General features: G+C 64.5%; 106 protein-coding genes, 4 tRNA genes and 1 other RNA gene (1 of these 111 cut by a window edge). 57 read left to right on the top strand and 54 right to left on the bottom strand.

Going from position 1 to position 112798, the window contains the following annotated elements; translation table 11 throughout:
- Positions 1-55, top strand: partial view of a class I SAM-dependent DNA methyltransferase gene (locus GVM20_RS05910; protein ID WP_166546365.1) — the end only. Its footprint begins 527 nt before the window's first position; the window shows 55 of its 582 coding nt (coding positions 528-582); the start codon falls outside the window, past its left edge; its stop codon occupies positions 53-55.
- Positions 52-909 carry a glycosyltransferase family 2 protein gene (locus tag GVM20_RS05905; protein ID WP_166546364.1) on the top strand — a complete coding sequence of 286 codons (858 nt, stop codon included), beginning with the start codon at positions 52-54 and terminating at the stop codon, positions 907-909. The genes GVM20_RS05910 and GVM20_RS05905 overlap by 4 nt, the downstream gene beginning before the upstream one ends.
- Positions 910-1045: 136 nt before the next feature.
- Here the strand turns inward: GVM20_RS05905 and GVM20_RS05900 are convergent.
- Positions 1046-1122 (bottom strand) — tRNA-Pro (locus tag GVM20_RS05900).
- 112 nt (positions 1123-1234) lie between these two features.
- On the opposite strand from GVM20_RS05900, the gene GVM20_RS05895 reads away from it, so the two are divergent.
- The 6 genes from GVM20_RS05895 (at position 1235) to GVM20_RS05870 (ending at position 6767) form a co-directional block, all read left to right on the top strand.
- Positions 1235-2203, top strand: a complete 969-nt coding sequence (locus GVM20_RS05895; RefSeq protein WP_166546363.1) for a thymidylate synthase — start codon at positions 1235-1237, stop codon at positions 2201-2203.
- Positions 2204-2314: 111 nt separating this feature from the next.
- Positions 2315-3610: a thiamine pyrophosphate-dependent enzyme gene (locus GVM20_RS05890; protein ID WP_166546362.1), complete on the top strand. Its 1296-nt coding sequence runs from the start codon at positions 2315-2317 to the stop codon at positions 3608-3610.
- Positions 3607-4662, top strand: coding sequence for an alpha-ketoacid dehydrogenase subunit beta (locus GVM20_RS05885; RefSeq protein WP_166546361.1), 1056 nt, complete (start codon positions 3607-3609; stop codon positions 4660-4662). Before GVM20_RS05890 ends, GVM20_RS05885 begins: the two co-directional genes overlap by 4 nt.
- A gap of 8 nt (positions 4663-4670) precedes the next feature.
- Positions 4671-5975 carry a dihydrolipoamide acetyltransferase family protein gene (locus GVM20_RS05880; protein WP_166546360.1) on the top strand — a complete coding sequence of 435 codons (1305 nt, stop codon included), beginning with the start codon at positions 4671-4673 and terminating at the stop codon, positions 5973-5975.
- Positions 5976-6007: 32 nt separating this feature from the next.
- Positions 6008-6571: a YdeI/OmpD-associated family protein gene (locus tag GVM20_RS05875; RefSeq protein ID WP_166546359.1), complete on the top strand. Its 564-nt coding sequence runs from the start codon at positions 6008-6010 to the stop codon at positions 6569-6571.
- Positions 6572-6690: 119 nt separating this feature from the next.
- A tRNA-Asp gene (locus GVM20_RS05870) sits at positions 6691-6767 on the top strand.
- Between the two features lie 44 nt (positions 6768-6811).
- Here GVM20_RS05870 and GVM20_RS05865 read toward each other — a convergent pair.
- The 5 genes from GVM20_RS05865 to GVM20_RS05845 form a co-directional block, all read right to left on the bottom strand.
- Positions 6812-7063: a DUF2842 domain-containing protein gene (locus GVM20_RS05865; RefSeq protein ID WP_166546358.1), complete on the bottom strand. Its 252-nt coding sequence runs from the start codon at positions 7061-7063 to the stop codon at positions 6812-6814.
- Positions 7063-7641 (bottom strand): 5-formyltetrahydrofolate cyclo-ligase, encoded by a 579-nt coding sequence (locus tag GVM20_RS05860; protein ID WP_166546357.1) that lies wholly within the window; start codon positions 7639-7641, stop codon positions 7063-7065. Before GVM20_RS05860 ends, GVM20_RS05865 begins: the two co-directional genes overlap by 1 nt.
- A gap of 211 nt (positions 7642-7852) precedes the next feature.
- A non-coding RNA gene (gene ssrS, locus GVM20_RS05855) (6S RNA) lies at positions 7853-8026 on the bottom strand.
- A gap of 11 nt (positions 8027-8037) precedes the next feature.
- Complete coding sequence (locus tag GVM20_RS05850) at positions 8038-8508, bottom strand: cell division protein ZapA (RefSeq protein ID WP_166546356.1); 471 nt, start codon at positions 8506-8508, stop codon at positions 8038-8040.
- Between the two features lie 6 nt (positions 8509-8514).
- Complete coding sequence (locus tag GVM20_RS05845) at positions 8515-8745, bottom strand: hypothetical protein (protein WP_166546355.1); 231 nt, start codon at positions 8743-8745, stop codon at positions 8515-8517.
- 219 nt (positions 8746-8964) lie between these two features.
- Between GVM20_RS05845 and tkt the strand changes: the two genes are divergently transcribed.
- The 6 genes from tkt (at position 8965) to GVM20_RS05815 (ending at position 15241) form a co-directional block, all read left to right on the top strand.
- Positions 8965-10962, top strand: a complete 1998-nt coding sequence (gene tkt / locus GVM20_RS05840; protein ID WP_166546458.1) for a transketolase — start codon at positions 8965-8967, stop codon at positions 10960-10962.
- Positions 10963-10977: 15 nt separating this feature from the next.
- Positions 10978-11985 (top strand): type I glyceraldehyde-3-phosphate dehydrogenase, encoded by a 1008-nt coding sequence (gene gap / locus GVM20_RS05835; RefSeq protein ID WP_166546354.1) that lies wholly within the window; start codon positions 10978-10980, stop codon positions 11983-11985.
- Between the two features lie 147 nt (positions 11986-12132).
- On the top strand, positions 12133-13338 hold the full coding sequence (locus tag GVM20_RS05830) for a phosphoglycerate kinase (RefSeq protein WP_166546353.1): 1206 nt from the start codon (positions 12133-12135) through the stop codon (positions 13336-13338).
- Positions 13339-13340: 2 nt separating this feature from the next.
- Complete coding sequence (locus tag GVM20_RS05825; protein WP_166546352.1) at positions 13341-13766, top strand: DUF4440 domain-containing protein; 426 nt, start codon at positions 13341-13343, stop codon at positions 13764-13766.
- 2 nt (positions 13767-13768) lie between these two features.
- Positions 13769-14221, top strand: coding sequence for a PaaI family thioesterase (locus tag GVM20_RS05820; protein ID WP_166546351.1), 453 nt, complete (start codon positions 13769-13771; stop codon positions 14219-14221).
- A 135-nt stretch (positions 14222-14356) separates the two neighbouring features.
- The gene (locus GVM20_RS05815; RefSeq protein ID WP_166546350.1) at positions 14357-15241 is read left to right on the top strand and encodes a fructose bisphosphate aldolase; all 885 of its coding nucleotides are present in this window, start codon (positions 14357-14359) and stop codon (positions 15239-15241) included.
- Between the two features lie 3 nt (positions 15242-15244).
- Here the strand turns inward: GVM20_RS05815 and GVM20_RS05810 are convergent, their stop codons facing one another.
- The gene (locus GVM20_RS05810; protein WP_166546349.1) at positions 15245-15652 is read right to left on the bottom strand and encodes a hypothetical protein; all 408 of its coding nucleotides are present in this window, start codon (positions 15650-15652) and stop codon (positions 15245-15247) included.
- Positions 15653-15732: 80 nt separating this feature from the next.
- Here GVM20_RS05810 and thiE point away from each other — a divergent pair, with 80 nt between their 5' ends.
- Positions 15733-16362, top strand: a complete 630-nt coding sequence (thiE, locus tag GVM20_RS05805; RefSeq protein ID WP_166546348.1) for a thiamine phosphate synthase — start codon at positions 15733-15735, stop codon at positions 16360-16362.
- Between the two features lie 64 nt (positions 16363-16426).
- A complete protein-coding gene (locus GVM20_RS05800; RefSeq protein WP_166546347.1) occupies positions 16427-17413 on the top strand; it encodes a hypothetical protein in 987 nt (328 codons plus the stop codon).
- Between the two features lie 49 nt (positions 17414-17462).
- On the opposite strand, the gene GVM20_RS05795 is transcribed toward GVM20_RS05800, so the two are convergent.
- Positions 17463-17885 carry an elongation factor P gene (locus tag GVM20_RS05795; protein WP_166546346.1) on the bottom strand — a complete coding sequence of 141 codons (423 nt, stop codon included), beginning with the start codon at positions 17883-17885 and terminating at the stop codon, positions 17463-17465.
- Between the two features lie 175 nt (positions 17886-18060).
- On the opposite strand from GVM20_RS05795, the gene efp reads away from it, so the two are divergent.
- The 3 genes from efp to GVM20_RS05780 all read left to right on the top strand — a co-directional run bounded on the left by efp (position 18061) and on the right by GVM20_RS05780 (position 19679).
- Positions 18061-18624, top strand: a complete 564-nt coding sequence (efp, locus tag GVM20_RS05790; RefSeq protein WP_166546345.1) for an elongation factor P — start codon at positions 18061-18063, stop codon at positions 18622-18624.
- Positions 18625-18633: 9 nt separating this feature from the next.
- A complete protein-coding gene (locus tag GVM20_RS05785) occupies positions 18634-19452 on the top strand; it encodes an inositol monophosphatase family protein (RefSeq protein ID WP_166546344.1) in 819 nt (272 codons plus the stop codon).
- A gap of 142 nt (positions 19453-19594) precedes the next feature.
- Positions 19595-19679: transfer RNA gene (locus GVM20_RS05780), tRNA-Leu, on the top strand.
- Between the two features lie 19 nt (positions 19680-19698).
- On the opposite strand, the gene GVM20_RS05775 is transcribed toward GVM20_RS05780, so the two are convergent.
- From GVM20_RS05775 to GVM20_RS05760, 4 genes are read right to left on the bottom strand one after another with little or no spacing between them, the layout of a single operon-like run.
- Positions 19699-20865, bottom strand: a complete 1167-nt coding sequence (locus GVM20_RS05775; RefSeq protein ID WP_166546343.1) for a M14 family metallopeptidase — start codon at positions 20863-20865, stop codon at positions 19699-19701.
- A 13-nt stretch (positions 20866-20878) separates the two neighbouring features.
- Positions 20879-23932, bottom strand: a complete 3054-nt coding sequence (locus tag GVM20_RS05770) for a TonB-dependent receptor domain-containing protein (protein WP_166546342.1) — start codon at positions 23930-23932, stop codon at positions 20879-20881.
- Positions 23933-23934: 2 nt separating this feature from the next.
- On the bottom strand, positions 23935-24882 hold the full coding sequence (locus tag GVM20_RS05765; protein ID WP_166546341.1) for an alpha/beta hydrolase: 948 nt from the start codon (positions 24880-24882) through the stop codon (positions 23935-23937).
- Positions 24879-26267 (bottom strand): dicarboxylate/amino acid:cation symporter, encoded by a 1389-nt coding sequence (locus tag GVM20_RS05760; RefSeq protein WP_286165999.1) that lies wholly within the window; start codon positions 26265-26267, stop codon positions 24879-24881. The genes GVM20_RS05765 and GVM20_RS05760 overlap by 4 nt, the downstream gene beginning before the upstream one ends.
- A 213-nt stretch (positions 26268-26480) precedes the next feature.
- Here GVM20_RS05760 and GVM20_RS05755 point away from each other — a divergent pair, with 213 nt between their 5' ends.
- The 3 genes from GVM20_RS05755 to GVM20_RS05745 all read left to right on the top strand — a co-directional run bounded on the left by GVM20_RS05755 (position 26481) and on the right by GVM20_RS05745 (position 30411).
- Positions 26481-28160, top strand: coding sequence for a sensor histidine kinase (locus GVM20_RS05755; RefSeq protein ID WP_166546340.1), 1680 nt, complete (start codon positions 26481-26483; stop codon positions 28158-28160).
- Positions 28157-29482 (top strand): sigma-54-dependent transcriptional regulator, encoded by a 1326-nt coding sequence (locus GVM20_RS05750; RefSeq protein ID WP_166546339.1) that lies wholly within the window; start codon positions 28157-28159, stop codon positions 29480-29482. The genes GVM20_RS05755 and GVM20_RS05750 overlap by 4 nt, the downstream gene beginning before the upstream one ends.
- Before the next feature lie 74 nt (positions 29483-29556).
- The gene (locus GVM20_RS05745; protein ID WP_166546338.1) at positions 29557-30411 is read left to right on the top strand and encodes an alpha/beta hydrolase family protein; all 855 of its coding nucleotides are present in this window, start codon (positions 29557-29559) and stop codon (positions 30409-30411) included.
- Between the two features lie 24 nt (positions 30412-30435).
- Here GVM20_RS05745 and GVM20_RS05740 read toward each other — a convergent pair whose 3' ends face one another.
- From GVM20_RS05740 to GVM20_RS05730, 3 genes are read right to left on the bottom strand one after another with little or no spacing between them, the layout of a single operon-like run.
- Positions 30436-31998 (bottom strand): sensor histidine kinase, encoded by a 1563-nt coding sequence (locus tag GVM20_RS05740; protein WP_166546337.1) that lies wholly within the window; start codon positions 31996-31998, stop codon positions 30436-30438.
- A 9-nt stretch (positions 31999-32007) separates the two neighbouring features.
- Positions 32008-32715, bottom strand: a complete 708-nt coding sequence (locus tag GVM20_RS05735; protein ID WP_166546336.1) for a response regulator transcription factor — start codon at positions 32713-32715, stop codon at positions 32008-32010.
- 11 nt (positions 32716-32726) lie between these two features.
- Positions 32727-34289, bottom strand: coding sequence for a DUF4153 domain-containing protein (locus GVM20_RS05730; protein ID WP_166546335.1), 1563 nt, complete (start codon positions 34287-34289; stop codon positions 32727-32729).
- 185 nt (positions 34290-34474) lie between these two features.
- Between GVM20_RS05730 and GVM20_RS05725 the strand changes: the two genes are divergently transcribed.
- Positions 34475-36310, top strand: coding sequence for an SLC13 family permease (locus GVM20_RS05725; RefSeq protein ID WP_166546334.1), 1836 nt, complete (start codon positions 34475-34477; stop codon positions 36308-36310).
- Between the two features lie 22 nt (positions 36311-36332).
- Entirely contained in the window at positions 36333-37652 is a 1320-nt protein-coding gene (locus tag GVM20_RS05720) for an amidohydrolase (protein ID WP_166546333.1), read from the top strand.
- Between the two features lie 93 nt (positions 37653-37745).
- On the opposite strand, the gene GVM20_RS05715 is transcribed toward GVM20_RS05720, so the two are convergent.
- Positions 37746-37925 carry a hypothetical protein gene (locus tag GVM20_RS05715; protein WP_160760846.1) on the bottom strand — a complete coding sequence of 60 codons (180 nt, stop codon included), beginning with the start codon at positions 37923-37925 and terminating at the stop codon, positions 37746-37748.
- Between the two features lie 100 nt (positions 37926-38025).
- The gene (locus tag GVM20_RS05710; RefSeq protein WP_166546332.1) at positions 38026-39624 is read right to left on the bottom strand and encodes an isocitrate lyase; all 1599 of its coding nucleotides are present in this window, start codon (positions 39622-39624) and stop codon (positions 38026-38028) included.
- 180 nt (positions 39625-39804) lie between these two features.
- On the opposite strand from GVM20_RS05710, the gene GVM20_RS05705 reads away from it, so the two are divergent.
- Positions 39805-41157, top strand: a complete 1353-nt coding sequence (locus GVM20_RS05705) for a helix-turn-helix domain-containing protein (protein ID WP_166546331.1) — start codon at positions 39805-39807, stop codon at positions 41155-41157.
- Between the two features lie 4 nt (positions 41158-41161).
- Here the strand turns inward: GVM20_RS05705 and GVM20_RS05700 are convergent, their stop codons facing one another.
- The gene (locus tag GVM20_RS05700) at positions 41162-41650 is read right to left on the bottom strand and encodes a nuclear transport factor 2 family protein (protein WP_166546330.1); all 489 of its coding nucleotides are present in this window, start codon (positions 41648-41650) and stop codon (positions 41162-41164) included.
- A gap of 206 nt (positions 41651-41856) precedes the next feature.
- On the opposite strand from GVM20_RS05700, the gene GVM20_RS05695 reads away from it, so the two are divergent.
- From GVM20_RS05695 to GVM20_RS05675, 5 genes are read left to right on the top strand one after another with little or no spacing between them, the layout of a single operon-like run.
- Positions 41857-43242, top strand: a complete 1386-nt coding sequence (locus tag GVM20_RS05695; protein ID WP_166546329.1) for a TIGR03013 family XrtA/PEP-CTERM system glycosyltransferase — start codon at positions 41857-41859, stop codon at positions 43240-43242.
- Entirely contained in the window at positions 43239-45359 is a 2121-nt protein-coding gene (prsK, locus tag GVM20_RS05690; protein ID WP_166546328.1) for an XrtA/PEP-CTERM system histidine kinase PrsK, read from the top strand. The genes GVM20_RS05695 and prsK overlap by 4 nt, the downstream gene beginning before the upstream one ends.
- Positions 45359-46723, top strand: a complete 1365-nt coding sequence (gene prsR / locus GVM20_RS05685; protein WP_166546327.1) for a PEP-CTERM-box response regulator transcription factor — start codon at positions 45359-45361, stop codon at positions 46721-46723. The genes prsK and prsR overlap by 1 nt, the downstream gene beginning before the upstream one ends.
- Positions 46707-48191, top strand: a complete 1485-nt coding sequence (locus GVM20_RS05680) for a tetratricopeptide repeat protein (RefSeq protein WP_166546326.1) — start codon at positions 46707-46709, stop codon at positions 48189-48191. Before prsR ends, GVM20_RS05680 begins: the two co-directional genes overlap by 17 nt.
- 51 nt (positions 48192-48242) lie before the next feature.
- Positions 48243-49220, top strand: a complete 978-nt coding sequence (locus GVM20_RS05675) for a bile acid:sodium symporter family protein (protein ID WP_166546325.1) — start codon at positions 48243-48245, stop codon at positions 49218-49220.
- On the opposite strand, the gene panB is transcribed toward GVM20_RS05675, so the two are convergent.
- On the bottom strand, positions 49217-50089 hold the full coding sequence (panB, locus tag GVM20_RS05670; protein WP_166546324.1) for a 3-methyl-2-oxobutanoate hydroxymethyltransferase: 873 nt from the start codon (positions 50087-50089) through the stop codon (positions 49217-49219). The genes GVM20_RS05675 and panB overlap by 4 nt on opposite strands.
- A 227-nt stretch (positions 50090-50316) precedes the next feature.
- Between panB and GVM20_RS05665 the strand changes: the two genes are divergently transcribed.
- The 8 genes from GVM20_RS05665 to GVM20_RS05630 all read left to right on the top strand — a co-directional run bounded on the left by GVM20_RS05665 (position 50317) and on the right by GVM20_RS05630 (position 61728).
- Complete coding sequence (locus tag GVM20_RS05665; RefSeq protein ID WP_234031874.1) at positions 50317-51858, top strand: amino acid permease; 1542 nt, start codon at positions 50317-50319, stop codon at positions 51856-51858.
- A 96-nt stretch (positions 51859-51954) separates the two neighbouring features.
- Positions 51955-52737: a recA-like protein gene (locus GVM20_RS05660; protein ID WP_234031873.1), complete on the top strand. Its 783-nt coding sequence runs from the start codon at positions 51955-51957 to the stop codon at positions 52735-52737.
- On the top strand, positions 52658-54259 hold the full coding sequence (locus GVM20_RS05655) for a DUF6504 family protein (protein WP_166546322.1): 1602 nt from the start codon (positions 52658-52660) through the stop codon (positions 54257-54259). Before GVM20_RS05660 ends, GVM20_RS05655 begins: the two co-directional genes overlap by 80 nt.
- A 56-nt stretch (positions 54260-54315) precedes the next feature.
- Entirely contained in the window at positions 54316-54648 is a 333-nt protein-coding gene (locus GVM20_RS05650; RefSeq protein WP_166546321.1) for a PilZ domain-containing protein, read from the top strand.
- A gap of 79 nt (positions 54649-54727) precedes the next feature.
- A complete protein-coding gene (locus GVM20_RS05645) occupies positions 54728-55966 on the top strand; it encodes a putative DNA modification/repair radical SAM protein (RefSeq protein ID WP_166546320.1) in 1239 nt (412 codons plus the stop codon).
- Between the two features lie 94 nt (positions 55967-56060).
- Complete coding sequence (locus tag GVM20_RS05640) at positions 56061-57509, top strand: UdgX family uracil-DNA binding protein (RefSeq protein ID WP_166546319.1); 1449 nt, start codon at positions 56061-56063, stop codon at positions 57507-57509.
- 1 nt (position 57510) lies between these two features.
- Complete coding sequence (locus GVM20_RS05635) at positions 57511-60999, top strand: error-prone DNA polymerase (protein WP_166546318.1); 3489 nt, start codon at positions 57511-57513, stop codon at positions 60997-60999.
- A gap of 9 nt (positions 61000-61008) precedes the next feature.
- Positions 61009-61728 (top strand): extensin-like domain-containing protein, encoded by a 720-nt coding sequence (locus GVM20_RS05630; protein WP_166546317.1) that lies wholly within the window; start codon positions 61009-61011, stop codon positions 61726-61728.
- On the opposite strand, the gene phoB is transcribed toward GVM20_RS05630, so the two are convergent.
- The 8 genes from phoB to recJ form a co-directional block, all read right to left on the bottom strand.
- Entirely contained in the window at positions 61725-62414 is a 690-nt protein-coding gene (gene phoB, locus GVM20_RS05625; protein ID WP_166546316.1) for a phosphate regulon transcriptional regulator PhoB, read from the bottom strand. The genes GVM20_RS05630 and phoB overlap by 4 nt on opposite strands.
- A 134-nt stretch (positions 62415-62548) precedes the next feature.
- Entirely contained in the window at positions 62549-63217 is a 669-nt protein-coding gene (gene phoU / locus GVM20_RS05620) for a phosphate signaling complex protein PhoU (protein ID WP_199799483.1), read from the bottom strand.
- Positions 63217-63984 (bottom strand): phosphate ABC transporter ATP-binding protein PstB, encoded by a 768-nt coding sequence (gene pstB / locus GVM20_RS05615; protein ID WP_160761591.1) that lies wholly within the window; start codon positions 63982-63984, stop codon positions 63217-63219. Before pstB ends, phoU begins: the two co-directional genes overlap by 1 nt.
- 17 nt (positions 63985-64001) lie before the next feature.
- Positions 64002-65288: a phosphate ABC transporter permease PstA gene (gene pstA, locus GVM20_RS05610; protein WP_166546315.1), complete on the bottom strand. Its 1287-nt coding sequence runs from the start codon at positions 65286-65288 to the stop codon at positions 64002-64004.
- A complete protein-coding gene (pstC, locus tag GVM20_RS05605) occupies positions 65285-66670 on the bottom strand; it encodes a phosphate ABC transporter permease subunit PstC (RefSeq protein WP_166546314.1) in 1386 nt (461 codons plus the stop codon). The genes pstA and pstC overlap by 4 nt, the downstream gene beginning before the upstream one ends.
- A gap of 136 nt (positions 66671-66806) precedes the next feature.
- The gene (locus GVM20_RS05600) at positions 66807-68051 is read right to left on the bottom strand and encodes a sensor histidine kinase (RefSeq protein ID WP_166546313.1); all 1245 of its coding nucleotides are present in this window, start codon (positions 68049-68051) and stop codon (positions 66807-66809) included.
- A 114-nt stretch (positions 68052-68165) separates the two neighbouring features.
- Positions 68166-68240, bottom strand: a tRNA-Glu gene (locus GVM20_RS05595).
- 92 nt (positions 68241-68332) lie between these two features.
- On the bottom strand, positions 68333-70144 hold the full coding sequence (recJ, locus tag GVM20_RS05590; protein ID WP_166546312.1) for a single-stranded-DNA-specific exonuclease RecJ: 1812 nt from the start codon (positions 70142-70144) through the stop codon (positions 68333-68335).
- Positions 70145-70226: 82 nt separating this feature from the next.
- Between recJ and GVM20_RS05585 the strand changes: the two genes are divergently transcribed.
- The 3 genes from GVM20_RS05585 to GVM20_RS05575 all read left to right on the top strand — a co-directional run bounded on the left by GVM20_RS05585 (position 70227) and on the right by GVM20_RS05575 (position 72180).
- Positions 70227-70724: a flavodoxin family protein gene (locus tag GVM20_RS05585; RefSeq protein ID WP_234031872.1), complete on the top strand. Its 498-nt coding sequence runs from the start codon at positions 70227-70229 to the stop codon at positions 70722-70724.
- 274 nt (positions 70725-70998) lie between these two features.
- Positions 70999-71619 (top strand): hypothetical protein, encoded by a 621-nt coding sequence (locus GVM20_RS05580; protein WP_234031871.1) that lies wholly within the window; start codon positions 70999-71001, stop codon positions 71617-71619.
- Positions 71620-72180 carry an AHH domain-containing protein gene (locus tag GVM20_RS05575; protein ID WP_166546310.1) on the top strand — a complete coding sequence of 187 codons (561 nt, stop codon included), beginning with the start codon at positions 71620-71622 and terminating at the stop codon, positions 72178-72180.
- On the opposite strand, the gene GVM20_RS05570 is transcribed toward GVM20_RS05575, so the two are convergent.
- The 12 genes from GVM20_RS05570 to miaA all read right to left on the bottom strand — a co-directional run bounded on the left by GVM20_RS05570 (position 72141) and on the right by miaA (position 84789).
- On the bottom strand, positions 72141-73145 hold the full coding sequence (locus tag GVM20_RS05570; protein WP_166546309.1) for an NAD(P)H-dependent flavin oxidoreductase: 1005 nt from the start codon (positions 73143-73145) through the stop codon (positions 72141-72143). The two genes, GVM20_RS05575 and GVM20_RS05570, sit on opposite strands and share 40 nt — an antisense overlap.
- Before the next feature lie 83 nt (positions 73146-73228).
- Positions 73229-74290, bottom strand: a complete 1062-nt coding sequence (locus GVM20_RS05565; protein WP_166546308.1) for an amidohydrolase family protein — start codon at positions 74288-74290, stop codon at positions 73229-73231.
- A gap of 33 nt (positions 74291-74323) precedes the next feature.
- Positions 74324-75109 (bottom strand): DUF2189 domain-containing protein, encoded by a 786-nt coding sequence (locus GVM20_RS05560; RefSeq protein WP_166546307.1) that lies wholly within the window; start codon positions 75107-75109, stop codon positions 74324-74326.
- Between the two features lie 65 nt (positions 75110-75174).
- Positions 75175-76863, bottom strand: coding sequence for a 2-isopropylmalate synthase (gene leuA / locus GVM20_RS05555; protein WP_166546306.1), 1689 nt, complete (start codon positions 76861-76863; stop codon positions 75175-75177).
- A 205-nt stretch (positions 76864-77068) separates the two neighbouring features.
- Positions 77069-77539, bottom strand: a complete 471-nt coding sequence (locus GVM20_RS05550; RefSeq protein ID WP_166546305.1) for a hypothetical protein — start codon at positions 77537-77539, stop codon at positions 77069-77071.
- A gap of 139 nt (positions 77540-77678) precedes the next feature.
- On the bottom strand, positions 77679-78830 hold the full coding sequence (locus GVM20_RS05545) for an alpha-hydroxy acid oxidase (protein WP_166546453.1): 1152 nt from the start codon (positions 78828-78830) through the stop codon (positions 77679-77681).
- Between the two features lie 45 nt (positions 78831-78875).
- Positions 78876-79538: a YceI family protein gene (locus tag GVM20_RS05540; RefSeq protein WP_166546304.1), complete on the bottom strand. Its 663-nt coding sequence runs from the start codon at positions 79536-79538 to the stop codon at positions 78876-78878.
- Between the two features lie 71 nt (positions 79539-79609).
- The gene (locus GVM20_RS05535; protein WP_166546303.1) at positions 79610-80209 is read right to left on the bottom strand and encodes a DUF4329 domain-containing protein; all 600 of its coding nucleotides are present in this window, start codon (positions 80207-80209) and stop codon (positions 79610-79612) included.
- Positions 80210-80227: 18 nt separating this feature from the next.
- Positions 80228-81247, bottom strand: coding sequence for a ketol-acid reductoisomerase (gene ilvC / locus GVM20_RS05530; protein WP_166546302.1), 1020 nt, complete (start codon positions 81245-81247; stop codon positions 80228-80230).
- Positions 81248-81345: 98 nt separating this feature from the next.
- Positions 81346-81861 carry an acetolactate synthase small subunit gene (ilvN, locus tag GVM20_RS05525; RefSeq protein WP_166546301.1) on the bottom strand — a complete coding sequence of 172 codons (516 nt, stop codon included), beginning with the start codon at positions 81859-81861 and terminating at the stop codon, positions 81346-81348.
- Between the two features lie 27 nt (positions 81862-81888).
- On the bottom strand, positions 81889-83634 hold the full coding sequence (ilvB, locus tag GVM20_RS05520) for a biosynthetic-type acetolactate synthase large subunit (protein WP_199799488.1): 1746 nt from the start codon (positions 83632-83634) through the stop codon (positions 81889-81891).
- A gap of 198 nt (positions 83635-83832) precedes the next feature.
- Positions 83833-84789 (bottom strand): tRNA (adenosine(37)-N6)-dimethylallyltransferase MiaA, encoded by a 957-nt coding sequence (gene miaA / locus GVM20_RS05515; protein WP_166546300.1) that lies wholly within the window; start codon positions 84787-84789, stop codon positions 83833-83835.
- Between miaA and serB the strand changes: the two genes are divergently transcribed.
- From serB to GVM20_RS05500, 3 genes are all read left to right on the top strand, one after another.
- Positions 84782-85666, top strand: a complete 885-nt coding sequence (serB, locus tag GVM20_RS05510; protein WP_166546299.1) for a phosphoserine phosphatase SerB — start codon at positions 84782-84784, stop codon at positions 85664-85666. The genes miaA and serB overlap by 8 nt on opposite strands.
- A gap of 119 nt (positions 85667-85785) precedes the next feature.
- Positions 85786-86628, top strand: a complete 843-nt coding sequence (locus GVM20_RS05505; protein ID WP_199799482.1) for a Coq4 family protein — start codon at positions 85786-85788, stop codon at positions 86626-86628.
- A 13-nt stretch (positions 86629-86641) separates the two neighbouring features.
- Positions 86642-87439, top strand: coding sequence for a Coq4 family protein (locus GVM20_RS05500; protein ID WP_166546298.1), 798 nt, complete (start codon positions 86642-86644; stop codon positions 87437-87439).
- Positions 87440-87443: 4 nt separating this feature from the next.
- Here the strand turns inward: GVM20_RS05500 and GVM20_RS05495 are convergent, their stop codons facing one another.
- The 4 genes from GVM20_RS05495 to GVM20_RS05480 are packed head-to-tail and all read right to left on the bottom strand — an operon-like array spanning position 87444 to position 91254.
- Positions 87444-87851, bottom strand: coding sequence for a DUF3052 family protein (locus GVM20_RS05495; RefSeq protein WP_166546297.1), 408 nt, complete (start codon positions 87849-87851; stop codon positions 87444-87446).
- 3 nt (positions 87852-87854) lie between these two features.
- The gene (purL, locus tag GVM20_RS05490; protein ID WP_166546296.1) at positions 87855-90104 is read right to left on the bottom strand and encodes a phosphoribosylformylglycinamidine synthase subunit PurL; all 2250 of its coding nucleotides are present in this window, start codon (positions 90102-90104) and stop codon (positions 87855-87857) included.
- 30 nt (positions 90105-90134) lie between these two features.
- A complete protein-coding gene (locus GVM20_RS05485) occupies positions 90135-90812 on the bottom strand; it encodes a hypothetical protein (protein ID WP_166546295.1) in 678 nt (225 codons plus the stop codon).
- 16 nt (positions 90813-90828) lie between these two features.
- On the bottom strand, positions 90829-91254 hold the full coding sequence (locus tag GVM20_RS05480) for a DUF2177 family protein (RefSeq protein ID WP_166546294.1): 426 nt from the start codon (positions 91252-91254) through the stop codon (positions 90829-90831).
- Between the two features lie 84 nt (positions 91255-91338).
- On the opposite strand from GVM20_RS05480, the gene GVM20_RS05475 reads away from it, so the two are divergent.
- The 12 genes from GVM20_RS05475 (at position 91339) to GVM20_RS05420 (ending at position 101916) form a co-directional block, all read left to right on the top strand.
- Entirely contained in the window at positions 91339-91611 is a 273-nt protein-coding gene (locus tag GVM20_RS05475; RefSeq protein WP_160760884.1) for an exodeoxyribonuclease VII small subunit, read from the top strand.
- A 4-nt stretch (positions 91612-91615) separates the two neighbouring features.
- Complete coding sequence (locus GVM20_RS05470; RefSeq protein ID WP_166546293.1) at positions 91616-92527, top strand: polyprenyl synthetase family protein; 912 nt, start codon at positions 91616-91618, stop codon at positions 92525-92527.
- Between the two features lie 34 nt (positions 92528-92561).
- Positions 92562-93326 (top strand): AIM24 family protein, encoded by a 765-nt coding sequence (locus GVM20_RS05465; RefSeq protein ID WP_166546292.1) that lies wholly within the window; start codon positions 92562-92564, stop codon positions 93324-93326.
- 37 nt (positions 93327-93363) lie between these two features.
- Positions 93364-93876 (top strand): pantetheine-phosphate adenylyltransferase, encoded by a 513-nt coding sequence (gene coaD / locus GVM20_RS05460; RefSeq protein ID WP_166546291.1) that lies wholly within the window; start codon positions 93364-93366, stop codon positions 93874-93876.
- A gap of 87 nt (positions 93877-93963) precedes the next feature.
- Positions 93964-94692 (top strand): peptidylprolyl isomerase, encoded by a 729-nt coding sequence (locus GVM20_RS05455; RefSeq protein ID WP_166546290.1) that lies wholly within the window; start codon positions 93964-93966, stop codon positions 94690-94692.
- Between the two features lie 42 nt (positions 94693-94734).
- Positions 94735-95772: a tRNA preQ1(34) S-adenosylmethionine ribosyltransferase-isomerase QueA gene (queA, locus tag GVM20_RS05450; RefSeq protein WP_166546289.1), complete on the top strand. Its 1038-nt coding sequence runs from the start codon at positions 94735-94737 to the stop codon at positions 95770-95772.
- A 9-nt stretch (positions 95773-95781) separates the two neighbouring features.
- Positions 95782-96723: an ABC transporter ATP-binding protein gene (locus tag GVM20_RS05445; protein ID WP_160760890.1), complete on the top strand. Its 942-nt coding sequence runs from the start codon at positions 95782-95784 to the stop codon at positions 96721-96723.
- A complete protein-coding gene (locus GVM20_RS05440; protein WP_199799481.1) occupies positions 96723-97490 on the top strand; it encodes an ABC transporter permease in 768 nt (255 codons plus the stop codon). The genes GVM20_RS05445 and GVM20_RS05440 overlap by 1 nt, the downstream gene beginning before the upstream one ends.
- A gap of 161 nt (positions 97491-97651) precedes the next feature.
- Complete coding sequence (locus GVM20_RS05435) at positions 97652-98212, top strand: outer membrane beta-barrel protein (protein WP_166546287.1); 561 nt, start codon at positions 97652-97654, stop codon at positions 98210-98212.
- Between the two features lie 123 nt (positions 98213-98335).
- Complete coding sequence (tgt, locus tag GVM20_RS05430) at positions 98336-99472, top strand: tRNA guanosine(34) transglycosylase Tgt (protein WP_166546286.1); 1137 nt, start codon at positions 98336-98338, stop codon at positions 99470-99472.
- A 54-nt stretch (positions 99473-99526) separates the two neighbouring features.
- Positions 99527-101551, top strand: coding sequence for an alpha/beta hydrolase family protein (locus GVM20_RS05425; RefSeq protein WP_166546285.1), 2025 nt, complete (start codon positions 99527-99529; stop codon positions 101549-101551).
- A 53-nt stretch (positions 101552-101604) separates the two neighbouring features.
- Positions 101605-101916: a chorismate mutase gene (locus tag GVM20_RS05420; protein ID WP_166546284.1), complete on the top strand. Its 312-nt coding sequence runs from the start codon at positions 101605-101607 to the stop codon at positions 101914-101916.
- A 79-nt stretch (positions 101917-101995) separates the two neighbouring features.
- Here GVM20_RS05420 and rpsD read toward each other — a convergent pair whose 3' ends face one another.
- From rpsD to GVM20_RS05365, 11 genes are all read right to left on the bottom strand, one after another.
- Positions 101996-102610, bottom strand: coding sequence for a 30S ribosomal protein S4 (rpsD, locus tag GVM20_RS05415; protein WP_166546283.1), 615 nt, complete (start codon positions 102608-102610; stop codon positions 101996-101998).
- 189 nt (positions 102611-102799) lie between these two features.
- Positions 102800-103087 (bottom strand): hypothetical protein, encoded by a 288-nt coding sequence (locus GVM20_RS05410; protein ID WP_166546282.1) that lies wholly within the window; start codon positions 103085-103087, stop codon positions 102800-102802.
- 82 nt (positions 103088-103169) lie between these two features.
- The gene (locus GVM20_RS05405) at positions 103170-103916 is read right to left on the bottom strand and encodes an RNA methyltransferase (protein WP_166546281.1); all 747 of its coding nucleotides are present in this window, start codon (positions 103914-103916) and stop codon (positions 103170-103172) included.
- A gap of 7 nt (positions 103917-103923) precedes the next feature.
- Complete coding sequence (nrdR, locus tag GVM20_RS05400; RefSeq protein ID WP_166546280.1) at positions 103924-104400, bottom strand: transcriptional regulator NrdR; 477 nt, start codon at positions 104398-104400, stop codon at positions 103924-103926.
- A gap of 8 nt (positions 104401-104408) precedes the next feature.
- Positions 104409-104630, bottom strand: coding sequence for a hypothetical protein (locus GVM20_RS05395; protein WP_160760900.1), 222 nt, complete (start codon positions 104628-104630; stop codon positions 104409-104411).
- A 13-nt stretch (positions 104631-104643) separates the two neighbouring features.
- The gene (glyA, locus tag GVM20_RS05390) at positions 104644-105969 is read right to left on the bottom strand and encodes a serine hydroxymethyltransferase (protein WP_286165998.1); all 1326 of its coding nucleotides are present in this window, start codon (positions 105967-105969) and stop codon (positions 104644-104646) included.
- Positions 105966-106445 carry an RpiB/LacA/LacB family sugar-phosphate isomerase gene (locus GVM20_RS05385; protein WP_160761600.1) on the bottom strand — a complete coding sequence of 160 codons (480 nt, stop codon included), beginning with the start codon at positions 106443-106445 and terminating at the stop codon, positions 105966-105968. Before GVM20_RS05385 ends, glyA begins: the two co-directional genes overlap by 4 nt.
- Before the next feature lie 108 nt (positions 106446-106553).
- Positions 106554-108581 (bottom strand): RNA polymerase sigma factor RpoD, encoded by a 2028-nt coding sequence (rpoD, locus tag GVM20_RS05380; protein ID WP_166546279.1) that lies wholly within the window; start codon positions 108579-108581, stop codon positions 106554-106556.
- Positions 108582-108654: 73 nt separating this feature from the next.
- Positions 108655-110514: a DNA primase gene (gene dnaG / locus GVM20_RS05375; RefSeq protein WP_166546278.1), complete on the bottom strand. Its 1860-nt coding sequence runs from the start codon at positions 110512-110514 to the stop codon at positions 108655-108657.
- 6 nt (positions 110515-110520) lie between these two features.
- Positions 110521-110871, bottom strand: coding sequence for a GIY-YIG nuclease family protein (locus tag GVM20_RS05370; protein WP_166546277.1), 351 nt, complete (start codon positions 110869-110871; stop codon positions 110521-110523).
- Positions 110872-110972: 101 nt separating this feature from the next.
- Entirely contained in the window at positions 110973-111428 is a 456-nt protein-coding gene (locus tag GVM20_RS05365) for a GatB/YqeY domain-containing protein (protein WP_166546276.1), read from the bottom strand.
- A 141-nt stretch (positions 111429-111569) separates the two neighbouring features.
- Here GVM20_RS05365 and carA point away from each other — a divergent pair, with 141 nt between their 5' ends.
- Positions 111570-112748, top strand: a complete 1179-nt coding sequence (carA, locus tag GVM20_RS05360; RefSeq protein ID WP_166546275.1) for a glutamine-hydrolyzing carbamoyl-phosphate synthase small subunit — start codon at positions 111570-111572, stop codon at positions 112746-112748.
- Positions 112749-112798 lie beyond the last annotated feature (50 nt).

The following is a 112798-nucleotide window of genomic DNA, read 5'->3' as shown; positions in this document are numbered from 1 at the left end:
CTGCCTTGCCGAGCGGCATGAGAGCTACCGCCTTGATCTGTGGGAGCGGCAATGAGCCTGTCGCTCCTCACCCTCGTCCGCAACCGGACCGAGCATCTGATCAACCTGCTCGAAGGTGTGGCGCGCAGCGCTTTGCAGCCCGACGAAATCATCGTGGTCGACATGAGCGATACGCCGGTGCGTCTTGAAGAGCAGCATCCGCTTGTGCGGTTCGAGCGGCTTGAAACCGATGGGCTCCCGCTGGCGCAAGCACGCAACCACGCCGCCGCCTGCGCCGCAGGCGAGCGGCTGGTATTTCTCGACGTTGATTGCATCCCGATGCGAGATTGTCTGGGTATGCTTTCGGACGCGATCGGCGCGCACGATCAGCTTGTTTGCGCAGAGGTGCGGTATCTGGGGCCGGGCGATGCGTCAGGCGCGTGGGACGAGGATTCGTTGCTCGCCAAGGGCGCCGTGCATCCGGTTCGCCCGTTTCCCGCGCAAGGACTGGAGGAAGTCGACAATCCCGGCCTGTTCTGGTCGCTCGCCTTTGCCATCCGCCGCAGCACATTTCAGCGGATCGGCGGATTTGACGAGCGCTTTACCGGCTACGGGGCCGAAGACACCGATTTCGGCTTTGCTGCGCGCGATGCCGGTGTGCCGCTGCATTTTCTCGGCGGGGCGCTGGCCTGCCACCAATATCACCCGAGCTTTGATCCGCCGCTGCAACATCTCGAGGACATCGTCGCCAATGCGCGGCGGTTCCGTGACAAGCGCGGGTTCTGGCCGATGGCAGGCTGGCTGGAACAGTTCGCCGCGCTGGGGCTGGTGGCATGGCAGGACGACACACTCTGCATCCTGCGCCAGCCAACGCAACGCGAACGCGACGATGCCGTGAGCCTTTGGCCCGCAGACGGCAATGCGTTCTGATATGGTGTGAGACCACTCGGCTCAGTATTGCGCAGCCAAGCGGGGCCGCGCATAACCACAACGCCAACCGGCCAGTTTCCTCAACGTGAGGAAAAAGGCGGATTTGCGTGGGTTTAAGCGCCATAAGTGGCGAAATTGGTCGGGGAGAGAGGATTCGAACCTCCGGCCCCTGCCTCCCGAAGACAGTGCTCTACCAGGCTGAGCTACTCCCCGACCGTGTCGGTCCCGCTTGGGCAAAAGCACCACGCGGGTCGAGGCAAGGCGCGCCCTATAGGTGTGGAAGACGAGGGTGGCAAGCGGGCAATTGCGGCTTATGATGCGCCGCATGGCCAGCGCTGCGATTCCTCTCAATGAAACCGCCTTGCCGCATCCCGAGCAGCAATATCTCGATCTGATGCGGACCATCTGGGAAACCGGGAGCGAGCGGGTCGACCGCACGGGGATCGGCACGCGGTCGGTGTGCGGGGCCATGCTGCGATTCGATCTTGCGGGCGGCGCGATGCCGCTGCTCACGACCAAGCGGGTCTATTGGAAAACCGCGACCCGCGAGCTGCTGTGGTTCCTGACCGGGTCAACCAACATCCGGCCGCTGGTCCTGCAAGGCGTGAAGATCTGGAACGAGTGGCCGCACGCCAATTATGTCCGCGAGACGGGTGATGCGATCAGCCTCGATGCATTCGTCGCGCGAATCGCTGACGATGAAGTCTTTGCCGCGCGCTGGGGTGATCTCGGGCCGGTTTACGGCAAGCAGTGGGTCGATTGGCCGACCTATCGTTATCGTGCTGACGGACTCTACGAGAAGGGCGAGGGCATCAACCAGATCGCCGCCGTGATCGAATCCTTGCGCACCAGTCCCGGCAGTCGGCGCCACATCGTCGAAGGCTGGAACGTAGCCGAGCTTGACCGCATGGCGCTTCCCCCGTGTCACAAGACCTACCAGTTCCATGTTGCCGGAGAAGGCGCAGACGCACGCCTCAACTGTCTGCTCTATCAGCGTAGCTGCGATGTCGCGCTGGGCCTGCCGTTCAACCTCTGGTCGGCGGCGCTGCTTACGCGGATGATCGCGCAGCAGGTGGGGATGCAGCCGGGCGAGCTGGTGTGGATGGGGGGCGATGTGCACCTCTATCTCAACCACGCGCATCTGATCGAGGAACAGCTCGCGCGCCAGCCGCAGGGACGTCCGACGCTGGAGATCACGCGGACACCCGAAACAATATTCGAATATACCATCAATGATTTCGTGGTGCATGATTACGCGCCGCTCCCCCCCATCAGCGCGCCTGTTGCGGTTTAACGCCGTGCCTTGCGGCGGGCTTGACCGCTTGATGACGTTGAAATAAAAATACGTATTCAAGCAATGATAACACGGGCGCTGCCCGGTACGACGCGAGGGGAAAGCGCAAGGATGGCCGAACCAGCGAAACCGGCGGACACCAATCGCCCAGCGCTTGCGTTGCATGTGCCTGAGCCGAAATACCGGCCCGGTGATCGCGCGGATTTCTCGCATCTCGACATCGGCCAGCCCGGTGATCAACCGCGCCCGGATGAAGGCGTCCATCCCTCGCAGATCTCCGGCCTTGCCTATGGCCTGATCCGGGTTTTGGGCGACGACGATCAGGCCCACGGCCCCTGGAACCCCCGCTTGGCGCCCGATACCCTGCGCGCCATGCTCGGCCACATGGCAATGGTGCGCGCCTTTGACGAGCGGATGTTCCGCGGTCAGCGGCAGGGCAAGACCAGCTTCTACATGAAATGCACCGGCGAGGAGGCGACCTCGATCGCGCCCGCTATGGCGCTCGCCAGCGATGACATGGTGTTCCCCAGCTATCGCCAGCAGGGCATCCTGATCGCGCGGGGCTATCCACTGCTCGACATGATCAACCAGATCTATTCGAACCGGGCCGACAAGCTGAAGGGCCGTCAGTTGCCCATCATGTATTCGAGCCGCGCGCACAGCTTCTTCAGCATCTCCGGCAACCTTGCCACGCAATGCCCGCAGGCCGTGGGCTGGGCGATGGCGAGCGCGGCCAAGGGTGACAGCCGGATCGCGGCCTGCTGGGTCGGTGAAGGTTCGACCGCCGAGGGCGATTTCCACTCCGCCTGCACCTTTGCTGCGGTCTACAACGCGCCGGTGATCCTCAACGTGGTCAACAACCAGTGGGCGATTTCGAGCTTCTCGGGCTTTGCCGGGGGCGAGCGCACCACCTTTGCCGCACGCGGGTTGGGCCATGGCATCGCCGCGCTCCGGGTCGACGGCAATGATGCGCTGGCGTGCTATGCCGCCGCCGAATGGGCGGCGAACCGCGCGCGCGGTAATCACGGGCCCACGCTGATCGAATACTTCACCTACCGCGCCGAAGGCCACTCCACCTCGGACGATCCGAGCGGCTATCGTTCTGCGCAGGAGCGCGAGGAATGGCCGCTGGGCGATCCGGTGACGCGCCTGAAGAAGCACCTCATCGCCATCGGCGAATGGGACGAGGATCGCCATGCGGCGATGGACCTTGAATGCGCGGAATTGGTCAAGGCGACCACCAAGGAGGCCGAAAAGAACGGCATCCTCGGCCACGGCCTACACCACCCGTTCCACACCATGTTCGAGGATGTTTACGAGGATCTGCCCTGGCATCTTGAAGAACAGGCCGATCAGGCGATCCGCGAACGCATCACCAAGTTCGGCACCGAAAGGCCCTTCGGATGAGCGAGAACCCGGCAAACGTGGGCGAAGCGGTCATCGCGGAACGCCGCCTCAACATGATCGAGGCGATCAACGAAGCGCTCGACATCATGCTGGAGCGTGATCCCGACGTGATCATCATGGGCGAGGATGTCGGCTATTTCGGCGGCGTGTTCCGCGCCACGGCGGGGCTTCAGGCCAAGTATGGCAAGAACCGCGTGTTCGATACGCCGATTTCGGAATGCGGGATCATCGGCGCGGCAGTGGGGATGGGGGCTTACGGCCTGCGTCCGGTGCCGGAGATCCAGTTTGCTGATTACATCTATCCGGGCCTCGACCAGCTCATCAGTGAAGCCGCACGCCTGCGGTATCGCTCGGCAGGTGATTATATCGCGCCGCTCACTGTGCGCTCGCCCTTTGGTGGCGGCATCTTCGGCGGCCAGACCCACAGCCAGAGCCCCGAGGCGCTGTTCACCCATGTGGCGGGCCTCAAGACCGTTATTCCAAGCACGCCGCACGACGCCAAGGGGCTCTTGATCTCCGCCATCGAAGACAATGATCCGGTGATCTTCTTCGAGCCCAAGCGCATCTACAATGGCCCATTCACTGGCTTCTACGACAAGCCGGTTGAGCCGTGGAAGAAGCACCCCGACAGCGTGGTGCCCGAAGGCTATTACAAGGTGCCGCTGGGCAAGGCCCGGTATGTGCGCGAGGGTGAGGCGCTGACCGTGCTCGCCTATGGCACGATGGTCCACGTCGCGCAGGCCGTGTGCGAGGCCAAGGGTGTGGATGCCGATATCCTTGATCTGCGCACGCTGGTACCGCTCGACATCAAGGCGATTGAGGCTTCGGTCGAAAAGACCGGCCGCTGCATGATTGTCCACGAGGCGACCCGCACCTCCGGCTTTGGCGCGGAATTGTCAGCGCTAGTCACCGAACGCTGCTTCTACCACCTCGAAGCCCCGGTCGAACGCGTCACCGGCTTCGACACGCCCTATCCCCATAGCCTCGAATGGGCCTATTTCCCCGGCCCTGTCCGCATCGGCGAGGCTATCGACAAGCTTCTCAAGGACTGACCGGCGCCATGGCGAGATTCATTTTCAAGATGCCCGATGTGGGCGAAGGCGTGGCTGAGGCGGAAGTCGTCGAATGGCACGTGAAGGTCGGTGACCGGGTCGAGGAGGACCAGCACCTCGTCGATGTGATGACCGACAAGGCGACGATCGATATCGAAAGCCCGGTCGCCGGCACGGTCGTCGACGTCGCTGGCGAGGTTGGCGATGTGATCGCCATCGGCTCGATGCTGTTGGTGATCGAGGTCGAGGGCGAGGTGTCCGAGGCGGAGGCCGAAGCCGCCGCCGAGCAGATTGAGGACGAGGTTTCCGACGCCGGAGAGGCGGATGAACAAAGCCCCGTTCGCCCTGAGCTTGTCGATGGGCTGCACTCCACTTTCGAAGAAAAGGACAGTGCTCCGACAGGCTCAGTACGAGCGGATGCAGAAACAAGCGCAGCACGAACAGAAATCAAGGTGTTGGCCTCCCCGGCAGTGCGCCAGCGCGCGCGTGATCTCGGGATTGATTTGGCCGAGGTGAAGCCTGCCGCCGACGGGCGCGTGCGCCACGCCGATCTGGATGCCTTCCTCGCCTATAATGGTGGCTTCAGCGCGGCGGGCAAGGCGCGTGCAGACGAGACGATCAAGGTCATCGGCCTGCGCAAGCGCATCGCCCAGAACATGGCCGCGGCCAAGCGTCACATCCCGCATTTCACCTATGTCGAAGAATGCGATGTCACCGATCTGGAAACCCTTCGCGCGCAGTTGAACGCGGCACGCGGTGACAAGCCCAAGCTCACGCTGCTGCCGCTGCTGATCACCGCGATCTGCAAGACCATCCCGGCGTTCCCGATGATCAATGCGCGCTATGATGACGAGGCTAATGTCGTCACGCGTTATGGCAGCGTGCATCTCGGCATGGCGGCACAGACCGACAATGGCCTGATGGTGCCGGTGATTCGCGACGCGCAGAGCCGCAACCTGTGGCAATTGGCGCGCGAGATTGGCCGTTTGGCCGAGGCCGCGCGCACCGGCAAGGCGACGTCGGAGGAGCTTTCCGGCTCCACCCTGACGATCACCTCGCTCGGCCCGCTCGGCGGGGTGGCGACCACGCCGGTCATCAACCGTCCGGAAGTCGCGATCATCGGCCCCAACCGCATCGTCGAGCGTCCGATGTTCGTCAGCGACGGCATGGGCGGGGAGCGAATCGCCAAGCGCAAGCTGATGAACATCTCGATCTCCTGCGATCACCGCGTGGTCGATGGCCACGATGCGGCGAGCTTTGTGCAAGGCATGAAGGCGCTGATCGAGACACCGGCGCTGTTGCTGGTCGACTGACTGAGGTAATGTCGGGGCCGGGAGGTGCCGACATGACCCACGATCCGCGCATCGACGATTACATCGCCGCAGCTGCGCCTTTTGTGCAGCCGATCCTCACCCATGTCCGCGCGCTGGTGCATCAGGCGCTGCCGGGCGCCGAGGAGACCATCAAGTGGGGGATGCCGCACTTTGTGGTGGGCGGGAAGAATGTCGTCGGCCTCGCTGCGTTCAAGGCTCATGCGTCGGTCGTGATCCACCATGAGGAGCGCGGGGAGGGGATGGGCTCGCTCGGCAAGCTGGCAAGCCTTGCTGACCTTCCTGAAGAAGGCGAGCTGATCGCGCGCTTCCAGGCGGGCCTTGCTGCCACGGGTACTCCGAAGCCGAAGCGCGCGCCCAAGCCTGAATTGCCTGTCCCGCCAGCGCTTGCAGCCGCCTTGGACGCTGCGCCTGAAGCAAAGCGGGTGTTCGGCGCCTTGGCCCCCTCGCATCGGCGCGAATATGTCGAATGGGTTGCGGACGCGAAGCGCGAAGAGACGCGCGACAAGCGCATTGTGCAGTCGATCGAATGGCTGACCGAGGGCAAGAAGCGTCATTGGAAGTATGAGGATTGTTGAGCATGTCGGCGCACTCGATTTTTTGCCGATCTGACCGTTGACAGCCCGAACGCCCGCGCCTAATGGCGCTGCTCCACGGGCGGGACGGCACAGCCGGAACGCTCGGAAGGACAAGATGCGCGGGTGTAGCTCAGTTGGTTAGAGCGTCGGCCTGTCACGCCGAAGGTCGCGGGTTCGAGCCCCGTCACTCGCGCCACTTGTTCCTCAAGGAAGCCGAAACGGCATTGATAAAGGCGGGCGTCAGTTCGCCTTTTCTTTTGCCTGCGATGCAGCAGGCGGGCTCCAGCTGCCGGTCTCCATCCAGATCAGGAAGCGCTTGAGCGGCAGGAGCCAGATTAGCCCCAGCACGACATAGACGACCGTCTGCGCGCCGCCTGACCAGCGGCCGATGATGTCCGGCGCATAGCGGGCGATCACCACACCGTAGATGATCAGCGCAATGAAGAGGCTGACAATGCCGAAGGGAATTCGCCAGGTCGGGGTTTCGCGCATCAGGTCAGTCCATAAATCCGGGTGGGGGTAACGACGGCATCGAGCGGCACGTCATGGGGTTCGGTCGGCAGGGCGTCGCAGGCTTGCGCATCCCATGCCAGCCCAATGGCCAGCAGCGGCGGATGTTCCGCCAGCCAGCGATCATAATGCCCGCCGCCTTGGCCGAGCCGCGCGAGCGCCGGGGTAAAGCCGACCAGCGGCACGAACAGGATTTCAGGCACCAGCGCCTCAGCCTCGGCTGAGGGTTGCAGCACGCCGAACGGGCCGACTTCAAGATCGTCCTGCCCATAGGGATCGCTGTGCCGCCTGAACGTCATCGGTGCGTCAGGTGCGGAGAAATGGGGCAGGGCGATGGGGTGGCCCGCCTCATGGAAGAACCGCGCATAGGCCGCCGCAGGGGCCTCCCAGGGACCGGCGTGATACACACCGATCACCGCCTCCTGCGGAATGCGGGCGAGCAAGGGTGCGGGCGGGCGGTGGAATAGCAGACCGCGAATGTGATCGGGCAGCGATTCGACATGGGCCTTGCGGGCAGTGCGAAGGGAGCGACGGAGTTCGGATTTGGAGAGTTCGGTCATCCATCCAGGCGGTAGACTTCAGTCTGGACGGCGGCAAGATCAACCACCTGCTCGCCCCTCCACCATCCTGCGGATGGTCCCCCTCCCCTGAAGGGGAGAATTGTAACGGCCCACAGGGCCGCAAGGCCGACTGGCCGCCCGCAGCGGGCGCAGCTTTGCTGCGCTTCTAGCGAGGACCGCAGTCAGGAGGGGCTGCGGAAAACAAAAACGTGACGGAACCACCATGGGTCGTTTGCGCTAGAAATCCTCTGACGCGTTTTACGTCAGGTGGGCGCCGTATGCCCAAGCTTTCCGGACGAACCGGCAAACAAGGGCAGGGACAGCTCCCATTTGGATTACTTATAGCCTCAGGGATGTTCAATCGGCTCGTGCCGGGCAGTCCCGCCGCCTACCTATCTAGGCGCTTGGTGCCGCCGCTTCAAGCGCCGCGGCACTGGCTTCGATGCGGGCCGCCAGCGCTTCGAGCTGTTCGGCGACCGCTTCGTTCAGATCTTCCGCCGGAGCAGCGGCTACGAACAGGTCTGGCTGCGGAGCAGCCGCACGCGCGGCAGCGGCTTTGCGCGCGGCTTCGAGCTCGCCTTCAAGCTGGGCAATCGTCTCGCGGAGCGCATCGGCTTCTGCGGTATCGGACTGAGGGACAATCGCCGGTTCGGCCTCACCGCCGCGTTTGCGGGCGTCCGCCAATTCGTCGGCAAGAAACAGCGCCGCGAACAGCAGGTTCTGCGCTTCCAGCGGTGCGCGTGATGCGCCGAGCAGGGCATATTTCTCTGCAATCATGGCGCCGAGCGCCTCGATATGGGCTTCCTCGCCATCAGCGCAGGCGATGGTGTAGGTTTTGGAGCCGATGTTCAGCGTGACGGTGCTCATCAGGCGTCAGTCTTCCAGCTTGGCGAGAATATCGTCGAGTTCGCGAAGGCTTTCGGCGACTTGCTCGCGCAATCTCTCGTGAACATTGACCAGTTCGATCACCCGGGCAGAGCTGCCCGCCGCCTTGCTTTCGGCGTTGGCGCTGGCTTCGCGGGCGATATCGCTCGACGCCGCGTCGATCCGGGCGATTGCGGTCTCGATACGGGCAAGCGCAGTGGCGATGCGGTCGGCGGTCATGGGCGCTAGCGATACCAACAGAATGCATGGGGTGCAAAGGCTTGGGCGGGGCTGTTGATAAGTGATGCGCCCTCGCAGGGGACGCCGATCGGGCGAAGGCGCACGCACGCAAGGTTGACCTCCCTGTTGGCCTCGGCAATGGCACGCCCATCTGAGCCGAGCCGAGTCGGGCGCGATGGCGCGCGGGGCCGGTTGCTGAAGCAGGAGAATTTCGTGCCGATGAGCCTCGAGCCCGCCCGCCTCCAGCCGATGGCGAACGCCATCCGCGCCCTGTCGATGGACGCGGTCGAGGCGGCCAATTCCGGGCACCCCGGGATGCCGATGGGCATGGCCGATGTGGCGACCGTGCTGTTCACCGGCCACCTCAAGTTCGATCCGACCGCGCCCGATTGGGCTGACCGCGACCGCTTCGTGCTGAGCGCGGGCCACGGGTCGATGCTGATCTACAGCCTGCTTTATCTCACCGGCTATGCCGCGCCGACGATTGACGACATCCGCAACTTCCGGAAGCTGGGCAGCCCTTGCGCGGGCCACCCTGAGAACTTCCTGCTCGACGGGGTGGAATGCACCACCGGTCCGCTGGGGCAGGGTCTGGCAATGGCCGTCGGGATGGCGATGGCTGAGCGGCACCTCAACGCGATTTATGGCGACGATCTGGTCGACCACCGCACCTGGGTGATTGCGGGCGATGGCTGCCTGATGGAAGGCATCAACCACGAGGCGATCGGACTGGCCGGACACCTCAAGCTCGGCCGCCTGAATGTGCTTTGGGACGATAACCGCATCACCATCGACGGCGCGACCGATCTGTCCTCGTCCGAAGATATCAAGGCGCGCTATATCGCGACCGGATGGCACGTGACCGAGTGTGACGGCCACGATTTCGCCGATATCGAGCGCGCCCTGCAAGAGGCCAAGGCCGATCCGCGTCCCTCGCTCGTCGCCTGCCGCACGATGATCGGCAAGGGCGCGCCCAACAAGCAGGGCACGAGCGGCGTCCATGGCGCGGCGCTCGGCGGGGCCGAAGTGGCCGCGGCGCGCGAGACGCTGGGCTGGACGGCTGAACCTTTTGTGATCCCCTCCGAAATCCTCGCCGACTGGCGTCTGGCGGGTGAGCCGGGCCGCGCGGCGCATGGAGCCTGGGCCGGGCGGCTCGAAGCCTCGGCGAAGAAGGGTGATTTCACCAGCCAGATGGCGCCGATCGGCAGTCTCGTCGGCCCGGCGATTGCGAGTTACATTGACGATCTTGCCCGCAATCCCAAGACGGTCGCGACCCGCAAGGCTTCGGAAATGGCGCTCGGCCCGCTGACGTCGGCGATCCCGCAGCTGGTCGGCGGCTCGGCCGATCTCACCGGATCGAACAATACAAAGACCCCCTCGACCTTGCCGATGTCCGCCGAGGATTACGCGGGGCGCTACGTCTATTACGGCATCCGCGAATTCGGCATGGCGGCGGCGATGAACGGCATGGCGCTGCACGGTGGCATCGTGCCCTATGGCGGCACCTTCCTCATCTTCTCGGACTATTGCCGCAATGCGATCCGCCTGTCGGCGCTCCAGCAGACCGGCGTGGTCTATGTGATGACCCACGATTCGATCGGCTTGGGCGAGGATGGGCCGACCCACCAGCCCATCGAGCAGGTGATGAGCCTGCGCCTGATCCCCAACCTCAACGTCTATCGCCCGGCCGATGTGATCGAGACGGCGGAATGCTGGGCGCTGGCGCTCACCACACCCGAGACGCCTTCGGTGCTGTGCCTCACCCGCCAGAATCTGCCGCAGCTGCGCGGCAAGGGTGACGAGAACTGGTCGCAGGCCAACAATCGTAGCGCCAAGGGCGGCTATCGCCTGCGCGACGCTTCGGCGGCCCGCAAGGTCGTGATCGTCGCGACGGGCTCCGAAGTGGAGCTCGCAATGGCCTGCGCTGACGAGCTCGAAACGCAGGGGATCGGCGCAGATGTCGTTTCGATGCCCTGCACCGAGCTGTTCGACGCTCAGCCCGAAGCCTACAAGGCCGATGTGCTACCGACCGATGCGCTGATCGTCTCGATCGAGGCCGGATCGACGCTGGGCTGGGAACGCTACACCGGGCGCAGCGGCATCAATATCGGGATCGACACCTTCGGCGCCTCGGCCCCAGCAGAAGATCTGTTTGCCCATTTCGGCTTTACCGCGGAGGCTATCGTCCCGCAAATCCTGAACAAACTGAACGCTTAAGCAGGAGAACCTCTCATGGCCACCAAAGTTGCCATCAACGGCTTCGGTCGCATCGGCCGGCTCGTCGCCCGCGCTATTCTCGAGCGCACCGATCACGATCTCGAACTGGTCGCGATCAACGATCTGGCGGATGCCAAGTCCAACGCGCTGCTGTTCGCCTATGACTCGGTCCACGGCCGGTTCGGGGGCGAGGTGAAGGCCGATGGCGATGCGATCATCGTTAATGGCAAGCGGATTGCCGTGACCAAGGAACGCGATCCCGCCAATCTGCCGCACGCGGCGATGGGCGTGGACATCGTGCTCGAATGCACCGGCTTCTTCCAGTCCGACGAAGCGAGCCGCCCGCATCTTGCTGCCGGGGCCAAGCGCGTGTTGATCTCCGCACCCGCCACGGGCGTTTCCAAGACCATCGTGTACGGCGTGAACCACGAAACGCTGACCGGCGATGATGTGATCATCTCGAACGCAAGCTGCACCACCAACTGCCTCGCGCCGGTGGCCAAGGTGCTGAATGACGTGATCGGGATCGAGCGCGGGTTCATGACCACGATCCACTCCTACACCAACGACCAGCGGATGCTCGACCAGATCCACTCCGATCTGCGCCGTGCGCGGGCGGGTGCGCAGAACATGATCCCGACCACCACCGGCGCGGCGCGCGCTGTGGGTCTGGTGCTCCCTGAGCTGAAGGGCAAGCTCGACGGCTCGTCGGTCCGCGTGCCGACCCCGAATGTCTCGATGGTCGATCTGGTCTTCGTGCCGAGCCGCGACACCACCGCCGAGGAAATCAACGCCGCGCTGAAGGCGGCGGCCGAAGGGGCGATGAAGGGCGTGCTCGATTACACCGATCAGCCGCTCGTCAGCTCGGACTTCAACCACTATCCGGCGTCCTCGACCGTCGACAGCCTCGAAACCAGCGTGATGGAGGGCAAGCTTGCCCGCGTGGTCAGCTGGTACGACAACGAATGGGGCTTCTCCAACCGGATGATCGACACCGCCGGGGTGATGGCGAAGTTCTTGTAAGGTAATCCTCCCCTTCAGGGGAGGGGGACCATCCGCAGGATGGTGGAGGGGCACCCGCCACTGTTCGGATCATTCGAGGGTGCCCCTCCACCCCGCGCGTCCTGCGCGCGGTCCCCCTCCCCCGGTGGGGGAGGATCGGAGTGAGCAATGCCCAAGTTCAAGACCCTCGATGATCTGCCCGCCGACCTCACCGGCGAGGTCGCGCTCGTTCGCGTCGATCTCAACCTGCCGATGAAGGATGGCTCGGCCACCGATGTCACGCGGGTCGAGGCGGCGCGCCCCACGATCCTCGAACTCGCGGGGCGCGGGGCCAAGGTGCTGCTGCTGGCGCATTTCGGGCGTCCCGGCGGACAGCGGTCTTCGATGCTGTCGACCAGCATGGTGATCGGCGATGTCGAGCGGGTGCTGGGCAAAGAAGTCATGTTCATCCCGGAAATCGCCGGGCCGGTGGTGGATCAGGCGGTCAGCACCATCCTGCGCAGCGGGGATATCGGGTTGCTCGACAACACCCGCTTCTGGCCGGGTGAGGAGGGCAATGATCCGAACTTCGCGCAGGCGATCGCCGCACATGGCACGCTCTACGTCAACGACGCCTTCAGCGCCGCGCACCGCGCTCACGCCACGACCGAGGGGCTGACGCATTTCCTGCCGTCCTATGCCGGCCGTTCGATGGAGGCCGAGTTGAAGGCGCTCGACGCTGCGCTCGGCACGCCGCTGCAGCCGGTTGCTGCGGTGGTCGGCGGAGCCAAGGTTTCGTCCAAGCTTGCTGTGCTCGAACATCTGGTCGGCAAGGTGCAGCACCTCATCATCGGGGGCGGCATGGCCAACACCTTCCTCGCCGCGCGCGGGGTCGATGTCGGCAAGTCGCTGTGCGAGCATGATCTGGCCGCAACCGTGACCCGGATCATGGACGAGGCGGACAAGGCGGGCTGCACTGTCCATCTGCCCTATGATGTCGTGGTAGCCAAGGAATTCGCTGCCAACCCGGCAAGCCTGCGCATCTGCAACGTCCACGAAGTCGCCGCCGACGAGATGATCCTCGACGTGGGCCCGCAGGCGGTGGAAGCGCTGGCGGATGTGCTCAAGACCTGTCGCACGCTCGTATGGAACGGCCCGCTCGGCGCGTTCGAGACCGAGCCGTTCGATGCCGCGACTGTCGCCTTGGCGCGCACGGCGGCAGCGTTGACGCTGGAAGGTTCGCTGATCAGTGTGGCGGGTGGGGGTGACACTGTTGCGGCGCTCGCGCAGGCGGGTGTTTCGGAAGATTTCACCTATATTTCAACCGCTGGCGGGGCCTTCCTCGAATGGATGGAAGGTCGGGTGTTGCCCGGCGTGGCGGCCCTCGAAGTCTGACCATGGCGGACGTTACGGCCGAAATCGAAGCGCTGGCGCTCGGCGCAATGCGCGCCTGGGTGGCGGGCGATGTGAAGGCGATGAAGAAGATCACCGCTCGCGATTTCATGCTGCTGGTTGGCAGTATGCCGCCGCAACTGCTTGATCGCCCGAGTTTCCTCGCCGCGATGGAGCGCGGGTTTGCCTGCACCCGCTTTGCCTTGCGCGAAGTGATCGTGCGCCCCTATGGCAAGAGCGCGTGGTTCGTCGCCGGGGCGGAGCTTGAACTTGCGTTCGGGCCGAAGGTCTGGAGCGGCGGGTTCCTTGTCACCGATATGTGGCGCAAGGGCACGATCGGAGGCTGGAAGCTGGCCGAACGCAGCCTCGCGCGGCTCGATCAGGACGACAGCATCGCGGCGGCCGTCAGCCGTCTGCAATTGTGGAAGTAGCGATGAGCGAAGCGGTAGAAACCAGTTACGGCCAGTTGAGCGTCATGGAGAGCGGCGAGTTTGCCGGGTGGCGCTATTGGCAGGGTGATCCGTTCGAGACGCGCTCGGGCCCGTTCTACTACCGGCGGGAGGAAGACGGCTCCTATGTCAGCGCCTTCCGCGCGGAACCGCGCCACATGAACGGTGGCGGCTTCATGCATGGCGGCTGCCTGCTGACCTTCGCCGATTTCGCCCTGTTCGCCATCGCGACCGACGAATTGAACGGCGACCACGCGGTCACCTTGAACCTTGCGGGCGATTTCCTCGGCTCGGTCGCGGACGGCGCGCTGGTCGAGGCGCGGGGGGAGGTCACGCGCGGCGGGGGCAAGACGATCTTCGTGCGCGGGATCATCACCGGCGACGGCAAGCCCGCGCTGAGCTTCACCGGCATTATCCGGCGCCTGACCCGCCGCTGATCGCATCACGGCCGCCTTCGCGGTTGCAGCATCCGCGACGTCTCGCTAATGGCGCGTCATCGGGTCTGTGCATACCTATGCATAGACGCAAACAGGCCGCACTTCAGACCATCCTCGCACCGGAGAAAGCCAGCCATGAACACCCTCGAAATGACGACACGTATCGCCACCGGACAGGGATTCATTGCCGCGCTCGATCAGTCGGGTGGCTCGACCCCCAAGGCGCTGCGCGGTTACGGGGTGGACGACTCCGAGTGGTCGGGCGATGAGGAAATGTTCGCGCAGATCCACGCGATGCGCGCCCGCGTCATCACCTCGCCCTGCTTTGGAAGCGGCAAGGTGATCGGCGCGATCCTGTTCGAGCGCACGATGGACGGCGTTGTGGATGGCGTCTCGACCGGGGATGCGTTGAAGGCCCGCGGAATCGTGCCGTTCATCAAGGTCGACGAAGGTCTGGCTGACGAAGCGGACGGCGTCCAATTGATGAAGCCGATGGTGAAGCTGGCGGCGCTGCTCGAAAAGTCAGTGGCGGCCGGGATGTTCGGCACCAAGATGCGCTCGGTGATCAAGTCGGCCAATCCTGCCGGTATCGCCGCCGTGGTCGCTCAGCAATTCGAAGTGGGCGCGCAGATCATTGCTGCGGGCCTGATGCCGATCATCGAGCCGGAATATGACATCACGTCGGATGACCGCGCGGCGGGCGAAGCCATTCTGCTCGAAGAAATCCGCAAGCACCTCGACGCGCTGCCTGAGGGCCAGCAGGTGATGCTGAAGCTGTCGATCCCGGCTACCGCTGGCCTCTACACGCCGCTGACGCAGCATCCCAAGGTGCTGCGCGTGGTCGCGCTGTCGGGCGGCTTCTCGACCGACGATGCCTGTTCGCGCCTCGCCCAGAACCCCGGGATGATCGCCAGCTTCAGCCGCGGGTTGTTGCAGGATCTGCGCAAGGGCCAGTCGGACGCGGAGTTCAACACGGTGCTCGGCAAGGCAATTGAAAAGATTGCCAGCGCGAGCGTCTGACGCTTACCGCGCTTCGAAGGTGAAGCGGTAGTCCTCTTTGGCGGTCTCACGTCCGGCTCCGGCTTCGGGGGCCGGTTCGCCTGAGGTCAGTGCGATCACCGTGCCGTGCGTGCCGTAAGGCTCGCCCAGCGTCAGGTCAGCCGTGTCGCGCCAGCCTGCGCCGTCGATCCGGGTGCGGACCACCAACCGCCCGGCCCAGATGCAGCGGGCGTTGATCGGGCAACGGCTGTCTTCGACGACCTCCTGAGGGGTCACGCTCAGTTCGCCGACCGTCACGGTCTGGAGCAGCGCGGTGGGGCTCCCCTGAGGCAGCGGAATACTCTCCACCCCGGCGCGGTCCGGGATGACGGCGCAGGCACCGAGCATAGCGGCGAGGGTGAGGGGCAGGACGGCGCGGAGCAGATGGTTCATGCCTTCCGTTTAGCGCGCCAATGGCTGAGTGGCGGCTGAACAGGTGACAGCGACCGCGCGAGCGATTAGCGGTTCCGGCCATGACCGAAACACAACTCTATCTCATCTCCCCGCTCGACGTCAGCGGCACCTTTCCCCAGCGGCTCGAACGTGCGCTCGAAGCCGGCAAGGGTCTTGTCACCGCGTTCCAGTTCCGGGTGAAGGGCGTCGACAGCCACGAAGCTGCCGCACTGGCCGAGCCGCTCCAGGCCATCTGTGCCGCACATGACGTGGCCTTTATCGTCAATGATTCGGTCTCGCTGGCCAAGCGTCTGAAGGCTGACGGCGTGCACCTGGGACAAGACGACGGATCGCCCCGCGATGCGCGCGAGGAATTGGGCCGGGAAGCACAGATCGGCGTCACCTGCCACGCCAGCCGCCACATGGCGATGGAAGCGGGCGAGGCAGGGGCGGATTACGTCGCGTTCGGCGCCTTCTATCCCTCGACCACCAAGGACAAGGGCCCGGATGCCGAAGTGCCCGAGCTCGAAACGCTGCAATGGTGGAGCCAGATCTTCGAAATCCCCTGTGTCGCCATCGGCGGGATCACGCCGGACAATTGCAAACCGCTGATCGAAGCGGGGGCCGATTTTCTCGCGGTGTCAGGCGCGGTGTGGAACGGGGACGAGGTTGCGGCGATCGAGGCGTTTGCGAAGGCGATGCGCGGCTGAAGCGCGGGCTCACTGCTGGGAACGTCATTGCGCAGGTAAGCTTTCCGGTCGATACGTCGACGGAATGGCTACACTAAACCAGATTCTGTCAAATCCTGAGTGGTTGCCGCATCAGATCGATCCGTCTGGTAAAGACATGCTGTTTGTCCGGTTTACCCGCGACGAAATGAAGGCTCATGAATTCCTCGCCAATCAAAGGGGCAAGGACCAACAGTGGGTACCGATCAAGGACCTTCACGGCGCGTCCCTGCAAACAGGGCCGGTGAGCTTCATTTTCCATTCGGGCTTTTGCCGGTCAACGCTGCTGCTGAGGGCGCTTGGCGTCGAGGGCAAGGTCCTCGGCCTCAACGAGCCGGAGATACTGAACAGCCTTTCCCGTCTTGCCGATCCCAGTGATGAGCTGATCGCCTTGGTGATTGATCTCTTGTCGCGGCCACAGTCCGCCGGAGCGGCGATGCTGATCAAGCCGAGCAATTTCCAGAACCGTCTGATCCCCAAGATCATGGCGACGCGCCAGGATATGCGAGCGATTCTGCTGACCAACGCGCTGGACGAGTTCCTGTGGGCGATTGTGCGCAAGGGATTGTTGGGTCGGCAATGGGGCAGACAAACCTATCTCGTCGCCGCCACCTATGCGGGCCAGGTCGATGCTTTTGAGGCGCTTGTTCCCGGCATGACCGATCTGCAAGTTGCCGCGCTGGGATGGCTCTTGATGCAAAACTGGTTCGAAACGTCCCAACGCAGCATCGGCGCATCGCGCGTCGCCGTGCTGCACAGTGCCCATTTCGACCAGAACCGAGCCGCCACGCTTGCATCATCGGCCGCGCATCTCGCGCTTGGGTTGGAGACGCGCGATATCACCGCGATTCTGGACGGGCCGGTGTTCGCCACCGACGCCAAGTCAGGGGCTGATTACGCCGCCAAAGAAGCACGCGATGGCGAACGATCGCGCAGTGCCGTCACCGAAGACGAGATCCGCGAAGTGAGCTGGTGGATTGCAGAACTCGCCCGAGTTTCGGGCCTATCGGTCCCACTGAAGCAAACGCTTTAATGGCGATCGCCGGCGGCATGATTCCCGCCGCCGCGTCAGCACCCCAAGCTTAGTTGCCGTTGCTGACCCGCGTGCAGATCAGCTTGCTGAGGCTCCCGTCAGGGTTGAGCTTCTGCAAGGTGTTCTCGCCTAGCACACGGAAGCGCTGGTCCTTCTTGGGGCCGCGGGTGAAGACCACCTCGGTGCCGCGCAGCAAGTAGATGCCGTTGCCTTCGGGGTTCTCATAGCTGGAAGCGGTGCCGATCCGGAAGGCTTCTTCGGGGACTTCAACAAAGGCCTCACCCCCGGCATCGCCCGGCAGCGCGCATTGCCAGTTGCCGTGCTGGAGAATGCCAAGCATCCCGCTGGCAGGCGCAGTAGCACGGCTTTGCGGGCGCGACGCATTGCGGTCTTGCCCTTGGGCACCGCCGGGCAGGAAAGCGGCGGCAGCCGCAGCGCTGACGATCAGCAGGAACACGTATCGGGTCTTCATGATGCTCGCGCCTCTACCAGCAGGCGGGCGGGAAGGCCAAGTCTTTCGCGAGGCATTTGCCCGCGCTTGCCCGGACGGGTCCGCTCGGCTATGGGCGCGCATCATTTGCGGGCGTGCGCCTTTGCGGCGGCGCGCCTCAACGCTCTTTCCACCACGTAAGAAGGCCCACAGCCCCATGAAGATCAGCGGCGTCGATATCCGCCCCGGCAACATTCTGGAATACGAGAAAGGCATCTGGAAAGTTGCCAAGATCCAGCACACGCAGCCCGGCAAGGGCGGGGCTTACATGCAGGTCGAAATGAAGAACCTGCAAGACGGCCGCAAGACCAACGTGCGCTTCCGCAGCGCCGACACGATCGAGCGCGTGCGGCTCGACACCAAGCCCTTCCAGTTCCTCTATGCCGAGGGCGAAGACCTCGTCTTCATGGATAACGACACCTACGAGCAGATCACGCTGCCCGGCGACCTGCTGGGCGATGCGCGCCCCTTCCTTCAGGACGGGATGCAGGTGAACCTTGAGCTGTGGGACGAAAAGCCGATCTCGGTCGAGCTGCCCTCGCAGATCGAAGCCACCATCGTTGAAGCTGACGCCGTGGTGAAGGGGCAGACCGCCTCATCCAGCTACAAGCCTGCGATCCTCGACAATGGCGTGCGCATCATGGTGCCCCCCCACATTGGCAGCGGCACGCGCATCATCGTGGATGTGTATGAGCAAGCCTATGTCGGCAAGGCGAGCTGAGCACACATCATGGCAGCTATTTCCGGCCTGATCCGCGTCATGGAACGCGCCGCGCGCAAGGCGGGCGGGCGTTTGCGGCGCGATTTCGGCGAAGTCGAGCATCTTCAGGTCAGCCGCAAGGGCCCGGCCGATTTCGTCAGCAAGGCCGATATCCGCGCCGAGCGCACGCTCTATGACGAGCTGCTTGCGGCCCGTCCGGGTTGGGGCTTCGTCATGGAAGAGGCCGGCGTGATCGAGGGCGATCCCGGCATGCCGCGCTGGATCGTCGATCCGCTCGATGGCACCAGCAACTTCCTCCACGGCATCCCGCACTTCGCCATCTCCATCGCCGCACAGGAACCGCGCGCCGACGGGAAGGGCTGGGGCGATGTGGTTGCGGGCGTGGTCTATCAGCCGATCACCGACCAGACCTTCTGGGCCGAAAAGTCGCGCGGGGCGTGGCTTCAGGATGCGCGCCTGCGCGTCTCGGCCCGCTCGCGTCTCGCCGATGCCTTGGTGGCCACCGGTGTGCCGTTCTTCGGGCATGGCGATTTTGCCGAATGGAGTCGCATCTTCGGCGCCATCGGCCCCGAGGTCGCGGGCATCCGCCGCTTCGGCGCGGCGTCGCTTGATCTGGCTTACGTGGCGCAGGGCCGGTTTGACGGGTTTTGGGAAAGCGGCCTGAGCGAATGGGACACGGCAGCGGGTTGCCTGCTGGTGCGCGAGGCTGGCGGCTTTGTCAGCGACTATCGCGGCCGATCCGAACCGATCCATGCGAATCAGGTGCTGGCGGCAAATGATGCGCTGCATTCCAAGCTGCACAAGCTTCTGGCTGGCGCGCTGCGGTAGAGTCATAGCGAGGTAGTTGTCGGTTCATTGCAGCTTTGACCCCGGTCATTGCCGTCGCGGCCTTGGGTTTCACGTGAAACATCAGGCGCGGCGCTTGAAGCGACAGCGAAGCCGCGCTAACAGCCTGCGCTCCTGCACAGGCGCCCCTGTGGTGGAATTGGTAGACGCGCTCGACTCAAAATCGAGTTTCGAAAGAAGTGCCAGTTCGAGTCTGGCCAGGGGCACCATTCCGGCATTTTCCCGACATTAGCGGTCGAGCGTTTTTAACGCTCCCAGCAGGCCCTCTGCCAAGCCGCTGGCAGCCGCACGCGTGGCGCTGCGATCTGCGGTATCGGCGACCTCATAGGTGTAGGCCGGAATGGCATAGCGGTCGTGGAACCAGTTCTTCGCCGTGCCGCTGCCCGGATTGGCGTTGCGCGGTTCGATCGTGAAGGGGTAGCCCGCAAAGGCCTGCTCGCGCCCTCCCAGCCATGCGGCGAGGAAGCGCTGCTGCGCCGGGCTGGCCTCATCACCCTGCACATAGAACAGGTTGCGACCCGTCGAGTGGAAATCCACCATCAGCACCGGGCGTACGCCAGCGGGCAGGGCATCGAGCCACGCCTTGACGCTGTGGGTCTCGGGCTGGGAGAAATCGCCCCAGTCACGGTTGAGATCAACCGCGCCGCGATTGGCGCGCCAGTGCCCGCGCGCGGTGCCATCGGGGTTGAGCATCGGCACGATCAGAAACTGCACATCGCCGAGCCCGCCCCGCGCGGTGGTGCGGACCAAGGTCTCGACAAAGGCCTGCATTGCGATCGCCCCGGTGACCTCGGGCGGGTGCTGGCGGCCGAGCAGGATCACCAGTCGCGGCGCATCCGACCGGCCGATGCGGATCGCCTCGATGGCCCGCCCGTCCAGCGAGCGTCCGAGGGTGAAATGGGCGGTGCCAAGCATCTTGCTCCAACGCAGCAGATCGGCGCTGGTGTCGGCCGGCGTGATTAGCTCCTGCGCTGAGACTATCGCCTCACCTGCTGGCAGCTCCATGCTCGCCGCTGCGCCTTCAGCACTGACTGTCACCGGCAGATCGCGGGTCGCATCCCCGCTGTGCCACTTCGGCGCATAGCGGTGTGCGCCGCCAAGATAGCGCAGCGTCACGCTGACCGGCGCAGTGCCATCGGCTTTGTAGCGGAACGCATACCACGGGCTGGGATTGATCGGCGGCGCGTGTTCGGGCGAGATCAGCAGCGTGAAAGCCCGCTCCCCCGTGACCGCGCAGCGCGCCGGGGAGGCTCCGTCGAAATCGAAGGCGAGCATGACGGAGGCGGTGCGGCACGCACTGTCCGACACCGCCACAGAAGCAGGGGGCGGCGTTTGCGCGCACGCCCCCAGCGTCAATCCAAGACCGGCCCACAGGTATCGCAGCGACATCCCCATGGGCCCGGGCCTATCAGAAGGTCTTGCGGATATCGACCCGGAACACCCGCCCACGCGGTGAGTGCAAGGCGCTGAAGAAGCCATAGGTGTCATCAGCCAGCGGCGGATCGACGTCGAACAGGTTGTTCACCCCCAGCCGGATGCGGGTGCCATCCAGCGCGCCGCCGTTCTCGAAGGTGTAGCTGATCGAAGTATTGATCGTCAGCATATCGTCCACGCGGAAGAAGTTGGCGTTGGGATCGTCCGACACCAGCGGCACGTCGCGGCTGACAGTGGTGTTCCACACCCCGCCGACATAGCTGGCGAACACCGACGCGTCGAACGGGCCGCTGCCCCAGTTGATCGAACCGCTGTAACGCCACTTGGGGCGACCTTCGATCTCCAGCAACTGGCCCAGACCCTCGATCCTGACTTCGGGGGGCAAGTCCCCGTTGGCGACCGCATCGACCAGTGTCTGTCCGTCCGTTCCGGCGGACTGGACGAAGCTCTCCAGCCGCGCCGCGTTGAAGCGCAACCGGAACTGGCCGAGGCCAAATTCAGGGACGTTGTACGCAAGCCCGAAGTCCCAGCCCTTCGATACGCGGCTGTCGAGGTTGATATAGGGATCGAGCACCCGGATGATATCGCCCGCCGCGGCAAGGCTAGTGCCCTGATAGAGCGCGATCTGCTCCGCGTTTGGCGCTGCACGGATCACGTTGGGGTTGCTGCTGCCATTCTGCCGCAGCAGCAGATCGAGCGCGATGGCGTTATCATCGCCGAAGACGCCGACCAGACCGGTCTGCTTCACGCGCCAATAATCCGCGGTGAGTGTCAATCCGGGAATGAACGCCGGCTCCAGCACGGTGCCCAGATTGATGCTCTCACTATCTTCGGGCCGCAGCTGGTCGGTGCCGGAACGGAAGCTGATGATGCCTTCGCCCGGGCAGACCCCGAGATTGGCAATCACGCCCTTTTCGACCTGCGCCTGACAGCGCACGAAATCGTCGCGGGTGTTGGAACGGGTGGTGCCTTCGTCATTGACCTGAACCAGGTTCGGCGCGCGGAAGCCCTGCGACCATGCGCCCCGGAACATCAGGCCGGGGACCACGGTCCACGATGCGGCGGCACGCGGGACGATGGCCGTCTCACCGATATCCTTGAAGTGCTCCATCCGGCCCGCCAGTTGCAGGTTGAGCGCGCTGATCAGGGGGACGTCCATATCCTCGCTCACCAGCGGAACGAAGGTTTCGACAAACGCCGAATAGGCCGTGCGTACCCCGCGGGTGTCGGGCGAAGCGCTGGTGCCGGCAACGTCGCTGCCGTCAAATACGCCGGTGACGCTGTCGGTCCAGGTGATGGTGCCATCAATGCGCGGATCGCGGTCATCGAAGAAGGTCTCACGCCGCCATTCGATCCCCGCGGCCACCCCGACATCGCCGCCGGGCAGGGCGAACAAGGCACTGTTGCTGACTTTGAAATCAGCCAGCGCAAGGCTGGTGCCGCCGGTGCGGAATACGCTGATGCGGAAGGGGTCGATTGAGCTGGCGGGGTTGAGGGTGCAATCGTCATTGCCCGGATCGCCGGTCACGCAGCCACCGTTGAAGGGATTGTAAGCATCCGGCGTCGACTTGTTGATCGCCTGCTGCAACAGGGTCAGCGAAACGCGGTTGCCTTCAAGGTCGGTCGCCTTGGCTTCGGAATAGACAAAGCCCGTATCGAAATCCCACGCGCCGAAATTGCCGCGCAGACCGGCAACGAGGCGGAAGGAATCCTTGTCGACGTCTACAGTGCGGTTACCGGCATCCACGAAGCGGTACCGCTCCATGATGATATCCGCGCCGCCTGCGGGTACGGTGATGCCGGGCACGCGGTTGGGGTTGGCCGCACCGCCCGGGAAAGTCACCGGGCCAAACGGGTTCCAGTAGGCATTGCGCGAAATCCCCACAGGCACCGCGCTGAGGATTGCGGCCGGAGTGATGTTGCGGCTGCTTTCCGAACGGTAATAAGTGCCCTCGAAATAGCCTTCGACATTGTTGCTGAACTCGTAGTTGAACAGCGCGACGGCGTTGATGCGGGTCTTCTCGCTGATCAGCGTGGTGCCGAAGGCGCGGTTGTAGCGCACCCCGACCGCCGGGTTATCGCCATTGCGTGCGCACAGCCCGTTCCCTAGTTCAAGACGACAACCGGTCAGGGTCGATGGCTGGAGATAGAAGTCATCGTCGCGGATCGGCGTCTGGTTGTTGTTCGTGATCTGAATATCGAACTGGCCGAACGGGCCGAAGGTGTTGCGGTTGTTGAACTGCGTATCGCCTTCGAAAGGGGTGCCGACCAGCAGCGGGGTCTTGTCATCATCGGCAGAATAGGCCCGCTCTGACGCGTCCATTCCGTTCTCGTAGAAATAGCCGCCATAGACGGTCAGGTTGGCGCGCCCGCCGGCAAAATCGAAGCCATAGCCGCCATTGATCTGGGTGCTGTAGAGGCCGGTGCCGTCCGAGTTGCGGTATTCGCCTTCGATGAAGCCGCCCTTGCGGTTGCCGCGCAGCACGGTGTTGACCACACCCGCCACCGCGTCCGCGCCGTAGATCGCCGAAGCGCCATCGCGCAGCACTTCAAGGCGCCGCACACTGCCCGGTGCGATTTCGTTGGTGTCGGGGCTGACGACCGGCACCAGCAACTCGGTCTGGAAGCCGGGGTTGAGCACCATGCGTCGTCCGTTGATCAACAGCAGCGTATTGCCCGTGCCCAGATCGCGCAGGTTGATCGAGGCCGCGTCGCCGCGCACGTTGTTGGAGCTGACATCGTTCTGTTCGTTGAACGCGACCGCGCCCGCCTGCGGAATGGCGCGGAACAGCTCGTCACCCGAAGTCGCTGCGACATTGGCGATGTCGGTTTCGTCCAGCACGGTGACGGGGAGCACATCGTTGATCTTGGCGCCCTGGATCTGGGTGCCGGTGACAACGATCTCGCTCGTAACATCGTCTTCGGGCGCAGGGGCGGTCGGTGGCGCCTCCTGCCCATAGGCAGCGCTGGCAGCGATCAGACTGCCGCCGCACATCAAGGCGAGCCTGCTCAGAAACTTCGTCGACATCATTATTCTCCCCGTTTTTCCATTATTTTGAGTGATTGCGCCCAATGCGCGAATAGCGTGGGCCATTGGCTGATGACTTGCTCTGGCGTGCCCAGACCCCATCCGTGCCCCCCATTGCGGAACAGATGGAGCTCGGCGCTTGCGCCGGCAGCGATGAGGGTCTGGAACAACAGAATCCCGTGCCCCGGCGGTGTGGTCGGATCGTCGGCGGCGGCGAAGATGATCGTCGGCGGCGCGTCCTTGGAGGCATAGGTATCGAGCGACCATTCATCCTCGGCCTCGGGGCTCGCCTTATCGCCGATGATCTCACGCCGGGTGCGGGTGGTGTCGTAGGGCTTGCGCAGCGTGACGACCGGAAAAAGCAGCACCGCGAAATCGGGCCGGGCGGAAGCCGCTTCATAGCGATCTGCCCCGGCGTAGAGTGCGCGGGCGGGTTGGTAGGCGGTGAAGCCTGCCAGATGCCCGCCTGCGGAAAAGCCCATGATCCCGATCTTGTCCGGCGCGACGCCAAATTCGCCCGCGCGGGTGCGGATGATCTTCATCGCGCGCTGGGCATCCATGAAGGGAGCCGCTGCGTCCCAGCCATCATTGGGCAGACGATAGATCAGCTCGAACACGGTGAAGCCTTGGGCTTGCAGCCACTCGGCCGCAGGGGAGCTTTCCTTCTTGAGCTGGATGCGGAAGTAGCCGCCGCCGCCCGCCACCAGCACGGCAGCACCATTGGGCACAGCGGGGCGATAGACGCGCATCCGGGGGGTGGCGATGTTCGAGACGGCACCATAGCCAGCGCCTTCGCCGCCGATTTTCTCTGGTCCGGTGACAGTGCCATTGCCCGGAGGCGTGCCCGGCCACAGCAGGATTTCCTCAGGCGAGGCTGCGGCAACCGGCAGCGCCGCTCCAAGCAGCGCCAGCAGCGCGGTCAACACCATCAAAAAGCGCCGCGCGATCACGCTTGCTTCTCCAGCGCGTCGGCGATCTTCTCGCTGACGGGGCCGCTGCGTTCGTGGCGTTCGATGTCTTCCTCGGGCAGCGGCATGGGCGCGCCTGCAAGGGCAGCGGCCAGCCGCTCACGGTCGAGCGCGTTCTCCCAGCCCGCCACCACGATCGTCGCCACCGCGTTACCGACGAAATTGGTGAGCGCGCGGCATTCGGACATGAAGCGGTCGATGCCGAGGATCAGTGCCATACCCGCCACAGGAACTCCCGGCACCACCGACAACGTTGCGGCCAGGATCACGAAGCCCGATCCGGTGACGCCTGCCGCGCCCTTGGAACTGATCATCGCCACCAGTACCAGCGTGAGCTGTTCGGCAAGGCTCAGCTCCACCCCCACGGCCTGCGCAATGAACAGGGCGGCCAACGTCATGTAGATGTTGGTGCCGTCAAGGTTGAAGGAATAGCCCGTCGGCACCACCAGCCCGACCACCGCCTTGCGGCACCCGGCGATCTCCATCTTCTCCATCAGGCTCGGCAGAGCGGCTTCCGAGGATGACGTGCCCAGCACCAGCAGAAGCTCTTCGCGCAGGTAACGGATCAGCGCGAAGATCGAAAAGCCGTTGAACCAGCCGACCAATCCCAGCACGACCAGCACAAACAGCAGTGAAGTGAGGTAGAAGGTCGCGACCAGCGCGGCGAGGTTGGCAAGGCTTCCGATCCCGAATTCGCCGATGGTGAAAGCCATCGCCCCGAAAGCTCCGATGGGCGCGAGCTTCATCAGCATGTGCACCAGCCGGAACACCACCTCGCTGAACGAGGCGAGCACATCCATCACCAGATCGCTCGCCGGGCGGGTCATGGCAATGGCGACCCCGGCAAGGATCGCGACCAGCAAGACTTGCAGGATCTGGCCGTCGGTCATCGCGCTGAACAGAGTGTCGGGGATAATGTTCAGCAGGAACCCGCTGATGCTCTGCGCTTCAGCCTTGTCGGCGTAATCGGCGACCGCGGCGGTATCGAGCGTGGCGGGGTCGATGTTCAGCCCTTCGCCGGGGCGCACGATGTTGCCGACCAACAGACCGATGATCAGAGCAAGGGTGGAGAAAGTCAGGAAATAGGCAAAGGCCTTGCCCGCAACGCTCCCCACGGCCTTCATGTCGCGCATCCCGGCGATGCCGGTGGCAACGGTGAGGAAGATCACCGGCGCGATGATCATCTTCACGAGCTTGATAAAGCCGTCACCCAGCGGTTTCAGCGCGGCACCGGTCTCCGGGTACAGGTGGCCGACCAGCGCCCCCAATGCAATCGCAGTGAGCACCTGCACGTAAAGCTGGCGATAGAACGGCTTTGGCGCAGGCGCGGGGCGTGCATCGGGCGTCATGGCTGCTTGCAAACCCATGGGCTGCGCGGTTCCCTCCCCTTCAGTGTCTCTCCACCGTCGAGAATCGGCCACACATCTGCGCGTTGCAAGATTTTCGGTGCCTGTGACACCGTCACGCAAAAACAGGGCATTAAACGATCTTATCAAGTTCTCTGTGCGGGAATCCGCACATGTTTGTTGCGCCGCTTGCGGAAATCCGCACAAGTCGCTGCTGGAATCGGAAGGGGATGTGTGCGGCAGGTCAGGCTTGGGCGGTGGTATCTGGTCGCGGTGGGGCTGATCGGCCTGACGCTGCTGGCCGCGCTCGCCATGCTCGGGATCGAGCGGGCGGTGCGGGTCAATGCACTGGCGGAGACCCGCGCTGAGGCGACAAGTCAGGCGGCGATCCTCGCGGCAGGGCTAGAGAGCGAACTCAACAAGTTCAGTCTGGTGCCGCGCGTTTTGGCGGTTGATCCCGAGGTCGCGGCGCTGCTGGGCGGGCAAAGCGCCGGGCGCGATGTGCTCAATCGTCGGCTTGCCGCGCTGGCGGGACAGACCAATGCCGCCGCGATCTACCTGATGGACGCGCGGGGGACGACGCTGGCAGCCAGCAACTGGGACCGCCCCGACAGTTTCATCGGCTCCAACTACGGTTTCCGCGAGTATTTCTCCGGCGCTTCCAGCCGCGGCACGGCGAGCGAATTCGCGCTCGGCACTGTCAGCCGCCGCCCGGGGCTGTATCTTGCCGAACGGGTAGGCCCGGCATCGGAACCGCTCGGGGTGGTCGCGGTCAAGGTTGAGTTCGACAGTCTTGAACGCAAATGGCGCGATGCCGAAGATGGCGTATTCGTGACCGATGAGATCGGGATCGTGTTGCTGGCGAGCAATCCCGATTGGCGTTTCAGAACGGCCGAGAGAAGCGACGCTAACGGTCAGGCGGACGACCCGGTCCACAACGCCAAGCGCTTTGGTGTGGCGCAGCCCAAGCGCTTTGCCTTGCCTGCCACCGGCGATGCGACTTCACCCTTGCAGATGATCGAAAAGATCCAGCCGATTGCCCCGGTGGGTTGGGAGTTGCACCTTCTCGCCGACCCCGCGCCGCGCCTGTCGGTTGCGCTTGCCAATGGCAGGCTGGCGGGTGTGATCGCGCTGGTTTTGCTGGGACTGGCGGGGGCGGGGGCCTATCTGTGGCAGCGCCAGCGGCAGTCGCGCGCCGCTGCTCAGGTTTCGGCACAAACCGCGCTGCTGCGCGAACAATTGCAGCAAGCAAACCGGCTCGCAACGCTTGGCCAGATCACCGCAGGGTTAGGCCACGAAATCCGCCAGCCACTCGCTGCGATGCGGGTCTATGCCGAGAATGGCGAACGCCTGCTGGCCGCGGATCGCCAGAGCGAGGCTGCGGCCAACTTCGACAAGATTGCCCAGCTCGCCGGGCGGATCGGCGAGATCACCGCCGAACAGCTCCACTTCAGTCGCCGTTCGCCGGAGGAGCCGCGCGAAATCCGTCTCGCCGAGGTGATCGACGGATCGCTACTGTTGCTGCGCGATCAGATCGGACAGAAAGGCCTGTCCCTCGACCGTCCCGCCGCAGACCTCGCCGCCACAACGGTGCGCGCGCGCCACGTTCAGCTTGAACAGGTGCTGGTCAATCTGCTTCAGAACGCGGTGCAGGCCTGCGGGGAGGGCGGACAGATCGCGCTCGCGATTGCGTCCGAGGGTGACACGGTGCGTCTCAGCGTCAGCGATGACGGGCCGGGCGTTCCGGCCGAACTGCGCGAAACGCTGTTCCAGCCTTTCGTCACGTCGAAAAGCGAGGGGATCGGGCTTGGCCTGGCCATTTCGCATGACATCATGCGTCAGCTCGGCGGCGATCTGGTCCATGAAGCGACCGCCGCCGGTGCGCGCTTCACTATGGTGATGCCCGCAGCATGAGCGCAGCTGCCGCCTCCCCGATCCAGGTCGCCTTGGTCGAGGACGATCCCGATCTGCGTGATGCGACGTTTCAGACCCTGACGCTCGAAGGGGCGGACGTGGTCGCTTTCCCGGATGCCCGTGCAGCGCTTGAATGGTTGGATGCCGACTTCCCCGGTGTCGTCGTCAGCGATGTGCGGATGCCTGGAATTGACGGGATCGCCTTCTTCGCCGCGCTGCGTGAGATCGACCGCGATCTGCCGGTGATCCTCACCACCGGTCATGGCGACATTGCGATGGCCGTCGCGGCGATGAAGGACGGCGCGGCAGATTTCCTGACCAAGCCTTACGCCTCGGCCGATTTGATCCGCGCCGTGCGCGCGGCCAGCGAGCGGCGCGCCTTGGCGCTGGAGAACCGGAGGCTGCGCGAGGAGGCTGGGCGCAGTGTTGGCCTGGCCATTCCCGGTTCTTCTGCCGCGGCTCAGCGACTGCGGTCCGTGATTGATGGCGTCGCGCGGTCCGAAATTGACGTCGTGCTGACCGGCCCGGCGGGGACGGGCAAAAGCCACGGTGCGCGGCTGATCCATGACCTCAGCCCGCGCCGCAGCCGTCCCTTCGTCACGGTCGATGCTGGCGTGCTGGTGCATGAGGATGCGGAGCTGCTGCTGTTCGGGCGGGATCCGGGCGCAGGCCAATTGTCGCGCACCGGCCTGGTCGAGCGCGCCAACGGCGGCACGCTGTTCATCGACGAGATCGTGGCAGCGAGCAACGTGCTGACAACGCGGCTTGCCTCCTTGGTCGAAAAGCGGGAAATCTGGCCAATTGGCGCGGCGAACGCGCGTCAGCTCAACATTCGCATCATCATCGCCCGCCTTGCCGAGCAACCGCAAGGCAGTCTGCGCGATCCGGCATGGCACAAGCTTGGTGCGGTGCAGATTGCCTTTCCCTCGCTGGCGGACCGACGCGAGGATGTGCCAGAGATTTTCCGGCTGTTCGTCGCGCGCCATGCACGTGAGGCGGGTTTGCCAGCGCCCGCTATCGGCGAAGCGCAATGGCGGCATGTCCAATCGCATGACTGGCCGGGCAATCTGCATGAACTTAGTGGCTATGCCCGCGCCTTCGTGCTGGGCCTGTCGGAACTAGAAACGCCATCGAGTCCCCTCAGCGGGCAGCGCCCTCTCCATGCGATTGTCGCCGATTTCGAGCGGACCGTGCTGGAAGATGCGCTGCGCCAGTGCCGGGGCGACATTGCAGAGGTGCAAGCCATGCTCCAAACCCCGCGCAAGACGATCTATGACAAGCTCGCGAAGTATGATCTGAAACCGGCGCGGTTCCGCGAGTGATGGGCTGGTCACGCCAAATGGGAAGAACTGCGATGATGCCGAGTGCCGCACTGGTTTTGCGAATACTGTCCCGCTTGATCGCTGCTGCGATGGCGCTGATGCTCGGCAGTGCCGCGCTCGCCTCGGCCGGGGATGGGCGAGGGCGCTTTATGTTCACCGGATGGGACGGGCCGCCGCTGCCGGTGTGGTATCAGCTACCCGAAGAGGTGAAGCCTGACACGCCGGTCGTGGTGGTCATGCACGGCGTCAACCGCGATGCTGATCGCTACCGCGACGAATGGGCTGGCCTAGCTGTGAAGCACCGCCTCATCGTGATCGCCCCGGAGTTCAGCCGCGCCGACTTCCCCGGCGCTGCTGGCTACAACACCGGCTTCTTTGCGGAGGAGGACGGCACCTTGCGTCCGCGCACCCGCTGGTCCTTTGCCGCGATCGAGCCGCTGTTCGATGAGACCCGCCGCCGTTTCGGGACGGCAGCAGAGCGCTATACGATCTACGGCCATTCAGCAGGCGCACAGTTCGTCCACCGCTTCGTCATGTTCATGCCCGAGGCGCGGATCGAGCGGGCGATTGCGGCCAATGCCGGGTGGTACACGATGCCCGATCCCGCGATTGCCTTTCCCTATGGCGTAGAAGGCGCACCTGTCGCACCCGACACGCTCAAAGCCGTGCTGGCCAAGCCGCTGACGGTGCTGCTCGGCACGGCGGATACGGACACTGCTGATCCCGACCTGCGCACCACTCCCGAAGCGAACCGGCAAGGCCCCCATCGCTTTGCGCGCGGGCAGAGTTTCTTTGCCGAAGGGCGCGCGCTCGCGGCGCGGTTAGACACGCCGTTTGGCTGGCGAATGGAACAGGTGCCCGGCGTCGGCCATAAGAACGGCTTGATGGCACAGGCGGCGGCTGACCTGATCGCGGCACGGCAGGAATAGAAGGCGGTGGGCCTGCCTCGCTGCCTAATCGGCCAGCGGTAGTTCAAGCGCGAACGCCGCTCCACTATCGCTGTCCACCAGTGCCAGCGACCCGCCTGCTGCCTCGATCAGCGATTTGATGATCGGCAGTCCGAGGCCACTTCCGCCGGTCGCGCGCCGCGTGGTAAAGAACGGCTCGAAGATGCGCACGCGATCGGCTTCGGCAATGCCGGGGCCATTGTCCGCCACCGTGATCAGCACGGCGCCTGCCTGCTGATCGGCGGTGAAGCTCACCCGGCTCGCCCCGGCCTGGCGGCTGTTGTCGATCAGCGCACTGGCAATGGCTTCGAGCGATGCGTCGCGGATGGCGAGGAGTGGCAGGCTGTCGGGCAGGGTCGCCGCAACAGCAAACCCATCAGCCCGATAGGCATCCGCGAGCCGGTTCAGGATCGCCGCGAGGTCTGCGCGTCCAGCGGGGTCGTTTGCGCTGAGGTCGGCGCGGGCGAGTTCCAGCAGGCGGGTCGAAAGCATCGTCAGCCGCGCTGCATCGGCATCGGCATTGGCGAGGAAGCGGCGGCGCTCGTCCGGGGCCATGCTGTCGCCGTGATCGCCGAGAATTTCGAGTGTGCCGCGGATGCCCGACAGGGGGGTCTTGAACTCGTGGCTGACCGCGTGGGCGAAGTCGCGTAAGTACCGCGAGCGGCGCTCGATCGCTTCGGCCATGCGGGCGAAATCGGCGTAGAGGTCCTGAATTTCGGCGGCGGCGGTGCGGGGCGGTTCGGGGAAGTCCTGCCGTCCCAGGGCGAGCGCCCGGCTTGCGCGTGCCAGTGCTTCGACCGGACGCACAATGCCGCGCGACAACACGCTGCTCAGCACAAGCAGCAGCATGAATATTGCCGCGATGCCGAGCAGGATCTTGCCGCGATCGGCGTAGAGTCCCTTGAACAGGCTGCGCGCCGAACGGGACAGCAACAACACGCCGACGACGCGACCATTCACGATGACGGGGCGCGCATGATGCACCCGCACCGCTGCCGCACGGGACAGCCATTCGAACTGGTAGGTGGCGCGGTAATCGCCATTACGGCGCAGGACGGTCTCTGGGCGGCCGGCAAGCGCGGTGGCGACTTCGGGGAGAGCGGCGAGGCTTTGTCCTCTGGGGTCGGAGGCGATCAGGCCCTGCCGGTCGAGCAACAGGATCGAAGACAGCGTGACCTGGCGCGTGCGCGCCGCGACCGGTGCGAGATTGGTCCAGACAGCGGCGGCATCGGCATCAGGCGCTGAGGGGCTGGGCTGCGGCAAAGGGCGCTCGGACAGGATGTCGCTGCTGCTGAGATCGATGGTCGGCGGCTCGGGCCGGAAGTCCTGCGGATCGGGCATGGTGACGGCCGCACCCGGCCATTGCGTTGCTGCCACCGCGGCCAGCGCTGCCCCTTGTGCGACCAGCTCCGCTTCGGTCTGGCGGACCAGCGTGTTCTCGTACACCCTCAGGAACATCGCCGCGATGCCGGGCAGGGCAGCGACCGTGAACAGCGTGGCGAAGACGATGGTACGCAGCCTCAGCCGTGGCCAGCGGGCCTTGAGCCATTCCTTGACCGCGCGGATCACGCCTCGCCCTCAGCCGCCCGCGCGGTTGCAGGGGCCGAGCGCGTAGCCGATGCCGGCGCGCGTCTCGATCAACCCGTCCGCGCCGACCGCCGCAAACTTTGCCCTGACGTTGCGGATGTGGCTGTCGATCGTGCGATCGGTCACCGCAAAACCGGGGCCGTGGAGCTGGTCGATGATCGCATCACGGCTGAACACCTTACCGGGCCGCGCGGCGAGCGTGCGCAGCGTCGTGAACTCGGTCACGGTCAGCGGCACGTCCTGCCCATCCCAGGTAGCGCGCCAGCTTTCGCAATCGAGCGTCAGGCAATTATGCGTGATGATCGCCGCGCTGGGCTTCTCCTCAGGCGCAGCCGTGCTGGCCCGCCGCAAGATTGCCTGCGTCCGGGCGACCACTTCGCGCGGGGAGAAGGGTTTGACCACATAATCGTCCGCGCCAAGTTCGATACCCAGCACGCGGTCGATCTCGTCATCGCGCGAGGACAGGAACAGGATCGGCACGCTGCTCGTCGCCCGCACCCGGCGGCACACCTCCAGCCCGTCCATCCGCGGCATGTTGATGTCGAGGATCACCAGATCGGGCTTCAGCGCGGTGATGAGCGCCACCGCCTCCTCCCCATCACCGGCTTCAAGCGTGGCGAGGCCTGCCTTTCCCAGCGCAAAGACCAGCAGCTGGCGAATGTGGGGATCGTCATCGACGACAAGGATGGAGCGCGGCATGGGATGCAAGATCACGGCTTTTCTCCCGGCGTCAATGTTGCAGTTGGCGGCGTAGGCAGCGCAATCGGCGGTGCAGGGGGCGGGAGGATCTCACCCCCGCACATCCGGCCATAGGGCGCGGGCAGCGGTATGCGAGCATCGACCGCCAGCAGTGCTTCCGCTTCGGCGAGCTGCAGTGCGCCGCGCAAGGTCCAGCTTTGCCAATTGCTCTGGCTTTCGCCAAGCCTGCGGTAGGCTTCAGCGCTCAGATAGGTGGCCTGATCGCGCAGCTTGTTGCCCACCGGCGCATTGTGCAATTCGAGCAGCGGGATCAGCGCCGAGCTTTCGAGCCCCTCCAGATAGCACAGGTCGAGCCGCGCCGGATCGTGCAGGTGGTCGATGTTCCACCGCGCCGCGATCGCACCGTAATCGGCCATCGTCGAACCGGCCAATACGATCCCGGCGGCCAGCGCGTTGGCATTAATCAGCCACGCCGCCGACTGCCCATGGAAAAAGCGCCAGCAGATCAGCACGAGGCCGGTCGCCACCAGCACCATCCACACAAGCGCTGCGATCCGCCATTCGGTGAGCGAATAGGCATCGATGTAGTCAAGCACACGCAGGATGCTCGACGCGACCAGCAGGAGGTTCTGCGCGACCCACACCAGCAGCAGACGGCGGATCACCGGGGTCTGGGCGGAGGGTGAACCCGGTCGCAGCGCGATCAGCACGAAGAGTCCGGCCAGCAACGCGGTGGCGATCAAGGTATAGGCGCCGCGGTGGGCATAATCGGCCAGCGTGATGCCATCGGGCAATGAGGCTCCGCTCCACAGGAACACGATGTCGAGGCCGTTCTCCAGCGCGAAGACCGCGTTGAAGATCACCAGCGTGCTCAGCATCATTGTCACCGAAGGATCGGGCATCTGCGGCAACCACGCCTGCCGCGCGCTGGCAAAGCGCAGGGCGCGGGGGCGCAAGGTTGGCCAGACGAAGACGAGCGTCACGCCAAGCAGCAGGGCGTGGCCGATGAGCGTGGTGAAGTCGGGCAATTCAATCGCCGCAAACGCATTGCCGAGCACCGGATTGGCGCTGGCAAACAGACTGAGGAACAGCGCCCCGCCGATGAGCGGCAACGCGATGTTGAGCAGAAAGGATTTGCCCAGTGACCCCCGGTGGCCAGACATGCTGGCGAGCCGCCATGCATCTGCAAGCGGCCAGAATGGCGCTCCCACTCCCAGCGTCGTCAGCCGCAAGAACCACAGCCCGGCATGATCAAACACGTGGCGGGGCAAGAGCGCCGCAGTGCCGATAGCAATCAAGAACAGGAAGGCAGCCAAAGGTCCGGGATCAAGGATCAGGCTCGCCGCAAACACCGCGCCGCAAATGATGGCGACCCACCCTCCGCGGCTATTGCGCACCGCGGGCCGCACCAGCACCATGACCGCCAGCCAGATCAGCGCGAACAGGCCGATGACCGACCCTCCACCAAATCCGTAAAGCAGCACATCGGCGGCGGCGAGTACGGCCAGCGCGCCGCCCAGCTTCATCGCGAAACTGTAACGGGACCAAGAGGGTATTGTCAGAGCACCAGGCATGCAATTTCTCCGTCTGTTTGACGGTGTCTTGCCAACATGGGATGGTGCGAAGGTGGTGGAGGCTGTGCTGATGCTGCGCGCTTGTCGTGCAGATTTGGTGCAGAGCGACAGGCACCGCTAAGCCGCTGCAATCATAAACCGCTTGCCCGGCACCCAGCCGATTGGCTAGCCCTTAAGGCATCGCCATGCTGGAATCTCCATCCTATCACGCGATAGCGGCCATGGCAGTGACCATCGCCATGTTTATCGGCTTTGCCCGGGGTCGTTACCCTGAGGAGATCATCTCGCTCGTCACCATCGCTGTGATCGCGGTGGGTCTCTACTTTGCACCGCTCGAAGGCACCAAGCCGACCGACGGTCTGGCGATTGCGTTTGGCGGGTTCGGTCATTCGGCGCTGATCACGATTTGCGCGCTGATGATCATGGGGCGTGGGCTGGTGGTGACGGGCGCGCTGGAGCCTTTTGCGCGGCTGTTGGAATCTGTGTTCCGCTTCAGTCCGCAGATCGGCCTGCTGACGGCCCTGCTGCTGGCCTTCTTCATGTCGATGTTCGTCAACGACACGCCGGTGATGGTGCTGCTGATCCCGATCATCGTTGGGATCGCCGCCAGGGGCCTGATGGCGTCTTCAAAAATTCTGATGCCGGTCAATACGGCCGTGCTGCTCGGCGGCATGGCGACGACCATCGGCACGTCGACGAATATTCTCGTCGTCAGTATCGCCAGCGATCTCGGAATTCCGGCTTTCGGCGTGTTCCAATTTACACCGATCGTGCTGATGGCCGGTCTGGTCGCGATTCCCTATTTGTGGTTGGTGATGCCGCGGATGCTGCGCGACAACAGCGTTGTCCCTGACAACATGCGGCGCACGTTCCATACCCGCTTTCGAGCAGGGGCCACGAGCCTTCTGGCCGGAGCCGATCTTGAATCGCTGAAGGACAAGCTTCCCGATGGCATCACGTTTCACGATGTGCCGCCCGGTCCGCTTCAACCGGATCACCGGCTGCATATTTCCGGCACGCATGGCGCGCTTGAGGAGGCTGCACGGGCGCTGAAGGGCGATCTTGCGCCAAGCTGGGTGATCGACCGTATCCACCGCGTTTCCAAGACGAAAGGTGACGACATCGTGGCTGTCGAAATGACCGTCACCGCGGATTCGCGCTTGGTCACGCGCACGCTCGCCAGTTCGGGGATCGCTGATCTCTATGGTGTGGCCGTGCTGGGCATCCACCGACCCAATCGCGCGTTGGGAGAGCGCGACATGGACTCCGAAGCGGGTGATCGCCGGATTCAAGATGGCGACGTGCTGCTGGTGATGGGGATCGAAGAGGATTTGCAGGCCTTTGCCCGCAACGACGGGCTGCTGCGGCTCGAGGGCGCGCGAGAATTGCCGCGGCGGTCCAAGGCAGTGCTGGCGGGTGCGATCATGCTCGGCGCAATCGCCACCGCCTCGCTCGGCCTGCCGTGGTTCGACGGCATGAGCTATGCGCCGATCAAGCTGCCGATCGCGATTTCTGCGCTGGCGGGTGCGATTGCGATGTTCGTGACCGGCTGCGTCAAGTTCGACCGGGTCGGCCGCGCGCTTTCCGCCAAGGTGATCGTGCTGATCGCGGCGAGTCTCGCCATCGGCCGGGTGATCGATGAGAGCGGAGCGGCGGCTTGGCTGGGTCAGGCGCTTTCGCTCGGCCTTGCCTACCTGCCGCCTGCTCTCATCCTTTCGGCGATCATGCTGTTCGTGACGATCCTGACGAACTTCGCCTCGAACGCCACGGCCGCCACCATAGGGACGCCGATTGCCTATAGCATCGCCATGCAGCTCGGACTGCCGCCAGAGCCGCTGGTGCTGGCGGTGCTGTTCGGCTGCAACCTCTCCTTTGCCACGCCGATTGCCTATCAGACCAACCTGCTGATCATGTCCGAAGGCGGCTACGAATTCGGCGATTACATACGCGCAGGCGTGCCGTTGGTGGCGCTGATGGTGACAGTGCTCTCGGTGCTGCTGGTGGTGTGGTATGGCTTGTGACGACTGACAGGGAGAGCGTGCGATGAGGCGGGTATGGCGATGGGCGGGAGCGAGCTTGGTGGTGTTGGCAGCGGCACCAGCGCAAGCGGATGAACTGCGCGATGCGGTCACGGCAGACCTGCCCGCGCTCGTGGAGCTCTACAAGGACCTGCACGCCAACCCTGAGCTGAGCTTTCAGGAGGTCGAAACCGCCAAGAAGCTGGCCGCGCGCGCGCGGACGATGGGGTTCGAGGTGACCGAAGGTGTCGGCAAGACCGGCGTGGTCGCGGTCATGAGAAACGGCGACGGGCCCACCGTGATGCTGCGCGCCGACATGGACGGGCTTCCGGTGATCGAGCAGACCGGGCTGCCCTACGCCTCCAAGCGCCGCGCGGTGCCGCAGACAGGGATCGAGACCGGGGTGATGCACGCCTGCGGGCACGACACCCACATGGCCGCATGGATCGGCACTGCGCAATTGCTGTCAGAGCGCAAGGATCAGTGGTCGGGCACGCTCGTCATGATCCTCCAGCCTGCGGAGGAAATCGGGGAGGGTGCCAAGGCGATGCTGGACGACGGGCTCTACACCCGCTTTCCCAAGCCCGACTATGTGTTGGCATTCCACGACGCCGCGCAGGCTCCGGCGGGGCATATCGGCTACGCCAATGGCTTCGCGCTCGCCAATGTGGATTCGGTCGATATCGTGGTGCCCGGAGTCGGCGGTCACGGTGCCTATCCGCACACGACCAAAGACCCGGTGGTGCTCGCCTCGGCTATCGTCATGCGCTTGCAGACGCTGGTGAGCCGCGAGCTGAACCCCACCGATTCGGCGGTGGTCACGGTCGGCAGCTTCCAGGCGGGATCGAAGCACAACATCATCCCCGATGAAGCCCGCCTCCAGATCACGGTGCGCAGCTATTCCGATGGCGCGCGCAAACAGCTCCTCGAAGGCATCGCCCGGATCGCGCGGGGCGAGGCGATTGCCGCCGGAATGCCCGAGAACAAGATGCCCAAGGTCACGGTTGCTGATCCTTACGTTCCAGCCACTTACAACACGCCTGAACTTACCCAGCGGGTGGTCGCAAGGCTCAAACCGCGTTTCGAAGGCCGGGTGTTCGAGGTGCCTGCCGTGATGGGCGGCGAGGACTTCAGCCAGTTCTACCGCGCTGACCGCGAGAACGTGGAATCGCTGATTCTGTGGGTCGGCGGCGTGCGGGCTGAGGAATGGGCCAAGGCACAGAAGGGCGAAATCACGCTGCCATCGCTCCACTCCCCGTTCTGGGCGCCGGATGCCCCCGTGGTAATCGCCACCGCAACCGAAGCACTGACGGCGGCAACGCTTGATCTGATGGGCAAGCCCTAACGCACAAATAATGCGGCCGCCGGAGCGCGCCTTTGGGGCGCATTCCGACGGCCGTTTCTCCTCCCCAGGAGAACTGTAAAACGGGGTGTGGCCTTACGAGGGAACGTAAGTGCCCAGACGGTGGTGCAGAGCGTTGATCTTGGCCAGCTCCTCACGGTCTTCGGTGTTGCGGGCATGGCTCTCCAGCGCGCGGCGCAGCAGCTTCATGTCCGCGGTCGAGAGCAGCGCGCGGGCGCGTGCAGGCTCGGGGTTCGGGGTTTCGGTATCGGTCATCGTCACTCTCCTCGGGGTGATGGTCTCACGCCCTTAGGCGGCTTTGCAGGCTACCGGAAGGCCACAATCACGCGACCTTCCGGCTCCTCTCCCGGGCGGCTTATGCCGCCTCGAACTGGTTCATCGTGTTGTGCGCGCCGCCCGCCTTCAGAGCGGCTTCCCCAGCGAAGTATTCCTTGTGATCATCGCCGATGTCGCTGCCCGACATGTTCTGGTGCTTCACACAGGCGATGCCCTGACGGATTTCCTCACGCTGCACGTTCTTGACGTAACCCAGCATCGCCTGTTCGCCGAAATACTCGCGGGCGAGGTTGTCGGTGCTGAGGGCGGCCGTGTGGTAGGTCGGCAGAGTGATGAGGTGGTGGAAGATGCCGGCCCGCGCAGCAGCGTCGCGCTGGAAGGTGCGGATCTTCTCATCGGCTTCGGCGCCCAGTTCCGTACCGTCGTAATCGACGCTCATCAGCTTGGCGCGGTCATAGGCCGACACGTCCTTGCCCGCTGCTTCCCAGGCGTCGAACACCTGCTGGCGGAAGTTCAGCGTCCAGTTGAAGCTGGGCGAGTTGTTGTACACCAGCTTGGCATTGGGCACGACTTCGCGGATGCGGTCGACCATTTCGGCGATCTGTTCAACGTGCGGCTTTTCGGTCTCGATCCACAGCAGGTCCGCGCCATTCTGAAGGCTGGTGATGCAGTCGAGCACCACGCGGTCCACACCCGTTCCGGCGCGGAACTGATAGAGGTTCGAGGGCAGACGCTTGGGGGCAAGCAGCTTGCCGTCGCGGCTGATGAAGACCTGACCATTGGTGATGTTGGCCGGATCGACTTCATCGGCATCAAGGAAGCTGTTGTACTGATCGCCCAGATCGCCCGGCTCCTTCGAGAAAGCGATCTGCTTGGTCAAGCCAGCGCCGAGCGAGTCGGTGCGGGCGACGATGACGCCGTCGTCGAGACCCATTTCGAGGAAGGCCATGCGGCAGGCGCGGATCTTCTGGAGGAAGTCTTCATGCGGCACGGTGACCTTGCCGTCCTGGTGGCCGCACTGCTTTTCGTCCGAGACCTGATTCTCGATCTGAAGCGCGCAAGCGCCCGCTTCGATCATCTTCTTGGCAAGGAGGTAGGTCGCTTCCGCATTGCCGAAGCCTGCGTCGATATCGGCGATGATCGGCACCACGTGGGTTTCGTAGTTATCGATGGCGTTCTCGATGCGCTTGGCTTCCACCGCGTCACCAGCTTTGCGGGCAGCATCGAGGGCACGGAACATCATGCCCAGTTCGCGGGCATCAGCCTGCTTGAGGAAGGTGTAGAGCTCCTCAATCAGCGCGGGCACCGAGGTCTTCTCGTGCATCGACTGGTCGGGCAGGGGGCCGAACTCGCTGCGCAGCGCGGCAACCATCCAGCCCGAGAGATAGAGGTAACGCTGCTTGGTGGTGCCGAAGTGCTTCTTGATCGCGATCAGCTTCTGCTGCGCGATGAAGCCGTGCCAGCAGCCGAGCGACTGGGTGTATTGCGCCGGGTCCGCGTCATAGGCGGCCATATCGGCGCGCATGATCTTGGCGGTGTACTTGGCGATGTCGAGGCCGGTGGGGAAGCGGTTCTGGATCGCCATGCGCGCGGCGCTTTCGGGATCGATCGCGGCCCAGCTCGGTCCGTTCGTCGAAACGATGCCCTGCATCCGGGTGATGGTGTTCTGGTAGGTCATAAGTGTCTCCTGTCCATCCTGGGGAGGGGTTTGAGGCCTTGCAGACTCGCGCCGCTGGATGAGCAGGCTTTGGCGTGGTGCGGCGCAGCATGACAGGAAAACTTACAGATAATCGTGTCGCTATGCCGACAATCGCCTGCATTCTTGTGTCAATCGGTAAATTAATTTACAAACCGACCTATGGCTGACACCAATCTCCTCGCCGGGCCTGCCTTGCGCCGTCTGCGCAAGCGCGAAGGCCTGACCCAAGCCGGAATGGCGGGTATCCTCGGGATCTCGCCGTCCTACCTCAACCTGATCGAGCGCAACCAGCGCCCTCTGTCAGCCCGCGTGCTGGTGCAGGTGATCGAGCGATTCGATTTCGATCCGCGATCCTTGCGCGAAGATGACGCCATCGGCGGGCTTGACGGCCTCGTCAGGCGCATGGCTGACAAGCGCTTCGGCGATCTCGGAATCGACCGTGAGGAAGTGCAGGAATTTCTCGCCGCCGCGCCGCAGATCGCCGCCGCCTTCGCCCGGTTGTATGACACGGGCGGGGGTGAACGGATCGTGGTTGAGGATGTCGCGGCTGCTTCGCGCCGTGCGGTGGAACGCTGGCAGAACCACTTTGCCGATCTTGACCACGCTGCCGAGGACCTTGCCGATGAATTGCGGCTCTCGCGCGGAGAAATCAGCGCCGCCTTGGGTGAACGCCTGCGGGAGAAGCATCAGCTACAGGTGCGCATTCTCCCTGCCGAGGTCATGCCGGGGCAAGTCCATCGGCTCGATCTCCACGCGCGGCAATTGCAGCTCTCAGAAATGCTCCCCGGCGCAGCACGACGCTTTCAGATTGCCCGGCAAGTGGGCCAGCTGGAAATGCGCGAGGGCATCGAGACACTGGTAGCAGGCGCGAACCTTGCCAGTGCCGACGCGCGGGACGCCTTTCGGGAGCATATCGCCGATTATCTCGCAGGCGCGCTGCTGCTGCCCTATCGCCGCTTCCTGCGCGCTTGCGAGGCGACGGGTTATGATCTGGCGGTTCTGCAACGCCGGTTTGCGGTCAGCTTTGATCAGGTCGCCCAGCGGCTCACCACGCTGGGGCGGGTCGGCGAGCGGGGGTTGCCGTTCTTCATGGCGGTGATCGACCGGGCGGGGCGGATGACCAGTTTCACCGCTGGTGGGAGCGGCGCAATGTATCCGCTCGAAGGCGCGCGCTGGCCCGCATGGGTCCCCTTTGCCGCGTTCGAACGTCCAGGAACCGTCCTCACCCAAGCCGTCACCTTCGGCGAGGGTGAAGCGGCAGCACGGCACTGGTTTACGATCACCCGCACGGTTGATGGCGACGGCGTGATGTGCGCAGGTCGCCGCGCGGTGGTGCTTGGGATCGAGGCGCGCTTTGCCGGTGATCTTGCTCATGCCCGCGGCGTCTCACTCGACCGGCTCGACGCTGTGCCGCTGGGGGTGCCGTGTGGCCGGTGCGGCCGGGCAGAGTGCCTGACCCCGGCTCCGGCGCGGATCGCCAGCGCGCTACCGCGCCCGCGCCTTAGTGTTTGATGGTTCAGAACTGCTGGTTGGAGGCGTGGATGTGGAGAATACGCCAGTCAGCGCCGCGCCGCACCAGTACGATGGTGCGGCGTCCGAGCCGCTCAGGATTGTCGAAATGGAAAGTGCAAAGCGCCATTTCTCCGACCGTCTGTACGTGTAGATCCTGAATGAGGTCAGGTCGATGATAGGGCGGACCGGGCCGCTCCATTGGCAAGGTGAGTGCGATGCGTCGCATCCCAGCTGGCATTCCGCTCACCCGCTTCAGGCCTTCTCGTGAGGGCGCAGGTTCATCCGTGCCGGCATAGATCCCGTCGAAGCTAGTTGCATCGGATGCGAAGGCCGCTTCCATTGCGGCAAGGTCGCACGCAGCGAAACTGCGCAGGAACCTCATCAACGCTATCTCTGCCGAGGCCGCCTCGTCGCCACCCAGGGCTAGCGACGGGGTTGCCGTCACCGCCAATCCGATCCCGATAGCCTCGCGTCGGTTGCTCCGCCCAGCCATTGCCCGCCTTCCTTTGCCACTCCATCTTTGAGCGAAGCCTAGCTTAAAATGGCGGTGAAGCCACCCCATCGGCGGAGAGCATGAAAAGACGGCATTAACCCTTGCGAGGCGCAGAATTGTGCGCTTCGCGAGCGGTGTAAAGTTTACCGACACTTAAGGTCTCGGGCCTAGAAGCGGCAGGGCATGCACCAGAGGCCGCCCCTGAAATGATCCGCCTGTTCAAGCATTATATCCCGCACGCCGTGCTGCTGCTCGGACTGCTCGATCTTGGCTTGCTGGTGCTGGCGAGCGAGATCGCCTGGCAATGGCGCGCGCATCAAATCGGGATGGACCTGGGCGATTTCAGCGGCCGCGGCCTTGCCTTGTTGGGCACGGCTTCGGTGATCTGGCTGGCGATGATTGCGGTCGGGGTTTACGGCCCCAATTCGCTGCGATCCCTCCGCTTTGCAGGCGCACGGGTGCTGGTGGCCATCAGCTTGGGCATCATTGCGCTGGCGGTGGTTGATTTCGTCCTGCCGAGCGACCTGTTCTGGCGTTCGACTCTACTCTACACCATGGGGCTTGCCATCGTGGTGCTGGTGGCGGACCGGCTGCTGCTTAACTCTTTCCTCGGTTCCTCGGCGTTTCGCCGCCGCGTGATGGTGCTGGGTGCTGGCAACCGGGCTCAGCGCCTGCGCGAACTGGGCGAAAAGCCCGAGACCGGCTTTGTCATCGTCTCCTACATAGCCATGAGCGATGATGCCCGGGTCGTTGAAGAAGCGATCCCGCGCTCGGCCATCCACGATCTTGGCCGGTTCGTCGAGAATCTCGGCGTGTCCGAAGTGGTGCTTGCACTGCAAGAGCGCCGCAACGCGCTGCCTTTGAAAGACCTGCTGCGGATCAAGACCAAGGGCGTCCACGTCAATGATTTCTCCAGCTTCATCGAGCGGGAGACGGGACGGGTCGACCTTGATACGATCAATCCCAGCTGGCTGATTTTCTCCGACGGCTTTTCCAGCAGCCGGATGTTCTCAAGCGCGGTCAAGCGCATCTTCGACATCACCGCGAGTGTGATCCTGCTGACACTTACGCTGCCGCTGATCGTTCTGTTCGCCTTGCTGGTGAAGCTCGACAGCAAGGGCCCGGCTTTCTTCCGTCAGACGCGGGTGGGGCTCTATGGCGAGCCTTTCACACTCATCAAGCTGCGCTCGATGCGGACCGATGCCGAAAAGGACGGGGCCAAGTGGGCCGAGGAAAACGATCCGCGCATTACCCGTCTCGGCCGGTTCATCCGCAAGGTCAGGATTGACGAACTCCCGCAGACATGGAGCGTCCTCAAGGGCGAGATGAGCTTCGTTGGCCCGCGTCCGGAAGTGCCGTCCTTCGTTGAAAGTCTCGAAGAGGAAATTCCCTTTTACGGCGAGCGGCACATGGTGAAGCCCGGCATTACCGGATGGGCGCAGATTAACTATCCCTACGGCGCGTCGGTCGAGGATAGCCGCTGCAAGCTCGAATATGATCTCTACTACGCCAAGAATTACACGCCCTTTCTCGATTTTGTGATCCTGCTGCAAACGCTGCGCGTGGTCCTGTGGCCGGAGGGTGCGCGATGATCTGGCTGGGCGGCATCGTGCCCTTGGCGGGCTTCCTTGCATGGGTCGTGGGCGCAGTGCTGAGCGCGGGCGCGATGCTATGGATTTGGCGCCACGGTGAGCGCGCGCGGCCTGACCGGACCACGCTGATGATCGCTGCCGGCGCAAGCAGCGTGTGGTGCGCGCTCTCAGCCGGACTGGGCACCGAGCATGATGCTGCCATCATCGCAGCCATGGCGCGCAATCTCGCGTTGATCGCCACGATCTTCTGCCTGTTTGGCGCCGATGGCCGTGCGGCCAGCCTCAAGCCAGTTCGCCCGGTCATCATCGCGCTTGTGCTGGTGCAATTGCTTCAGCCCGTGTTGCTGCTGGTCGGGTTCAGGTTCACAGGGGTGCCTGAGGTAAGCCAGGCGGTGTTCGAGGCGCGGGCCTTGACCGATATGCTGGTCGCCATCGGCGCGCTGATGCTGCTGCACAACCTCTATGCCGGCGCGGCAAGCGCCTTGCGCCCGGTTCTGCGCTGGACCGGCATCGCACTTGCGGGGATATTCGCCTACGATCTCAACCTTCAGACCGTGGCCTACCTCGGTGGATCAACGGCCGGAGCGCTCGGCGATGCGCGCGGGCTGTTCGCCGGGATCATGGCGGCGCTGTTTGCGCTCGGGATGAATGCCGCCGGTCCGCGGGCGCAATTCAGCCCGTCACGCGCGGTCACGTTCCGCACGCTCTCGCTATTGCTGATCGGCGGCTATCTGGTCGGGATGGTGCTGGTGACCAAGTCGCTGGCGCTGCTGGGGGGCGATATGGCCCGTGCCAGTCAGGCGGCCTTCGTGGTGATCGCAATTATGGGAGCGGTGTTGGCGCTGCCGTCGGCGCGTCTGCGCGGATGGCTGCGTGTGACTGCGACCAAGCACCTGTTCCAGCACCGCTATGATTACCGCGAGGAATGGCTGCGCTTCACCCGCACCATCGGGCGCAGCGGCGCAGGCAATGCCAGCCTCGAAGAACGCGCGGTCAAGGCGCTCGCCGACATCACCGAAAGCCCCGCCGGCCTGCTGCTGATGCCCAACGAGGAAGCGCAGTTGGAACTCACCGCGCGCTGGAACTGGCCGACCATCGCAATCCCGGCTGTGGCGGGCGACTATGCGTTGTCGGGACTGCTCGAACGGCACAACTTCATCCTTGCCATCGACGAGGCGCGCGGCGGGATCGACCATCATGGCGAAGCGGCGCAAGTGCCGGACTGGTTGATTGAGGCAGAGGACGCCTGGGCGCTGGTGCCGCTGCTCCACTTTGACCGGTTGGTCGGCGTCATTGTCCTCGCGCGGCCGCGCAATCCTCGCCAGCTCGATTGGGAGGATTTCGATCTGCTGCGTGTCGCCGGGCAGCAGTTGGCCAGCTATCTTTCTGAACAGGCCGGGCAGCAGGCACTGATGGATGCGAGCCGGTTTGACGAATTCAACCGCCGCATGGCCTTTGTGATGCACGACATCAAAAACCTGGTCAGCCAGCTTTCCCTGCTGGCGGCCAATGCCGAAAAGCACGCAGACAATCCCGCCTTTCGCGCGGATATGCTGGTGACCTTGCGCAATTCGGCGGACAAGCTTTCCGCGCTGCTCGCAAGGCTTGGGCGTTATGGCTCCGGGCAGGTCAACGCGCTCGGTGCGATCGAACTCGTCGATTTGGCGCGCGGCATTGCCGAGCGGTTCAAGGGGGTTCACCCCGTCGCGCTGACCCGCGAACAGCCCGTCCGCGTGATGGGCAACCGCGAAGCGCTCGAACAGGCGCTCATCCACCTTGTGCAGAACGCGATTGATGCGAGCGAGCCGGACATGCCGGTGTTCCTCGACGTCACCAGTGAAGGCTTGCACGGCGCGATCGACGTGGTCGATTCCGGCAAGGGCATGAGCCCGGCCTTTGTGCGGAGCGGGCTGTTCAAACCGTTCGTCTCGTCCAAGTCGGGCGGGTTCGGCATTGGCGCCTTCGAAGCGCGCGAACTCGTCAAGGCGATGGGCGGGCGGATTGCGGTGGAGAGCCGTGAAGGGCTCGGCACGCGCTTCTCCCTGGTGTTGCCGCTGGCCGATGCGGTGCAGTTGCTGGGCGCGCAAGACGCCGACATCGAACAAGGGGTCGCATAATGCCAGACAAGAAACCCGTGTTGCTGGTGATCGAGGACGATCCTGGCCTGCAGGCCCAGCTCAAATGGGCCTATGATGATTTTGAAGTCGTGATCGCAGGCGACCGCGATAGCGCGCTGGCTGCGTTGCGGTCGGAAACGCCGGGGGTCGTGACTCTCGATCTCGGCCTGCCGCCCGATCCCGATGGCACAACCGAAGGCTTTGCCGTGCTTGATGCGATCATGGCACTGAAGCCCGACACCAAGGTGATTGTCGCCAGCGGCCACGGTGCCCGCGAAAGCGCTTTGGCGGCCATCGCGCGCGGGGCTTACGATTTCTACCAGAAGCCGATCGATATCGACGCGCTTGGCCTGATCGTGCGGCGCGCGTTCAATCTGCGCGCTATCGAGGAGGAAAACCGCCGCCTTGTCGCCACCAGCAGTGCCGACAAGACCGTGCTCGGTCGCCTGATCACGGGCGCGCCGGAGATGGTCAAGGTTGCCCGCACGATCGAACGCGTGGCAAAGACCAGTGTTTCGGTGATGCTGCTGGGTGCGAGTGGGACCGGTAAGGAGCTGCTCGCCAAGGGGCTCCATGACACCAGTGACCGCGCGAACGGGCCCTTCATTGCGATCAACTGCGCTGCGATTCCGGAAAACCTGCTCGAAAGCGAACTCTTCGGCCACGAGAAGGGCGCGTTCACCGGCGCGGTCAAGACGACCGAGGGCAAGATCGAAAGCGCCAATGGCGGCACCCTGTTCCTTGATGAGGTGGGTGACATTCCGCTGCCGCTTCAGGTCAAGCTGCTGCGCTTCCTGCAAGAACGCACCATCGAACGCGTCGGCGGACGCAAGGCGATTGCGGTCAACACGCGGATCGTGTGCGCCACGCACCAGGATCTCGAAGGCATGATTGCCGCAGGCAGCTTCCGCGAGGATCTGTTCTACCGCCTCGCCGAGATCGTGATCCGCATCCCCAGTCTGGCCGAGCGGCACGGCGATCCGGTGCTGCTCGCCAAGGTGTTCTTGAAGCGCTTTGCGGCCGAGATGAACCCTTCGGTCACCGGCTTTGCCGCAGATGCGCTGGCGGCGATCGATGCGCATGAATGGCCGGGCAATGTCCGCGAGCTCGAAAACCGGGTTAAGCGCGCGGTGATCATGGCGGATGGCAAGCTGGTAAACGCTGATGACCTCGATCTGGGCGCTGGCGAGGACGAGGACGCCGATGTCCTAAACCTCAAGGCAGCGCGTGAGGCGGCAGACCGCCGGGTCATCCGCCATGCGCTGTCACGCAGCGAGGGCAATATCTCCAGCACTGCCAAGCTGCTCGGGATCAGTCGCCCGACGCTGTATGATCTGCTCAAGCAATATGACCTTCAGGCGTGACACAGCCGCCGGGCTGACCGCGCTGGTCTTGGCACTGGCGGGCTGCTCGGAGGAAAACGAGGCGGGAGTGTCCGCTGGTGACGAGGCGCGGAAACCCGCGGTAGTGCAGCTGCTGGGCGATGCTGACCGGGCGATGGCGGCAGGCCAATTGGCGGATGCCGGGCGGAAACTGGATGAGGCACGTGGGCTCGCTCCGGACGATCCGGCGCTGTGGGTCGCCATTGCGCGGCTGCGCTTTCGCGGCGGGGAGCATCTGACCGCAATCGAAGCCGCCGACCGCGCGCTGGAACTCGGCCCCGATTATCCGCCCGCGCTATTGATGCGCGCGGTGATGGTGCGCGACGCGCATGGCTTTGCTGCTTCCATTCCTTGGTTCAAGGCGACGCTGGCGGCTGATCCCTACTACCGCGACGGATGGGCCGAATATGCCGCAACCCTTGGCGATGCCGGGGAGGCCGGGGCCATGCTTGCAGCGGTGCGCAAGCTCGCCGAGGTCGCGCCCGGCGATGAACGGGTGCTCTATCTGCAAGCGGTGCTGGCGGCACGTGGTGGAGAATACGCGCTCGCTCGCAGCCTGCTGGCGCGCAGTGGCATGGCGGCGCGCGGCGTGCCTGCGGCGTTGCAGCTGGATGCGGTGATCAGCCTTGCAGAAGGCAATGCCGATAGCGCGGCGGTGATCCTCGAAGGGCTCGTCGCGCGCCAGCCCTCCCATGCCAAACTGCGCGAACTGCTGGCCAAGGCGATGCTCGAATCAGGGCGCGGGGACGAATTGATCGCCCGCTTCGGGCCGGAAGCGGGGCTGCGGGAGGCATCGCCCTACCTCGTGATGTTGGTCGCGCGGGCCTATGAACAGCGCGGTGACCGGGTGAGCGCGGCCCCCTTGCTGGCGCGAGCGATGCGGGGCGCAAGCACGGCGCCGATGGTGCTTGCGGTGCGTGAAGGCCTGCCAGCACCGACGGCAACAGCGCGGCAGGCAGGCTTGGTAGGCGATTGGGGCACCGCACGGGCGAGCACGCAGGCACTTGGCAAGCGCTTTCCGGCGTCGGCGGATGTTGCAGCGCTGAGCGGCGATGTTCTGCTCGGGGCCGGCGATCCGAAAGCCGCGCTTTCAGTCTATGCTGTGGCTACTCAAGTGAAACGTCCCTGGCCACTCACGCGCAAGGCGGTGCTGGCCTATGCAAGCTCGGGGGACGAGGCGTCGGCCGACACATTGCTGGTACGCCATGTGGCGGGTGAGCCCGACAATGCGAGCGCACTGATAGCTCTGGCCGACCGCTATGGCCAGCGCGGCGATTGGACGCAGGCGGCGCGGCTGCTCGATCACGCCATCGCGCTGGGGGCAGGGCATGATCCGGCGCTGCTCCGCCTGCGATTGCGCGCGGCGCGGGCGCTGAACCAGCCGGATGAGGCACGCCGCTTTGCCGCATGGCTTGCAGAGGTCCATCCGCGCCATCTCGTGCAGCGCTAACCGCGCTGCCGCTCGACAAGCGCGCGCGGGCAGGGCAGGGGGCTCGCGCCTATGTCCAAGCCTGCTGCATCCCGCTTCCCGTTCCTGTCCGATCCGATGATCGCCGTGCTGGTGATCGCAACCGGACTCGCCCTGCTTGTGCCCGCCGCAGGGGAAGCGCGGGCGGCTGCAACGATGGTGTCGAATGCGGGTATCTTTCTGTTGTTCCTCGTCAACGGGATGCGCATCCGCCGCTCCGAGATCGCGCGGGGCATGGCCAATTGGCGCTATTTCGGGCCACTCCTGCTGTTCGTGTTCGGGGCGATGGCGCTGGGCGGGATGGGCTTTGCGAGCCTTGCCGGGCAGGTCTTGCCGCCGATGGTGGCGCTGGGCTTCATCTATCTCGGCTGCCTGCCGTCCACCGTGCAATCAGCTACAAGCTACACGAGCCTGGCCGAGGGCAACGTCGGTCTGGCGGTGGTCGGCGCGGCGCTGATCAACATCGCCGGGGTGTTTGTGAGCGCGCCGCTGTTTGCGCTGCTGGGCGGTGGCGGCGCGGGCGACATTGGGAGCGAGGCGGTCATCCGGATCGGAGTGATCCTGGTGCTGCCTTTCGTCATCGGGCAGGTGGTGCAGGACCGGGTTATCGACCGCATCGCCGCCCACCGCGCCCGGATCGCATGGCTTGACCGGGCGGTGATCGGGATTGCGGTCTATGTCGCCTTCTCCGGCGCGGTCGAGCAAGGGCTGGCCACCATGTTCGCGCCCGCCGATTGGGCAGTCATGATCGCGCTGGTGCTGGCGATGCTGGCCTTGGCGCTGGCAGGGGCCTGGGGCAGTGCGAGCCTGCTCGGCCTGCCGCGGCCTGACCGGATCGCATTCCTGTTCGCCGGATCGCAAAAGAGCGTGGCCATCGGCGCGCCGCTTGCCGCGATCCTGTTTCCGGCATCAGCCGCCGGTTTCGTGATCGCGCCGCTGCTGCTCTATCACCTTGCACAGCTGGTGCTGGCTGCGCCGCTGGCGCTGCGCCTTGCCAAGGACGCGGGCTAGGCCTTGGGCTGGTAGGTCTGGTCTTCGGTCGGGAAGGCGCGGCTGCGCACTTCCTCGGCATAGCGGGCGACGGTGCGGTCGATCACGCCTGCGATATCCTCATACCGCTTCACAAAGCGCGGCACCCGCTCGAACATGCCGAGCATGTCTTCGGTGACGAGCACCTGCCCATCGCATTGCGCCGAGGCACCGATGCCGATGGTGGGGCAGGTGACGGCCTGCGTGGCGGCAATCGCGATGGGCTCAACCACGCCTTCGATCACGATCGCGAAGGCGCCTGCTTCATCCAGCGCCTTGGCGTCAGAGACGATCTTCTCCGCCTCGGCATCCGACCGCCCGCGCGCGCCATAGCCGCCAAGCACGTTGACCGCCTGCGGGGTGAGGCCGACGTGGCCCATCACCGGAATGCCGCGCTGGCTCAGGAAGGCGACCGTCGGCGCCATCGCCGCCCCGCCTTCCAGCTTCACCGCCGCAGCGCCGGTCTGCTTCAGCAGGAACGCCGCGCTTTCGAACGCCTGCTCCGGCGACGCCTCATAGGAACCGAACGGCATGTCGACGACCACGACCGAATGATACGACCCGCGTACAACTGCCGCGCCATGATTGGCCATCATCTCTAGCGTCACGGGAACGGTCGAGGGCAGGCCATAGATCACCTGACCGAGCGAATCCCCTACCAGCAGAATATCGCAATGCGCATCGAGCAACTGGGCCTGACGCGCGGTATAGGCCGTCAGCATCACCAGCGGAGTGGCGGTGACACCGTCCTTCTTGCGGGCACGAAGGGCGGGCACGGTCAGCCGCTTCATCACCTGCGGGGTGGGGTTGGCGCGGCTTGTGCTGGTGTCGAGCTGGAAGGTCGTGGACATGGCAGGCGGTGTAGCGCTTGCGCGCACCGGGGGAAACCCGCTCTTTCGGCTTGTGTTGCGAGCCTGTTGCGCTAGCGTTACGGCCATTCGATCGCGCGGGGGATCTGCTTGCGATCAGTGGGAGACCTATTCCAGATGTTTCTTGACCGGATTAAGCCGTGCGCCGTGCAGGCGCGCAGGGGGGATTTGTAATGGCGAGTGCACCCAGAGGAACCGTTTTTCAGCGGATGTTCGCGCGCAAGTCGATTGCGCAAGTCCAGCGTGAAACCCAGACCAGTGAGCTGAAACGCACGCTGGGCAAGTGGAACCTTCTGCTCTTGGGCGTCGGTTGCATCATCGGGGCGGGCATTTTTGTCCGCACCGGCAGTGCAGCGGCGCTCCATGCGGGGCCGGCCGTGATGCTGTCCTTCGTGGTGGCGGGCATTGTCTGCGCCTTTGCCGGGTTGTGCTACGCCGAGCTCAGCTCGACGTTGCCGGTCTCCGGCTCGGCCTACACCTATAGCTACACCACGCTGGGCGAGTTCGTCGCCTGGATCATGGGGGCGCTGCTGCTGCTGGAATATGGCTTGGCAGCGTCGGTGGTCGCAGTGGGCTGGGGCGGCTATGTGGTCAGCCTGCTTGCTGACTTCGGCCTTGTGATACCGCCGCAATTTACCGGACCTGCGGGCATGACGCTGATGCAGGATGGCGTGCCGGTGATTGTCGATGGCCAGACGGTCACGACGATCTTCAATCTGCCAGCCTTCCTGATCTGTATTGCCCTGTCAGCCCTGCTGATGCTGGGCGTGTCGGAATCCGCCAAGGTCAACAACATCATCGTCGGCATCAAGGTCAGCGTGCTGGTGGCGTTCATCGCGGTTGGCGGGCTGATTGTGCTGTCCAACCTCGGCGAGCTGATGGCGGCCAACTGGGTGCCGTTCATTCCCGAATATGACCCTGCGGCCAATAATGGCGAAGGGGCCTTCGGGGTCGACGGGATCATGCGCGCCGCCTCGATCGTGTTCTTCGCCTATATCGGGTTCGAGGCCGTCTCGACCGCCGGACAGGAAGCCAAGGACCCGGCCAAGGATATGCCGTTCGGCATTCTGGGTTCGCTGATTGTCTGCACGGTGATCTACATGCTGGTGGCCGCGATCATGACGTTGCTGGTGCCCTATGGCACGCTCAACGTTCCCGATCCGGTGGCTGTGGTGGTCGACAATTTCGGCCCCACCTGGGGCTGGCTGGCCAAGATCATCAAGGTCGGTGCGATTATCGGTCTGACCTCGGTGGTGCTGGTGCTGATGTATGCGCAGACGCGCATCTTCTACACCATGGCGCGTGACGGCCTGTTGCCCAAGGTGTTCAGCAAGGTGCACCCGAAGTATCAGACCCCCTATGTCAACACCGCGCTGGTCGGCATCATCACGGCTGTGGCTGCGGGCTTCTTCGACATCAACGTGCTCGGTGACATGACCTCGGTCGGCACGCTGGCGGCCTTCGCCATCGTCTGTCTGTCGGTGATCTACCTGCGCCGCAACGCGCCGGAACTGCCGCGCGGGTTCAAGGTGCCGTTCTATCCGGTCACTCCGGTGCTCGGCATCCTTTCCTGCGCCTACCTGATCTACACCGTGCCGCCGAGCGTGCTGATCTTCTTCGCCTGGTTCATGGCCGGGATGATCGCGCTGTATTTCGTCTACGGCCTTTCGCATTCGAACCTTCAGCACGGCGAATGGCAGGACCCCGCGCCCGACATGGGCGAGTTTCCCGGGCCGGTGGTTGACGACTAGGTTGCGTTGAGACGCATTTCGAGGGCGCGGGGAGCACACAGCTTCCCGCGCCCTTTTCATTGCAAGCGGAGGAATGTTGGAACATAAAGCGAACATATGAGTCGTTCGCTTATGCCCTTTACGCCCTCCAAGCCGTCACCCGCGCGGATTCTGGCCCGTGCTGCGCCCGAAGCGCGGTGGCGGCCGGGGCTGGATGCGCAGCCGTTCCACTCCGAAATCTTCGCGTCCGCCAGTGAGGCGAGCGGGGCGGGGCTGGCGCTGGCTTTGGCGCGTGACGCCTTGACGTCAGACGCTGCGGATGGCGCGGTCGAGGATACGCGCCAGGTGCTGTGGGTGCAGGATCGCGCGGCGATCCGCTTGGGTGGGCGGCCCTGTCTTGCTGGCCTGCCGCCTGATCTGCGCCGCCGCCTGATCCATGTCGCCGCCGCCACGCCCGAGGATGCGCTGTTCGCGCTGGAGGAGGGGCTGAAGTGCCGCGATCTCGCCTGCGTGATCGGGGAGATCGCGGGCAATCCGCGCGCGCTCAGCTTCACCGCCTCGCGCCGGTTGAGCCTTACGGCGGAACGGCACGGGGTGCGCTTGTGGCTGGTGCGGCTTGATGCCGAGCGCGACCTTTCCTCGGCCCGGATGCGCTGGCAGGCCCGCGCCGCGCCGTCCCCGCCGCCGCGCTGGAACCCTGCCGCCCCCGGCACTGCCAGCTGGCATGCCGAACTGTTCCGCGCGCGCGCCCATGCGCCGGGCGAATGGATGCTTTGCGATGACACTGGAACCCTGCGCCTCCGCTCCGATCCTGACACCGATGTCGCCGCCGCGCCGGATCCTGTCCATCTGGCTCGCCCGACTGTCGGTCGATCGCTGGCGGCGCGCGCACGCGCCTGAGGCGCAGGCCGCTGCCGATGCCGCGCCCACCGCCCTGATCCTCGAAACCGCGCACGGCCCGCGCATCACCGCTGCCAATGACGCGGGACTCGCGGCGGGTGCGCGGGCGGGGATGTTGCTGGCGGATGCGCGCGCGCTCTGCCCTGATCTGGCCGCTGTTCCGGCTGACCCCGCAGGCGATCTCGCGGCGCTGGAGAAACTCGCCCTGTGGGCGCAGCGCTGGGGGCCGTGGAGCGCGCTCGATCCGCCTGATGGCCTGCTGGTCGATGTTACCGGAGCCGCCCATCTGTTCGGTGGCGAGGAGGCGCTGCTCGCCGATGTCATGCGATCCTTCGCCGCGCGCGGACTGACAGCGCGCGCCGCGCTCGCGCCGACGGCGGGGGCGGCTTGGGCGCTGTCGCATTACGGACGGCCGCGTGCGATCCTTCCTCCCCTCGCAGGGGAGGATCATATGCTGCGCCAACTCGGTGATCTGCCCGTCGCTGCGCTCAGGCTCGATGACGACGTGCTCACCGTATTGCGCCGTCTCGGGATCAAGCGGCTCGGCGAACTTGCTGGCGTGAGCGGCGCGGGCGACGATCCGGGGCAGGAGGCCGCCGCGCGCGATGCCCTGCGCCGGCGGTTCCGCAATCACCGCTCCCCCGCTGCCAATCCGCTGCTCCGGCTCGATCAATTGCTGGGCCGCGTGCCTGAACCGCTGCTGCCGGTGATCGAGCGACCCATGCCGCTGGTGCAGCGCCGGTTGATGGAGCCGCTGCGCCACCGCAACCTGCTCGACCGGGTGGTGGAGGACCTCGCCGCTGACATGGTGCGCGCACTCGAAGCGCGGGAGGAGGGCGCGCGGCGGCTTGAACTGGCGCTGTGGCGGGTGGATGGCGAAGTGTTATCGCGCCGCATCGAACTCGCCGCCGCCACGCGCGAGGCCAGCCATATCACCCGGCTGTTCGCCGCGCGGCTCGATGATGTCGAGGCCGGGTTCGGGATCGAAGCGGTGCAGCTGCGCGCCAGCTGGAGCGAACCGCTCAGCCTCAGTCAGGCCGATCTCGATGCGGCCGCCGAAGACCACGGCACTGCGCTGGCGGCTTGCATTGACCGGCTGACTGTCCGGCTCGGCCCCAAGGCGGTTACCCGCCCGGTCGCTCGCGCCAGCCACATCCCCGAACGCGCGCAAGGCTGGCAGCCGCCGCTCGCTCCGGTGCCGCCTTCGCAAGGTGCGCTGGCCTTCCATACCCGCCCGCTGAAGCTGCTCGACCGGGCCGAGCCGATCGCGGTGCTCTATGCCTCGCCCGATGGCGTGCCGCAGCGGTTTCGCTGGCGCGGGAATGTGCGCGAGGTCTGCCGCGTTGAGGGGCCGGAGCGGATCGCGCCCGAATGGTGGCGCGAACGCTCGACCGCGCGGCTGCGCGACTATTACCGGATCGAGGACGAGGCGGGGCGGCGGTACTGGATCTACCGGCAGGGAACCCTTGGTGACGGGCGGGGCGGGGTGCCCGACTGGTTCCTGCAAGGGCTCTATGCCTAACCCCTCTTTACCGGCTTGCTTAGCTTTCTTTTACGGATTTGTGCGAGGCTCGTCCCATGAACCTCCATTCGATCCCCCGCGCATCCGAACGCCGGCCGATGAGCCTCATGGTGAAAAGCCGGGTGCGCTCGCGTGTGGTGTTTGTCGATCTGATCGATATTTCCGAAGGCGGCTGCAAAATTCGCGCAAAGGCCGGGTTTGCCGAAGTCGGCGATAGGGTGACGATGAAGGTCAATGGCATCAACGCCCCGCTCGGCACGATCGCCTGGATCGAAGGGCAGGTCGCCGGTGTTGCTTTCGAAGGGACGATCCACCCCGCGGTGATCGACTATCTGTGCGATCAGCAGGACGACCGCGACACCGGCCCAAGGCTGCGCCGCATCGTCTGACAGGCGCTTGCAACCTTTGCATTTGGCGATGGAGCGGTAGGAACATATAAGGAACGTCTGAAAGGTGTTCCCCGTTCCGATGGCTCAGCAGACCCTCCGCCAGAAACTCGAAATCCTCGCCGATGCGGCGAAGTATGATGCGTCCTGCGCGTCATCCGGCACAGCGAAGAAAAACTCGCTGGGTGGCAAGGGCGTCGGCTCGACCGAGGGGATGGGCATCTGCCACGCCTATGCGCCGGACGGGCGGTGCATCTCGCTGCTCAAGATCCTGCTGACCAACCACTGCATCTTCGATTGCCACTACTGCATCAACCGCAAGAGCTCGAACGTGCCCCGCGCGCGCTTCACCCCGCAGGAGGTGGTGGACCTCACGCTCAATTTCTATCGCCGCAATTATATCGAAGGGCTGTTCCTGTCCTCCGGCATCGTGCGGAGCGCCAATCACACGATGGAGCAGCTGGTCGAAGTCGCCCGCATCCTGCGTGAGGAGCATGATTTTCGCGGCTATATTCACTTGAAGACCATTCCTGAGGCGGACGCAGAGGTGATCCATCAGGCGGGGCTCTATGCCGACCGGGTGTCGATCAATGTCGAACTGCCGACGCGGGCAGGGCTGACGCGGCTCGCGCCAGACAAGGACGAGAGCCAGATCGAAGGCGCGATGGGCCGCACCAAGGCGCGGATCATCGAGGCCAAGGACGACCGCAAGCGCTTCCGCCATGCGCCCCGCTTTGCCCCGGCGGGCCAATCGACGCAGATGATCGTCGGCGCGGACGGGGCCAATGACACCGCGATCATCGGCAAGGCGAGCCGGCTCTATGGCAGTTTTGGCCTGCGCCGCGTCTATTACAGTGCCTTCTCGCCAATCCCCGATGCGAGTGCCGTGCTGCCGCTGAAGCGCCCGCCCTTGCTGCGCGAACACCGCCTGTATCAGTCCGATTGGCTGATGCGGTTCTACGGCTTTGCGCCGGGAGAAGTGGCCGATGCGACCGAGGCGGATGGCAACCTGCCGCTCGATATCGACCCGAAGCTGGCCTGGGCGCTGAAGTTTCGCGCCAGCTTCCCGGTCGATGTGAACCGCGCCGCGAAAGAACAATTGCTGCGGGTGCCGGGGCTGGGGACGACGGCGGTCGCGCGGATCATCGCGGCGCGGCGGCACCGGACGTTGCGGTTGGATGATGTGGCGCGGCTGACCGCGTCGATCGCCAAGGTCCGGCCCTTCATCTGCGCGCTCGACTGGCGCCCGACCCTGCTGACCGACCGCGCCGACCTGCGCCGCCTGCTCGCACCGAAGTCGGAACAGCTGGAGTTGTTCTGATGGGGGTGTGGTTTTTCATCCGTTCGCCCCGATCGAAGTCGAGAGGCCTTCGCGCGGAGTGTCTCGACTTCGCTCGGCACGAACGGAGGCGATGATGACCGCGATGCAGAACGTCTCCCTCGGCGCGCATTACGCGGTTCACTTGCCCGCGCCCGACGATTTCGCCTTCTGGCGTGAGCGGGCGCGGGGGTTGATTCAGTGCGATGTGCCGCCTGACCGTGTCTCGTGGATCGAGCCGGGCGGGACAGGGGATCTGTTCGCCACCGAGGGCCCGTCCCGCGGCGACAAGCGCCTGCCGCCGCCGCCCGCCGATCCGCGCCCCGTGCGGGCCAGCCAGCGGTTTCTGACGGTCGCCCGCAGCGCCGCGCTGCACTCCGATCCGGCGCGGTTCGGGCTGCTCTATTGCTTGTTGTGGCGGCTTCAGCGCAATCCCCGCATCATGGAAGACAAGGCTGACCCGGAAGTCCGGCGGGTCGAGGAACTCGCCAAATCGGTGCGGCGCGATGCACACAAGATGCACGCCTTCGTCCGCTTCCGCGAGGTGACAGAAGAGGACGGCACCCCGCATTTCGTCGCCTGGTTCGAGCCCGATCACCACATCGTCCGCGCCGAAGCCACCTTCTTCATGCGCCGCTTCGCCAATATGCGCTGGTCGATCCTGACCCCGCGCGGCAGCGTGCATTGGGACGGTGAGACCATGCGCGAAGGCCCGCCCGCGCGCCGTGAGGATGCGCCGGGCGGCGATCCGGTCGAGGTGCTGTGGCGCTCCTACTATGCCTCGATCTTCAATCCGGCGCGGTTGAAGGTCGGCGCGATGCTGTCCGAAATGCCCAAGAAATACTGGAAAAACCTGCCCGAGGCCGATCTCATCCCGCAGCTGATCGCAGGCGCTCAGGCGCGTGAGGCGGCGATGGTCAGGGCTGGCGAGCGCGAGGAACGGGTGCGTCCGGCAACGCTCGCCGAGGTCGCCAAGGGGGCGGCGAATTGCCGCGATTGCCCGATTGCCGATTGCGGCACCCGCGCGGTGACGGGCGAGGGGGCGCAAGGCGCGCGCCTGATGATCGTCGGCGAACAGCCCGGCGATCAGGAAGACATCGCCGGCCGCGTGTTCGTCGGCCCGGCGGGGCAGTTGCTCGATCAGCACCTCACCCGCGCGGGGATCGACCGCCGCGCGGCTTACGTCACCAATGCGGTCAAGCACTTCAAGTTCACGTGGAAGGGCAAGCACCGGTTGCACCAGTCGCCGGGGGCGAAGGAGATTGATACCTGCCGCTGGTGGCTCGAAGCCGAGCGCGCGATCGTCCAGCCCCGGATCGTGCTGGCGCTGGGTGCGAGCGCGGCGCGCGGGATGCTGGGCCGCACGGTCAGCGTGTCCAAGGCGCGCGGCGCTCCGATCATGCTCGATGACGGGGCTGAGCTGTGGGTGACGGTGCACCCCTCCTACCTGCTCAGGCTGGACGGGGAGGCGCAGGCGCAGCAGGCGGCGCTGTTCGCGGCTGACCTTGACGCGGTGCGGGAGCGGCTCGCGGAGTTGGCGGGCTGAGATGCCCGAAGGCCCGCTCACCCCCGACAAGCGTACCTTGCAGGTCGATCCCGACGGGATTGCTGCCCCGGCGCGCGCGGCGTTCGTGGAACTGGGGGTGGCGAGCTGCTTCAGCTTTTTGCGCGGGGCGTCCGACGCGGTCGATCTGGTGCTTGCCGCCCACGCCCACGGCTATGACGCGCTGGGGATTGCCGATGTGAACTCGATGGCCGGCGTGGTGCGACTGCATACTGAGGCCAAGACGCTCAAGCTGCGCCCGTTGATCGGCTGCCGGATCGAGACGTTCGAAGGGCTGGCCTTCCTCGCCTACCCCGAGGACCGCGCCGCCTATGGCCGGTTGTGCCGGTTGATCAGTGCGGGACGGATGCAGACGCTTTCGGGCGAGTGGCAGGACAAGGGGGTGTGCGATATCGACCTCGGCCTGCTGGCGGAGCACAGCGAAGGCGTGCAGTTGATCCTGCTGCCGCCTGATGATCTTGAGGCAGTGTTCACGATCCGGGTGCCCAGCAACGTCATCCCTTTTCGTCGTCCCGGACTTGATCCGGGATCGCTTGCCGAGAGCGATCCCGGCCTGCGCCGGGATGACGAGAGGGAGCTGCCTTTCCCCGACCTCCTCCCCCACCTCGTCCGTCAGCTCCCCACCCTCGGCCGCCTCGCCGCCAGCTACCTCTACCGCGGCGATGATATCGCGCGGATCGAGCGGCTCGACAGCCTCGCGCGGGCCAATGGTCTCGGCCTCCTCGCCACCAACGACGTCCATTACCACGCCCCCGAACGCCGCGCGTTGCAGGATGTGATGACCGCGATCCGGCACAAGACCACTGTCGCGGCGGCCGGCCATCTGCTTCACCCCAATGCCGAGCGGCATCTCAAGTCCCCGGCGCAGATGCAGCGACTCTTTGCCCGCTGGCCCCACGCGATCCGCGCCGCGCGCGAGGTGGCTGACCGCTGCCAGTTCAGCCTCGATGAATTGCGCTACGAATACCCCGAGGAAATCTATCCCGACGGCCAGACCCCGCAGGCCTTCCTCGAAACCGAGGTCTGGGCCGGGGCAGGGCGGCGCTACCCTGAGGAAGTGCCCGAAACCGTCCGCGCCACGCTGGAACGCGAGTTGGCGCTGATCGGCAAGCTCGATCTGGCGCGCTACTTCCTCACCATCAAGGACATCGTCGATTTCGCGCGTGGCCAGGAACCGCCGATCCTGTGCCAGGGGCGGGGCAGCGCGGCCAACTCCGCCGTCTGCTACGTGCTCGGCATCACCTCGGTCGATCCGGCCAAGCACCAGCTGCTGTTCGACCGCTTCATCTCGGAAGAGCGCAAGGAGCCGCCCGACATCGACGTCGACTTCGAGCACGAGCGGCGCGAGGAGGTGATCCAGTACATCTACAAGAAATATGGCCGCCACCGCGCCGGCCTGTGCGCGACCGTGATCCACTATCGCCCGCGCATGGCGATCCGAGAAGTGGGCAAGGCCATGGGGCTGTCAGAAGATGTCACCAGCGCGCTCGCGCGCACCGTATGGGGCGGGTGGGGGCGCGAGATTTCCGAGAAGCACGCCGCCGAAACCGGCCTCGACATCACCGACCCGCACTTGAGGCGGGTGCTCAAACTCACCGAGCAGATGATCGGCATGCCCCGCCATCTGGGCCAGCACGTTGGCGGGTTCATCCTCACCGAAAGCGCGCTGACCGAGACCGTGCCGATCGGCAATGGTGCGATGCCCGAGCGCTCTTTCATCGAGTGGGACAAGGACGATATCGACGCGCTGGGCATCCTCAAGGTCGATGTGCTGGCGCTGGGGATGCTGACCTGCATCCGCAAATGCCTCGATCTGCTGGAGGCGCATCATGGCCGCGCGCTGACACTGGCGAGCGTGCCGCGTGAAGACCCCGAGACCTATGCGATGCTGCGCAAGGGCGATTCGCTCGGCGTGTTTCAGGTGGAAAGCCGCGCGCAGATGAACATGCTGCCGCGCCTGCGCCCGAGGGAGTTCTACGATCTCGTCATTCAGGTCGCGATCGTGCGCCCCGGGCCGATCCAGGGCGACATGGTGCACCCCTACTTGAAACGCCGCCGGGGTGCCGAGCCGGTGCAGATTCCCGCGCCGTCGCCCGAACACGGCCCGCCGGACGAGCTCACCAGCATCCTCGGGCGCACATTGGGCGTGCCGATCTTTCAGGAACAGGCGATGAAGATCGCTCTGGATGCGGCGAAGTTCTCCAGCCTTGAAGCCAACCGCTTGCGTAAGGCGATGGCCACCTTCCGCAGCCGCGGGATGGTGGACGAGCTTCAGGACATGATGGTCGAACGCATGGTCGCGCGCGGATATGACCGCGACTTCGCGCAGCGCTGCTTCAACCAGATCCGGAGCTTTGGCGAATATGGCTTTCCCGAAAGCCACGCGGCGAGCTTTGCGCAGCTGGTGTACGTTTCGAGCTGGCTCAAGTGCCATTACCCGGCGGCTTTCGCCTGCGGGCTGCTGAATTCGCAGCCGATGGGCTTCTACGCCCCGGCGCAAATCGTGCGCGATGCGGCCGAGCATGGGGTGCGGGTGCTACCGGTGGATGTGAACCACTCAGGCTGGGATTGCACGCTGGAAGGCTCTGGCGAGCCGTTCGCCCTCCGCCTTGGCCTGCGCCAGATCGACGGGCTGCCCGAACACGTCGCGGCGACCCTGCTGGCGGAGCGTGAGGAGCGCGGGCCGTTCCGCGACATTGCCGATCTGCGCGCCCGTGCCGGTCTCTCGCCTGCGCATATCGAGCGGCTCGCCAGCGCTGACGCTTTCACTTCGCTTGGCATCTCGCGCCGCCAGGCCTTGTGGGATGCGAGGAGCCTGATCGCCGCGCCCGATCTGCCCTTGTTCCGCGCGGCGGGGGTGCGTGAGGAGGGGGGCGAGCGTGCCGCGATCCGCCTGCCCGCCATGCCTTTGTCGGAGGAGGTGGTCGCCGATTACCAGACCACCCGCCTCAGCCTGAAGGCGCACCCGATGGCCTTCCTGCGCGCCGATCTCGCCGCGCGGGGGTTTGTGCGCGCGTCAGACCTTCGGATGCGCAAGTTCCGCAGCATGGTGCAGGTCGCGGGCGTGGTGCTGATTCGCCAGCGGCCGGGCAGCGCCAAAGGCGTTACCTTCATCACGCTCGAAGACGAGACGGGCGTCATCAACCTCGTCGTCTGGCCCGATCTCAAGGAGAAGAACCGCAAGGTCGTGATGGGCGCGCGGCTGATGGAGGTGCGAGGGCGCGTGGAATATGATGACGAGGTGATCCATGTGATTGCCCAGGCCATGACCGATGCGACACAGCGGCTGCATGCGCTGTCCGATGATCTGCTCGACGCCCCGCTTGCCCGTGCGGACGAGGTCAACCGCCCGATGCCCGAGCGCGGCCCGCCGGTTCCCCGCGATTTACCGGGCGAGTTCGCGCCCGTTCCCAACGTGACCGGTCATCCGCGCGACCACCGGATTTTGCCAAAGTCGCGCGATTTCCATTAGAGACAGGCCATGCCCCGATCCCGAACAAACAAACACTTGGTCGCCGCGCGCCGGGCGCTGATTGCGCTGGTGCTGCTGGTGGCGGCGATTGCCGGATGGCAGTGGCTCCAGTCGCACCCGCAGCATAGTCCATGGGCGCCGCTCGATCTGCGCGACCCGCCGGGCTGGGCGACCCGTACGAAGCTGATCGCCCTGCGCAGCGATGTGGCCGAGTGCCGCGCGGTGCTTGAGCGCAGCGAGATAGCTTTCACCGCTTTGCCGGCAACGGGCGAGGGGGCCTGCGCGCGGCCCGATCGCACCCAGCTCGGCGATTATCCGTTCGCGCCTGATACGCCTGCGGTGACGTGCCCGGTGGCCGCCGCGCTGGATTTGTGGCGGCGCGACAGTGTGGCGCCCGCTGCGCGCAACATCCTCGGCAGCGATCTGGCGCGGATCGAGCATCTCGGCGCCTACTCATGCCGCCGGATGTATGGCGGCGCCGATGGGCCGTGGAGCGAACACGCCACTGCCAACGCGATCGATATCGCCGCCTTCGTGCTGGAAGACGGACGGCGTATCAGCGTGCTGGGCGACTGGGACGACCAAGGGGACAAAGCCGCCTTCCTGCGCGCTGTGCGAGACGGCGCGTGCGGCAGCTTTGCGACCGTGCTTTCACCCGATTACAACGCAGCCCACGCCGACCACTTCCACCTCGATCAGGATGATCGCTGGGCTGGTGTGTGCCGTTAGCTCGCTTCGAGCGCGTAACCCGCTGACCGCACGGTGCGGATCGGGTCTTTCGCCCCATCGACCCCGATCGCCTTGCGCAGGCGGCGGATGTGGACGTCGACCGTGCGCAGCTCGATATCCGATCCCGTGCCCCATACCCCGTCAAGTAGCTGGCCACGGCTGAACACCCGGCCCGGGCTTTCCATGAAGAACTTGAGCAAGCGGTATTCGGTCGGCCCGAGCTGGAGCGCACGGCCACGGCGCTGCACCTTGTGCGCCACCGGATCGAGCCGCAGATCGCCCACTTCGATGGTCTCGCCTGCCAGCGCCGGGCGTATGCGGCGCATCACAGCGGCGACGCGGGCGAGTAGCTCACGCGGGGAGAAGGGCTTTGTCAGGTAATCATCGGCTCCGGTCTCCAGCCCGCGCACCCTGTCATCCTCAGCCTCACGCGCGGTGAGCATGATAATGGGCACGTGCGCGGTGCCCTTGTCGCGGCGCAACCGGCGGCAGACCTCGATTCCGCTGGTGCCTTCGATCATCCAGTCGAGAATGATCAGATCGGGCACTTCCTCAGCGGCCAGCACCAGCGCTTCGTCGCCATCGCCGGTGCAGCGCACGGCATAGCCTTCGTTCTGGAAACGATATTCGAGCAGTTCGGACAGGGCCGGATCATCTTCGACCAGCAAAAGTTTGGCAGCGGACATGCGCAAGATGCCTCCTCAAGCCCGCGCAGGCGGGCGACGCCATGCGCTATGTGTCACTTGAGCGACAGTTTGATGAAACTGTACATGGCAAATTTTCAACAGGCGCATGACATTGCACCTGCCGCAGCCACGTCTCAGCGATCACCTTCAGGCGGATAGGCCCCGGTTGCCGCAAAGTGCACCATCTCGGCGACGTTCGTCGCATGATCGCCGATCCGTTCGATGTTGCGGGCGACGAACAGCAATTGCGCCGCGCTCGAAATGGTCGAAGGATTCTCGACCATGTAGCTGACAAGATTGCGGAAAATGCTGTTGTAGAAGCCATCGACCTTGGCGTCGGTCGCGATCACTTCGCGCGCCAGATCAGGGTCACGCGCGGCATAGGCGGTCAGCACATCATGCACCATTTCGCCCGCAAGCTCGCCCATGGTAGGGAGCAGGGTGAGCGGTTCGAACCGGGCACGACCTTCGATCATGCCGGTGCGCTTGGCGATGTTCTTGGAATAGTCGCCGATCCGTTCGAGCACGCCGCCGATCTTCAATGCGGCGATCACTTCGCGCAGGTCGTCCGCCATCGGCGCGCGCAGGGCGATGATCCGCACGGCAAGTTTGTCGACTTCGATTTCGAGCGCATCGATCCGCTTGTCACGCGCCACCACCTGTTCGGCCAGCGCCTCATCCCCGCGCACCAGCGCATCGAGCGATTCGGCGATAGCGACTTCGGCCAGGCCGCCCATTTCGGCGATCAGGCCGCGCAGCCGGGTGATATCCTCGTCGAATGCCTTGACGGTATGTTCAGCCATCAGCCGTAACGTCCTGTAATATAATCCTTGGTGCGTTCTTCGATCGGATTGGTGAAGATTTCCGAGGTCGGGCCATATTCCACCATCTTGCCGAGGTGGAAGAACGCGGTGCGCTGACTGACGCGGGCGGCTTGCTGCATCGAGTGGGTGACGATCACGATGGCGTAGCGCCCGGAAAGTTCATCGATCAGTTCCTCGATCTTGGCGGTCGCGATCGGATCGAGCGCGCTGGCCGGTTCGTCCATCAGGATGACCTCGGGGTCTACCGCGATGGCGCGGGCAATGCAAAGTCGCTGCTGCTGACCACCGGAAAGCGCCGTGCCCGAATCCTCAAGCCGGTCCTTGACCTCGTCCCACAGGCCCGCGCGGGTCAGCGAGCGTTCGACGACGATATCCAGATCGGCCTTCTTCTCCGCCAGCCCGTGAATCTTGGGGCCATAGGCGATATTTTCATAGATCGACTTGGGGAAGGGGTTGGGCTTCTGGAACACCATGCCGACGCGGGCGCGCAGTTGCACCACGTCCATCCGGCTACCGTGAATGTCCTCGCCGTCCAGCTCGATCAGGCCGGTCACCTTGGCCGTGCCGATCGTGTCGTTCATGCGGTTGAAGCACCGCAGGAAGGTCGACTTCCCGCAGCCCGACGGGCCGATGAAGGCGGTGACGTAATTGGGCGAGATGTCGATCGACACTTCGTCGATCGCCTTCTTGTCGCCGTAGAAGACGCAGACGTCCCGCGCGCGGATCTTCGCGCTTTCGTCGGCCATATTGGGATGGATTACAGTCACCAGCGTTTCTCGAACTTGTTGCGGAGGTAAATGGCGAGGCCGTTCATCGTGAGCAGGAACACCAGGAGCACGATGATAGCCGCGCTGGTGCGTTCCACAAAGCCGCGGTCGATTTCATCGGACCACAGGAAGATCTGCATCGGCAGAACCGTGGCAGGCGACGAGAAGCCTTCGGGCGGGGTGGCAACGAAGATGCGCATCCCGATCAAGAGCAGCGGCGCGGTTTCGCCCAGCGCGCGGGCCATGCCGATGATGGTCCCGGTCAGCATCCCTGGCAGCGCGAGCGGCAGCACGTGGTGGAACACCACCTGCACCGGCGAGGCCCCGATGGCGAGCGCGCCGTCACGGATAGACGGCGGCACCGCCTTGATCGCATTGCGCCCGGAAATCACGATCACCGGCATCGTCATCAGCGCGAGCGTCATCCCGCCGATGAGCGGCGCGGATCTGAGGTTCGGGAACAGGGCGAGAAACACCGCCAGTCCCAGCAGACCGAAGATGATCGAAGGCACGGCCGCCAGGTTGCTGATCGACACCTCGATGATGTCGGTCCAGCGGTTCTTGGGCGCGTATTCCTCCAGATAGAGCGCCGAGAGCACCCCGATCGGGAAGGCCAGCACCAGCGTCACCAGCATGGTCAGCATCGAGCCCTTGAGCGCCCCCCAGATGCCGACCGCCTGCGGGCTAGTCGCGTCCGAGCGGCTGAGGAAGCCCATATCCCAGTTGCGCGACAGCTTGCCTTCCTTGTCGAGCCGCTGGGCCAGCGCCTGCATTTCGGGCGGGCCCTCGCCCTGAAGTCCGGCCGCCAGCGCCGAGGAAGTCGGCAGGTTGAAGCTCTGGCTGCGGGTGATGAGATCGGGATCCTCGGACAGCGCGGTTGCGACATCGCGCCATGCCTCGGACGAGATTTCAGCGGCCGCATCCTTGCCCAATTGCTCTTCGGCAAAGAAGGTCACGATATCGGGCAGGCCCTGCATTTCGAGCGTCTGCATCGCACTAGGCGCAGTCAGCGAGATGGCATCGCCGGTCACGCCGCTGGTGGGAAAATCGATGGTGACTTCCACTTCGGCGCGCTGGAACCCTGCGACGCCATTGATCAGCATATTGCCGAGCAGGAACACCAGCACCGCAACCGAGAACACCACAGCGCCAAGGCCGACCCGGCGGAAATTGCGCTCGGCCCGGTAGCGCTTGGCAAGGCGCTGCTCGAACTCTGGCGTGCGAGTTGGGCGCATTGTTTGCGCCTCTGCGACATCGTCGTGGGGAAGGGCGGAACTGCTCATTCGTAGGCCTCGCGGAAACGCTTGACGACGCGCAGGGCGATGAAGTTGAGCGCCAGCGTCACCATGAACAGCACGAAGCCGAGCGCATAGGCGCTGAGTGTCGCGGGGTGATCGGTGCTCTGTTCGCCCGTCAACAGCTTGACGATCTGCACCGTCACAGTGGACATCGGTTCAAGCGGGTTGGCGGTGAGATTGGCGGCGGGCGAAGCGGCCATCACCACGATCATGGTCTCGCCAATCGCGCGGCTGACGGCCAGCATGATCCCGGCGACGATGCCCGGCAGCGCGGCGGGGAACAGCACCTTGCGGATCGTTTCGGACTTGGTCGCGCCCATCGCGAGGCTCCCGTCACGCATCGCGCCGGGGACAGCCGCCATGGAATCGTCCGCCATCGAGGAGACGAAGGGAATGATCATCACCCCCATCACGATCCCGGCGGCGAGCGCGCTCTCGGTCGAAGCGCTGGTGATGCCGATGGCCACGGCTGCATCCCGGATCATCGGGGCCAGCGTCAGCGCGGCGAAATAGCCGTAAACCACCGTCGGCACGCCCGCGAGCAATTCCAGCAGCGGCTTGATCCAGGTACGCACCTTGGGATCGGCATATTGGGTGAGGTAGATCGCGCTCATCAGGCCCAGCGGGATCGCCACGATCATGGCAATGATCGCGCCGATGAAGATCGTCCCCCAGAACAGCGGGATTGCGCCATAGCGCGACGGATCGACCGCGTCGGGGCTGCCCATCGTATCCGGCCCCCACTTGGTGCCGAACAGGAAATCAATCGGTGAGACCATGCCGAAGAAGCGCACAGTCTCGAACACGAGGCTCACGAAAATGCCGAGCGTCGTGAGGATCGCGACCAGCGAGGCCAGCAGCAGGATCATCATCACCGTCCGCTCAACCCGCGTGCGCGCCCCGAATTGCGGGCGCAGCCGCAGGAAGGCGAGCGCGCCGCCTGCCACCGCGATCAGCATGGTCACCAGAATGCCGATGGTGTTGTAATAGGAAAAGGCATCGCGGAACGGGACAATCAGCGGTTCCGCTTCGTCATTGAACACGCCGGGTGCCTGTCCCAATGCCACAGCGCGCGCTTCGCCAAGGAAGGCGTCACGCTCAAAACCGAAAATGGGAAGGCTCTCGGCAGCGGGCGAGGCCAGCACGGTTTGCAGCACCAGCTGCGGCGCGATGACCGACCAGGCCACCACAAACACCAGCACCGGGATCACCACCCACAGAGCGACGTACCAGGCATGATAGATCGGGCGCGAAGCCGGGCGCAGCGCCGGGTCGCTCGACGCAAAGCTCCATGCCTTCGCCCGGCCAGCCAACCAGCCCAGCAGGCCCAGGCCCAAAGCAATCAGGATCAGCGTGATCGGCGACATGTAAGAGACCTGTGTTCCCTGCAGGAGATGCGCTTTGGCGTTCAGGCCTCCGAATCTCGGAATCGAGATCGGCGGGCGGTCCAGCCCCTATGCCATGACGGGCGCATGTTGAAGAAATAAGACACTACTATGACAGTTATTGCGTTTCCGTCTGAGGCTCGGTGGTTTCTTCGGTTTCAGTCGGGGCAATAACGGAAGGCGGATCGGGCTCAGCGAGCGGGATTCTGACAACCACGCGCGTGCCTTTTCCAAGCTCGCTGGTGATGTCGAGCCGCCCGCGATGACGCTCAACGATGTGCTTGACGATGGCGAGCCCGAGCCCCGTTCCGCCCGATGCGCGGCTACGGCCCGGATCGGTGCGATAGAAGCGGCGGGTGAGATGGGGGATCTGTTCTGGCGCGATGCCTTCGCCCTGATCCGCCACGGCAATCCGCGCCAGATCACCTTGCGCCAGGTCAAGCACGACGTTGACGGGCGTATCCGGTGCGCCATATTTCAGCGCATTATCAACGAGGTTGCGCACCACCTGTTCAACCTGTTGGAGGTCGCCCAGCACCACCGGTTCGGCTGTAATGTCGAGCATCAGGCGATCCAGCCGAGCAGGCCCCGCCGCATCGCGCGCGGCGCGTTCGACCAGCGAGGCAAGGTCGATGCGTTCGGTCGGCAGGTCGTGCTTTTCGGCTTCGACCCGCGACAGGCTCATCAGGTCACTGACCAAGGCGTGCAACCGCTGGGCCTCGCGCTCGATGATCCCGAGGAACTTGCGCGCGGTCGGCGTGTCGAGCCCCTCGTCACCTTCCTGCAAGGTTTCGACATAGCCGAGAATTGCCGCGAGCGGCGTGCGCAACTCATGGCTCGCATTGGCAACAAAATCGGTGTGGGCGCGACTAATGTCGGCCTCGGCGGTCTGATTGATGAATTCGAGCATCGCCAGCCGGTCGTCGAGCCGCTGGCGGTTGATCTGCCAGATATCGCCGCGCCGCACGAGCCCACGCACAATGGCTTCGCCCTGGCGATTCTCGTTGAGGAGCGAAATCGCTTCGGGCTGGCGCAGCGCCACGCGGGCATCCTGCCCGATCACATGCGGCCCCAGCATCTTGCGCGCCGCCCGGTTGGCAATCGCGATGGTGCTGCGTTCGGTGATGACCAGCGGGGTGGAGGAATTCTCGATTAGGTCGCGGATCGAATCGAGCGACAGGCGCTGTTTCACCTTGGCCTGCGGCGGTTCAGGCGGGCGACCCGCGGCGACGAGCAGAGATCCGACCCACACCGTCAGCACCGCAATCGCGATGACCACTTCAGTCCCAAGCAGCAACAGCGCCACGAAGGTCACCGCCGCAAGGCTGATGCCGGCGATGGGAATGTTCTGGCCGTTGCCCATGGCTCTGGCTCTTACAGCCAAGCACTGGGTGTGGGAAGGGTGGCCGCTGGGAAGGGGGCAGGAAAAAGGGCGGCAAGACCGAAGTCTGCCGCCCTGTTTTGTCGCATCCGAAGATGGTGACCCCTACGGGAATCGAACCCGTGTTTCAGCCGTGAAAGGGCCGCGTCCTAACCGCTAGACGAAGGGGCCGTCGCGATTGCGAGAGCGCGCAACTAGGGGCGTGAATCGGATCGGTCAAGCCCCGTTTGCGCAAGGGTCGGGAAATTTACCCCGCCGCTGGATCAATCGGCGAAGGCGGCGTCTTCCAGATGCAATTCGGCTGCCGGGCGATTGCCCCAGTCGTCAAGCTTGACCCTTCCGGCGAGGTAGAACCGGCGGCCCTGATGGCGGTGCAGCAGGGTCTGGCCCATCTCGCTTTCGCCGGCGCGGAAGGCGATGGCCTTGAAGCTCTTCCCGTCATTGCCGCTCGCGATCAGACGCAGGTGATCCTTGCCAACGATGTCCGCCTTGATGATCCGCACCGGGCCGACGGCGATACGCGGGGCGGGCCAGCCGACGCCGTAGGGGCCAGCAGCTTCCAGCGTCTCGACCAATTCCGGCGTAAGCCCGCCCGGCGCCAGCGCCAGATCAAGCAGCATCGCGGCGCCTGCGCGCGCGCGCTCGACATCGCGGGCAAGCCGTTTATCGAGGAACCCGGCGAAATCGGCCAGCCGCGCCGGGTCGATTGTAAGCCCCGCTGCCATCGCATGGCCGCCGCCTGCGACCAGCAACCCGGCCTCACGCGCGGCGATGATGGCCGCGCCAAGGTCGACGCCGCTGATCGAGCGGCCCGAGCCCTTGCCCTGCGTTTCGTCCAGCGCGATCACCACCGCGGGCTTACCGGTCTTCTCCTTGATCCGCCCGGCGACGATCCCGATCACGCCGGGGTGCCAGCCATGCCCAGCGATGACCTGCACGGCCATATTGTGCTGCCCGGCAATCAGCGCCTCGGCGGCTTCCTGCACCTCGCCCTCGATCGCGCGGCGTTCCTCGTTCAGTTGTGAGAGCTGCGCGGCGATGGCGCGGGCTTCTTCGGGGTCTTTGGTGGTGAGCAGCCGCACGCCCAACGTCGATTCGCCGATCCGCCCACCGGCGTTAATGCGTGGGCCCAGTGCAAAGCCGAGGTCGCTGGCTTGCGGCGCGCGGGTGAGGCGGCTTGCATCCATGAGCGCCGCCATCCCGATGCGTTCGCGCCGGGCGAGCACCTTCAACCCCTGCGCCACAAACGCGCGGTTGAGCCCGTGAAGCGCCGCGACATCGGCGACGGTGCCGAGCGCCACCAGATCGAGCAGGCCCATCAGATCAGGCTCACGGCGATGCTCGCCAAACCAGCCGCGCCCTCTCAGCGTGCGCACCAGCGCCACGCCGAGCAGGAAGGCGACGCCCACGGCTGCCAGATGCCCGTGGGCTGCGCCAAGATCGCTCTCGTCCAGCCGGTTGGGATTGACCAGCGCGGTCGCTGGCGGAAGGTCGGGCGAGCATTTGTGGTGGTCGACCACAATCACATCGACCCCGGCATCGCGCGCCATGCCGAGCGCCTCATGCGCCATCGCGCCGCAATCGACCGTGACGACGAGGCTCGATCCGGTTTCGCCGAGCTTGACCAGCGCTTCGCCTGAGGGACCATAGCCTTCAAGCAATCGGTCGGGGATGTAATAGCCGGCATCCAGCCCCAATTGGCGCAGCAATTCCACCAGCAGCGCAGCACTGGTCGCGCCGTCGACGTCATAATCGCCGTAGATGGTGACCCGCTCGCCCGTCATCACGCTGTGAGCGAGGCGTTCGGCGGCGCTGTCCATGTCGCGGAAGGTCGATGGGTCGGGCAGGAAGGCACGGATCGTGGGTTGGGCGTGGCGCGCGAGATCATCCTCGGCCACGCCGCGGGTCAGCAGCAGCTGATCAAGGATCGCGTGATTGAGACCATGCGGGCCGCCTGCCTGTGCCTCGTCCAGCTCCATATTGCCCCCACGCCAGCGCCACGCCTTGCCCGAAAGCGAGACGGCAACGCCGAGAACCGGCGCAAAAGGAGGGGGTGACAGGGTGTGGGAGGCCATGCGGGCGTTCTAGCGCAACTCCTTGGCCGCTGACAGGTGCGGGCGGTTGACAATCGACAGGCGCAAAGCCCAGCCTTGCGCCATGACCACCGCATCTGCCGATCCATGCCTGTTGATCATCTGGCACAGCCGCACCGGTGCGAGCGCGGCTATGGCGGAGGCTGCGGCCGCTGGGGCAGGGGCCGCCGCCTTGCTGGTGTCCGCCAGTGATACTTTGCCCGAAATGCTGCTGGCAGCGGACGGCTACATCTTCTGCTGCCCCGAAAACCTCGGCAGCATGAGCGGGCTGATGAAGGAGATGTTCGACCGCGCCTATTACCCCGTGCTCGGGCAGATTGAAGGTCGGCCCTATGCCACGCTGATCGCTGCCGGATCGGACGGCGAGGGTGCCACGCGCCAGATTGACCGGATCGCGACCGGGTGGCGCTTGCGGCGTGTTGTCGAACCCTGCATCGTCAATCTGGCAGCGCAAATCCCTGAAGCCATCACGGCACCCAAAATTGTCCCGGACGAGAGCCTGGATCAGTGTCACGACATCGGCGCCGCCATGGCCGAAGGGCTCCGGCTTGGGCTGTTCTAGAGATTGCTCCAGAACGGTACTGGTGGGCGGTTGGGTGACTCGACGACAAAAGGCAAAGCCGTCAATTAGTGTGCGGATTAAGCGCCTTTCAGGGGCGGTCGAAGGGGGCGGGGCAATTCCACAATCGCAGCGCGCTGATCACGCTGAACTGCATTTGCTGTTTGCTCATGGCAAGCGGCCGGATCGGGATGCGATCAGGGCGTTTGCGGCGCGTTGTCCGGCGGTCAGCATCAGCCACGATCCCATTCGCGCGGACGCGCCTCAAGCCGAAGTGTTGAGCCCCAAGGATCAGCACTGGCTGGAAATGGTGCGCGATGGGCTCACCTTCGATCTCACTGGCCTTGCCCCTGGACCCGAAAGCCCCTTGCCCGAACTGCGACAGCGCTTCGATCTGCCCGGGCTGCCGGATCTGGGTGACCACGAAGCGATGACGCTGCGACCCGGGCCGCATATCGCCGCTGCGGCAAAGAGCATGCCGGTGATCCGCACGATGATGGCGCTTGCCTGCGATCTGGTGCGGCAATTTGATGATCTCCTTGCCGTCGGATGGGAACCGGCGGGCAGTGTGATGGGGCGGCGGTTTTTCGAATCCGTCACCACTGCTTGGCTCGATAGCGGACCATTCCCGGCCTTGGGGCTGACCGCCTTTGTCGAAGCGCCCGATGGCGCGCTGCACAGCGTGGGGCTGGCATTCTGGATTGATCGGGAACTGCGGATCGAACCACCGCTCAGCGCCGACCGGGTGGCGGCGACCCGGCTTGCGATCCGTCTGGTCAATCACCTCATCCTCATGGGCGGGCTGGAGGCGGATGATCGCATCACCGCGCCAGATGGCTCCCGACTGGTTTTGCGACCCTCGCGCGAGCGAGCGCTTATCAGCGTGTGGCGTGAATAGATGCCGCCTTGGGGTCGCGCTGTCAGTCTGAATGTCATCGCATTTCGCTCGGTCAACAGGCCGGGCGCGCAGGCTTACGATCCCGGCCTGCAACGCCATCACCTGCTGCCGAGACAGCTGCTCTCGCAACGCTGCTTTGGTGCGCTGTTTGCTAACGTCGGGCGGGCGCGGGTTGGGTTTGACGATTTCCGCCGCAACGGCCTGCTGCTGCCTGCGACCGAGACAGCCAGCGTCAGCACCGGGATGCCGCTCCACCGCGGCCCGCATCGGCGTTACAATGAAGTGGTGATTGCCCGTGTCGGCCAGATCGAGGCGCGTTGGTCGATTGTCAGGCACGGTAATCCCGAAGCGGCGCTGGATGAAGCGCTGCTGCGGCTCCACTTGTTGCAATGCGCTCTGCGGCGGCAGTTGCTGGCACAGCGCCGGCGGGTCCTGCTCAATCGCAAGGACCCGCTCGGCACCGGCTTTGATTTCAGCGAGCTCGACGCGATGGCCGAGATGCTGTGGTCAGCGGAACATTCCTACTCTGCAGCCTCGGCCATGGCACCCCATGAGGCATAGCCCGAATTGGCGAGCAGCTGCGCCTTGGCCGCGTGATATTCGCGCTCGAACCGGGCGACTAGATCCTCGACCGTGCCGACTTCCTTGATCGGACCGATGCCCTGACCCGAGCCCCAGATGTCCTTCCACGCCTTGGCCTTGGTGTTGCCGCCGCTGCCGAAGTTCATCTTGCTGGGATCGCTGACGGGCAGGTTATCCGGGTCCATCCCCGCCGCCTCGATCGAGGAGCGCAGGTAGTTGCCGTGCACACCGGTGAACAGGTTGGTGTAGACGATCCCTTCCGACGAGCCTTCGACGATGCCGTTCTTGTAGCCATCGGTGGCGTTGGCTTCCTTGGTGGCAATGAAAGCGCTCCCGGCATAGGCGAAGTCGGCGCGCAGGGCCTGGGCGGCGAGGATCGTTGCGCCGTGGCCGACCGAACCGGAGAGCGCGACGAGGCCGTCAAACCACTCGCGGATTTCCTGCATCAGCGCGAAGGGCGACAGGGCGCCAGCGTGACCGCCTGCGCCTGCGGCCACAGGGATCAGACCGGTTGCGCCCTTTTCGATCGCCTTGCGAGCGAAGCGATTGTTGATCACGTCGTGCATCGTGACACCGCCCCAGTTGCGCACGGCGGTGTAGATATCCTCGCGCGCGCCCAGCGAGGTAATGACCATCGGCACTTGCCACTTTTCGCAGGTCGCCATGTCGGCGTCGACACGGTCGTTGGTCTTGTGGACGATCTGGTTGACCGCATAGGGTGCCGCCGGACGGTCGGGATGGGCGCGGTTGTGGGCGGCCAGTTCCTCGGTGATCTGGTGGAGCCATTCGTCCAGCTGCGATTGCGGCCGCGCGTTCAGCGCCGGGAAGCTGCCGATAATCCCCGCCTTGCACTGCGCGATCACCAGTTCGGGGCCCGAGACGATGAACAGCGGCGATCCGATCAGCGGCAGGCGCAAGCGATCGAACGGGGCGGGAAGCGGCATGGGTTTCTCCTGAAAACGTGTTCGGCTTTAACCCGCGTCTCTAGCGCCGGTTCCGCCCCTGCCAAGCGTGATTTTGAGGGGCCTCAGGCGAGCAGATGTTCGATCCCGTAGAACCGCGCCGCCGTCCCGGCATAGAGCGCCGCCTTCTCCTCCGCGTTGGCGCTGCGGGTGAGGCGCTTGAAGGCGTTCCACAGCACGGCGTAATCCGCACCCCAGTAATCGACCGGATAATTGCTCTCGAACATCGCGCGTTCGGGGCCAAAGGCCTCGATGCAGGTTTCGATATAGGGCCGCCACAGCGCCGCCAGATGCTCCGATCCGTGGCCCGCGGCGGGGCCATCTTCGGGCAGGGCGCAGAACGCCATGGCGAGACCGCCGAGCTTCACCACGACGTTCTCGCACGTGGCGAGCTCGTGGATATTGCGCCGCCATTCGTCAAAGCGTTCGTGCAGCTTGCCCTTGTAGGCCGAGACCCCCACCGGCGTGCCGCAATGGTCGAGGCAGATCGGCTGATCGGGGAAGGCGCGCGCCAGATCGATCACGTCGGGTAGCTGCGGCTCGAGCACCCAGGCATCGAAGGTCATCCCGCGCTTGCCAAGTTCGGCGAAGCCTTGGCGGAAAGTTGCCTCGCGGTAGAGGCCTTCAGGGTGGTGGAACGGCGGCCCGAGGACATTGGCGTCCGCATCCCAGGCCCCGGCGTGGCGGATGCCTTTGAACCGGCGCGGGGCCGCCGCCTGAAGCGCATCAAGCACCGCGCCCGCCTCGCTACCCAGCATCAGATTGGCGTGGCCGACAATGCCTGCGCAATAGCGTGATGGGCCATACAATCCGCTCGCCGATTGCGCCGCGACGCCGTTCACGAACTCCACTTCGCCCACCGGCTTCAAGGCATCGCCATAGGACCCGTTGTAGAACGCCCCGCACTCCATGAAGACCGTGCCGATGATATTGTGGCCGGTGGTCAGATGGGCGTGAAGTTGGTCGAAGGCATAATGCGCATTGTCGACCAGCGCGGCGACGAAGTGGTGATGCGGTTCGGGGAACATGCCCAGCATCGGCCGCAAATCCCACAGGTGATGATGCGGGTCGATGATCGGCAGATCAGGTTCGAGGATGTCCTCGCGCGCGTGGGTCGGGGTGTTCAAGGCTCTCTCCGCTTGTTGTTATGTGAATGGCCGTCAGCCCACCGCCCGGACATAAAGATGCCATGTCGCGTGGCCCAGCACCGGCAAGGCCACGATCAGCCCGAGGAACCCCGGCAGCATAGCCACGAACAGCAGCGCGGCAATCACCGCCGCCCAGCCGAGCATGACCGCGAAATTGCGCCGCACTACGCCGAGGCTCGTGAAAATGGCGGTGAGGAAATCGACCTTGCGTTCCACCAGCAGCGGCAGGCTGATCACGGACATCGCGTAGAATGCAAAGGCCATCAGTCCGCCGACCGCGCTTCCTACCGCCAGCATGGCGAGCCCCGGCGGCGTGAGGAAGGCGGCGATCGGATCGTGACCCATTCCGCTTTCCGCCATGAACACCGCGAAAATCGCATGGGCCACGATCATCCAGAACGAGAAGGCGACGAACACGATCACACCCATCGACAGGATCTGATCGTCACCGTGGCCTTTGAGCGCGCCCAGCACCGCGCGCCATGACAAGGGCTCTCCGGCGGCGCGGCGGCGGCTTGCTTCATACAGGCCTACAGCGACAAACGGCGCGACCAGCGGGAAGCCCGCAATCGCCGGGATCAACCACGTCAGTTCCCCGCCAGTGACCGTGAACCACCCGATTGCCAGGCCAGCCAGCACATAGACGCCGCCGAAGAACAGCCCGAAGCGCGGCATGGCGAGAAAATCGCGCCAGCCTGCGCCGAGTGCGGCCGTGAGGTCGCTCCATGCAAGGTCATCCGCGATCTGCGGCCCCACGGGCGCGGTCGGGATGGGGGGATTTTGCTCCCAACTGGTCATTGCCTGCCTCTCCTCCCTTGCCGCCCAAGTTGCGCCGAAATCCGGCGCGGCGCAAGCGCGGGCGGTCAGGTGGCGGGGGACGCGACGGCCGCGTTGGCGGCGCTCAGTACCGCGCGGACGCTCGCCGTGGCGATGTCCTCGTCGATCCCGCAGCCCCAGATCGTGCGGCCATCGGGGGCGCGGCATTCAAGGTAAGCAGCGGCCCGCGCATCCGTGCCGGCACCCAAAGCGTGCTCGGTGTAATCGACCACCTCAAGCTCGACCCCGAAGGCTTCGCGCAGGGTGCCCATCACGCTGGAGATGAGGCCATTGCCCCGGCCGGACACGCTCTGTTCGGCGCCTTCGACCGCAATGGTCCCGGCAAAGATGCGGGTGCCATCGGTCGCGCGGCTTTCCTCGTAGCGGACCAGCTGGAAATGCTTCGGGTGGGTCTTGACGTGATAGGCCTTGCGGAAGGCGTCCCAGATGTCGGCTGCATTGAGTTCGCGGCCTAATTCGTCGGCCATGTGCTGCACATGGCGGGAGAAATCGGCCTGCATCTTCTTTGGCAGTTTGAGACCCTGATCCTTCTCCAGCACCCAAGCGAACCCGCCCTTGCCGGACTGCGAATTGACCCGGATCACGGCTTCATAGCTGCGCCCGAGATCGGCCGGATCGATCGGCAGATAGGGCACGCGCCATTGCTCGTCATTCTGCGTATCGCGGGCCTCGAAGCCTTTTTTGATTGCGTCCTGATGGCTGCCCGAGAAGGCGGTGTAGACCAATTCTCCGCCATAGGGGTGGCGCTGGTGGACGGGGATGTCATTGCAATATTCGACCGTCTCGATCACCCGGTCGATGTCCGAGAAGTCGAGCTCTGGATCGACGCCCTGCGTGTAGAGATTGAGTGCCATGGTCACGAGGCAGCAATTGCCGGTGCGCTCGCCATTGCCAAACAGGCAACCTTCGACGCGGTCTGCGCCCGCCATCAGCCCCAGTTCTGCCGCGGCGACGCCGGTGCCGCGGTCGTTGTGCGTGTGGAGCGAGAGGACCGCGCTTTCGCGGTTCGGCAGATGCCGTCCGAAATACTCGATCTGGTCGGCGTAGATATTGGGCGTCGCCGCTTCGACCGTGGCGGGCAGGTTGAGGATGATCGGGTGTTCCGGCGTGGGCTGGAGCACCTCCATCACCGCCGCGCAGACTTCGATGCTGAAATCGAGCTCGGCGGTGGAGAAGGTTTCGGGCGAATACTGGAAGTGCCAATCGGTGTCGGGATAGCGCGCGGCTTCATCGCGCATTACCTTCGCGCCCGCGACGGCGATGGCCTTCACCTCGTCCTTGCTCATACGGAACACGATGTCGCGCCATGCAGGGCTGACCGCGTTGTAGAGGTGGACGATGGCCGCGCGCGCGCCTTCGAGACTGGCGAAGCTGGTGCGGATCAGGTCTTCGCGGCTTTGGGTGAGCACCTGCACGATCACGTCTTCGGGGATCGCGTCGGACTTCACCAAGCCGGAGATGAAATCGAACTCGGTCGCGCCTGCGCTGGGGAAGCCGACTTCGATTTCCTTGACGCCGATTTCCAGCAGCAGGTCGAAGAAGCGGCGCTTCTTCACTGCGTCCATCGGATCGATGATCGATTGGTTGCCGTCACGCAGATCGGTCGAGAGCCAGCGCGGGGCTTTCTCGATCATGCGGGAAGGCCACTGGCGATCGGGCAGGTTGATCTGACCGAACGGGCGATACTTGGCGGAAGGCTGCTTGAGCATGGGCATGGTGGATGGCTCGTCGCGAAAGGGAATGGGAAGCTGCGGCAGGTTACCCTTGGGAGCGGTGCCGCGCTGATCTTCGCGCGCGGCCGCCTACGCCCAAGGGCGCATAAGTCGAAGCAGCGTAAGTCCGTTCCGCGTCATGCGAGCTGTCTATGCCGATTATTGCGCGAGGTGCAAGCCGGGAATGGCGCTTGTTTCAGGGAAGCGGTCAGCCACAGCGCGCATCCCGAATGATGTTCTGCGCGTCGAGCATGATCGACAGGCGCGGATTGCTGGCGTCGGGGTTGACCGTCCCGGCGCTGCCATAGGCGACGAAGCGCAGATTGTCGGTCCGGCCGAGCATCTTGGCAATCTCGGCGCGGGTGTTCTGATCGGCGAGCTTGCCGATGAACGGCCCCATCAGCGGTGCGCCGCAGGTGCGCGAGGCGGGATCGGTCAGCGTGCCCTTGGCGAAGGGGCCGGGCGCCGCACCGGGCAGCGGGGTCGCGAGCTGCGGCGTGGCTGTTGCCGCAGGTGCGGGCGTTGCGCCGGGCGCAGGTGTCGCCTCGCCCGCGCCGATCCGGGCGGCGAAGCTTTCGGCGTCATTGCCCGGCTGCTCAGGCTCGCTTCCGCAAGCGGTGAGGGCGAGGGCGGCGAGGGCGGCGAGGGCCAAGGGCAGGGTGCGGGCTGCGGTGATCATGGGTGTCGGTCCATTCCGTAGGGTTCGCTCGCCAAAACGCCTTTTGCGTTACCGGATTATGACATTCTTTGCTGCCCTACCGCTTCGCTACTTGAGAGCGTGCTTTGCTGCCTACCGCTTCGCTACTTGAGGGCAGAGGTCAACCCCGATGCCGAAGCCGGTCGGATGTCAGATGGTCGATCCGGGTCACGCCCATCAGCCGCATGCCCCGCTCAATCTCGTCTTTGAGGATGCCCAGCGCCCGTTCGACCCCGTCTTGCCCCGCCGCCGCCAAGGCATAAAGATACAGCCGCCCGCCCGAGGCCGCCGTCGCGCCGGAACATAGCGCTTTCATCACATGGGTTCCGCGCCGGACGCCGCCATCGCAGATGATCTCAATCTGCCCGCCGACGGCATCGACGATTTCAGGGAGCTGGTCGAAAGGCGCGCGGCTACCGTCCAGCTGTCGGCCGCCGTGGTTGGAGATCATGATCGCATCCGCGCCAATTGCGACCGCGCGGCGGGCATCAGCGGCACTCATCACGCCCTTCAGAACGAACGTGCCGCCCCACTGTTCGCGGATTCGGGCAGCGGTGTCCCAGTCCATCGAGGTGTCGAGCATCGTATTGAAATACTGCGCGATGCTCACCGCTTGTCCACTGCCCTCGGTGACATGAGTGTCGAGATTGGGCAGGCGGAACTTCTCGCGCAGCACGTAATCGAGCGTCCAGCGCGGGCGGGTGGCATAGCTCCAGATACTCGCAGGCGTGAATCGCGGCGGGGTGGTGAAGCCGCTCCGCAAACACCGCTCCCGCTTGCCCGAAACAATGGTGTCGACCGTCAGCGCCAGCGCATCGAACTTCGCTGCCTGACAGCGCTCGATCATGTGGGTGTTCAGCCCCTTGTCCTTGTGGACATAGAGCTGGAACAGCTTCGGCCCGCTGGTGAGTGCGGCGATTTCCTCGATCGAGCGCGTGGCGAGGCTCGAAATGCCGAACCACAGCCCATATTTCTCCGCCGCCTTGGCCACCGCCCGCTCCCCCTGCCAGTGAAAGGCGCGCTGCACCGCGGTAGGGGAGAGCATCAGCGGCAGTGCCGACTTGCGCCCGAGGATGGTGCAAGACGTATCGATCTCGGCCACGCCTGCGAGCACATCCGGCACCAGATCGACATCTGAAAAGGCAGCGGTGTTGCGTGCCTTGGTCAATTCATCATCCGCCGCGCCGTCGATATAATCGAATACGGGGAAGGGCAGGCGCGCCTTCGCCAGCACACGGAAATCGTCGATATTGTGGCAATCGGACAGGCGCATCATGCGGCACGCCTGCCCGATTGCCGAAAACGAGTCGAGAGGGCTTTACTGCTTTTCGAACGCCGCGCTGATCGTGAGCGTCACGTCCTTGCCGACGAAGGGCGCGCCGTAGTTCACGCCCCATTGGGTGCGGTCGATGGTCGTGCGGGCGTGGAAGCCGACGGTGTCCTTCTTGTTGAAGGGATTAGCACCCGCGCCGACGAATTCTGTGGTGAGGGTTACAGGCGCGCTTTTGCCGTTCATGGTGAGCGTGCCGGTGACGTCAGCCGTCATGTCCCCGGTCTTAACCACTTTGGTCGAGGTGAAGGTCGCCATCCCCGGGGTCGGGCCGAAGAAATCGGGCGCGCCGCCGTCCTTGCCAGGGCGCAGGAGGTGATCCTTGAGACCGGCGCTGGCAACGCTGACTTCGGCAATCGGCACCATGACCTCAACCTTGGCGGCTTCGATATTGGCGGGGTCCATCGTCATCGTGCCCGTGATGTTCCCGAACAGGCCGAGATAGTCGTTGAAGCCGAAGTGGCTGACTTCCCACCCCACCAACGTGTGACCCGCGTCCAGCGCATAGGTCCCAGCGGTGACACGTGCGGGATCCTGCACGCCGGGCACCTGCGGCGCACCTTGCGCGAAGATCGCGGGCGCGGCGGCAATCCCGCCGGTGACGGCGACAAGAGCGGCGGCAGTGGCGGCTGCAAAAGCGTAACGGTTCATCGAATAGGTCTCCTTCTTCAAAAGGTCCCAATTCGCAGGGGCCATCGCGGTTCCAGCCAATAGACGCTGCATCAGCACTGCACGACAGTCCGACGATTTCGCGCGGTCAGTTGCGGTGATGAATAGACGGGAGCGATCGGATCGCCGGGGCAAGGGCGATAGGAAGGGTCCTGTTGCAGGCAGCCTTCTGCGCAGACCTGCACGGCACGCTCTTGCCGCCAGTCGATCCGCCACATCCGGCCGCCCGGGGTCGCGACATAGCCGTCGATCTGGCTTTCAATGTCGCCTTCCAGATCGATCAGCGACGGCACTTCGCTGTCGTAATTCTCATCGAAGGCGCCATGCGTATGGATGCTGGCCAGTGGGGCCATGCCCGGTTCGTCGAAATAGCGCAGATCGCAGGTCGCTTCATCGCCCACCTTTACTGCGGTGGCGTCGAGTTCGCCCGTGCTGGTTTCGAAAACGATGGCGCAGAGTTCGACTTTCTCGGAGAAGGAGCGTGCCTGCATCGCGTTCAGCCGCTCGCGGGCGAAGGCCTGCACTTCGCTTTGCGCGACAGTGACGACGAAATCTTCCGGCCCTTTGACGTTGAACGCGGCACGCACGACGATCGCCACCCAGATGATGGCGATCGCCGTGTATACCAGCTTAGCGTTGCGGCCCTCAAACATCAGGCCATTGCTTTGGCGTCAGTTCTTGGCCTTGTCGACCAGCTTGTTGGCGGCGATCCACGGCATCATGGCGCGCAGCTTCTCACCGGTCTGTTCGATCGGGTGAGCCGCAGCCTGTTTGCGCGCAGCCTTCAGTTCGGGCTGACCCGCACGGTTATCGAGCACGAAGTTCTTCACGAAGCGGCCCGACTGGATGTCGGCCAGCACGCGCTTCATCTCGGCCTTGGTCTCTTCGGTAATGATGCGCGGACCGGTGGTGATGTCGCCATATTCGGCGGTGTTCGAGATCGAATAACGCATGTTGGCGATCCCGCCTTCATAGAGCAGGTCGACGATCAGCTTGGTTTCGTGGAGGCACTCGAAATAGGCCATTTCGGGCGCATATCCGGCCTCGACGAGCGTCTCGAACCCGGCCTGGATGAGGTGGGTGATCCCGCCGCACAGCACGGCCTGCTCGCCGAACAGATCGGTTTCGCATTCCTCGCGGAAGTTCGTCTCGATGATCCCCGAACGCCCGCCGCCGACAGCAGAGGCATAGGCGAGGGCAACGTCATGCGCCGCGCCGCTCGCGTCCTGATGGATGGCGATGAGGCAGGGCACGCCGCCGCCCTTCACATATTCGCTGCGCACGGTGTGGCCGGGGCCCTTGGGGGCGATCATGATGACGTCGATATCGGCGGGCGGCTCGATCAGGCCGAAGTGAACATTGAGGCCGTGGGCAAAGGCGAGCGCGCTGCCCGGCTTCATGTGGCCCTTGATGTCGTTCTCCCAGATCGCCGCCTGATGTTCATCGGGCGCAAGGATCATGATGAGGTCCGCCCACTGCGCGGCCGCCGTGTTGGTCAGCACCTTGAAGCCAGCGGCTTCGACCTTCTTCGCTGTCGCCGACCCTTCGCGCAGAGCGATGGCGACTTCCGCCACGCCGCTATCGCGCAGGTTCTGGGCATGGGCATGGCCCTGCGAGCCATAGCCGACAATCGCGACCTTCTTGGGCTTGATCAGATTGAGATCTGCATCGGCGTCGTAGTAGACTTTCATTTCTTCTTCCTCGTCATTCCGGCGAAGGCCGGAACCCAGTTCCGGCGCTAGTGAAAATGGATCCCGGCCTGCGCCGGGAAGACGTAAATCTCAAAAAATCATGCACCCAGAGGCCCGCGCAGCATCCCGACGACGCCGGTGCGGCCGACCTCGACCAGCCCCAGCTCGCGCATCAACGCAATGAAGCTGTCGACCTTTTCGGGCGGGCCGGTGATTTCGAAGATGAAGCTCTCGGTGGTCGTATCCACAGGCCGCGCGCGAAAAATGTCGGCGAGGCGCAGCGCCTCGACCCGCTTTTCGCCGGTGCCGGTGACCTTGATGAGCGCCAGCTCGCGCTCCACGTGCGGTCCGGCGGTGGTGAGATCGAGCACCTTGTGCACCGGCACCAGCCGTTCGAGCTGCGCTTCGATCTGGTCGATCACCGACGGCGGGCCGTTGGTGACGATGGTGATGCGGCTGACGGCGTGATCCTCGGTGATGTCGGCCACGGTGAGGCTGTCGATGTTGTAGCCGCGCGCGGTGAACAAGCCGGTGATCTTGGCGAGGATGCCCGGCTCGTTGTCGACCATCACGGTCAGCACATGGCGTTCGGAGGCCGCTTCGGTGATTTTCATTGCATGGTTTCCCGTAAAGCAGCGGCCTTAGACCAGCGCCTTGGCCTCGTCGTCCATCGTGCCGTCGACCTTGTCGCCGTACAGCATCATGTCGGTATGCGCTGCGCCTGACGGGATCATCGGCAGGCAGTTGGCATCCTGCGCGACGAGGCAATCGACAATCACCGGGCCATTATGGTCGAGCATCCGCATGATCCCGTCATCCAGATCGCGCTCCTCGGTGATGCGGATGCCCTTCCAGCCATAGGCTTCGGCGAGCTTCACGAAATCGGGGAGGCTGTCGGAATAGGAGTTCGAATAGCGGCTTTCATAGGTCAGTTCCTGCCATTGGCGGACCATGCCCATGTATTCGTTGTTCAAGATGAAAATCTTGACCGGCAGGCGATATTGGCTCGCGGTGCCGAGCTCCTGAATGTTCATCTGGATCGAGGCTTCCCCCGCGATGTCGATCACCAGCGCGTTGGGGTGGCCCAGCTGCGCGCCGATCGCGGCGGGCAGACCGTAGCCCATCGTGCCGAGGCCGCCGCTGGTCAGCCATTTGTTCGGGTCTTCAAACCCGAAATACTGCGCCGCCCACATCTGGTGCTGGCCGACTTCGGTGGTGATGATCGGATTGCGGCGGTGGGTGAGGGCGTGGAGCCGCTCAACCGCCTTTTGCGGCATGATCATGCCCGGATGCTTCACCGAGCGTTCGGGATAGGCGAGACACTCACGCGCGCGCCAACCGGCGATCCGGGCTTTCCACTCGCCGAGATTGCGCGCTTGCCGTGTGCCCCACGCTTCGATCATCTGCGCCAGCACGGTGCCGCAATCGCCGACAATTCCCATGTCGACCGGCACGGTCTTGTTGATCGAGGAGCGGTCGATATCGATGTGGATCTTCTTGGAGTCCGGGGAGAAGGCGTCGAGCCGCCCGGTCACGCGGTCATCGAAGCGCGCGCCGATGCAGACCATCACGTCACACTTGTTCATCGCCATATTGGCTTCGTAGGTGCCGTGCATCCCCAGCATCCCGAGCCAATCGGGGTGTTGCGACGGGAAGGCGCCGAGGCCCATCAGGGTGGACGTGACCGGCGCGCCGGTGATGTCCTGTAACTGGCGCAGCAGGCGGCTTGCTTCCGGGCCGGAATTGATGACGCCGCCGCCAGTGTAGAAAATCGGCCGCTGGGCATTGGCGATCAGTTCGACCGCTTCGATGATCTGCTCGACCGGAGCAACCGTCTGCGGCGCATAGCGATGCGCGCCCGCCCGCGTCAGCGCGCGGCGTTCCGAGGGGACGGCGATCTGCACGTTCTTGGGAATGTCGATCACGACCGGACCGGGGCGACCCGTGGTGGCGATCAGGAAGGCTTCCTTGATCGTGGCGGCCAGATCCGCCGGGTCCTTCACCAGGTAATTGTGCTTGGTGCAGTGGCGGGTGATACCGATCGTGTCGGCTTCCTGAAACGCGTCCGTGCCGATCAGGCTGGTGGGCACCTGCCCGGTGATGACGACCAGCGGGATCGAGTCCATCCAGGCATCCGCAATGCCGGTAATCGCATTGGTCGCGCCGGGGCCGGAGGTGACCAGCACCACGCCGGGCTTGCCGGTGGAGCGGGCATAGCCTTCTGCCGCGTGAGCCGCGCCCGCTTCATGGCGGACGAGAATGTGGCGGATGCGTTCATCGCCGAACAATTCGTCATAGATCGGCAGCACGGCCCCGCCGGGGTAGCCGAAGACATATTCGACGCCCTGTTCGATCAGGCACTGCACGAGGATCGCCGCGCCGCTCATGGCGCTGCTATTGTCCGAAGGCCGCTTGGTCGGGGCAGAGTCCGGCTTGCCGGGCACGGGGAAACTCCATCTGATGAATCACATGAAGCCGGAAAGGGCCGCACGGACAAGGCGTTAACAACAAAACTGGCCCGACGCAGGGGGCGCATCGGGCCGATGGATGTCGCCGCTAAAGGTTATAATCTGATAGGTCAAGCCCTAATTGCGCAATAATGATGCGAAATGGGCATCCACTTCGATACTTTCGGATTCATATCCAAGCGACGCCCGCGGCCATTCCGCCGGGGGTTGGCGCCGGAACCACGTGAACTGGCGTTTGGCAAAGTTGCGGGTCGCTTGCGCGCCGGCGGCGACCATCGCTTCGTAGGTGATGTCCTCGTAGAGAAACGCGGCAATCTCGGGCACGCCGATGGCGCGCATGACCGGCAAATCGGGGTCGAGCTGGCGGGCGAGCAGGGCTTCGACCTCGGCAATCGCGCCTGCTTCCAGCATCGCGGCGAAACGCAGGTCGCAACGCTCGTAAAGCCACGGCCGGTCGGGTTCGAGCACCAGCGGGTGCAGCGTCACCTCGTCGCCGATCCCGCCTGCCTTGGCGAGCTGCCAGTCACCCAGCGTTACGCCGGTCGAGCGTTTCACCTCAAGCGCACGGGCGATCCGCTGGCGATCTCCCGGATCAAGCTCGGCGGCGCGCAGCGGGTCTTCGAGCTGGAGCAGCTTGTAAGCCGCATCCTCGGGCAGCGCACGCACGGCGGCACGCACGGCGGGGTCGATCTCGGGGATCGGGGCGATGCCTTCGATCAGCACCTTCACATACATGCCGGTGCCCCCGACCAGAATCGGCACATCGCCCGCCGCATGGCATTTGGCGATTTCGGCCTTGGCCGCAGTCGCCCATGCCGCGACCGAGCACGCCTCGGCTCCGTCCCATGCCCCGAACAGGCGGTGCTCGATGCCCTCCATCTCATCCTCGGAGGGACGCGCGGAGAGCACCTGCAAATCGGCATAGACCTGCGCGCTATCGGCATTGATGATGACAGGCCGCTGGCCGGTCTCGATGAGGGCATGCGCCAGTGCGAGCGCAATCGCGCTCTTGCCGCTCGCGGTCGGCCCTGCAATGAGCGCGAGCGGTGCTGGTGGAGATACAGGAATGCTCATTGCGCGGCTGATAGCAGAGACGGCAGAATGTGAAACGCGTCTCGATGCGCTGTCGGGCGCTTTGGCGCAAAGCGGCGTGCCACTGGAAGCAGCCGCCATGCCCGCGGGTGACGACGGCGTGCTGGAACTGCATATGGGTGACGGCGATCCCGCCGCCGTGCTGGACGCGATCGACGCGGTGTTCGAGCCTGCTGCGATGCTGGTGGCGCGCGGGGCGATCGAAGTGCCGCGGCTGTTCGTCTCAGACATGGATTCGACCATGATCGGGCAGGAATGCATCGACGAGCTGGCCGATTACGCCGGTTTGAAGCCGCAGATTGCAGCAATCACGGAACGTGCGATGCAGGGTGAACTCGATTTCGAGGCTGCCTTGCGCGAGCGGGTGGCGTTGCTTGAAGGGCTGAACGAAAGCGCGATCCACGCCTGTCTTGCTGACCGGATCACGGCAACCCCGGGGGCCAAGGTGCTGGTGGCGACCTTGGCGGCGCTCGGCACGCGCACGGTGCTGGTGACGGGCGGTTTCCATCACTTCGCTGACCCCGTGGCCGAGATGCTCGGCTTTCACCGGGTGGTCGGCAACCGGCTCGCGGTCGAAGGCGGAAAGCTCACCGGCGGGTTGATCGGCTCGATCACCGACAGTGCAGTCAAGGCGGCGGTGCTGCGTGAAGAGCTGACCGGGCTGGGCGAGGGTGCACACAGCCTCGCCACCGGAGACGGGGCCAACGACATTCCGATGATCGAAGCGGCGACCTATGGCTTTGCCTACCGTGCCAAGCCCAAGGCGCGCGCAGCGGCCAATGGCCGGGTCGATGCCGCTGATCTTACGGCTGTGCTGACGTTGCTGGGTATACCCCGCGAGACGTGGCGTGAGGGCTGAACGCTGGGTTGGAACGGCTTACTGAAAAAAGGGTTTCATTTAAAGGACCGAATCGGCTATTAACACTCATGTAAGCAAGTCCGGGCTAGAGCCAGCCCACCTTGTAAGGACCGTTCCGCATGAGCCGCACTGACCGAGCCACCTATACCCAGATGTTCGCCCCCGATGGGACGGTGTTGCTGCACCCCGAACGCGCGCCAGCCCGCTATCGCCCGCTGCGCGCGGTCCGCAGCTTTCAGGGGCTGATGAAGGACAAGGAAGACACCAGCCTTGTCTTCAAGATCTTTGAATCGCTCCCGTCGAAGGATTTCCTGCCGCGGGTCAGCGCGCTCGCCCTGTCGGAGCGCGGCGAGTTCCTGCGGTCGACCGAGCCTTTCCTGCCCGAAATCCTTGACGATCACGCCGCCCTGCGTCGCACGCCCAAGGGCAGCCTGGCTCACGCCTATTGCGACTTCATGGAGACCGAAGGCCTCTCCGCCGCCGGTCTGGTCGCCGAATCCGACCGCAGTGGGCGGCCGCGCTATCCCGATCTCGTCGAGTGGTTCATTAACCGTTCGCGCGATACGCATGATCTGTTCCACATTCTCACCGGCTATGGTCGCGATGCACTGGGCGAAACCTGTGTGCTGCTGTTCACGCACGGCCAGTCGCCGAGCCAGGGTCACCTGCTGATCGGTTATGCCGGTGCGGCCAACATCAAGAAGATGGCCAAGGGCAGCGCTGCACCGGTCTTCGGTGCGGTGCGCGAAGCCCATCGCACCGGCAAGGGTGCGCCGCCGCTGATCGCGCAGCCGATCCGCGAGTTGCTGGCACGCCCGCTTGAAGACGTGCGCGCCGAACTGCGCATCCCGCAGCCGACGCAATATCGCGAATGTCACCGCATCTGGCAGGCCGAAGGGATTGACCCCTACAACTTGCTCGCCAGCAAAGCCGCAGTCGAGCCCGAGTTGCTGGCTGCTTGAGAGGGCAAGACTGATGGCGCTTCTCGATCTTCCGCTGCTCGCCCCCGAACGCAAGGTGTCGGGCTTCCGGCCGCTCAAGGTGCTCCACCACTTCGGTAAGCTGGTCGATGACAAGGAGGACACCGAGCAGGTGTTCCACATCATCGAAGCGACCAAAGGCCGGCGCAGCCATGCGCAGGCGCGCGACTTCATCCGCTCGCCCGAAGGCCAGCGTTTTCTTGCCGAGGGCGTGGATATTCCCGCCATGCTTGATGATCACGCGCGCTGGGCCGATTGTGCGCCGAACAGTGTCGCGGCGCATTATATTGCCTTCATGAAGCGCGAAGGCCTTTCTGCCGCCGGACTGGTGGCAGAAAGCCACCGCTGGGCGCCGCCCGAAAGCCTGCCGCGCGATCAGACCCAATGGTATTTTGATCGGCTGCGCGACACGCATGACCTGTTCCATGTGCTTACCGGCTATGGCCGCGATGCGCTGGGCGAGGTGAGCTTGCTGGGCTTCACTTACGAGCAGAACCACAACACCGGCATCCTGTTCATCGCCTATGCCGGCGCGCGCCAGATCAAGAAGGTGAGCGGCACCAAGGCGCCGTTGTTCGCCGCGATCAAGGAAGGCCGCAAGCTGGGCCGGGCAGCCGCCAAGATCGCGCATCAGGATATCGCCGCGCTGATGCGCGAGGATATCGGCGAAGCGCGGACGCGTCTCGGCATCGGCAAGCCTGAGGTCTATCGCCAGTGTCTCGCGATCCTCGAAGGCGAGGGGATGATGCGCGAGGATCTGACGCTCGGCGGGGCTGGCGCGCAGGCGGCCTGACGCTTCAGCGCAGTTCCTTGCGGATCACCAGTTTGAGGCCTGACCAGACCTCGTCAATCGCGCAGACCTTGGTGTCGACCAGCCCGAGCGGCAGGGCGATTTCGCGGATCGTGTCTTCGGTGACGTCGGTTTCGACCTTGGCGGCTTTCTTCGGCCAGCTCACCCAGATCTGACCTTCGGGCGATATCTGATAGCGCAGCGCGGTGAGGTGTGCGTCCAACGCGGTGCGGTTCGTCACGAAGATATGCGCGGCATCGATCCCATCGGCCGGATCGGCGACGAAGAACAGTTCGAGCGCATATTCGTCGATCTCGTCGATCACATGCTCGGGCATGGCGTCGAACCACACCCGCATTCCGTCACGCAAATTCAGCTTCTTGACGAGCGGCGTGCCGGAATAGCCGGAGGTCACCGCTCAGGCTTCCATCCACGCTTCGAAGAACCGTTGGTTTGCGGCGCGCAATTCGCTGAGCGGAATGCCGAGCACCTGATCACCGCCCACGGTGCCGATCCGCTGGAAGCCGATCTGCGCCGTGTCTGCATCGCGCGTGCCCTTGGCGAGGGCGGCGTTGAGCGCTGCGACGTCCGGCACGGTGACGAGATAGCGCCCCTGATCCTCACCGAACCACCACTGCGCCGGAGTATAGTCAGGATTGCCTGCCAGATCGGCCTCGGCCCCGATACCGCCCGCCAACGCCATCTCCGCCAGCGCCACCGCAAGGCCGCCATCGCTGAGATCGTGTACTGCGTTGACGAGGCCGTCGGCGATCAACTCATGGATGATCTCGCCTGCCGTGCGCTCGACCACTAGATCGGTCGGCGGGGTGCGGCCGGCCTCCATGCCCTTGACCACGCGCAGCCACAGCGATTGGCCGAGATGCGAGCGGGTCGGGTCGGGCTTGGCCCAGAATTCGGGGCCGACCAGGTAGATCGCATCGCCCGCCTGCTTGAAGTGCATCGTCATCATCTTCGACAGATCGGTGATGATGCCGACGCCGCCGATGGCCGGCGTGGGCAGGATCGCCGAACCGCCGCCGGTCGCCTTGCTCTCGTTGTAGAGGCTGACGTTCCCGCTCACGATCGGGAAGTCCAGCGCCCGGCACGCATCGCCCATGCCTTCGAGCGCGTGGACGATCTGCGCCATGATCTCGGGGCGTTGCGGGTTGGCGAAGTTGAGGCAGTTGGTCACCGCCAGCGGACGGGCACCCACCGCGCAAAGGTTGCGGTATGCTTCGGCGATGGCCTGCTTACCACCCTCGTACGGATCGGCGAAGACATAGCGCGGCGTGCAGTCTGTGGTGATCGCGAGCGCCTTGCTAGTCCCATGCACCCGCACTACGCCAGCATCGCCGCCGGTCTGGAGGGTGTCGGCACCCACCTGCGAATCATATTGCTCCGCAATCCAGCGGCGCGAGGCGAGATCGGGCGAGGCCATCATGGTCAGCAGGTCCGCCGCGATGTCATCGCTCGCGGGCACTTCGCCGAGCGGCTTGACGCCAGCCCATACCGCGTATTCCTCCTTGGAGAGGTAAGGCCGGTCATAGAGCGGGGCTTCGTCGGCGAGCGGGGCAAGGGGGATGTCGCACACCACTTCGCCATTGAATTCGAGTACCATGTGGCCGGTGTCGGTCACTTCGCCGATCACCGCGAAATCGAGCTCCCACTTCTTGAAGATCGCCTCGGCCATCGGCTCCTTGCCGGGCTTCAGCACCATGAGCATCCGCTCCTGGCTTTCAGAGAGCATCATCTCATAGGGCGTCATGCCGGTTTCGCGGCACGGGACTTTGTTCATGTCGAGCCGGATGCCCGCGCCGCCCTTGGAGGCCATTTCCACGCTGGAGGAGGTGAGGCCCGCTGCACCCATATCCTGGATCGCGACAATCGCATCGGTCGCCATCAGTTCGAGACAGGCTTCGATCAGCAGCTTTTCGGTGAAGGGATCGCCGACCTGCACCGTCGGGCGCTTGGCCTCGGCATCCTCACCGAAGTCCGCGCTTGCCATGGTCGCGCCGTGGATGCCGTCGCGGCCGGTCTTGCTGCCGACATAGACAATCGGGTTCCCGAGGCCGGTCGCGGCAGAGTAGAAAATCTTGTCCTGATCCGCGACGCCGACTGTCATGGCGTTGACGAGGATGTTGCCGTCATAGGCCGGGTGGAAGTTGGTCTCGCCCGCAACCGTCGGCACGCCGACGCAATTGCCATAGCCGCCGATGCCCGCGACCACACCCTGCACCAGATGCTTCATCTTGGGGTGCTCGGGCCGGCCGAAGCGCAGCGCGTTGGCGTTCGCCATCGGCCGTGCGCCCATGGTGAAGACGTCTCGCAGAATGCCGCCCACGCCGGTCGCCGCGCCCTGATAGGGCTCGATGTAGGAGGGGTGGTTGTGGCTCTCCATCTTGAAGATCGCCGCCTGCCCGTCACCGATGTCGATCACACCCGCGTTCTCGCCCGGGCCGCAGATCACCCACGGGGCCTCAGTCGGCAGCTTCTTGAGGTGCAGACGCGAGGATTTGTAGCTGCAATGCTCAGACCACATCACCGAAAAGATGCCGAGCTCGACAAGGTTCGGCTCGCGGCCCAGCGCGTGCAGGACGCGCTCGTATTCCTCGGGCGAAAGGCCGTGCTGTTCGACGATTTCGGGGCTGATGGTGGTCGACTGGGACATGGACGGGGACTCCTTGCGCAGCCCCCTAGATTACTGGAGCGCGAAGGCCAAGTTGCCGCGTTTGCGGAACCAGCGATTCTCCCCGACCCACGTTGCCAGTGCGGTCATGATCCCGAACGCGAGCAGCGCCTGCATGGCGAAGAACACCCCGGCGCTCTCTGGGTGCGGGCCGAACCAGCTGATCGCTTGGAACAGCAGCATCACGCCGATCAGAATCGCAGGCGGTCCCGCTGGTCCGCGCGTCCTGCGCAGATAGAAAGCGAAAGCGCCAAGCGTGACACCCAGCTCCAGCGGGATCGCGACCCACGGCATGTCCCATAGTCCCAGCCCGAGTTTGGGCGGCGTGCCGTCCAGTGTCAGATCGGGCACGTGCACCAGCCAGTCGAGCAGCCAGTGCGACAGCACCACCAGTCCGGCCAGCACCCCCAGCTTCAGATCGCGCCGCTGCACCGCCACCACGCCAAGCAGCGCGGCAGCGAAGATCGCGGTTCCGATCAGGCTGTGGGTATAGGGCATGTGATGAAAGTCGATCGGCGACATCACGCTCGCCGGCGGATCGACGATGCGCATGTGCTCGACGCCGACGATGGTGAAGATGAAGAACGCCCAGTCCACCAGCTGCGCCGCCACGAACATCAGCCCCAGCCGCGGCCGCTCCGGGCTGACGGCGGCGGCGACGAAGGCGGGGGCGAAGTGGCCGATGAACATGGCAGCAGCGTTTGCCTCAGCTTGGCGTGGCAGCGGTGGCGGGGACGAAGCGGAGCACCACGAAGGTGGCAATCCCGCTCGCCGCACCGGTGACGAAGGCGCCCCACAGGATATCGAGCACGCTGATATGCGTGGCCCATACCTTCATCACCGCCTGCGAGGTAAGATCGAAGGTGGCGTAGCACAGCGCGCCAAGCAAAATGCCGTTGAGCACGGCAGCTTGCACCGTCCCGCTCTCGATCCCCGGACGGATGGCGAACCAGGTGATCCCCGCGATGTAGATCAGATAGAAGGCAATCGCCGCGCCCGCGTTGAAGTCCTTGGCCATGATCTCGCCGATGACTGGACGATAGAGATTGCCCGCTGCCCAGCGCAGCCAGACGATGTCGAACGCCAGGAAGGATACGGCTGCGACGCCATAGGCGATGATCCACTTGAGCATATTGCGTGCAATTCCTGTTTTGGTGATCCCGCCCGTCACGGCCAGCCTTGACCGCGCCCGCGCGCCCCGTCAATGCTTCGCACCATGGACGAGGGCACAGGATCACCGGCAACTGCCGGACAAGACATTGCTGGCATGAGCTTTGAGCAGGCGTTGGCCGCGCTCGAACAGATCGTGCAGGCGCTTGAGCGCGGGGATGTGCCACTGGATCAGTCGATCAGCCTCTATGAGCGCGGAGAGGCGTTGCGGCTCGCCTGCCAGCAGCGGCTCGATGCGGCGCAGGCCCGGATCGAGCGGATTGTGACGGCAGCCGATGGCCGGGCGACCGGCACACAGGCCTTTGACGCGGAAGGCTGAAGCGATGTTGGCAGAGACTCAAGGCAATGTGCTGAGCGACGCAATCCGCAACGTGCAGTCCGAAATCGATTCGCTGTTCGATGCGCTGCTGCCGGTGCCGGACGACACCAGCGCGCGGTTGATCGAGGCGATGCGCTATGCCGCGATCGGTGGCGGTAAGCGGGTGCGGCCGCTGCTGGTGTGCAGCACCGCCAGCCTGTTCGGCGTCTCGCGTGATGCGGCGATGCGGGTCGGCGCAGCGATTGAGGCGATCCACGTCTATTCGTTGATCCACGATGACTTGCCCTGCATGGACAATGACGATCTGCGCCACGGCAAGCCGACCCTGCACAAGGTCTATGACGAGGCGACAGCCGTTTTGGCGGGCGATGCGCTCCATGCGCTGGCCTTCGAGATTCTTGCGGACGATGCCACCAGCGAAGACCCGTTCACCCGCAGCGAGCTGATACTCACGCTCGGCAAGGCTTCGGGGATGCACGGCATGGCCGGCGGGCAGATGATGGACATGGTCGCGGATGAGGAAGGGGTCGAATATGACCTCCACACCATCACCCGGCTGCAACAGTTGAAAACCGGCGCGCTGCTGGCCGCCAGTGTCGAGATGGGCGCGATCCTCGGCAAGGTCGCGCCGCAGGGCAGGGCGCACCTGAGGGCCTATGCCCGCGATATCGGCCTCGCCTTCCAGATCGCTGATGATTTGCTCGATGTCGAAGGCGATATCGAGAAAGCGGGCAAGGCGCTGCGCAAGGACCAAGCCCAAGGCAAGCAGACCTTCGTGACGCTGATGGGAGCGGACAAGGCCCGCGAACAGGCCCGCGCGCTGGTCGATCAGGCGGTGCTGCGGCTCGCCTCCTATGGCAGCGAGGCTGACATCTTGCGCGCGCTCGCCCGCTTTATCGTCGAACGCGAGTCCTGAGCGAAGGTCTCACGGCAAACAAAGGGGAAAGCTGATGGCATTCCGGCAGATGATTCAGGAAGAAAGCCGTGGCGGCGTCACCATGCGGGTGCATCGCTATGTCGAGAAGAAGATGGTCGCGCGCGGGCTGCCCACCGGGGTCGAAGGCCAGATGCACTACATCGCCGAGCCGACGGATGTGCATCAGCTCGAAATCGAGATCAGCAATGCCGCTGTCCTGATCGAGCCGGGCGCACTGCAATATTCCTATGGCAACCTCAGCGCCGAAGTGGTCCGCCACGAAGCGAACAAGGGCTTTTTCGCGCGCGCCGCCGCCTCAGCCGCGACGGGCGAATCCGCCCATGCGACGCGCTATTCCGGATCGGGCACGATCTGGTGCGAACCGGTCCGCCGCCATTTCGTGCTGGCGACGATGGACGGCCCGCAGGATGCGTTGCTGCTGGATGATCGCGCGTTCTATGCCTGCGCGGCAGAGATTTCGCTGACCACGCATATGCACAAGTCGATCTCGGGGATGTTCTCGGGCAATGGTCTGGCGCAGCCCAAGATCACGGGCTCGGGCGTGTTTGCGGTCGAAAGTCCGGTGCCGGTTCACGAGATTGACGAGGTGCCGGTGCGCCCGGGCGAGGAAGTCGTGGTCGATGGCGATTTCATGCTGATGTATTCCGCCTCGCTCGAAGTGACGATTGGCCCGCTGGTGCAGGGCCTGCGCAGCGCGATGCGGTCGGGTGAAGGCTTTGTCTACAAGATGCGCGGATCCGGCAGCGTCTGGGTCACGCCGTCAGCCCGGATCGCCTGAGCCGAACACGCGCCAGACCAAGGGAGAGGACATTGTCATGAGCCGCCGCATCGGGATTTACCCGGGGACATTCGATCCCATCACGCTCGGCCACGCCGACATCATCCGGCGCGGGTCAAAGCTGGTCGATCACCTGATCATTGGCGTGACGACCAATCCGTCCAAGAACCCGATGTTCTCCACCGACGAACGCTTCCGCATGGTGGAACGCGAGGTCGCGAACATGGGCCTCACCAATGTCGAGGTGGTGGGCTTCAATGCGCTGTTGGTGAAGTTTGCGCAGAAGCAGGGGGCCAATGTCATCATCCGGGGCCTGCGCGCCGTGGCCGATTTCGAATACGAATATCAGATGGCCGGCATGAACCAGCAGCTCGACGACGATATCGAAACCGTGTTCCTGATGGCTGATGTCTCGCTCCAGCCGATCGCGTCCAAGCTGGTGAAGGAAATCGCGGTCTATGGCGGCGATATCGCCCGCTTCGTCAGCCAGCCGGTGTGCGAGGAAGTGAACGCCCGCGTGCGCGAGCAGGGGATGAAGGGCGATTACTGAGGCGCAGCCATCGCGGTAATGCGCCTCTCATTCATTGCAGTGTCAGCCGGGCAGGGCTAAAGCGCCCGCATAAATCCGGATGGAACCATGATCATCACCAAGCTTGCGCCTGCCCTTGCCGCCCTGTTGCTGTTGACCGCCCCGCAGGCGGCGTTCGCTCAGAAGCAGAAGGACGATACCCCGCCCGAGGCTTTCGGTGACAATGCCGATAAGCCGGATGAGGACGCAGCCCCCGCGGCGGCGCGCACCTATCCGCCGATCAATTTTGATCCCACGGTCGATCCCGAGAATGTCTGGGTGCTCGATCTGTCCAACGGCCAGCGGGTGAAGATCCGCCTGGCGGCCGAGTGGGCGCCCGCCCATGCCGAACGGATCAAGACGCTCACCCGTGCTGGCTTCTACAATGGCGTGGTGTTTCACCGCGTGATTGAAGGTTTCATGGCGCAGGGCGGTGATCCGACCGGCACCGGACAGGGCGGCAGCGAGCTTCCCGATCTGAAGGCCGAGTTCAACCCCATGCCGCACGTGCGCGGGACGTTGTCGATGGCGCGCGCGGCCGAAGAGGACAGCGCCAACAGCCAGTTCTTCATCGTCTTCTACCCGCGTTTCAGCCTCGACAAGAAATACACCAACTTCGGCCGGGTGATCGAGAACATGGAAGCGGTCGATGCGATCAACCGGGGCGAGCCGCCCGCGTCGCCGACCTATATCCTTCAGGCCTCGCTCGCCAGCGACAACCTGCCCCCTCCGCCGCCGCCCGCGCCGCCTCAGGATGCGCCGATTTCGGCTGATATGTTGAGCGCGCCGATCCCCTAAAGGGCTTCCCGCGGCCGCGCCATCCGGCTAGGGGCGCGCGCCATGAAGGTTGACCTGTTCGATTTCGATTTGCCCAATGAACGCATAGCGCTGCGCCCCGTGCGGCCGCGCGATGCGGCGCGGATGCTCGTTGTGCGCGGAGCCGATACGCCGTTCGAAGATCGGGGCGTGCGCGATCTGCCGAGCCTGCTGAACGCGGGCGATGTGCTCGTCTTCAACGACACCCGCGTGATCCCCGCTCAGCTCGAAGGTCGCCGCGCTGATGGCGAGGCCAAGATTGGTGCCACGCTGCACAAGCGGCTCGACCTTCGCCGCTGGCAGGCCTTCGTCCGCAATGCCAAGCGGGTGAAGGAGGGCGACCAGATCGTCTTCGGCGGCGGCGTCACCGCGATTGCCGAAGCGCGGCTCCCCGATGGCTCGATCACCCTGTTCTTCGAGGGTGAGGAACCCGTCGAAGTCCTGCTCGACCGTGCGGGCACCATGCCGCTGCCGCCCTATATCGCGTCGAAGCGCGGGGTCGATGCGCAGGATCTGGAAGACTACCAGACGATGTTCGCGCGGGAGGAAGGCGCGGTTGCCGCCCCGACAGCTTCGCTGCATTTCACGCCAAGGCTGGTCGATGCCATTGACGCCGCGGGGATCGGGCGGGCGATGCTGACGCTGCACGTCGGGGCGGGCACCTTCCTGCCAGTAAAGGCCGACGATACCGACGATCACCAGATGCACGCCGAGTTCGGCCGCATCTCCGTTGAAACCGCCACCCAGCTCAACGAAGCCCGTGCCAAGGGTGGCCGGATCATCGCGGTCGGCACGACCTCGCTCCGGCTGCTTGAAAGCGCGGTCGATGAAGACGGCATCATCCAGCCCTTTGCCGGAGACACCGCGATCTTCATCACGCCGGGCTACAAATTGCGCGCGGTGGATGGGCTGATGACCAATTTCCACTTGCCCAAATCGACGCTGATGATGCTGGTTTCGGCGCTGATGGGGCGTGATCGGATGATGGCGGCCTACCAGCACGCTATCGCGAACGAGTACCGGTTCTATTCCTATGGTGACTCCTCGCTGCTGCTCCCGTAATCGGTAGCTATGAGCGAACCTATCCTCTCGATCCGCGGCCTGACCAAGACCTACAAGAACGGCCCCCGGGCGCTTGATTCGGTCGATCTCGATATCCGCCCGGGCGAGATTTTCGCGCTGCTCGGGCCGAACGGGGCGGGCAAGACCACGTTGATCGGTGCGGTGTGCGGGTTGGTACGGCCCACGGGCGGGACGATCACCGCCTTCGGGCAAGACCTGTCGCGGGATTGGCGCAAAGCCCGCGCGCGGATCGGGCTGGTGCCGCAGGAGCTCGCGACCGATATGTTCGAGACCGTGTGGCGCGCCATTGCCTATTCGCAAGGCTTGTTCGGCCGCCCCTATGATCCCGCGCGGCTCGAAGAAATCCTTCGCAGCCTGTCGCTCTGGGATAAGAAGGACGCACAGATTCGCGCCCTGTCTGGCGGGATGAAGCGCCGGGTGCTGATCGCCAAAGCGCTGGCGCATGAGCCGGAATTGTTGTTCCTTGATGAGCCCACTGCCGGTGTTGATGTCGAGCTGCGCAAGGATATGTGGCAGCAGATCGCGGCGCTGAAAGAACGCGGCGTCACCATCATCCTCACCACCCACTATATCGAGGAAGCCGAGGAAATGGCCGACCGCGTCGGCATCATTCGCGGCGGGCGAATCCTGATGGTGGATGAAAAGCGCGCGATGATGGAACGGCTCGGCACCACCGAGGCGGTGATCACCTTGGCCGCGCCGCTGGCGGCGATCCCGCCTGCACTTGCCGGGTTCCCGGTGGAGATCGGCGCGGACGGGATGCAGCTGATCTATCGCGGCGGGAACGGGCAGGGCGGGGGCCGCGCACAGGTGGCGCAGCTGACCCAGGCACTGACCCGTGCCGACATTGCCTACACCAGCCTCGACATCCACGATTCGTCGCTGGAAGACATCTTCGTCGGGCTGCTGGGTGAGAAGGAGGCCGCGTGATGTATTTCAACGCTCGCAGCGCGCTCGCCATCTACCGCCGCGAAATGGCCCGCGCCTTCCGCACCGCGTTCCAGTCGATCCTCTCCCCGGTGCTGACCACCTCGCTATACTTCGTAGTGTTCGGATCGGTGATCGGCGCGCGGATGGAGCCGATTGGCGGGGTGCCTTATGGCGCCTTCATCATTCCTGGCCTGCTGATGCTGACGCTGCTGGGGGAGACCACCAGCAACGCAAGCTTCGGTATCTATATGCCGCGCTTCACCGGCACGATCTACGAACTGCTCTCCGCACCTGTCGGCGTGGCCGAGACGCTCGCCGGTTTCGTCGGGGCAGCGGCGACCAAGGGGCTGATCCTCGCGGCCATCATCCTCGGCACGGCAACCTTCTTTGTCGATTACGAGATCAAATATCCGCTGCTGGCCGCATTCTACATCATGCTGGTGGCGGCCAGCTTTGCGCTGTTCGGCTTCATCCTCGGCATCTGGGCGGACAGCTTCGAAAAGCTAGGGATCATCCCGATGCTGATTCTCACGCCGCTGACCTTTCTGGGCGGCACATTCTACTCGATCCGCGAATTGCCCGCGCCGTGGGACGCGGTGGCGCTCGCCAATCCGATCGCCTTTCTGGTGAGCGGCCTGCGCTATAGCTTCTATGGTGTGTCCGATGTGCCGATTGGCGTGTCGCTCGGCCTCACAATCGGCTTCTTGGCGCTGTGCACCCTTGTGATTGCAGTGATTTTTCGGACCGGATGGCGGCTACGCGAGTGACGTTCGTGGAGCGCCCAAGGCCCTTGGTCGGAGCATATGCACTGTCTGGCCGACATTAACGAGAAGTCTAACCTTCGTTCATTGCGCAGAAAGTCGCCGATTCCTAAATGCTTGGCCACCTGCTGCACCCCCTGCGGCCGGTCAAACGAAGGATAACAAGAATGAAAAAGATCGCATTCGCTTCGCTCGCAGCGATGGGCGCGATTGCGCTGCCGGCCGCAGCGCAGGCCCAAGATTCTAACCAGCCGGAAGTCACCATCGGTGCTTCGGTCGGTCTCCATGACCTCGCCGTCGATGTTGAAGATGCCGACCTCGACGGCTTTGACGTCGACGAAAGCGGCGAAATCTTCGGTGGCTTTGCCGCGGTCGACTTCCCGCTTGGCACCAACCTGTTTGCCGGTGTGGAAGGCAACGCCCACTTCGGCAGCGGCCCGATTGACGCCGAATACGGCGTGTCCGGCCGTCTCGGCTTCCGCACCGATGGCGGCGCGAAGATCTATGCCCGCGGCGGCTACCAGTGGGTCGACCTCGACGCCGGTAACCTGATCGGCGTGCCCGATTTTGACGAGAGCGACTTCCCCGATCTCGACACCACCGCTGGTGACTACCTCGTCGGCGTCGGCGTTGAAGTTCCGGTGAGCTCGGTTGTCCTGCGCGCCAACGTCGATACCATCGCGTTCGACACCCTGCGCGGCACGGTCGGCGTGGGCTTCAAGTTCTGATCGTCTGATCGGGACTGAAACGAACAACGGGCCGCTCGCCACCATGGCGGGCGGCCCGTCTGCTTTTGGCCCGCTCGCTTTAGGGGTGACAGGCGCGCGCAGCCTCGCTAGCGCGCGGGGCCAATGACCGGCCCCCGTTTCTCCTTCACGCTCCACGCCACGGACGGCAAGGCGCGCACTGGCACCATCGCCATGCAGCGCGGCGAGATCCGCACGCCGGCCTTCATGCCGGTGGGCACGGCTGCGACGGTCAAGGCGATGAAGCCCGAAGCCGTGCGCGGCACGGGCGCAGACATCATCCTCGGAAACACCTACCACCTCATGCTCCGCCCCGGTGCGGAGCGGGTGGCGCGGCTTGGCGGGCTCCACCAATTCATGAACTGGCCGCGCCCGATCCTGACCGATAGCGGCGGCTATCAGGTGATGAGCCTGAGCGAGTTGCGCAAGCTGACCGAGCAAGGCGTCGAATTCCGCAGCCACCTTGATGGCAGCAAGCACATGATCACGCCCGAACGCTCGATGGAAATCCAGCGGTTGCTCGGCAGCGACATCGTCATGGCGTTCGACGAATGCCCTCGCGCAGACCGCCCGCGGGACGAGATCGCCGCTTCAATGGAACTCTCCATGCGCTGGGCCAAGCGCAGCCGCGAGGGCTTTGACAGCGGGCAGGAACACGCAAGCGGTGCCGCCTTGTTCGGCATCCAGCAGGGCGCTTTGCACGAAGACCTGCGCCGGATCAGCGCCGAGAAGCTCACCGATATCGGTTTTGATGGCTACGCTGTTGGCGGGTTGGCCGTGGGCGAGGGGCAGGAGGCGATGTTCGGCGTGCTCGACTACGCGCCCGACATGCTGCCGAAGGACCGCCCGCGTTACCTGATGGGCGTGGGCAAGCCCGATGATCTGGTCGGCGCGGTGGAGCGCGGGATCGACATGTTCGATTGCGTGCTGCCGACCCGCTCGGGCCGCAACGGGCAGGCCTTCACCTGGAACGGGCCGCTGAACCTCAGGAACGCCCGCTTTGCCGAGGACACCGGCCCGCTGGATGACCGCTGCCAGTGCCCGGTCTGTACCACCTATAGCCGCGCCTATATTCACCACCTCGTCAAATCGGGCGAAATGCTCGGCGCGATGCTGGTAACCGAACACAACCTCAGCTTCTATCAGGCCCTGATGCAGGGGATGCGCGACGCCATTGCGGGCGGGCGCTTTGCCAGCTTTGCCAGCGACTTCCGCCGGGACTATGTGCACCGGGGGGCTTGAAGCCTGCTGTTCTCCCGCTAGTCTCCACGCCTTAGTAGGAGCAGGGGATCAATCATGAATTTGGCAAGCACAGCCGCATCGGCGGTGCGCAACCTGCTGCGTGCAGGCACCGCGCTTGCGATGGTCGCCACAGGCGCCGTCGCTCATGCGCAGGCAGCAACCGATGAGGCGGCAGTGCGCTTCGGTGCGCGCGCCGATGTGCTCAACATCAGCCTTTCGCCTTCAGGCAACAAGATCGTCTTCATTTCCGCCGGGCCCGGCCACACCGAGGTCGTCAACGTCATCGACTTCACGACCGAGGCCGCGGTCAAGGCGGTGCTGACCAATGGCGAGAAGTTGGTCGACATCGATTCGTGCGAGTGGGCGAGCGAGGTGCGGCTGCTTTGCCAGCTTTCCGGAATGGGCGGCGCGGATGGCGGTATCCTGATCCCGTTCGACCGCCTGATCGCGCTCAATGCTGACAGCACCAACATCCGCATGATTAGCCAGCGCGATTCGCCGCGCGCTTTGGGCTTCAACCAGTTCGGCGGCGATGTCCTCGCGCTCGATGTGGCCGGCGAGGAGGGCATGATCCTCATGACCCGGAACTTCATCCCCGAATCGACGGTCGGAACGCGGCTCGGCAACGAAAAGCGTGGCTTGGGGGCAGAGCTGGTCGATATCGCAAACGGGCGGTCGCGGATCCGCGAGCAGCCTGATGATGCGACGCTCCGCTATATCGCCGACGAGCATGGACGGGTGCGCGTCAAGATGCAGGCCCAGCGGGATTCGAATGGAAACCTCCTCGGCACCTTCCGCTATTTCTTTCGCACGCCCGATAGCAACAGCTGGGTTCCGCTCGAATCCCTCACGATTGATGGGCAGCCGGTCGAGCGGATGATACCGCTGGCGGTCGATAGCGCCCGCAATGTCGCTTTCGGCTTTGTCTCCAGGAGCGGCTATGATGCGATTGCCGAAGTCGCACTGGACGGCACCGGCATAGGCAAACTGCTTATGGCACGCGGCGATGTCGACGTGGACGGGTTGATCCGCATCGGCCGGAAGAACCGCGTGGTCGGCGCAAGTTACGCGACCGAAAAGCGCGAGATCGCCTATTTCGACCCGGCATTGGCCAAGCTCGCGGCCGATCTCGGCAAGGCGTTGCCCGATCAACCTCTGGTCAATATCGTTGGCGCCAGCGCGGACGAGCAGAAGCTGCTGCTGATCGCATCAAGCGACACCCAGCCCGGCATGGTCTATATCTTCGACCGCAAGGCGCGGGCGCTGGAGCCGTTGTTGCCGCTGCGCTCACGGCTTGAAGGGGCGGCGATGGGGCAGATGAAGCCCGTCAGCTACCCCGCGCGCGATGGGACCATGATCCCCGCCTACCTGACCCTCCCGCCCGGTTCGAACGGCAAGGGCTTGCCTGCGATCGTCCTTCCCCACGGCGGCCCCGCAGCGCGTGACGAATGGGGCTTTGACTGGCTGGTGCAGTACTTCACCGCCAAAGGCTACGCCGTGCTCCAGCCCAATTACCGCGGGTCATCCGGCTATGGCGAGGCATGGTACGGGCGCAACGGCTTCAAGGCATGGGAAGTTGCGATTGGCGACGTCAATGACGCCGGCCGCTGGTTGGTGACCGAAGGCATTGCCGTGCCGGACAAGCTCGCCATCGCCGGTTGGTCATACGGGGGTTATGCGGCGCTGCAATCGCAGGTGCTCGACCCTACGCTGTACAAGGCGGTGGTTGCGATTGCGCCGGTCACGGACCTCGGCTTTCTGATCGACGATGCGCGCGACTACACCAACTCGCGGATGGTGCGCGAATATGTGGGCGAGGGGCCGCATGTCGCCTTGGGCAGCCCGCGCCGCCATGCCGAAAGGTTCGCTGCGCCGGTCGCGCTGTTCCACGGAACGCGTGATCTCAACGTCGATGTGCGACACGCGCAGGCGATGGAGCGGGCGCTCAAGGCTGCGGGTAAATCCGTCACCTATCGCGAATACGCCGATCTTCAGCATGGGCTGGATGACAGTGCAGTTCGCGTGGAAATGCTGGCCGATATCGGGCGCTTTCTTGAGGCGGCTTTGGATGGCGGGTAATGGGTGGGGAAGCCCCTCGACAAGAGGCGGTTTGACCGCCTAGGGCGCTGGCCATGACCGATTGTCCCCTGAACCCTGAAGATTGCACAACGATGCCCGAAGTCCGCGCCGGGGTCGATGCGCTCGATGCCGAGCTGGTCGCACTGCTCGCCAAGCGCTTTGGCTACATGCGTGCCGCTGCCCGGATCAAGCCGACCCGCGACGCGGTGCGTGACGAAGCCCGCAAGGCCAGCGTGATCGCCGCCGCTGTGGCCGAGGCCGAGGCCCACGGCATTCCTGCGGACGTCGTGGGCGATATCTGGGAGCGCCTCGTCGAAGGCTCGATCGCCTATGAATTCGGCGAATGGGACCGGATCAGGGACTGACCCCGGTTCCCCAAGCGTGCAACGAAAAAGGGCGGCCCCGCAAGGCCGCCCTTTTTTGTATGCATCGCTGTCCGAAGGATCAGCGCGAGTAGAATTCCACCACCAGGTTTGGCTCCATCGTGACCGGGTAGGGCACTTCGTCGAGCTTCGGCACGCGGGTGAAGGTGATCTTGTCGTTGCCATCGGGCTGGACGTAATCGGGAATGTCACGCTCGGCGAGACCCTGGGCTTCGATCACGAGCGCCATTTCCTTGGCCTTGCTGCCGAGGCTGACAACGTCGCCGATCATCACGCGGCGCGAAGCGATGTTGCACTTCACACCGTTCACATAGATGTGACCGTGGCTGACAATCTGACGGGCCGAGAAGATGGTCGGCGCGAACTTGGCGCGGTACACCACCATGTCGAGGCGCTGCTCGAGCAGGCCGATCAGGTTCTGGCTGGTATCGCCCTTCATGCGCGAAGCTTCGGCATAGGTGCGCTTGAACTGCTTTTCGGTGACGTCGCCGTAATAGCCCTTCAGCTTTTGCTTGGCGCGCAGCTGGAGGCCATAATCGCTCATCTTGCCCTTGCGACGCTGACCGTGCTGGCCGGGGCCGTAGGACCGCTTGTTCACCGGGGAATTCGGGCGACCCCAGATGTTTTCGCCCATCCGGCGGTCAAGCTTGTACTTGGCGCTTTTGCGCTTCGACATACGTCTTCCTTCAAATTGCTGGGCCGCCCCCATTGGGCAGCCATCAAACCCGGCATCGCTCCACCAGAACAAAGTTCTGTTGCGGCCACTGCTTCACCGGGGTGCAGGGCCCATTTGCGAAGGCGCGCGCATAGCAGGATGACCGCGTAGGTCAAGCGTTGCGCGTGCCGCAATGTCGGTGGAGTCCGATCAGGTCGGCACGTTCAATCCCCGCCATTCTTCCATGGTGCGGCAGACGCGGGTCTTGCGGCGGCTCGACGGGTCGGCCCGGACGGACTTGCACACGCGCTTGTTTTCCTCGGCGGTGCCTTCCTCGGCGCTGTTGTCCTTGGCTGGTTCGCTATCCGGCTTGGGTGCGGGTGTTTCCGCGGCGGGCGGGGTTTCGCTGGCTTGTTCGTCGGATTGAGCGGCTGCGGCAAAGGGCAAAAGCAGCAGGCTGCCGGCACAGGCCAGCAGGAAGCGGCGCAGGGGAATCATCAGCAATCTCACTTGGTTGGGGCGGGGTGCCGTAGAGCTAACGGCTGACGGGCCAGTGTCCAACTCCGTTCGACGAACGACGTTACTCGATCCGTCCACGCTCGATTGTGGTCAGAACGCCCCGCAGGGTGCGCACTTCGAGATGGTTCCAGCCCGGCTTGGTGAGCACGCCGCGCAAGGTGCGGCGGTTCGTCTCGGCGCGGCCCTCGGGGCGGAAATAGCCGCGAGGGGCCAGCAGCGCTTCGAAATGGGCGATCAGACCCTCAAGCTCTTCCTGCGGCGCGGGGGGCAGGATCTCCTCGACCGTCGGCTGCACCAGCACCGGATCAACCCCCGCCATCTCACGTCCAGCGCGCGACCATTCGTAAGCGACCAGAATCACCGCCTGCGCGAGATTGAGCGAGCCGAACTCGGGATTGATCGGAATCGTCAGGATATTGCGGGCCAGCGCCACATCTTCGGTCTCAAGACCGGAGCGTTCGGGGCCAAAGATGATCGCGTGCCGACCTGCCTGTGTATGGACCAGCCGTCCGGCCTCATCTGCGCCGATCACCGGCTTGGTCACGCCGCGCTTGCGCACGGTGGTGGCGTGAACATGCGCGCAGTCAGCAACCGCTTCGGCCGTCGTGGCGTAAACCTTGGCCTGTTCCAGCACGATATCCGCGCCCGACGCCGCAGGCCCTGCCGAAGGGTTGGGCCAGCCATCGCGGGGGGAGACCAGCCGCAGCTCGGTCAGCCCGAAATTGAGCATCGCGCGCGCCGCCTTGCCGATATTCTCGCCCAGCTGTGGACGCACGAGCACGATCACCGGCTTGTTGAGTTCGGCCATTTTCTGCCTATTCTTTCGCGGCTTGCTGGACGGTGCTGGCGAATTCCTCAAAGTCCCGCGCCTCGGAGAAATCGCGGTAGACACTCGCGAAGCGGATATAGGCGACGGAATCGATCTGGCGCAGGCCTTCCATCACCAGCTCGCCAATATGCGAGGAGGGCACTTCTGCCTCGCCCGAGGTTTCGACCTGTCGCTGGATACCCGAGATCAGCTGATCGAGCCGTTCCTGATCAATCCCGCGCTTACGGCAGGCGAGCGCGACCGAATGTTCCAGCTTGGACCGATCAAACGGCTCACGCCGCGACGCTTCGCCATGGCCCCCGGACTTGACGACCACGACCTCGCGCAATTGCACACGTTCAAAGGTGGTAAAGCGCGCCCCGCAGGACGAGCACTGGCGACGCCGCCGGATCGAGGCATTGTCCTCGGTCGGGCGGCTGTCTTTTACCTGGGTATCATCATGAGCACAAAAGGGGCAGCGCATTCAGAGGGTTATTTCTTGATTCTCTGATAGAGCGCGAAGCCAGCACCTGCGAGCAAGCCCACCGGCCATGACACGATCGGCAGCACCAGACCCGCCACTGCGCCAATCGCCGCTCCGGTCAGGACAGGGCCGGTCGAGGGGTGGTTGATCCCCTCCTTGGCCATGCCGGTCACTTCGGTTTTCACATCTTCAACCCAATCGGGGCCTTGGCGCGGATCCTGATCATTCATGGCAGAGGCCTCCTCACATTCCGGGATAGACGGGGAAGGCAGCGCACAGCGCGCTGACCCGCTGGCGGACGCTCTCTTCGATCTGGGCATCGCCTTCGGGGCCGTTTTTGGAGAGGCCTTCCACCACTTCGGCGATCAGCTTGCCGATCGTGCGGAACTCGTCCGGGCCAAAGCCGCGGGTGGTGCCGGCGGGCGTACCCAAGCGGATACCGCTGGTGACGAAGGGCGAGCGGGTGTCGAACGGGATGCCGTTCTTGTTGCAGGTGAGCCAGGCGCGGTCGAGGCCCTTTTCGGCGTCCTTGCCGGTCACATCCTTGGCCGTCAGATCGACCAGCATCGAGTGATTGTCGGTCCCGCCGCTGACGATGCGCAGCCCGTTTTCCTCAAGGCTGGCGGCCAGCGCACGGGCATTGGCGACAATGCGGTGGGCGTAGGTCTTGAACTCAGGGGCCAGCGCTTCCTTGAAAGCAACCGCCTTGGCCGCGACGATGTGCATCAGCGGGCCGCCCTGAAGGCCGGGGAAAACCGCCATGTTGAGCGGCTTGGTGTACTTCTCGTCATTCCACAGGATGATGCCCGAACGCGGACCGCGCAGGGACTTGTGGGTGGTCGAGGTGACGATGTCGCAATGCGGGAAGGGCGAGGGGTGCGCGCCGCCCGCGACGAGGCCGGAGATGTGGCTCATGTCGCACAGCAGCACTGCGCCCACCTCGTCCGCGATGGCGCGGAAGGCGGGGAAATCCCAGGTGCGCGAATAGGCGGTACCGCCGCAGATGATCAGCTTGGGCTTATGCTCGCGCGCCTTGGCGGCGACTTCTTCCATGTCGATGGTTTCGGCACCCTGCGTCACGCCGTAGGAGACCGGGTTGAACCACTTGCCGCTCATATTGACGGGCGAGCCGTGGGTTAGATGCCCGCCCGAGTTGAGGTCGAGGCCCATGAAGGTATCGCCCGGATTGAGCAGGGCGAGGAACACCGCCTGGTTCATCTGCGAGCCCGAATTGGGCTGCACATTGGCGAAGTTGCAGCCGAACAATTGCTTGGCGCGCTCGATGGCGAGGGATTCCACCACGTCGGCATAGTCGCAGCCGCCGTAGTAACGCTTGCCCGGATAGCCTTCGGCATACTTGTTGGTGAACACGCTGCCTGCGGCTTCGAGCACGGCGCGGCTTGCGATGTTCTCGGACGCGATCAGTTCGATCTTGTCGCGCTGACGGGCGAGTTCCTTGCCGATCGCGGCGGCGATTTCCGGGTCGGCATGGGCCAGATCGTCATTCCAGAAGCCGTCCATCGACTGAACGGCGGAACGGGCGGCGAAATCAATCGGGGCAGTGCTCATTGGTGGGTCTCGATATGATCAGGCTGAAACGGGGGCTGGCCGAGCTTGCCGACACGGCGCTGGTGGCGTCCGGCCGGATCGCCGGCATCGGCGAATTCGGTATCAAGGAAAGTGGCGATGCAGGATTTGGCCATCTCAATCCCTACGAGACGCGCGCCCATAGCGATGCAATTGGCGTCATTATGTTCACGGGCGAGGGCGGCGGAGAGGGGCTCGCTCACCAAGGCGCAGCGCACCTGCGGGTGGCGGTTGACGCTGATCGAGATGCCGATCCCGCTGCCGCACAGGGCCACGCCGAATTCGACCGTGCCCTCAGCGATGATCTCCGCGAGGCGATAGCCGTAATCGGGGTAATCGACGCTCACCCCCGGCTCAGGGCCGAGGTCGGCGACGTCGTGGCCCTCTTCGATGAGCCACTCGGCGAGTTCGGCTTTCAGCTCCACGGCTGCGTGGTCGGAGGCGATGGCGATGCGCATGGCGTCCACATAGTCGCATAGGCGAGGATTCTCTACCCCTGCGCCAAAGCTTTTCGACCGGCGGTTCGACGCTGTGAAAAACCCCGCCGAAGCGGGGCCTTCCTATCGTCACTGATCCAGGAACGACCGCATCTTGCGCGACCGGCTCGGGTGCTTGAGCTTCCGCAGCGCCTTGGCTTCGATCTGGCGGATACGTTCGCGGGTCACCGAGAACTGCTGGCCGACTTCCTCCAGCGTGTGATCGGTGTTCATCCCGATGCCGAAGCGCATGCGCAGCACGCGTTCCTCACGCGGGGTGAGCGAGGCGAGCACGCGGGTGACGGTTTCCTTCAGGTTTGCCTGAATCGCGGCATCGACCGGGATGATCGCGTTCTTGTCCTCGATGAAATCGCCGAGGTGGCTGTCTTCCTCGTCCCCGATCGGGGTTTCGAGAGAGATCGGCTCCTTGGCGATCTTCATCACCTTGCGCACCTTCTCGAGCGGCATGGAGAGGCGCTGGGCCATTTCCTCCGGCGTCGGCTCGCGGCCTTCCTCGTGCAGGAACTGGCGGGAGGTGCGGACCAGCTTGTTGATCGTCTCGATCATGTGGACCGGAATGCGGATGGTGCGGGCCTGATCGGCGATGGAGCGGGTGATCGCCTGCCGAATCCACCACGTCGCATAGGTGCTGAACTTGTAACCGCGGCGGTATTCGAACTTGTCGACCGCCTTCATCAGACCGATGTTGCCTTCCTGAATAAGGTCAAGGAATTGCAGGCCACGGTTGGTGTACTTCTTGGCAATCGAGATCACCAGACGCAGGTTCGCCTCGACCATTTCCTTCTTGGCAATGCGCGCCTCGCGCTCGCCCTTCTGGACCATGTTGACGATGCGGCGGAACTCGGTGAGGCTCATGCCGGTCTGCGCAGCAATATCGGCGATTTCCGAGCGGATCCGCTCAATCGCGTCTTCCTCGCGCTCGGCAAAGGCGGCCCACTTCTTGTCCTTCTTGGCGCGTTCCTTGATCCAGGCGTCGTCCATTTCATTGCCGACATAGGCATTGAGGAAGTCGACGCGCTTGACCTTGTGACGCTCTGCCAGACGCAGCATCTGCCCACCCAGCGTGGTCAGTCGGCGGTTGAAGGCATAGAGATTGTCGACCAGAAACTCGATCTTGGTCGCGTGGAACTGGACGCTTTCGACCTCGGCGGTGAGGTCCTCGCGCAGCTGTTCGTACTTCTTTTCCTTGGCGGCCGGGAAATCATTGCCCACTGCCAAGGTATCGACGCGCTCGCCCTGAAGCTTCTCGAAGGCGTTGAACAGCGCGGTGATGCGCGCGAACCGCTCCAGCGCTTCGGGCTTCAGCGCGGCTTCCATCTGGGCGAGGGAGAGGGTGTTGTCCTCCTCCTCTTCCTCTTCGCGCTTGGGGCGGCCTTCGCCGTCCTCGTCGTCATCGCCGTCGGCATCCGGCTCATCGGCGACCTCGTCATCCTCGCGGATGGTCGGGCCAGCGGTGGCTTCGGAGATTTCGCCGTCGTCGTCGTCATCCTCGGCGCCTTCGGCCATCTTGTCGGCCGGCGGTTCCTTGGAGAGCATCGCGTCAAGATCGAGGATCTCACGCAGCTGCATGTCGCCATTGTTGAGCGCTTCGGACCACTGGATGATCGCGTGGAAGGTGATGGGGCTTTCGCACAGGCCCATGATCATCATGTCGCGGCCAGCTTCGATCCGCTTGGCGATGGCGATTTCGCCTTCGCGGCTGAGCAGTTCGACCGCGCCCATTTCGCGCAGGTACATGCGCACCGGATCATCGGTACGCTCACCGGTAACGAGCTTGCGGTTGCCGGCGCGGGCGTCCTTGGCCGGGCCCTTTTTCTCGTCATCCTCCTCGTCGTCATCGTCATCGGCGACGACGTCTTCGGCTTCGCCCTCTTCACCCTCGGCCTCGGCGTCTTCGTCGCTTTCGACGATCTGCACGCCCATTTCGGACAAAGCGGTCTGGATATCCTCGATCTGATCGGGGCTCATCTCGCCCGAAGGCAGCGCCTCATTGAGCTCGTCATAGGTGACATAGCCGCGCTTTTTGGCCTTGCTGATGAGCTTCTTGATCGACGAATCGTTCAGATCGATCAGCGGGGCATCTTCCTTCTCGGCCATATTTTTCGTGTCTATCCGTTGCCGGGCGGTCCGCGAGATGCGCGGGGCCGCCAATTAATCCCATATCCGCCGCTTAAGCGGTATCGTCACCCGTGGCCGTAGCGCCCGCTTTGCGGCGCCCGAAGGCCTTGAGGCGTTCTTCTACTGCCATGAGCTGCGCGCGCAGGCGGGTCTGTTCCGCAAACGACCCTTCCGGATCGCTTTCGAAACGAGCAATGGTGGCCGCAAGCGCAGCCTCCAGCGCCGGCCTTTCGACCAGCAGCGACACAGCTTCAGCCAGTTCCTCACACGCAGCGCCGGGATCGTTGCCTTCATCAAGAAAGGCGTAGCGGATATCTGCCGGCGGGGCAGGTTGGCCTTGCGCGTTGCATATGGCGGTTGCGGCTCGCGAATCAAGCGTTTCTGCAAGTTCGAACAGCGATTCGATCAAAGCGGCGGCTTTGGGGTTGGCCCGCGCCAGGACCGAAAGCGCTTCGGCATGGCGCGCAATCTGGTCGGGATGGCGCACGAAGCCTGCCAAAACCGCGCTGAGCAGGCCCTGCTGCTGACCGCCCGCCATCATCCCCGAAAGCTGTGCGCGCGCGCCGTCGGACAGGCCTTGCGGTTGTGGCGGGCCGCCCTTCCATGGTCCACGCTGACCGGGCTGAAACGCGGGCTTCGGCGGGCGGGGCGGATAAGCGAAAGCTGAGAAGCGGTCGGAGAGTTCCCGGCGATAGAGCCCCTTGATCTCGGGATCGGCGATGGTGTCGACATGCGCCATTAGCCGCGCCTTCAATCCGGCCTTGGCTTCGGGCGTGGTGAGGGGCTGGGCGTCGCGTTCAAACTCCCAGAGCGTTTCGATCAGGCTGGCAGGGCTGCCGAGCAGCCGTTCCATCGCCGCCTTGCCTTGCGCCTTGATCAGATCATCGGGATCGAGCCCGGCAGGCAGGTGCACGATGCTGAGTGAGCGCATCGGCGCGAGCAGGGGCAGGGCGCGGGTAATTGCTCGCATTGCTGCTCTTTGCCCCGCCGCGTCGCCGTCGAAGCACAGCACCGGCACCTCGACCATGCGCCACAGCAGTTCCAACTGCATCTCGGTCAGCGCCGTGCCGAGCGGGGCGACTGCGTCGGCAATCCCGGCATTGGCGAGCGCGATGACGTCCATATAGCCTTCGACCACGACCACCCGCCCGCTCTGGCGCGCGGCAGGCGCGGCGCGGTGGAGATTGTAGAGCGTGCGGCCCTTGTCGAAGAGGTCAGTGTCGGGCGAGTTGAGATACTTCGCGACCCCGTCGCGCTTGTCGAGAATGCGCCCCCCGAAGGCGATCACCCGCCCGCGCGCGTCCTGGATCGGCAGCATGACGCGGCCCCGGAAGCGATCATAGCGCTCGCCCTGTTCATTGGCGGCGCGCATCCCCGCGCCTTCGAGCATATCTTCACCGAATTGCGAGAGCGCCTTGGGCAGCGCCTGTCGCTCGTCAGGGGCCCAACCGAAGCCGAATTCGGCCATGACCTGCGCCGAGAACCCGCGCCGTTGCAGATAATCCCGCGCCGCGCCGCCAGAGGGGCCTGACAGGCTCTCGACAAAGAAGCGCTGCGCCGCCTCGGTGACGTCGATCAGGCTGGCGCGGGCTTCGGCCTTCTTCGCCATGACCGGATCGGGGGCGGGGACTTCCATCCCGGCCATGCTCGCCAGTTCCTTGACCGCGTCCATGAATTGCAGACCCTGCTGGTCCACCATCCAGCTGATCGCATCGCCATGCGCCCCGCAGCCGAAGCAGTGGTAGAACTGCTTCTGGTCGTTGACATAGAAGCTCGGCGTCTTTTCCTCATGGAACGGGCAGCACCCCTTCCACTCGCGTCCCGCGCGGGTCAGCTTGACCGTCCGCTGGACAAGCGTCGAGAGCGTGATCCGCGCACGCAGCTCGTCCTTCCATTGCGGGGTTATGGCCATGCTAGCCTACTGCTCTCCCGCTCCGTTCGTGTCGAGCGAAGTCGAGACACCTATCGGTGGATCACCTGTGGATCGTTCAGAGGGCGGCTTGGCGAAGTGAGACAGCGCCTGCCAATCTGACCGGGCGAGCGCCTCCTTCTTTGCGCGTGACCACTTCTTCACGGTCAACTCGCTCTGGAGTGCCTCGTAGCGCGAAGGGAAGTCCTGCGCCCAGAACAGCGTGATTGGCAGGCGCTTCGAGGTAAAGTCGCAATAGCCGCCATGCTGATGCTCGGCGATACGGCGCTCTAGGTTATCGGTGTGCCCGGTGTAATATTTGCCGTCAGAACAGCGCAATATGTAGCACCAAAAGGCCATGGCTCAAACATAGCCGTTCGCTTCGGGCGAAGTCGAGAGGCCACCATTGAACGGACAGGGATGTCTCGACTTCGCTCGACACGAACGGGGAAAGAGAGATTTCAGCTCAGCGCCGCCTTCACCAGTGAACTCGCCAGCTTGCCATCGAGCACCGCGCCGTGGCGGGCCTTCAGCTCGGCCATGACGGTGCCCATGTCCTTCATGCTGGACGCGCCGGTTTCGGCCTTGATCGCTTCGATCGCGGCGGCGGTTTCAGCCTCGCTCATCATCTGCGGAAGGAATTCCTCGATCACGGCAAGCTCGGCGCGCTCCACCGCCGCGAGTTCCTCGCGGCCGCCGGCGTCATACATCTCGATCGATTCGCGACGCTGCTTCGCCATCTTCTGCAACACCGACGTCACCAGCACATCATCATCGGTGATTGGCGAGGCTGCGGTGCGCTCCTCGATGTCGCGGTCCTTGATCTTGGCGCTGATCTGGCGGAGCGCGGCGGTGCGGTCCTTTTCGCCCGCCTTCATCGCGGTGATGGTGGCGGCCTTGATATCGTCACGGATCATTACGTGTTTCCTGTGGATTTGAACTCAGGCGCGCGCCTCTAACGCAATTAGCGCGGCACGCCTAGGTTGACGCGGCCCGCCACCGCGCCTAGCGGACGAAACTTAGCAACATCGCTGGCATTACCGCAAACGGAGCGCCCCATGGCCGACCCCGCATCTTTCCGCGCGCAACCCTCTGGCGCGACGGGAGTCCTTGTTTTGGCCGATGGCACAGTGGTCTGGGGCCGGGGATTCGGGGCTGTGGGCGCATCCGTGGGCGAGGTGTGCTTCAACACCGCCATGACCGGCTATCAGGAGGTGCTGACCGATCCCTCCTACGCTGCGCAGATCGTCACCTTCACCTTCCCGCATATCGGCAATGTCGGTGCGAATGGCGAGGATATTGAGAGCAAGGTCGAAGGCGCAGTCGGCTGCATCGTGCGCGAGGATGTGACCGAACCGTCGAGCTTCCGCTCTATCGAGAAATTCGCCGACTGGATGGTGCGCAACGGCAAGATCGGGCTGGCGGGCGTCGATACCCGCGCGCTCACCCGCCGCATCCGCCAGAGCGGCGCGCCTAATGCGGTCATCGCCCATGCGCCGGACGGCAAGTTCGATCTCCCAGCGCTGTTGGAACGCGCGCAGGCTTGGCCAGGGCTGGAAGGCATGGACCTCGCCATCCGCGTCACTCGCGAGGCGCAGGAAGGCTGGGAGGGCGGCTACTGGACGCTCGGCAAGGGCTATGGCCGCGCGGTGTTCGATGCGAAGCCGCATGTTGTCGCGATCGATTACGGCGCGAAGGACAATATCTTCCGCAATCTGGTGAAGGCCGGCGCGCGGGTGACGGTGGTGCCCGCCAAGACGAGCTTTGACGAGGTGATGGCGCTTGCCCCTGATGGCGTGTTCCTGAGCAACGGCCCCGGCGACCCGGCGGCGACCGGCGAATATGCCGTGCCGGTGATCAAGGCGTTGCTCGACGCCGATGTGCCGCTGTTCGGCATCTGCCTCGGCCACCAGATGCTCGCGCTGGCGGCGGGTGCGAAGACGCTCAAGATGCACCAGGGGCATCGCGGCGCGAACCACCCGGTGCAGCGCGTGGGTGAAGGCTGGGGCGAGACCACCGGCCTCGTCGAGATCACCTCGATGAACCACGGCTTCGCGGTGGATGCCGCGAGCCTGCCGGAGAATGTCGAGCAGACTCATGTCTCGCTGTTCGACGGGACGAATTGCGGGATTGCGATCAAGGGCAAGCGGGCGTTTGCGGTGCAGTATCACCCCGAGGCATCGCCGGGGCCGCAGGATAGCTTCTATCTGTTCGAGAAGTTTGTCGGGGGGCTGTGATGGTGTGGCCAACATACTCCCTTCCCCTTGGGGAAGGGAGTATGTTGGCC

Origin of the sequence: Porphyrobacter sp. SLTP, from assembly GCF_009905735.1 — a bacterium.
Lineage (GTDB): Bacteria > Pseudomonadota > Alphaproteobacteria > Sphingomonadales > Sphingomonadaceae > Erythrobacter.
This window is presented reverse-complemented; position numbering and strand designations above follow the sequence as displayed.

Excerpts from the sequence above, each read along its gene's own strand:
- GVM20_RS05710 (WP_166546332.1), bottom strand. The coding sequence starts at position 39,624 with ATGACCTACCAGAACACCATCACCCGGATGCAGGGCATCGTTTCGACG.
- GVM20_RS05785 (WP_166546344.1), top strand. The coding sequence starts at position 18,634 with ATGGCAGCTATTTCCGGCCTGATCCGCGTCATGGAACGCGCCGCGCGC.
- GVM20_RS05680 (WP_166546326.1), top strand. The coding sequence starts at position 46,707 with ATGACCTTCAGGCGTGACACAGCCGCCGGGCTGACCGCGCTGGTCTTG.
- dnaG (WP_166546278.1), bottom strand. The coding sequence starts at position 110,514 with ATGGCCATAACCCCGCAATGGAAGGACGAGCTGCGTGCGCGGATCACG.
- GVM20_RS05725 (WP_166546334.1), top strand. The coding sequence starts at position 34,475 with ATGCTGGAATCTCCATCCTATCACGCGATAGCGGCCATGGCAGTGACC.
- GVM20_RS05570 (WP_166546309.1), bottom strand. The coding sequence starts at position 73,145 with ATGCCGCTTCCCGCCCCGTTCGATCGCTTGCGCCTGCCGCTGATCGGA.
- GVM20_RS05760 (WP_286165999.1), bottom strand. The coding sequence starts at position 26,267 with ATGGGTTTGCAAGCAGCCATGACGCCCGATGCACGCCCCGCGCCTGCG.
- prsK (WP_166546328.1), top strand. The coding sequence starts at position 43,239 with ATGATCTGGCTGGGCGGCATCGTGCCCTTGGCGGGCTTCCTTGCATGG.
- GVM20_RS05395 (WP_160760900.1), bottom strand. The coding sequence starts at position 104,630 with ATGAATGATCAGGATCCGCGCCAAGGCCCCGATTGGGTTGAAGATGTG.
- GVM20_RS05365 (WP_166546276.1), bottom strand. The coding sequence starts at position 111,428 with ATGATCCGTGACGATATCAAGGCCGCCACCATCACCGCGATGAAGGCG.
- GVM20_RS05845 (WP_166546355.1), bottom strand. The coding sequence starts at position 8,745 with ATGACCGCCGACCGCATCGCCACTGCGCTTGCCCGTATCGAGACCGCA.
- phoU (WP_199799483.1), bottom strand. The coding sequence starts at position 63,217 with ATGGCTGAACATACCGTCAAGGCATTCGACGAGGATATCACCCGGCTG.
- GVM20_RS05795 (WP_166546346.1), bottom strand. The coding sequence starts at position 17,885 with ATGAAGACCCGATACGTGTTCCTGCTGATCGTCAGCGCTGCGGCTGCC.
- GVM20_RS05885 (WP_166546361.1), top strand. The coding sequence starts at position 3,607 with ATGAGCGAGAACCCGGCAAACGTGGGCGAAGCGGTCATCGCGGAACGC.
- GVM20_RS05700 (WP_166546330.1), bottom strand. The coding sequence starts at position 41,650 with ATGGCTGGGCGGAGCAACCGACGCGAGGCTATCGGGATCGGATTGGCG.
- GVM20_RS05550 (WP_166546305.1), bottom strand. The coding sequence starts at position 77,539 with ATGATCACCGCAGCCCGCACCCTGCCCTTGGCCCTCGCCGCCCTCGCC.
- efp (WP_166546345.1), top strand. The coding sequence starts at position 18,061 with ATGAAGATCAGCGGCGTCGATATCCGCCCCGGCAACATTCTGGAATAC.
- GVM20_RS05440 (WP_199799481.1), top strand. The coding sequence starts at position 96,723 with ATGTATTTCAACGCTCGCAGCGCGCTCGCCATCTACCGCCGCGAAATG.
- GVM20_RS05405 (WP_166546281.1), bottom strand. The coding sequence starts at position 103,916 with ATGGCCGAACTCAACAAGCCGGTGATCGTGCTCGTGCGTCCACAGCTG.
- GVM20_RS05770 (WP_166546342.1), bottom strand. The coding sequence starts at position 23,932 with ATGTCGACGAAGTTTCTGAGCAGGCTCGCCTTGATGTGCGGCGGCAGT.
- GVM20_RS05455 (WP_166546290.1), top strand. The coding sequence starts at position 93,964 with ATGATCATCACCAAGCTTGCGCCTGCCCTTGCCGCCCTGTTGCTGTTG.
- GVM20_RS05875 (WP_166546359.1), top strand. The coding sequence starts at position 6,008 with ATGACCCACGATCCGCGCATCGACGATTACATCGCCGCAGCTGCGCCT.
- GVM20_RS05630 (WP_166546317.1), top strand. The coding sequence starts at position 61,009 with ATGCCCCGATCCCGAACAAACAAACACTTGGTCGCCGCGCGCCGGGCG.
- tgt (WP_166546286.1), top strand. The coding sequence starts at position 98,336 with ATGACCGGCCCCCGTTTCTCCTTCACGCTCCACGCCACGGACGGCAAG.
- GVM20_RS05905 (WP_166546364.1), top strand. The coding sequence starts at position 52 with ATGAGCCTGTCGCTCCTCACCCTCGTCCGCAACCGGACCGAGCATCTG.
- tkt (WP_166546458.1), top strand. The coding sequence starts at position 8,965 with ATGAGCCTCGAGCCCGCCCGCCTCCAGCCGATGGCGAACGCCATCCGC.
- ilvN (WP_166546301.1), bottom strand. The coding sequence starts at position 81,861 with ATGAAAATCACCGAAGCGGCCTCCGAACGCCATGTGCTGACCGTGATG.
- GVM20_RS05635 (WP_166546318.1), top strand. The coding sequence starts at position 57,511 with ATGCCCGAAGGCCCGCTCACCCCCGACAAGCGTACCTTGCAGGTCGAT.
- serB (WP_166546299.1), top strand. The coding sequence starts at position 84,782 with ATGCTCATTGCGCGGCTGATAGCAGAGACGGCAGAATGTGAAACGCGT.
- coaD (WP_166546291.1), top strand. The coding sequence starts at position 93,364 with ATGAGCCGCCGCATCGGGATTTACCCGGGGACATTCGATCCCATCACG.
- GVM20_RS05470 (WP_166546293.1), top strand. The coding sequence starts at position 91,616 with ATGTTGGCAGAGACTCAAGGCAATGTGCTGAGCGACGCAATCCGCAAC.
- GVM20_RS05730 (WP_166546335.1), bottom strand. The coding sequence starts at position 34,289 with ATGCCTGGTGCTCTGACAATACCCTCTTGGTCCCGTTACAGTTTCGCG.
- leuA (WP_166546306.1), bottom strand. The coding sequence starts at position 76,863 with ATGCCCATGCTCAAGCAGCCTTCCGCCAAGTATCGCCCGTTCGGTCAG.
- GVM20_RS05890 (WP_166546362.1), top strand. The coding sequence starts at position 2,315 with ATGGCCGAACCAGCGAAACCGGCGGACACCAATCGCCCAGCGCTTGCG.
- GVM20_RS05750 (WP_166546339.1), top strand. The coding sequence starts at position 28,157 with ATGAGCGCAGCTGCCGCCTCCCCGATCCAGGTCGCCTTGGTCGAGGAC.
- GVM20_RS05575 (WP_166546310.1), top strand. The coding sequence starts at position 71,620 with ATGCCGCCTTGGGGTCGCGCTGTCAGTCTGAATGTCATCGCATTTCGC.
- panB (WP_166546324.1), bottom strand. The coding sequence starts at position 50,089 with ATGTCCACGACCTTCCAGCTCGACACCAGCACAAGCCGCGCCAACCCC.
- ilvB (WP_199799488.1), bottom strand. The coding sequence starts at position 83,634 with ATGAGCGGCGCGGCGATCCTCGTGCAGTGCCTGATCGAACAGGGCGTC.
- thiE (WP_166546348.1), top strand. The coding sequence starts at position 15,733 with ATGACCGAAACACAACTCTATCTCATCTCCCCGCTCGACGTCAGCGGC.
- GVM20_RS05445 (WP_160760890.1), top strand. The coding sequence starts at position 95,782 with ATGAGCGAACCTATCCTCTCGATCCGCGGCCTGACCAAGACCTACAAG.
- GVM20_RS05600 (WP_166546313.1), bottom strand. The coding sequence starts at position 68,051 with ATGGGCAACGGCCAGAACATTCCCATCGCCGGCATCAGCCTTGCGGCG.
- GVM20_RS05435 (WP_166546287.1), top strand. The coding sequence starts at position 97,652 with ATGAAAAAGATCGCATTCGCTTCGCTCGCAGCGATGGGCGCGATTGCG.
- GVM20_RS05675 (WP_166546325.1), top strand. The coding sequence starts at position 48,243 with ATGTCCAAGCCTGCTGCATCCCGCTTCCCGTTCCTGTCCGATCCGATG.
- GVM20_RS05860 (WP_166546357.1), bottom strand. The coding sequence starts at position 7,641 with ATGACCGAACTCTCCAAATCCGAACTCCGTCGCTCCCTTCGCACTGCC.
- GVM20_RS05655 (WP_166546322.1), top strand. The coding sequence starts at position 52,658 with ATGTCGCCGCCGCGCCGGATCCTGTCCATCTGGCTCGCCCGACTGTCG.
- GVM20_RS05475 (WP_160760884.1), top strand. The coding sequence starts at position 91,339 with ATGGACGAGGGCACAGGATCACCGGCAACTGCCGGACAAGACATTGCT.
- rpoD (WP_166546279.1), bottom strand. The coding sequence starts at position 108,581 with ATGGCCGAGAAGGAAGATGCCCCGCTGATCGATCTGAACGATTCGTCG.
- GVM20_RS05825 (WP_166546352.1), top strand. The coding sequence starts at position 13,341 with ATGGCGGACGTTACGGCCGAAATCGAAGCGCTGGCGCTCGGCGCAATG.
- GVM20_RS05705 (WP_166546331.1), top strand. The coding sequence starts at position 39,805 with ATGGCTGACACCAATCTCCTCGCCGGGCCTGCCTTGCGCCGTCTGCGC.
- phoB (WP_166546316.1), bottom strand. The coding sequence starts at position 62,414 with ATGTCCGCTGCCAAACTTTTGCTGGTCGAAGATGATCCGGCCCTGTCC.
- ilvC (WP_166546302.1), bottom strand. The coding sequence starts at position 81,247 with ATGAAAGTCTACTACGACGCCGATGCAGATCTCAATCTGATCAAGCCC.
- gap (WP_166546354.1), top strand. The coding sequence starts at position 10,978 with ATGGCCACCAAAGTTGCCATCAACGGCTTCGGTCGCATCGGCCGGCTC.
- GVM20_RS05800 (WP_166546347.1), top strand. The coding sequence starts at position 16,427 with ATGGCTACACTAAACCAGATTCTGTCAAATCCTGAGTGGTTGCCGCAT.
- GVM20_RS05820 (WP_166546351.1), top strand. The coding sequence starts at position 13,769 with ATGAGCGAAGCGGTAGAAACCAGTTACGGCCAGTTGAGCGTCATGGAG.
- purL (WP_166546296.1), bottom strand. The coding sequence starts at position 90,104 with ATGTCCCAGTCGACCACCATCAGCCCCGAAATCGTCGAACAGCACGGC.
- GVM20_RS05720 (WP_166546333.1), top strand. The coding sequence starts at position 36,333 with ATGAGGCGGGTATGGCGATGGGCGGGAGCGAGCTTGGTGGTGTTGGCA.
- GVM20_RS05735 (WP_166546336.1), bottom strand. The coding sequence starts at position 32,715 with ATGCCGCGCTCCATCCTTGTCGTCGATGACGATCCCCACATTCGCCAG.
- pstA (WP_166546315.1), bottom strand. The coding sequence starts at position 65,288 with ATGAGCAGTTCCGCCCTTCCCCACGACGATGTCGCAGAGGCGCAAACA.
- GVM20_RS05850 (WP_166546356.1), bottom strand. The coding sequence starts at position 8,508 with ATGAGCACCGTCACGCTGAACATCGGCTCCAAAACCTACACCATCGCC.
- GVM20_RS05420 (WP_166546284.1), top strand. The coding sequence starts at position 101,605 with ATGACCGATTGTCCCCTGAACCCTGAAGATTGCACAACGATGCCCGAA.
- GVM20_RS05535 (WP_166546303.1), bottom strand. The coding sequence starts at position 80,209 with ATGTTTGAGGGCCGCAACGCTAAGCTGGTATACACGGCGATCGCCATC.
- GVM20_RS05895 (WP_166546363.1), top strand. The coding sequence starts at position 1,235 with ATGGCCAGCGCTGCGATTCCTCTCAATGAAACCGCCTTGCCGCATCCC.
- GVM20_RS05560 (WP_166546307.1), bottom strand. The coding sequence starts at position 75,109 with ATGACCAGTTGGGAGCAAAATCCCCCCATCCCGACCGCGCCCGTGGGG.
- GVM20_RS05465 (WP_166546292.1), top strand. The coding sequence starts at position 92,562 with ATGGCATTCCGGCAGATGATTCAGGAAGAAAGCCGTGGCGGCGTCACC.
- GVM20_RS05385 (WP_160761600.1), bottom strand. The coding sequence starts at position 106,445 with ATGCGCATCGCCATCGCCTCCGACCACGCAGCCGTGGAGCTGAAAGCC.
- GVM20_RS05505 (WP_199799482.1), top strand. The coding sequence starts at position 85,786 with ATGAGCCGCACTGACCGAGCCACCTATACCCAGATGTTCGCCCCCGAT.
- GVM20_RS05645 (WP_166546320.1), top strand. The coding sequence starts at position 54,728 with ATGGCTCAGCAGACCCTCCGCCAGAAACTCGAAATCCTCGCCGATGCG.
- GVM20_RS05410 (WP_166546282.1), bottom strand. The coding sequence starts at position 103,087 with ATGATTCCCCTGCGCCGCTTCCTGCTGGCCTGTGCCGGCAGCCTGCTG.
- carA (WP_166546275.1), top strand. The coding sequence starts at position 111,570 with ATGGCCGACCCCGCATCTTTCCGCGCGCAACCCTCTGGCGCGACGGGA.
- GVM20_RS05480 (WP_166546294.1), bottom strand. The coding sequence starts at position 91,254 with ATGCTCAAGTGGATCATCGCCTATGGCGTCGCAGCCGTATCCTTCCTG.
- GVM20_RS05810 (WP_166546349.1), bottom strand. The coding sequence starts at position 15,652 with ATGAACCATCTGCTCCGCGCCGTCCTGCCCCTCACCCTCGCCGCTATG.
- queA (WP_166546289.1), top strand. The coding sequence starts at position 94,735 with ATGAAGGTTGACCTGTTCGATTTCGATTTGCCCAATGAACGCATAGCG.
- GVM20_RS05370 (WP_166546277.1), bottom strand. The coding sequence starts at position 110,871 with ATGGCCTTTTGGTGCTACATATTGCGCTGTTCTGACGGCAAATATTAC.
- recJ (WP_166546312.1), bottom strand. The coding sequence starts at position 70,144 with ATGGCCTCCCACACCCTGTCACCCCCTCCTTTTGCGCCGGTTCTCGGC.
- pstC (WP_166546314.1), bottom strand. The coding sequence starts at position 66,670 with ATGTCGCCGATCACGCTGATCCTGATTGCTTTGGGCCTGGGCCTGCTG.
- prsR (WP_166546327.1), top strand. The coding sequence starts at position 45,359 with ATGCCAGACAAGAAACCCGTGTTGCTGGTGATCGAGGACGATCCTGGC.
- GVM20_RS05585 (WP_234031872.1), top strand. The coding sequence starts at position 70,227 with ATGACCACCGCATCTGCCGATCCATGCCTGTTGATCATCTGGCACAGC.
- GVM20_RS05545 (WP_166546453.1), bottom strand. The coding sequence starts at position 78,830 with ATGCGCCTGTCCGATTGCCACAATATCGACGATTTCCGTGTGCTGGCG.
- GVM20_RS05660 (WP_234031873.1), top strand. The coding sequence starts at position 51,955 with ATGAGTCGTTCGCTTATGCCCTTTACGCCCTCCAAGCCGTCACCCGCG.
- GVM20_RS05715 (WP_160760846.1), bottom strand. The coding sequence starts at position 37,925 with ATGACCGATACCGAAACCCCGAACCCCGAGCCTGCACGCGCCCGCGCG.
- rpsD (WP_166546283.1), bottom strand. The coding sequence starts at position 102,610 with ATGTCGAAGCGCAAAAGCGCCAAGTACAAGCTTGACCGCCGGATGGGC.
- GVM20_RS05775 (WP_166546343.1), bottom strand. The coding sequence starts at position 20,865 with ATGGGGATGTCGCTGCGATACCTGTGGGCCGGTCTTGGATTGACGCTG.
- glyA (WP_286165998.1), bottom strand. The coding sequence starts at position 105,969 with ATGAGCACTGCCCCGATTGATTTCGCCGCCCGTTCCGCCGTTCAGTCG.
- GVM20_RS05695 (WP_166546329.1), top strand. The coding sequence starts at position 41,857 with ATGATCCGCCTGTTCAAGCATTATATCCCGCACGCCGTGCTGCTGCTC.
- miaA (WP_166546300.1), bottom strand. The coding sequence starts at position 84,789 with ATGAGCATTCCTGTATCTCCACCAGCACCGCTCGCGCTCATTGCAGGG.
- GVM20_RS05500 (WP_166546298.1), top strand. The coding sequence starts at position 86,642 with ATGGCGCTTCTCGATCTTCCGCTGCTCGCCCCCGAACGCAAGGTGTCG.
- GVM20_RS05865 (WP_166546358.1), bottom strand. The coding sequence starts at position 7,063 with ATGCGCGAAACCCCGACCTGGCGAATTCCCTTCGGCATTGTCAGCCTC.
- GVM20_RS05815 (WP_166546350.1), top strand. The coding sequence starts at position 14,357 with ATGAACACCCTCGAAATGACGACACGTATCGCCACCGGACAGGGATTC.
- GVM20_RS05640 (WP_166546319.1), top strand. The coding sequence starts at position 56,061 with ATGACCGCGATGCAGAACGTCTCCCTCGGCGCGCATTACGCGGTTCAC.
- GVM20_RS05830 (WP_166546353.1), top strand. The coding sequence starts at position 12,133 with ATGCCCAAGTTCAAGACCCTCGATGATCTGCCCGCCGACCTCACCGGC.
- GVM20_RS05425 (WP_166546285.1), top strand. The coding sequence starts at position 99,527 with ATGAATTTGGCAAGCACAGCCGCATCGGCGGTGCGCAACCTGCTGCGT.
- GVM20_RS05665 (WP_234031874.1), top strand. The coding sequence starts at position 50,317 with ATGTTCGCGCGCAAGTCGATTGCGCAAGTCCAGCGTGAAACCCAGACC.
- pstB (WP_160761591.1), bottom strand. The coding sequence starts at position 63,984 with ATGGCCGACGAAAGCGCGAAGATCCGCGCGCGGGACGTCTGCGTCTTC.
- nrdR (WP_166546280.1), bottom strand. The coding sequence starts at position 104,400 with ATGCGCTGCCCCTTTTGTGCTCATGATGATACCCAGGTAAAAGACAGC.
- GVM20_RS05650 (WP_166546321.1), top strand. The coding sequence starts at position 54,316 with ATGAACCTCCATTCGATCCCCCGCGCATCCGAACGCCGGCCGATGAGC.
- GVM20_RS05485 (WP_166546295.1), bottom strand. The coding sequence starts at position 90,812 with ATGTTCATCGGCCACTTCGCCCCCGCCTTCGTCGCCGCCGCCGTCAGC.
- GVM20_RS05540 (WP_166546304.1), bottom strand. The coding sequence starts at position 79,538 with ATGAACCGTTACGCTTTTGCAGCCGCCACTGCCGCCGCTCTTGTCGCC.
- GVM20_RS05880 (WP_166546360.1), top strand. The coding sequence starts at position 4,671 with ATGGCGAGATTCATTTTCAAGATGCCCGATGTGGGCGAAGGCGTGGCT.